At 70.1% G+C, this 113292-nt stretch carries 100 protein-coding genes and 8 pseudogenes (1 of these 108 only partly in view); 61 read left to right on the top strand and 47 right to left on the bottom strand.

Translation table 11 applies throughout. The features are described from left to right. The first annotated feature begins 306 nt into the window (after window positions 1-306). Both GAS53_RS00005 and GAS53_RS00010 read left to right on the top strand, forming a co-directional pair. Window positions 307-705, top strand: coding sequence for a hypothetical protein (locus tag GAS53_RS00005; protein ID WP_225858625.1), 399 nt, complete (start codon window positions 307-309; stop codon window positions 703-705). A 111-nt stretch (window positions 706-816) separates the two neighbouring features. Beyond that, window positions 817-1362: a hypothetical protein gene (locus tag GAS53_RS00010; RefSeq protein WP_151475269.1), complete on the top strand. Its 546-nt coding sequence runs from the start codon at window positions 817-819 to the stop codon at window positions 1360-1362. 166 nt (window positions 1363-1528) lie between these two features. On the opposite strand, the pseudogene GAS53_RS00015 reads toward GAS53_RS00010, so the two are convergent. Beyond that, window positions 1529-2332 (bottom strand): annotated as a pseudogene (locus GAS53_RS00015) (SGNH/GDSL hydrolase family protein). Window positions 2333-2848: 516 nt separating this feature from the next. After that, entirely contained in the window at window positions 2849-4309 is a 1461-nt protein-coding gene (locus tag GAS53_RS00020) for an aldehyde dehydrogenase family protein (RefSeq protein WP_151475270.1), read from the bottom strand. Between the two features lie 367 nt (window positions 4310-4676). Between GAS53_RS00020 and GAS53_RS00025 the strand changes: the two genes are divergently transcribed. Then, entirely contained in the window at window positions 4677-5621 is a 945-nt protein-coding gene (locus GAS53_RS00025; RefSeq protein ID WP_151475271.1) for an NHL repeat-containing protein, read from the top strand. 68 nt (window positions 5622-5689) lie between these two features. Here the strand turns inward: GAS53_RS00025 and GAS53_RS00030 are convergent, their stop codons facing one another. After that, entirely contained in the window at window positions 5690-7171 is a 1482-nt protein-coding gene (locus GAS53_RS00030) for an aldehyde dehydrogenase family protein (RefSeq protein WP_151475272.1), read from the bottom strand. A 289-nt stretch (window positions 7172-7460) separates the two neighbouring features. Here GAS53_RS00030 and GAS53_RS00035 point away from each other — a divergent pair, with 289 nt between their 5' ends. Next, complete coding sequence (locus GAS53_RS00035) at window positions 7461-8252, top strand: IclR family transcriptional regulator domain-containing protein (protein ID WP_151475273.1); 792 nt, start codon at window positions 7461-7463, stop codon at window positions 8250-8252. 56 nt (window positions 8253-8308) lie between these two features. Here the strand turns inward: GAS53_RS00035 and GAS53_RS00040 are convergent, their stop codons facing one another. The 3 genes from GAS53_RS00040 to GAS53_RS00050 all read right to left on the bottom strand — a co-directional run bounded on the left by GAS53_RS00040 (window position 8309) and on the right by GAS53_RS00050 (window position 11636). Next, window positions 8309-9220 (bottom strand): SDR family NAD(P)-dependent oxidoreductase, encoded by a 912-nt coding sequence (locus GAS53_RS00040; RefSeq protein ID WP_151475274.1) that lies wholly within the window; start codon window positions 9218-9220, stop codon window positions 8309-8311. A 125-nt stretch (window positions 9221-9345) separates the two neighbouring features. Beyond that, the gene (locus tag GAS53_RS00045) at window positions 9346-9993 is read right to left on the bottom strand and encodes a response regulator (protein WP_151475520.1); all 648 of its coding nucleotides are present in this window, start codon (window positions 9991-9993) and stop codon (window positions 9346-9348) included. Beyond that, window positions 9981-11636, bottom strand: a complete 1656-nt coding sequence (locus GAS53_RS00050) for a sensor histidine kinase (RefSeq protein WP_225858626.1) — start codon at window positions 11634-11636, stop codon at window positions 9981-9983. Before GAS53_RS00050 ends, GAS53_RS00045 begins: the two co-directional genes overlap by 13 nt. A gap of 406 nt (window positions 11637-12042) precedes the next feature. Between GAS53_RS00050 and GAS53_RS00055 the strand changes: the two genes are divergently transcribed. Beyond that, window positions 12043-13689, top strand: a complete 1647-nt coding sequence (locus GAS53_RS00055; protein WP_151475276.1) for an AMP-binding protein — start codon at window positions 12043-12045, stop codon at window positions 13687-13689. A 70-nt stretch (window positions 13690-13759) separates the two neighbouring features. Here GAS53_RS00055 and GAS53_RS00060 read toward each other — a convergent pair whose 3' ends face one another. After that, window positions 13760-14413, bottom strand: coding sequence for a GntR family transcriptional regulator (locus tag GAS53_RS00060; protein WP_225858627.1), 654 nt, complete (start codon window positions 14411-14413; stop codon window positions 13760-13762). A gap of 48 nt (window positions 14414-14461) precedes the next feature. Next, window positions 14462-15121 carry a 4-carboxy-4-hydroxy-2-oxoadipate aldolase/oxaloacetate decarboxylase gene (locus GAS53_RS00065; RefSeq protein WP_151475522.1) on the bottom strand — a complete coding sequence of 220 codons (660 nt, stop codon included), beginning with the start codon at window positions 15119-15121 and terminating at the stop codon, window positions 14462-14464. Between the two features lie 87 nt (window positions 15122-15208). Between GAS53_RS00065 and GAS53_RS00070 the strand changes: the two genes are divergently transcribed. The 9 genes from GAS53_RS00070 to GAS53_RS00110 all read left to right on the top strand — a co-directional run bounded on the left by GAS53_RS00070 (window position 15209) and on the right by GAS53_RS00110 (window position 21492). Next, window positions 15209-15958: a PIG-L deacetylase family protein gene (locus tag GAS53_RS00070; protein WP_151475277.1), complete on the top strand. Its 750-nt coding sequence runs from the start codon at window positions 15209-15211 to the stop codon at window positions 15956-15958. Next, window positions 15955-16248: a hypothetical protein gene (locus tag GAS53_RS00075; RefSeq protein ID WP_151475278.1), complete on the top strand. Its 294-nt coding sequence runs from the start codon at window positions 15955-15957 to the stop codon at window positions 16246-16248. The genes GAS53_RS00070 and GAS53_RS00075 overlap by 4 nt, the downstream gene beginning before the upstream one ends. A gap of 123 nt (window positions 16249-16371) precedes the next feature. Then, window positions 16372-17406: a PDR/VanB family oxidoreductase gene (locus GAS53_RS00080; protein ID WP_151475279.1), complete on the top strand. Its 1035-nt coding sequence runs from the start codon at window positions 16372-16374 to the stop codon at window positions 17404-17406. A gap of 39 nt (window positions 17407-17445) precedes the next feature. Further along, a complete protein-coding gene (locus tag GAS53_RS00085; protein ID WP_151475280.1) occupies window positions 17446-18492 on the top strand; it encodes an aromatic ring-hydroxylating dioxygenase subunit alpha in 1047 nt (348 codons plus the stop codon). Then, the gene (locus tag GAS53_RS00090; protein ID WP_151475281.1) at window positions 18489-19205 is read left to right on the top strand and encodes an alpha/beta fold hydrolase; all 717 of its coding nucleotides are present in this window, start codon (window positions 18489-18491) and stop codon (window positions 19203-19205) included. Before GAS53_RS00085 ends, GAS53_RS00090 begins: the two co-directional genes overlap by 4 nt. A gap of 21 nt (window positions 19206-19226) precedes the next feature. After that, window positions 19227-19508, top strand: a complete 282-nt coding sequence (locus GAS53_RS00095; protein ID WP_151475282.1) for a muconolactone Delta-isomerase family protein — start codon at window positions 19227-19229, stop codon at window positions 19506-19508. Next, on the top strand, window positions 19505-20251 hold the full coding sequence (locus GAS53_RS00100; RefSeq protein WP_151475283.1) for an SDR family NAD(P)-dependent oxidoreductase: 747 nt from the start codon (window positions 19505-19507) through the stop codon (window positions 20249-20251). Before GAS53_RS00095 ends, GAS53_RS00100 begins: the two co-directional genes overlap by 4 nt. Before the next feature lie 34 nt (window positions 20252-20285). Further along, the gene (gene ligA / locus GAS53_RS00105) at window positions 20286-20645 is read left to right on the top strand and encodes a protocatechuate 4,5-dioxygenase subunit alpha (protein WP_151475284.1); all 360 of its coding nucleotides are present in this window, start codon (window positions 20286-20288) and stop codon (window positions 20643-20645) included. 1 nt (window position 20646) lies between these two features. Then, window positions 20647-21492 (top strand): class III extradiol dioxygenase subunit beta, encoded by an 846-nt coding sequence (locus GAS53_RS00110; RefSeq protein WP_225858652.1) that lies wholly within the window; start codon window positions 20647-20649, stop codon window positions 21490-21492. 131 nt (window positions 21493-21623) lie between these two features. On the opposite strand, the pseudogene GAS53_RS00115 reads toward GAS53_RS00110, so the two are convergent. Together GAS53_RS00115 and GAS53_RS00120 are read right to left on the bottom strand one after the other, a co-directional pair. Beyond that, window positions 21624-22493: pseudogene (locus GAS53_RS00115) on the bottom strand (LLM class F420-dependent oxidoreductase). Between the two features lie 12 nt (window positions 22494-22505). Beyond that, window positions 22506-23081, bottom strand: a complete 576-nt coding sequence (locus tag GAS53_RS00120; protein WP_225858628.1) for a TetR/AcrR family transcriptional regulator — start codon at window positions 23079-23081, stop codon at window positions 22506-22508. A gap of 106 nt (window positions 23082-23187) precedes the next feature. On the opposite strand from GAS53_RS00120, the gene GAS53_RS00125 reads away from it, so the two are divergent. From GAS53_RS00125 to GAS53_RS00165, 9 genes are all read left to right on the top strand, one after another. Continuing rightward, entirely contained in the window at window positions 23188-24153 is a 966-nt protein-coding gene (locus GAS53_RS00125) for an SDR family NAD(P)-dependent oxidoreductase (protein ID WP_151475286.1), read from the top strand. 49 nt (window positions 24154-24202) lie between these two features. Next, complete coding sequence (locus GAS53_RS00130) at window positions 24203-24886, top strand: SDR family NAD(P)-dependent oxidoreductase (protein ID WP_151475287.1); 684 nt, start codon at window positions 24203-24205, stop codon at window positions 24884-24886. A 91-nt stretch (window positions 24887-24977) separates the two neighbouring features. Continuing rightward, the gene (locus GAS53_RS00135; protein WP_151475288.1) at window positions 24978-25697 is read left to right on the top strand and encodes a YceI family protein; all 720 of its coding nucleotides are present in this window, start codon (window positions 24978-24980) and stop codon (window positions 25695-25697) included. Window positions 25698-25753: 56 nt separating this feature from the next. Continuing rightward, window positions 25754-26713, top strand: coding sequence for a nuclear transport factor 2 family protein (locus tag GAS53_RS00140; protein WP_151475289.1), 960 nt, complete (start codon window positions 25754-25756; stop codon window positions 26711-26713). A 111-nt stretch (window positions 26714-26824) separates the two neighbouring features. After that, window positions 26825-27706, top strand: a complete 882-nt coding sequence (locus tag GAS53_RS00145) for a dioxygenase family protein (protein ID WP_151475290.1) — start codon at window positions 26825-26827, stop codon at window positions 27704-27706. Next, window positions 27703-28221: a DoxX family protein gene (locus GAS53_RS00150; protein ID WP_151475291.1), complete on the top strand. Its 519-nt coding sequence runs from the start codon at window positions 27703-27705 to the stop codon at window positions 28219-28221. The genes GAS53_RS00145 and GAS53_RS00150 overlap by 4 nt, the downstream gene beginning before the upstream one ends. 4 nt (window positions 28222-28225) lie before the next feature. Beyond that, window positions 28226-29701 carry an amidohydrolase family protein gene (locus GAS53_RS00155; protein ID WP_151475292.1) on the top strand — a complete coding sequence of 492 codons (1476 nt, stop codon included), beginning with the start codon at window positions 28226-28228 and terminating at the stop codon, window positions 29699-29701. A gap of 3 nt (window positions 29702-29704) precedes the next feature. Beyond that, window positions 29705-30883 (top strand): CaiB/BaiF CoA transferase family protein, encoded by a 1179-nt coding sequence (locus tag GAS53_RS00160; protein WP_151475293.1) that lies wholly within the window; start codon window positions 29705-29707, stop codon window positions 30881-30883. Next, entirely contained in the window at window positions 30876-31700 is an 825-nt protein-coding gene (locus GAS53_RS00165) for a citryl-CoA lyase (RefSeq protein ID WP_151475294.1), read from the top strand. The genes GAS53_RS00160 and GAS53_RS00165 overlap by 8 nt, the downstream gene beginning before the upstream one ends. Here GAS53_RS00165 and GAS53_RS00170 read toward each other — a convergent pair whose 3' ends face one another. Then, window positions 31701-32639: an AraC family transcriptional regulator gene (locus tag GAS53_RS00170; RefSeq protein WP_151475295.1), complete on the bottom strand. Its 939-nt coding sequence runs from the start codon at window positions 32637-32639 to the stop codon at window positions 31701-31703. A 185-nt stretch (window positions 32640-32824) separates the two neighbouring features. On the opposite strand from GAS53_RS00170, the gene GAS53_RS00175 reads away from it, so the two are divergent. After that, on the top strand, window positions 32825-33670 hold the full coding sequence (locus GAS53_RS00175; protein WP_151475296.1) for an LLM class F420-dependent oxidoreductase: 846 nt from the start codon (window positions 32825-32827) through the stop codon (window positions 33668-33670). A 41-nt stretch (window positions 33671-33711) separates the two neighbouring features. After that, window positions 33712-34539 carry an SDR family NAD(P)-dependent oxidoreductase gene (locus GAS53_RS00180; RefSeq protein ID WP_151475297.1) on the top strand — a complete coding sequence of 276 codons (828 nt, stop codon included), beginning with the start codon at window positions 33712-33714 and terminating at the stop codon, window positions 34537-34539. A gap of 94 nt (window positions 34540-34633) precedes the next feature. Here the strand turns inward: GAS53_RS00180 and GAS53_RS00185 are convergent. The 6 genes and pseudogenes from GAS53_RS00185 to GAS53_RS00210 form a co-directional block, all read right to left on the bottom strand. Further along, window positions 34634-34837, bottom strand: a pseudogene (locus GAS53_RS00185) (IS110 family transposase); the annotation flags it as partial. A 190-nt stretch (window positions 34838-35027) separates the two neighbouring features. After that, a complete protein-coding gene (locus GAS53_RS00190) occupies window positions 35028-36644 on the bottom strand; it encodes a tripartite tricarboxylate transporter permease (protein WP_151475298.1) in 1617 nt (538 codons plus the stop codon). 24 nt (window positions 36645-36668) lie between these two features. Further along, the gene (locus tag GAS53_RS00195; RefSeq protein ID WP_151475299.1) at window positions 36669-37106 is read right to left on the bottom strand and encodes a tripartite tricarboxylate transporter TctB family protein; all 438 of its coding nucleotides are present in this window, start codon (window positions 37104-37106) and stop codon (window positions 36669-36671) included. Window positions 37107-37108: 2 nt separating this feature from the next. Beyond that, on the bottom strand, window positions 37109-38128 hold the full coding sequence (locus GAS53_RS00200) for a tripartite tricarboxylate transporter substrate binding protein (protein WP_151475300.1): 1020 nt from the start codon (window positions 38126-38128) through the stop codon (window positions 37109-37111). Window positions 38129-38347: 219 nt separating this feature from the next. Beyond that, a pseudogene (locus GAS53_RS55915) lies at window positions 38348-38491 on the bottom strand (glucarate dehydratase); the annotation flags it as partial. 38 nt (window positions 38492-38529) lie between these two features. Further along, window positions 38530-39483: a 5-dehydro-4-deoxyglucarate dehydratase gene (locus GAS53_RS00210; protein ID WP_192582880.1), complete on the bottom strand. Its 954-nt coding sequence runs from the start codon at window positions 39481-39483 to the stop codon at window positions 38530-38532. Window positions 39484-39601: 118 nt separating this feature from the next. On the opposite strand from GAS53_RS00210, the gene GAS53_RS00215 reads away from it, so the two are divergent. Together GAS53_RS00215 and GAS53_RS58760 are read left to right on the top strand one after the other, a co-directional pair. Then, the gene (locus GAS53_RS00215) at window positions 39602-40393 is read left to right on the top strand and encodes an IclR family transcriptional regulator (RefSeq protein WP_151475302.1); all 792 of its coding nucleotides are present in this window, start codon (window positions 39602-39604) and stop codon (window positions 40391-40393) included. Window positions 40394-40665: 272 nt separating this feature from the next. Further along, window positions 40666-41065: pseudogene (locus GAS53_RS58760) on the top strand (ISAzo13 family transposase); the annotation flags it as partial. 579 nt (window positions 41066-41644) lie between these two features. Here GAS53_RS58760 and GAS53_RS00225 read toward each other — a convergent pair. The 5 genes from GAS53_RS00225 to GAS53_RS00250 form a co-directional block, all read right to left on the bottom strand. Then, window positions 41645-41935 (bottom strand): hypothetical protein, encoded by a 291-nt coding sequence (locus GAS53_RS00225; RefSeq protein ID WP_151475304.1) that lies wholly within the window; start codon window positions 41933-41935, stop codon window positions 41645-41647. A 182-nt stretch (window positions 41936-42117) separates the two neighbouring features. Beyond that, a complete protein-coding gene (locus GAS53_RS00230; protein WP_225858629.1) occupies window positions 42118-42594 on the bottom strand; it encodes an enoyl-CoA hydratase/isomerase family protein in 477 nt (158 codons plus the stop codon). A 461-nt stretch (window positions 42595-43055) separates the two neighbouring features. After that, window positions 43056-44732 (bottom strand): CocE/NonD family hydrolase, encoded by a 1677-nt coding sequence (locus tag GAS53_RS00240; RefSeq protein WP_151475305.1) that lies wholly within the window; start codon window positions 44730-44732, stop codon window positions 43056-43058. 104 nt (window positions 44733-44836) lie between these two features. Beyond that, a complete protein-coding gene (locus GAS53_RS00245) occupies window positions 44837-45715 on the bottom strand; it encodes an alpha/beta fold hydrolase (RefSeq protein WP_151475306.1) in 879 nt (292 codons plus the stop codon). 534 nt (window positions 45716-46249) lie between these two features. Beyond that, window positions 46250-46819, bottom strand: a complete 570-nt coding sequence (locus GAS53_RS00250) for a TetR/AcrR family transcriptional regulator (RefSeq protein ID WP_151475307.1) — start codon at window positions 46817-46819, stop codon at window positions 46250-46252. A gap of 489 nt (window positions 46820-47308) precedes the next feature. On the opposite strand from GAS53_RS00250, the gene GAS53_RS00260 reads away from it, so the two are divergent. Continuing rightward, window positions 47309-47878 (top strand): RNA polymerase sigma factor, encoded by a 570-nt coding sequence (locus GAS53_RS00260; protein ID WP_225858630.1) that lies wholly within the window; start codon window positions 47309-47311, stop codon window positions 47876-47878. Then, complete coding sequence (locus GAS53_RS00265; RefSeq protein ID WP_151475309.1) at window positions 47875-48483, top strand: hypothetical protein; 609 nt, start codon at window positions 47875-47877, stop codon at window positions 48481-48483. Before GAS53_RS00260 ends, GAS53_RS00265 begins: the two co-directional genes overlap by 4 nt. Window positions 48484-48692: 209 nt before the next feature. On the opposite strand, the gene GAS53_RS00270 is transcribed toward GAS53_RS00265, so the two are convergent. From GAS53_RS00270 to GAS53_RS00280, 3 genes are all read right to left on the bottom strand, one after another. Continuing rightward, window positions 48693-48995, bottom strand: a complete 303-nt coding sequence (locus tag GAS53_RS00270) for a hypothetical protein (RefSeq protein WP_151475310.1) — start codon at window positions 48993-48995, stop codon at window positions 48693-48695. A 752-nt stretch (window positions 48996-49747) separates the two neighbouring features. Continuing rightward, window positions 49748-50440, bottom strand: a complete 693-nt coding sequence (locus GAS53_RS00275) for a hypothetical protein (RefSeq protein ID WP_151475311.1) — start codon at window positions 50438-50440, stop codon at window positions 49748-49750. 793 nt (window positions 50441-51233) lie between these two features. Further along, window positions 51234-51656, bottom strand: coding sequence for a secondary thiamine-phosphate synthase enzyme YjbQ (locus tag GAS53_RS00280; RefSeq protein WP_151475312.1), 423 nt, complete (start codon window positions 51654-51656; stop codon window positions 51234-51236). A gap of 483 nt (window positions 51657-52139) precedes the next feature. Between GAS53_RS00280 and GAS53_RS00285 the strand changes: the two are divergent. Together GAS53_RS00285 and GAS53_RS00290 are read left to right on the top strand one after the other, a co-directional pair. Further along, a pseudogene (locus tag GAS53_RS00285) lies at window positions 52140-52884 on the top strand (LLM class flavin-dependent oxidoreductase); the annotation flags it as partial. A 61-nt stretch (window positions 52885-52945) separates the two neighbouring features. Next, window positions 52946-54049, top strand: a complete 1104-nt coding sequence (locus GAS53_RS00290; RefSeq protein ID WP_151475313.1) for an NAD(P)-binding domain-containing protein — start codon at window positions 52946-52948, stop codon at window positions 54047-54049. Window positions 54050-54247: 198 nt separating this feature from the next. Here GAS53_RS00290 and mltG read toward each other — a convergent pair whose 3' ends face one another. Further along, on the bottom strand, window positions 54248-55093 hold the full coding sequence (gene mltG / locus GAS53_RS00295) for an endolytic transglycosylase MltG (protein ID WP_151475314.1): 846 nt from the start codon (window positions 55091-55093) through the stop codon (window positions 54248-54250). Between the two features lie 43 nt (window positions 55094-55136). Then, entirely contained in the window at window positions 55137-56936 is a 1800-nt protein-coding gene (locus tag GAS53_RS00300) for an ABC transporter ATP-binding protein (protein WP_151475315.1), read from the bottom strand. A 96-nt stretch (window positions 56937-57032) separates the two neighbouring features. Between GAS53_RS00300 and GAS53_RS00305 the strand changes: the two genes are divergently transcribed. Then, a complete protein-coding gene (locus GAS53_RS00305) occupies window positions 57033-57497 on the top strand; it encodes a MarR family winged helix-turn-helix transcriptional regulator (RefSeq protein ID WP_151475316.1) in 465 nt (154 codons plus the stop codon). 251 nt (window positions 57498-57748) lie between these two features. Further along, window positions 57749-59182, top strand: a complete 1434-nt coding sequence (locus GAS53_RS00310; RefSeq protein WP_151475317.1) for a Gfo/Idh/MocA family protein — start codon at window positions 57749-57751, stop codon at window positions 59180-59182. Between the two features lie 216 nt (window positions 59183-59398). On the opposite strand, the gene GAS53_RS00315 is transcribed toward GAS53_RS00310, so the two are convergent. Then, on the bottom strand, window positions 59399-60859 hold the full coding sequence (locus tag GAS53_RS00315) for a cation:dicarboxylate symporter family transporter (RefSeq protein ID WP_151475318.1): 1461 nt from the start codon (window positions 60857-60859) through the stop codon (window positions 59399-59401). 141 nt (window positions 60860-61000) lie between these two features. Continuing rightward, a complete protein-coding gene (locus tag GAS53_RS00320; protein ID WP_151475319.1) occupies window positions 61001-62695 on the bottom strand; it encodes a peptide-N4-asparagine amidase in 1695 nt (564 codons plus the stop codon). Window positions 62696-62802: 107 nt separating this feature from the next. On the opposite strand from GAS53_RS00320, the gene GAS53_RS00325 reads away from it, so the two are divergent. Then, window positions 62803-64299, top strand: a complete 1497-nt coding sequence (locus tag GAS53_RS00325) for a glycosyltransferase family 39 protein (RefSeq protein ID WP_151475320.1) — start codon at window positions 62803-62805, stop codon at window positions 64297-64299. Window positions 64300-64326: 27 nt separating this feature from the next. Here the strand turns inward: GAS53_RS00325 and GAS53_RS00330 are convergent, their stop codons facing one another. Then, on the bottom strand, window positions 64327-65070 hold the full coding sequence (locus tag GAS53_RS00330; protein WP_192582881.1) for a hypothetical protein: 744 nt from the start codon (window positions 65068-65070) through the stop codon (window positions 64327-64329). 189 nt (window positions 65071-65259) lie between these two features. Between GAS53_RS00330 and GAS53_RS00335 the strand changes: the two genes are divergently transcribed. The 4 genes from GAS53_RS00335 to GAS53_RS00355 all read left to right on the top strand — a co-directional run bounded on the left by GAS53_RS00335 (window position 65260) and on the right by GAS53_RS00355 (window position 70088). Further along, window positions 65260-67068: an ABC transporter transmembrane domain-containing protein gene (locus GAS53_RS00335; RefSeq protein ID WP_151475321.1), complete on the top strand. Its 1809-nt coding sequence runs from the start codon at window positions 65260-65262 to the stop codon at window positions 67066-67068. Continuing rightward, on the top strand, window positions 67065-68855 hold the full coding sequence (locus GAS53_RS00340) for an ABC transporter ATP-binding protein (RefSeq protein WP_151475322.1): 1791 nt from the start codon (window positions 67065-67067) through the stop codon (window positions 68853-68855). The genes GAS53_RS00335 and GAS53_RS00340 overlap by 4 nt, the downstream gene beginning before the upstream one ends. A 425-nt stretch (window positions 68856-69280) precedes the next feature. After that, on the top strand, window positions 69281-69751 hold the full coding sequence (locus GAS53_RS00350) for a DUF5709 domain-containing protein (protein WP_151475323.1): 471 nt from the start codon (window positions 69281-69283) through the stop codon (window positions 69749-69751). Between the two features lie 55 nt (window positions 69752-69806). Continuing rightward, complete coding sequence (locus tag GAS53_RS00355; RefSeq protein WP_151475324.1) at window positions 69807-70088, top strand: type B 50S ribosomal protein L31; 282 nt, start codon at window positions 69807-69809, stop codon at window positions 70086-70088. A 113-nt stretch (window positions 70089-70201) separates the two neighbouring features. Here GAS53_RS00355 and GAS53_RS00360 read toward each other — a convergent pair whose 3' ends face one another. After that, window positions 70202-70996, bottom strand: coding sequence for a metal-dependent hydrolase (locus GAS53_RS00360; protein ID WP_151475325.1), 795 nt, complete (start codon window positions 70994-70996; stop codon window positions 70202-70204). Between the two features lie 145 nt (window positions 70997-71141). On the opposite strand from GAS53_RS00360, the gene GAS53_RS00365 reads away from it, so the two are divergent. Together GAS53_RS00365 and GAS53_RS00370 are read left to right on the top strand one after the other, a co-directional pair. After that, on the top strand, window positions 71142-73655 hold the full coding sequence (locus tag GAS53_RS00365; RefSeq protein WP_151475326.1) for a DEAD/DEAH box helicase: 2514 nt from the start codon (window positions 71142-71144) through the stop codon (window positions 73653-73655). A 19-nt stretch (window positions 73656-73674) separates the two neighbouring features. Further along, window positions 73675-74547, top strand: a complete 873-nt coding sequence (locus GAS53_RS00370) for an acyl-CoA thioesterase (protein ID WP_151475327.1) — start codon at window positions 73675-73677, stop codon at window positions 74545-74547. Between the two features lie 4 nt (window positions 74548-74551). Here the strand turns inward: GAS53_RS00370 and GAS53_RS00375 are convergent, their stop codons facing one another. Continuing rightward, the gene (locus tag GAS53_RS00375) at window positions 74552-75571 is read right to left on the bottom strand and encodes a DUF6397 family protein (protein ID WP_404829157.1); all 1020 of its coding nucleotides are present in this window, start codon (window positions 75569-75571) and stop codon (window positions 74552-74554) included. Window positions 75572-75696: 125 nt separating this feature from the next. Then, window positions 75697-76110, bottom strand: a complete 414-nt coding sequence (locus tag GAS53_RS00380; RefSeq protein ID WP_151475328.1) for a roadblock/LC7 domain-containing protein — start codon at window positions 76108-76110, stop codon at window positions 75697-75699. A 96-nt stretch (window positions 76111-76206) separates the two neighbouring features. Between GAS53_RS00380 and GAS53_RS00385 the strand changes: the two genes are divergently transcribed. Further along, entirely contained in the window at window positions 76207-76635 is a 429-nt protein-coding gene (locus GAS53_RS00385; RefSeq protein WP_151475329.1) for a PPOX class F420-dependent oxidoreductase, read from the top strand. 104 nt (window positions 76636-76739) lie between these two features. On the opposite strand, the gene GAS53_RS00390 is transcribed toward GAS53_RS00385, so the two are convergent. From GAS53_RS00390 to GAS53_RS00410, 5 genes are all read right to left on the bottom strand, one after another. Then, window positions 76740-77345 (bottom strand): GTP-binding protein, encoded by a 606-nt coding sequence (locus tag GAS53_RS00390; protein WP_151475330.1) that lies wholly within the window; start codon window positions 77343-77345, stop codon window positions 76740-76742. Between the two features lie 195 nt (window positions 77346-77540). Continuing rightward, window positions 77541-77954, bottom strand: coding sequence for a DUF742 domain-containing protein (locus GAS53_RS00395; protein WP_151475331.1), 414 nt, complete (start codon window positions 77952-77954; stop codon window positions 77541-77543). Between the two features lie 18 nt (window positions 77955-77972). Continuing rightward, a complete protein-coding gene (locus tag GAS53_RS00400) occupies window positions 77973-78410 on the bottom strand; it encodes a roadblock/LC7 domain-containing protein (protein ID WP_151475332.1) in 438 nt (145 codons plus the stop codon). Then, window positions 78407-80944, bottom strand: a complete 2538-nt coding sequence (locus tag GAS53_RS00405) for a nitrate- and nitrite sensing domain-containing protein (protein ID WP_151475333.1) — start codon at window positions 80942-80944, stop codon at window positions 78407-78409. The genes GAS53_RS00400 and GAS53_RS00405 overlap by 4 nt, the downstream gene beginning before the upstream one ends. Window positions 80945-81009: 65 nt before the next feature. Further along, window positions 81010-81783, bottom strand: a complete 774-nt coding sequence (locus tag GAS53_RS00410) for an MHYT domain-containing protein (protein WP_151475334.1) — start codon at window positions 81781-81783, stop codon at window positions 81010-81012. A gap of 179 nt (window positions 81784-81962) precedes the next feature. Here GAS53_RS00410 and GAS53_RS00415 point away from each other — a divergent pair, with 179 nt between their 5' ends. Further along, complete coding sequence (locus GAS53_RS00415; protein WP_151475335.1) at window positions 81963-82562, top strand: class I SAM-dependent methyltransferase; 600 nt, start codon at window positions 81963-81965, stop codon at window positions 82560-82562. A gap of 9 nt (window positions 82563-82571) precedes the next feature. On the opposite strand, the gene GAS53_RS00420 is transcribed toward GAS53_RS00415, so the two are convergent. Continuing rightward, entirely contained in the window at window positions 82572-83327 is a 756-nt protein-coding gene (locus GAS53_RS00420; protein WP_151475336.1) for an alpha/beta fold hydrolase, read from the bottom strand. Window positions 83328-83428: 101 nt separating this feature from the next. On the opposite strand from GAS53_RS00420, the gene GAS53_RS00425 reads away from it, so the two are divergent. The 4 genes from GAS53_RS00425 to GAS53_RS00440 all read left to right on the top strand — a co-directional run bounded on the left by GAS53_RS00425 (window position 83429) and on the right by GAS53_RS00440 (window position 85744). Further along, window positions 83429-83962 carry a PadR family transcriptional regulator gene (locus tag GAS53_RS00425; RefSeq protein WP_151475337.1) on the top strand — a complete coding sequence of 178 codons (534 nt, stop codon included), beginning with the start codon at window positions 83429-83431 and terminating at the stop codon, window positions 83960-83962. A gap of 105 nt (window positions 83963-84067) precedes the next feature. Continuing rightward, window positions 84068-84385 carry a hypothetical protein gene (locus GAS53_RS00430; RefSeq protein WP_151475338.1) on the top strand — a complete coding sequence of 106 codons (318 nt, stop codon included), beginning with the start codon at window positions 84068-84070 and terminating at the stop codon, window positions 84383-84385. Window positions 84386-84598: 213 nt separating this feature from the next. Then, the gene (locus tag GAS53_RS00435; protein ID WP_151475339.1) at window positions 84599-85465 is read left to right on the top strand and encodes a hypothetical protein; all 867 of its coding nucleotides are present in this window, start codon (window positions 84599-84601) and stop codon (window positions 85463-85465) included. Between the two features lie 57 nt (window positions 85466-85522). After that, entirely contained in the window at window positions 85523-85744 is a 222-nt protein-coding gene (locus tag GAS53_RS00440) for a hypothetical protein (RefSeq protein WP_151475340.1), read from the top strand. 16 nt (window positions 85745-85760) lie between these two features. Here GAS53_RS00440 and GAS53_RS00445 read toward each other — a convergent pair whose 3' ends face one another. Beyond that, window positions 85761-85943 carry a hypothetical protein gene (locus GAS53_RS00445; RefSeq protein ID WP_151475341.1) on the bottom strand — a complete coding sequence of 61 codons (183 nt, stop codon included), beginning with the start codon at window positions 85941-85943 and terminating at the stop codon, window positions 85761-85763. A gap of 105 nt (window positions 85944-86048) precedes the next feature. After that, entirely contained in the window at window positions 86049-87092 is a 1044-nt protein-coding gene (locus tag GAS53_RS00450; protein WP_151475342.1) for a fatty acid desaturase family protein, read from the bottom strand. Window positions 87093-87339: 247 nt separating this feature from the next. Here GAS53_RS00450 and GAS53_RS00455 point away from each other — a divergent pair, with 247 nt between their 5' ends. The 3 genes from GAS53_RS00455 to GAS53_RS00465 all read left to right on the top strand — a co-directional run bounded on the left by GAS53_RS00455 (window position 87340) and on the right by GAS53_RS00465 (window position 92944). Further along, window positions 87340-90195 carry a DEAD/DEAH box helicase gene (locus tag GAS53_RS00455; RefSeq protein ID WP_151475343.1) on the top strand — a complete coding sequence of 952 codons (2856 nt, stop codon included), beginning with the start codon at window positions 87340-87342 and terminating at the stop codon, window positions 90193-90195. After that, the gene (locus GAS53_RS00460) at window positions 90192-91460 is read left to right on the top strand and encodes an SWIM zinc finger family protein (RefSeq protein WP_151475344.1); all 1269 of its coding nucleotides are present in this window, start codon (window positions 90192-90194) and stop codon (window positions 91458-91460) included. The genes GAS53_RS00455 and GAS53_RS00460 overlap by 4 nt, the downstream gene beginning before the upstream one ends. 143 nt (window positions 91461-91603) lie before the next feature. Beyond that, window positions 91604-92944 carry an esterase-like activity of phytase family protein gene (locus tag GAS53_RS00465; protein ID WP_151475345.1) on the top strand — a complete coding sequence of 447 codons (1341 nt, stop codon included), beginning with the start codon at window positions 91604-91606 and terminating at the stop codon, window positions 92942-92944. A gap of 45 nt (window positions 92945-92989) precedes the next feature. Here the strand turns inward: GAS53_RS00465 and GAS53_RS54900 are convergent, their stop codons facing one another. Both GAS53_RS54900 and xylA read right to left on the bottom strand, forming a co-directional pair. Continuing rightward, entirely contained in the window at window positions 92990-93571 is a 582-nt protein-coding gene (locus GAS53_RS54900) for a hypothetical protein (RefSeq protein ID WP_192582882.1), read from the bottom strand. A 414-nt stretch (window positions 93572-93985) separates the two neighbouring features. Then, the gene (gene xylA, locus GAS53_RS00475) at window positions 93986-95152 is read right to left on the bottom strand and encodes a xylose isomerase (RefSeq protein WP_151475346.1); all 1167 of its coding nucleotides are present in this window, start codon (window positions 95150-95152) and stop codon (window positions 93986-93988) included. Window positions 95153-95341: 189 nt separating this feature from the next. On the opposite strand from xylA, the gene xylB reads away from it, so the two are divergent. The 7 genes and pseudogenes from xylB (at window position 95342) to GAS53_RS00510 (ending at window position 104443) form a co-directional block, all read left to right on the top strand. Then, on the top strand, window positions 95342-96787 hold the full coding sequence (xylB, locus tag GAS53_RS00480; RefSeq protein ID WP_151475347.1) for a xylulokinase: 1446 nt from the start codon (window positions 95342-95344) through the stop codon (window positions 96785-96787). Window positions 96788-96854: 67 nt separating this feature from the next. Continuing rightward, window positions 96855-98063, top strand: a complete 1209-nt coding sequence (locus tag GAS53_RS00485; RefSeq protein WP_151475348.1) for an ROK family transcriptional regulator — start codon at window positions 96855-96857, stop codon at window positions 98061-98063. 503 nt (window positions 98064-98566) lie between these two features. Continuing rightward, window positions 98567-99580 carry an acetamidase/formamidase family protein gene (locus tag GAS53_RS00490; RefSeq protein ID WP_151475349.1) on the top strand — a complete coding sequence of 338 codons (1014 nt, stop codon included), beginning with the start codon at window positions 98567-98569 and terminating at the stop codon, window positions 99578-99580. 191 nt (window positions 99581-99771) lie between these two features. Next, window positions 99772-100383, top strand: coding sequence for an N-acetylmuramoyl-L-alanine amidase (locus GAS53_RS00495; RefSeq protein ID WP_151475350.1), 612 nt, complete (start codon window positions 99772-99774; stop codon window positions 100381-100383). A 159-nt stretch (window positions 100384-100542) separates the two neighbouring features. Further along, the gene (locus tag GAS53_RS00500; RefSeq protein WP_225858631.1) at window positions 100543-101811 is read left to right on the top strand and encodes a GAF domain-containing protein; all 1269 of its coding nucleotides are present in this window, start codon (window positions 100543-100545) and stop codon (window positions 101809-101811) included. 251 nt (window positions 101812-102062) lie between these two features. Further along, window positions 102063-103586 (top strand): acetaldehyde dehydrogenase ExaC, encoded by a 1524-nt coding sequence (gene exaC / locus GAS53_RS00505; RefSeq protein WP_151475352.1) that lies wholly within the window; start codon window positions 102063-102065, stop codon window positions 103584-103586. A 423-nt stretch (window positions 103587-104009) separates the two neighbouring features. Further along, a pseudogene (locus tag GAS53_RS00510) lies at window positions 104010-104443 on the top strand (TOBE domain-containing protein). A 34-nt stretch (window positions 104444-104477) separates the two neighbouring features. Here the strand turns inward: GAS53_RS00510 and GAS53_RS00515 are convergent. Together GAS53_RS00515 and GAS53_RS00520 are read right to left on the bottom strand one after the other, a co-directional pair. Next, window positions 104478-104846 (bottom strand): annotated as a pseudogene (locus tag GAS53_RS00515) (NAD(P)-dependent oxidoreductase); the annotation flags it as partial. Beyond that, a complete protein-coding gene (locus tag GAS53_RS00520) occupies window positions 104816-105100 on the bottom strand; it encodes a hypothetical protein (protein ID WP_225858632.1) in 285 nt (94 codons plus the stop codon). The gene GAS53_RS00520 and the pseudogene GAS53_RS00515, both read right to left, overlap by 31 nt. A gap of 698 nt (window positions 105101-105798) precedes the next feature. Between GAS53_RS00520 and recA the strand changes: the two genes are divergently transcribed. Next, the gene (recA, locus tag GAS53_RS00525) at window positions 105799-106875 is read left to right on the top strand and encodes a recombinase RecA (RefSeq protein ID WP_151475353.1); all 1077 of its coding nucleotides are present in this window, start codon (window positions 105799-105801) and stop codon (window positions 106873-106875) included. An 814-nt stretch (window positions 106876-107689) separates the two neighbouring features. On the opposite strand, the gene GAS53_RS00530 is transcribed toward recA, so the two are convergent. Both GAS53_RS00530 and GAS53_RS00535 read right to left on the bottom strand, forming a co-directional pair. Then, on the bottom strand, window positions 107690-108718 hold the full coding sequence (locus tag GAS53_RS00530; RefSeq protein ID WP_151475354.1) for a LacI family DNA-binding transcriptional regulator: 1029 nt from the start codon (window positions 108716-108718) through the stop codon (window positions 107690-107692). 184 nt (window positions 108719-108902) lie between these two features. Then, entirely contained in the window at window positions 108903-109202 is a 300-nt protein-coding gene (locus GAS53_RS00535; protein ID WP_151475355.1) for a hypothetical protein, read from the bottom strand. 410 nt (window positions 109203-109612) lie between these two features. On the opposite strand from GAS53_RS00535, the gene GAS53_RS00540 reads away from it, so the two are divergent. The 4 genes from GAS53_RS00540 to GAS53_RS00555 all read left to right on the top strand — a co-directional run. Then, on the top strand, window positions 109613-110932 hold the full coding sequence (locus GAS53_RS00540) for an extracellular solute-binding protein (RefSeq protein WP_151475356.1): 1320 nt from the start codon (window positions 109613-109615) through the stop codon (window positions 110930-110932). Then, entirely contained in the window at window positions 110929-111831 is a 903-nt protein-coding gene (locus GAS53_RS00545) for a carbohydrate ABC transporter permease (RefSeq protein ID WP_151475357.1), read from the top strand. Before GAS53_RS00540 ends, GAS53_RS00545 begins: the two co-directional genes overlap by 4 nt. A 1-nt stretch (window position 111832) precedes the next feature. Further along, on the top strand, window positions 111833-112726 hold the full coding sequence (locus tag GAS53_RS00550; RefSeq protein ID WP_151475358.1) for a carbohydrate ABC transporter permease: 894 nt from the start codon (window positions 111833-111835) through the stop codon (window positions 112724-112726). A gap of 147 nt (window positions 112727-112873) precedes the next feature. After that, window positions 112874-113292 carry the beginning of a beta-xylosidase/alpha-l-arabinosidase gene (locus tag GAS53_RS00555; protein ID WP_151475359.1) on the top strand. 1963 nt of this gene lie beyond the right edge of the window, so the window shows 419 of its 2382 coding nt (coding positions 1-419); the start codon lies at window positions 112874-112876; its stop codon lies off the right edge, out of view.

Below are 113292 nucleotides of genomic sequence, written 5' to 3' on the forward strand. Positions count from 1 at the left end.
GGCGGGCTCGGCCTTCCGCCGAGCCCGCCACGCCGGCTCCATACCGGAGCCTGACCCCGTGTCACGCCGTCAGCGCTGCAGTGTCAGCAGACCCGGACGGTAGGGCAGGAGGCCGTAGTCGCCCCCGGAGTTGGGGCTGCGCCCCTTGCCGCACGACTTCCCGCCGTATACCGCGGTGTACTACTACTTCGGCAAGTGGCGCGACGACGGCACCGACCAGGCCATCCACGACCTGTTGCGCCGGCAGGTGCGCGAGAGCCGCGGCCGCGGCGAGGACCCGTCCGCGATCGTGATGGAAACCAGACCGTGCACGCCTCCACGAATGCGCCGCAGGAGACGACCGGGCTGGATCCCGTCAAGAAGAGCCGGGGCCGCAAGCGGGGCATCGCCACCGACGTCCTCGGCCTGCTCATCGCGGTGATCGTGGTGGCTGCGGACAACCCGTCGGTGACCAAGGGCTGGGCCGACGCCGGGTTCAAGAACGCGGTCATCGACCACGGCCGCACCCTGGGCATCGACATCGAGGTGGTCCAGCGGGATCCGCATACGAAGGGTTTCACGCCGGCGCCGAAACGGTGGATTGTCGAGCAGACCTTCGGCACCCTGCTGCTGCACCGCCGTCTTGCCCGCGACTACGAGACGCTGCCGGGGAGTGCCTGGATGGGGACCGTGGCGCCGGACGTCGGTACCGCCATGGCGATGTAGAAGATCGTGATGAACAGCCATCTCCGACATGAGCGTGCTGCTGAGGGCCAGGGTCTGTTCCCGGGTCGCCCGCAGTAGCGGGCTGTGGATCCTCAGCGTGCCCATGTCGCTGTGGATGTAGCCGAGGGCGTGGTCCACCTGGCCGCTGATGACATTGGCGGCGAGCATGCCGCAGACGACGAGGACGAGCGAGTAGGAGAAGGCACTCAGGCCCAGGCCACTGTGGGAGAGCGGATGCCCGTCCCCGACCTGTGCCACGGTCGGATCGGTCAGCAGCAGGAGCACGGCAACGGCCAGCTCCGCCTGAGCGGTCAGCTCCCTGCCTACCTGCGCATAGTCCGACTGGCCAGCACGGTGAGTGTCGGGCGGACGGCGTTGCGCGCCGCCTCGGGGCTGGTGAGTGCGGCGACGGTGAAAGTGTCGCGGGGCGACGAGCGCGCCGAACAGCTTGCCCTTGCCGAGCTCCTCCGTCACCTCCTTCTCGTCCACCACCTTTCAGTCGATCCTGTGTCCACCCTGGGAGGACTTTTGATCGACTGGACGATCCGCACTCCGAGGTCGGTCTGCTGCCACCGGCCTTCGCCCCCTTGTCCGCGCTGGCCAGCCGATGAGCAGCTTGTGGAGGTGACTGGCGGGGTCGATGTTGGACTGACGTAGAACACGGTGAACAGCAAGTGCCACGACGCCTACGACCACGTCGCTGACGATCCGCAGACGCTTCGCGCGCAGTACGCGAAGGCATGGATGTCACTCATTTCCAGCTCCCGTCCGGTGAAGAGCAGTTCAGCACGAGGAGTCGCCAGCGTCGTCGCAAGCCAGAGCATCACACCGATGGGGAGGTGTCCCCAGCGGACGCGGCCACCGGAAGCAGCGCCGGCCGCTTGGCCTGGCGGCCGTCGCCGGAGGAGCGGCCACGCAGGCGGCGGCCGACCCAAGGGCCGAGGAAGGTGCCGGCCCAGCGCACTTCGGCACCCACGGTCCTCCAGACAGAGATGTCTGTCCCCTCGGCCGGAAGGGGAAGGGTCCACTTGTCGTCGCTGCCCGGCAGACCGAGCGCCTGGGCCACGGCAGCCGCGATGCGCGTGTGTCCCAGCGGGCCGGCGTGCAGCCGGTCAGCACTCCACAACCGCGGATCGGTCGCCGCCGCGTGCGCGGCCGTCTCCGCCACCACCACGCCGTGGCGGTCGGCGGCCTCCCGGATGCGCGTTGAGTGCGAGAACACGGTGACCGATCGGGCGGGCCAACGGCGTGATACGCCCGACATCGGGAAACATGAGGGTCGCGACGGTGGCGCCCTGCGCGGTGAGGGCGGCGAACATCGCCTCGACATGGCCGGCCACCTCGTCGAGGTCACAGCCCGGGCGCAACGCATCGTTGGCCCAGCCACCACGGTGGCGAGGTCGGGCCGCATCGCGAGAGCCGGAGCCAGCTGCTCGGCGCGCACCTGACCGGCCTTACGGCCGCGCACCGCGAGGTTGGCGTAAAGCAGGCCGGGGCTGTGGCGGGCGACCCGCTCGGCGAGCCGGTCCGCCCAGCCCCGAAGACCACGGACGTCGTCGCCGTCCCCGAGCCCCTCGGAGTGACTGTCGCCCAGGGCGACATAGCGCAGATACCCACTGCTCGACACGGGGCCGCCCGCCTCTCGTCAACGCTGCTGATGGAAGTGGCACACGGCCATCGCTAAGCAACTAGGCACCTAGTCGCATTGTTGAATATGACGATAGCTGCGGGCTCACCTTCCTGCAAAGTGACGCCGCTCAGGCAGGAGCTGAGGCCGTCGAGGGCGGTCCACCGCCGCAGTCCTCCGCCTTGGTCCCGCGCCGACCTCACCGCCCATTTCCCTCTTCAGACCTGAGCACCGACCACGGTCTGCGCTGGCACCTGAGCGCCCGGGTCGTCAACGGCATGCACAACGGGGACGCGGTCGGCTTCACCACCGCCCGCCGTTTCGCGCCTAACCGCCCGTATCGGGTCGCCTTCAACGGTGGCGTCCACGGCCCGGGCGACAACGCCTACTGCCAGGCCGCCATGCCCCCGGCTCACCTCCGGCTCTTAAGAGCCGGGGACGGAGTTCACCCGGCCGATCCGGCCGGGAGGGCCCGCCGGCGGCGGCCGGGCGCTCGGAGCCGGCCCTGTCGAGGGGTCAGACGAGGGAAATAACGACCGACTTGGTCCTCGTGTACGCCTGCAGCGCCTCCGGCCCGGATTCGCGTCCGTAGCCGGACTGCTTGACGCCGCCGAAGGGCACGGCGGGATCGAGCATGGCCCAGTCGTTGACCCAGACGATGCCGGCGTCCAGTCGCGCGGCGACCCGATGGGCGCGCGCCAGGTCGGAGGTCTGCAGACCGGCGGCGAGTCCGTACGGCGTGCTGTTCGCCAGCGCGATCGCCTCTTCCTCGGTGTCGAAGGGCTGAACCGTCAGCACCGGGCCGAAGATCTCCTCCTGGACGGTGCGGGCGTCGTTGTCCAGGCCGGCGATGACGGTGGGCTTGAAGTAGTAACCGCCGTTGAGTTCCAAGCGCTCACCGCCGACGACGATGCGGCCGCCGTCCTCGACAGCCGCTTTCACGAAGCGCTCGACGTTCTCCACGTGCCGCTCGCCGGCCATCGGCCCGACGACGGTGGCCGGGTCGAAGGGGTCGCCGACGGGGACGGCCGGAACCGCGTCGGCGAGAATGCCCAGCGTGGTGTCGTACAGGGACCGGTGGACCAGCAGCCGGGGTCCGCCCATGCAGAACTGTCCGGTGTTGAAGACGAAGGCCTTGATGATCGCGCCGATCGCCTTCCCGACGTCGGCGTCCTCGAAGACGATGTGCGGCGCGTTGCCGCCCAACTCCATGGTGACCGGCTTGAGTTGTTCGCCGGCCGTGCTCGCCGCCAGGCGGCCGACCCTCGTCGACCCGGTGAAGGCGATCTTGTCGACGCCTGGGTGACGCACCAGTGCCTCACCCAGGACGGGGCCGCTGCCGGTGACGACGTTCACCACTCCCGCGGGAACGCCGGCGTCGGCGAGTATCTCCGCCATCAGCAGCGCGCTGAGGGGGGTCTCGTCGGCCGGTTTGTGGACGATGGTGTTGCCGGCCGCCAGGGCGGGGGCGACCTTCGACGTGCTCAGAATCAACGGGAAGTTGAACGGGGTGATCGCTCCCACCACGCCGATGGGCTCCCTGCGGGTGTAGGCGTGGGCGGGTATGGGGAGCTGCCGCGTGGCTCCGTCGAGGCTCTGCGCCAGCGCCGAGTAGTACTCGTACGTCTCGGCCACGGTCTCCACGTCCACCCCCCGGCTGAACGAGACGGGCTTGCCGACGTCGAGGCTCTCGACAGCGGCGATCTCGTCCGCCCGGTCGCGCACCAGGTCGGCCACCCGGTGCAGCACGCGGGCGCGCTCGCGGGCCGGTGTCCGGGGCCAGGGCCCCGCGTCGAAGGCCTCGCGGGCGGCGGCCACCGCGGCGGCGACATCCGCCCCGTCGGCCTCCGCGACCGTGGTGACGACTCTGCCGGTGGACGGGTCGACGACGTCGCGCCGCTCCTTGGACTCCGCGTCCCGCCAGGTTCCACCGATGAAGAGACTGCCGGGTTCGATGTGCGGTCGCGGCACGCTCATGGCCCGCTCGCCTTCTCGGTGCGGCGCGCAGCCGTCACCGTGCTCACGCCGGTCGCGCCACTGCGACCGGCAGGTTTTCGGATGATGTCCCAGCGGTGACCGCCTGGACAGAGAACCGGGAGGCGAGCGCCGGAAGTAAGGACGAATGACGTATCCCGGGCGCGACGTTCGGCCTTGCCAGGTCGGCCTGCTGTCGAATGGCCCGCCTCAACGGTCCGCGCTAGTACCGACCCGGCGGCTTTCCGTCCGATGGACCGAAGAGAGTCAGGACATTCGTCGCTGTACCCGAATACTTGAACTATCAAGAATTGAACCAGGCGCCCAGCCGAACCGGCGGCCCGTCTTGGTTTCAGTGGAAGGACGATCGATGACAAGCTCTCTCGCACGCAGGCAGGTTCTCGGCGCGGGCATCGCTCTGGGAGCGACCGCCCTGGTCGGTGGTACGGCACAGGCTGCCCCGGGCACCGCCAGATCCTGGCCCAAGGAGTTCTCGCTGCCCAACGGCTGGGGGCCGGAGGGAGTCGCGATCGGTTCCGCGCCGTACGCGTACTTCGGATCGATCGCCACCGGCGGCGTGTACCGGGTGAACCTCACGAACGGCAAGGGCAAGGTGGTCCACCGCGGCCTGGGACGCATGACGGTCGGGCTGAAGGCCGACTCCTGGGGGCGGCTGTTCCTGGCGGGCGGCAGCAGTGGTGAACTGCGGGTCGTCGACGCCCACAGTGGTGCGCTGCTCGCCAACCACGTGGTCGCCGGAGAGAACAGTTTCGTCAACGACGTCCTGCTCACCCGCGACGCCGCCTGGTTCACCGAGTCGTTCAGCGCACAGCTCTTCAAGCTGCCGCTGGGCAGGAAGGGCCGCATCGGCGCCCCGGAGAGCCTCACGCTGAGCGGTGACTGGGTGCAGTCCGGTTTCACGTCCAACGGCATCTCGCTCACCCCCGACGGCAGCGCCCTGCTCGTCACCAACGCGGCCGCGGACGGCGGCTCACTGATGCGCGTCAACCCCCGCACCGGCGTGACCAGCAAGGTCGACCTGGGTGACACAACGCTGCCCAGCGGCGACGGGCTGGTGCTCATCGGCCGCACTCTCTACGTGGTCCAGCCCAACCCCAACCAGGTGGACGTGATCCGGCTCAACCGGTCGGGCACTAGGGGCACTGCGATCGGAGTGATCAGGGACGACCGCTTCGACCTGCCCACTACGGCCGCCGCCTACAAGGGTCGGCTGTACCTTCCCAACTCCCGCTTCACCACCCCGGACCGGGATGAGAACACCCCTTACAACGCGGTGTCCGTGCCGTTGGTGTGACGTACGACCGGAGTACGGCTGGACCCCGCCCACTCAAGGCCGGCGGGGTCCAGCGGTACTCGCCGTTTCTATCCGTGCGTCGTGATGGTGTGCGCTTCGGTGAAGGAGAGCAGGCCGTCCGGGCCCATCTCGCGTCCGATGCCGCTCTGGCGGAAGCCGCCGAAGGGGGCTCGGTCGTCGCATGCGACCGCGTTGGCGTGGTTGATCCAGGTGGTGCCGGTGCGCAGCCGTTCCGCGAGGCCCGCCGCGCGGGCGGGGTCGGCGCTCCAGACCGAGGAGCACAGTCCCGACCAGTCGTTGTTGACCTGGTCCAGTACGGAGTCGACGTCGTCGAAGGGCAGGATCGGCAGGGCGGGGCCGAACTGTTCCTCGGTGACGATTCTCAGGCCCGGGTCGGGATCGAGGACGAGGGCGGGGCGCAGGAAGTGTCCTCCTGAGGAGGCGGCGTTGGGGGCCAGGGTACCCAGTTCGCGGATCTCGGCTCCGGCGTCGGCCGCCTCGGTCAGCATGGCGGTCACCTTGTCGCGCTGGGCGGCGCTGTTGAGCGGGCCCATGGTCGAGGCGGGGTCGGTTCCCGGGCCCACGCGTTGGGTGTCGAGGGCAGTGGCGAGCGCGTCGACGAGTTCGTCGTAGCGGGAGCGGTGGACGTACAGCCGTTTGACGGCCATGCAGACCTGGCCGCTCGTCAGGAACGCGCCCTGGACGAGCCGTCCGATGTGCTCCTGATCGAGTACGGCGTCATCGAGGACGATCGCGGGGTCGTTGCCGCCGAGTTCGAGGGTCACCGAGGCGAGGTTCTGCGCGGCGGCGGCCATGATCTGCTTGCCGGCGGCCGTGCTTCCGGTGAACACGATCTTCCGGACGCGGGGGTCGGTGAGCAGCGGGGCGACTGCTTCGTTGCTGCCGGTCACGACGTTCAGGACGCCGGCGGGGAGTCCCGCCGCGAACAGTTCCAGGGTGCGCACCATGGCCAGCGGCACGGTGGGCGGGGGCTTGACCACGGCCGTGTTCCCGGCAAGCAGCGCGTACGGCAGGCTCGCGCCGAGGATCGCGATCGGCCAGTTGAACGGGACGATGACGGTGACCACGCCCATGGGGAGCCGGTGGATGTGCGAGGTCAGCGGCGGGCCGTCGAGGTGCCTTACCTGGTCGAGGGAGTCGACCAGGTCGATGGCCGCCCGGGTGCGGGCGACGAAGACGCTCATCTCGATCTGGCTCTCGAGGGAGATCTTGCCGTTCTCGCGGGTCATCAGCGCTGCCCGGTCGGCCTCACTGCCGTCGAGAAGGGTGAGCGCCTGGCCGATGATCTCCGCTCGCCGGTGCGCGGGCATCGCCGCCCAGCTCGGGAACGCCGCGTCCGCGGCGGCTACGGCCGCCCGGGCCTGCTCGACGGTGGCTGCGGCGGCGTGACCGACGATCTGCTCAGGGGCCGCCGGGTTGTGGACGGCTGTCCAATCGTCGGTCTCGACGGTCCTGCCGCCGATGAGCAGTCCCGTCCGGACCGGCGCCGCCCGGGTCTCCGCCAGTGCTGTGGGGATTCTTTCGGACATACAACTCTCCAGAGGATCAGGTGTGCCCCACCGTTCCGTGCCACAGTGCCGTTACGTGCCACTGAGCGTGCAGGACGGGGATGACCAGGAAGCGGGAGAAGGAAGGATCTGTGACGCCTGGCGGACAATCATCCGCATGGCGGACAGTCTGAGGTCAGCGTCACTTCGGACGCTTGTCGGTGTCAAGCCCTTGGCTGCGGAAGCCTCGCGGTGAACCACTGTCCGCATCACGGACACGCATTAGGCTGACCGGTGGGAACCCGCAGCTCGACCGCAGCCGAGGAGTCACGTGCCACGCCAGGGAGCAGGACCGGACTTCATCGAGGCATTGGCCCGAGGGCTTGAGGTCATTGCCGCGTTCCCGCCCGGCCAGCCGCAGATGTCGCTGGCGCAGGTCGCCGGCGCCACCGGGCTCGCCAGGCCGACCGCCCGCAGGATTCTGCTGACCCTGGAAGAACTCGGCTATGTCCGCTCGTGCGAGTCGGGATTCGCGCTGACCCCCAGGGTGCTCGAACTCGGGGTGGCCTACGTGCGCTCCATGGGCTTGTGGGACATCGCACGGCCCCACATGGAGCGTCTGGTGGAGCGGACCAACGAGTCGTGCTCGGTAGCTCAGCTGGACGGATCGGACATCATCTATGTGGCCCGGGTGGCTGTCCCGAAGCTCGTGACCCTGTCGGTGCAGATCGGAACGCGCTTCCCGGCACTGCAGACCTCCCTGGGAAAGGTACTGCTGGCGGCCCTGCGGGCCGATGAACTGAAGCAGGTGCTCGCCGAGCCCTCGCGCTCCGGACTGACGCCGTGCTGGCAGCCCGCCCCCGGCGAACGCGACGCGGTCCTGCGCGAGGTGCGGGCACGCGGATGGGCGCTGACGGACCAGCAGTTGGCGCCCGGTATCCGGTCGGTCGCGGCCCCGTTGCGTGACGGCTCCGGTCAGGTCATCGCGGCGCTCAACGTCAACTGCCACGCGGCCGAGACATCGGTCGAGCGACTGGTCGAGGAGTATCTGCCACCGCTGTTGCAGACCGCGGGAGACATCAGCGGGGATTTCGCCCGCATCGCCGCGGTGCCTCAGACCTGAGAAGGAGCCCCGGCCCCTGCACGAGCCTGAGGACCGGGAGAGGGACCGCGGGCGCATCACGCTCCTTCAAAGGCTGCCAAGTCGAGGGGTGTGGGCCTGAAGTCCTGGAGCCGGTCGGCATAGGCACTGGAGAAGAGTTCGGCGACCGACTCGGCGGTCCAGCCGCCCTGCCGGAATCGCTCCTCGGCCTCACCGGGGTGCGTCCACAGGGCGATCCGGTCGCCCCCGGCGGCGATGGCCTGTCCGGTGACGTGGGCCGACTCCTTAGACGCCAGATACACGATCATCGGCGCCACGTCGTCCGGCGATCCGAGACCCTGCCGCCGGAGGGCCTCGGGTACAGGCTCCCCCGCGTCGACCTTCGCCACGAGGTCACCTATCCGGGGCATGGTCGCCACCATGCGCGTCAGCGCGGTCGGCACGATGGCGTTGACCGTGACGTCGATCTTCGCGAGTTCGACGGCCCAGGTGCGCGTCATCGCGACGATCGCGCCCTTGGAAGCCGAATACGCGGTCTGGCCGAAGCTCGCACGCTGCCCCGCCGGTGATCCCACCAGGATGAGCCGACCGCCCTCGCCCTGTTCACGGAAGCGGGCCGCCGCCGCGCGGCCGCAGGTGAACGTACCGCGCAGATGGCTGGTGACGACGAGGTCGAAGTCGTCGTCGGTGGTGTTGCGCAGGGTCCTGTCGCGCAGCGCACCGGCGTTGGTGATCATCACATCGAGCCGGCCGAACTCGTCGACCGCGCGCCGCACCAGCGCGTCGGCGAAGTCGGAACCGCCGACCGCGCCGACATGGGCGACGGCTGTTCCACCCGCGTCCGTGATGACGTCGACCGTCTCCGCGGCCACGTCGGCGTCCAGGTCGTTCACGACGACGGCGGCGCCCGCCGCCGCCAGCGTGCGGGCGTAGGCCCTTCCCAGGCCTCGGCCCGCACCTGTGACAATGGCGACTTTGCCGTCGAGCATGCTGTCCTCCTGAGCTGGGGGTCGGTACCCCTGAGCGTAGGAACGCTCCGGGCCCGGGAGGAACCCGCTGATGACGGCACCTGCGGCGGACCTGTGTCCTGAACCGCCCAGGACATCCGTCGCGGTCAGCCCTGCGGCGGGACCAGACCCTGCCGCACCGCGAACAGCGCGGCCTGGGTCCGGGAGGTGAGCCGGAGTTTGCGCAGGACGTTGCTCACGTGGGTGCGGGCGGTGCGCTCGCTGATCACCAGCTCGTCGGCGATCTGCTGGTTCGACCGTCCCTCGGCGACCAGTACGAGCACGTCGCGTTCCCGGCCGGTGAGCGAGGCCAGCCCGGTCGGTGGCGAAACGATCTCCTGGGTCAGTCCCCTGGCGACCGCGGGGTCGAGGAAGACCTCGCCCCGGGCGGCCGCGCGGATGGCGGCGACCACCTCACCCGCCTCCGCGTCCTTGAGCAGGTAGCCTGCGGCTCCCTGGGCGAGCGCCGCGTGGACGCGTTCCATCTCGCCGAAGCTGGTGAGCACCACGACCCGGAGACCTGGGTGGCGCTGCTTGATCACTCCGATCGCCGTCGCTCCGTCCATCCTGGGCATGAGCAGGTCGATCAGCACCACGTCCGGGAGTTCCTGGTGGGCGGCCATCGCGTCGAGCCGGGTGAGCGCCTCCTGTCCGTCGGCGGCCTCCGCAGCGACCTCCATGTCGTCCAGGACCTCGAGGTAGGCGCGGATCCCGCGGCGTACGACGGCGTGGTCGTCGACGATCAGGACCCGGATGGGGCGGGGTCCGGTGTCTCCGGAAACGGCACCGCCCGCGGAGTGCTCCGTGAGCCGTCCGGCTCCGTGTCCGGGGGCTCCGGCACCCGTACGGGCAGGGGTATGACGACCCGTACGGCCGTACCGCTCTTCCCGGATCTGATCCTCATGGCGCCGCCCCATCGTTCCGCCCTTTCCCGCATGGTCGTCAGTCCGTAGCCGTGGTCCCAGTGCGCGCCGGTCGTCCGCCCGTCGTCCTCTCCTTGCCCCGAGCCGCCGCGCCCGCCGGATGCCGCGAGTCCGCAACCGTCGTCACGGACGCCGGCGGTCAGGGTGTGGTCGCGTACGCCGAGGCGGATGGTGACGGTGGTGGCCTCCGCGTGTTTGACCACGTTGTGGATGGCCTCGGCGACGATCCGGTACATGTCCTCCGCCAGGTCGGGTTCGACCGCGTTCAGCTCCGCGCCGAACAGCAGTCGGAAGCTGAGACCCGTCCGGTTCTCGGTGCTCTTGACGAGTGCGCTCACCGCCTCTTCCAGGCCGAGCCGGGTGGAGGAGGTGGGTCGCAGTTCGTGCACCATCGCCCGAAGGTCGGCGAGGACCGTCTGCGACAGGGCCCCGACCTCCTCCGCGAACTGCCGGACCGCCTCCGCCGGCACCGGCCCGTCACGCGCCCCCAGCACTCCGACGGCGTTGGCCTGCATGCCGATGGAGAACACGTGCTGGACGATCGAGTCGTGCAGGTCGCGGGCGAGGCGCTGGCGCTCGTTCCGGCGGGCCCCTTCACGTTCGCGCTGCAGCAGCGTGGCGTAGTCGACGGCGAGCGCGGCCTGCTCCGCCATGGCGGCCAGGAACTCCAGCGTTCGGCCGCCGATCTCCTGACCGGGTGCGAAGTACGCGTTGAGCACCCCTTCGGGTCGGCCGCGCGCCATCAGCGGAACACTGACGAAGGAGTCCCAGTTGAGCTCCCCGAGGTAGGCGTGCAGCGGTTCCCAGGCCGGATCCTCGCGGATCTGGGCCCACCGGTGGGGGACGACGATCGGTTTGCGTTCCCGCAGGGTGTCCAGCATGCGCAGCCGGGCGCCGCGGTCGCGGCACTCCAGCAGCCGGTCGAGGAACGCGTCCCAGTGCCGTAGCCCCGCCGAGCCCATCAGCCGCAGTTCGCGGCCCGTGCTGTCCAGGATGAGGATCTGCACGCCGGCCAGGCCGTCGGTCTGGACGATCTGCCGGGCCACGGCGTCGAGGGTCGAGCCGAGCGAGCCCTCCGAAGCAAGTGCGATCGACGACTGGGCTATCGCCGCGATCCTGCGCTGCCGGTGCCACTCGTCGGTCACGTCGCGGAACGACACCACCGTGAACTTCGGGTCGCCCGGCAGGCCGCGGGCCCGGTAGGCGAACTCCCGGCGGGTCCCGGAGGCGGGCATCCAGTGAGCCACGCGCTCGTCCGACTGCTCCTCCAGCAGCCCTGCCCGGCACGCGCCGGTGGCCCCTTCCGCCAGCGCGAACGGGGATGCCCTACCGAGCAGGTCGGCCTCCTCGGGTGCGCCGCACATCGCGACCCCCGCGGGGTTGAGGCGGACGAACCGGCCGACGCAGTCCAGTACCGCCAGGCCGTCCGGCGCGACGGCGGCGACCTCGTCCCACCCCACGGGTGATGCGGACATGACCGACCTCCTCATCGTCGTCGTGATCGGCGGGCGTTGGACCCTGCTGTCGAAGTCCGCCGTGATGCCGATCCGACGCGTTGGATTCGCCGTGCCGGTTCGCCACGCGGATGCTCTGCGTCAGGAGAACGCGTCAGTCGGTGAGCGGACTGGGGCGACTCGCGATCGCCCCAGCATCGTAGCCCGGCGGATTCGGAGCGGATCTACGTCATTCGTCCTGTTCACCGCCCTGTCGAAGCGCCGAGCCGGTCGAGTCATTGCACGCGTTCCTCAAGGAGTGCGCCCCGCCTACGGTGAGGAAGAAGCGCCCCGTGGATCGCTGCTCCCCCGAGACATCCACGGGGCGCTCCGGCCGCGCCCGGCCGTGCGGTCTGCCCCCGCCCCGAGGACGAGGAGGTCCTGAGGTATGGACGTGTCCATCGGCACGATCTGGGAGGCGGTCTCCCGGGCCCTGCCCGACGCCGTCGCCATCACCGAGCCCGGACGTGACACCACCTACCGGGAGTTCGACGAGCGCGCGTCACGGCTGGCCGCCGCGCTGGAAGCGGCCGGGGTGCGCGAGGGCGACACCGTGGCCTGCTACCTGTTCAACGGTTCCGCCTACCTGGAGACGGTCTTCGCCGCCTTCAAGCTCGGCGCCGTCCCGGTGAACGCCAACTACCGCTACACCGGCGAGGAACTCACCGAACTCCTCACCGACGCCGACGCCGCCGCGCTCGTCTTCAGCGGCGCCCTGGCCGACCGGGTCACGCACGCCGCCGGACACGTACGCACGCTGAAGCTGCTGGTGAGGGCGGGCGATCCACCCGCCGACGGCCCGGCCGGTCCCTCTGTGCCCGAACTGGAAGACCTGCTGGCGGCCCACGCACCACGCGAGCCGCAGCCGCGGCCCGGATCGGACCGGCTCTTCATGTACACCGGCGGGACCACCGGCAAGCCGAAGGGCGTGGTGTGGCGGCAGAGCGATCTGCTGCACTCCCTGGTGGTCCCGATCTTCCATCCGCTCGGTGTCACCGAACTCCCCGCGACGCTCGACGAGGCCGTGGCCATCGCGATCGAGGCACACCGTGAAGGTCGTGCACCGACCACCATGCCCGTCGTACCGCTCATGCACGCCACCGGGCTGTTCAACACCATGGGCGCCCTGATGGTGGGCGGCCGGGCGGTCACCGCGCGGCAGGGCGGCCTCCATCCGGAGAACGTCTGGCGCACCATCGCCGCGGAGCGGGTCGAGACGGTCATCGTCGCGGGCAACGCCGTGTGCCGACCGCTCGTCGACGAGCTGGTGCGGGCGGAACAGGCCGGTACGCCGCACGACCTGAACTCCGTGCGCAGGGTCCTCAGCTCCGGCACCGCTCTCAGCGATGTGCTCAAGAGCGCGCTGCACGAGCGCGCCGAGGCCACGGTCATCGACGCCATCGCCTCCAGCGAAGGCGGTCCCTTCGCCTTCGCGATCACCTCGTCGGTACGCGACCTGCCCGCCCGATTCTTCCCCGTGCCCGCGACAAGAGTGGTCGGCCCCGGTGACCGGTTCGTCGAACCCGGCAGTGACGAGGTCGGGAACCTCGCCTACTGCGGGCCCATGCCCCTCGGCTACTACAAGGACACCGCCAAGAGCGCGACGACGTTCCGCACCATCGACGGGGTCCGGTACGCGATCCCCGGCGATCTCGCCCGGATCGAGGCCGACGGCGCGATCCGGTTCCTCGGACGCGGCTCCGGCGTGATCAACACCGGCGGGGAAAAGGTGCACCCGCAGGAGGTCGAGAACGTCCTGCTCTCGCACCCCGCGGTGAAGGACTGCGTCGTCGTCGGCGTCCCCGACGCGACCTGGGGAGAACGGGTGGCAGCCGTCGTGGCGGTCCCTCCCGGTACCACCGCCACCGGCGAGGAGCTGCGCGACTGGGTCCGGCGCAGCCTCGCCGGCTACAAGGTGCCGCGTTCCGTCGTCCTGACGGACGTCCTGCCGCGCACCCCCACCGGCAAGCTCGAAGTCGCCTGGGCCAGGAAGACGGTCCAGGACGCCGACGCGGGTGCCGGCGACGGAATGTGACAGTCGAGTGCCTGAAGCCCTGAACGGGAACGGCGGCAGGGCACATCGTGCCCTGCCGCCTCGCCGTGCCTCAGCTCGCGCGCTCCTGGCGGGCTTCGAGCGCCCGCAGCGCCTCCACCACGGTCGCCACCTGGTCCCGCATGGCCGTTTCGGCCGCCACCGGGTCCCCGGCGGCGATCGCCGCGCTGATCCGCCGGTGCTGGGGCAGCGACGCGCGGGCCCGCCCCGGGACCAGGGACAGCATGAACTGGTGCCGGACCACCTGGGCCCGCAGTCGTTCGACGACCTGGTTGGCGGTCTCGTGGCCGGCGATGTCGCGCACACCGCGGTGCAGACGGGCGTTGAGGTCGCTGTACGCCATCAGTTCGCCGTCGGCGACCGCCCGAGCCATGTCCGCACCGATCGCGCGGAGCTCCTCGGCCTGCGCGGGGCTGACCCGCTCCGCCGCGCGAGCGGCGATCAGGCCCTCCAGGACCATCCGCACCTCCGTCACCTCGACCGCCTCAGCGAAGGAGATCTCCCGGACGCGGGCGCCGCGGTTGCGCTGGATCTCGACCAGGCCCTCCGTCGCCGGCTGCCGGAGTGCCGACCGCACCCCGGAGCGGCCGGCGCCGAACTGTTCGCAGAGGTCCGCCTCGATCAGGCGCTGTCGCGGCACGTAGTCACCGCGCAGCAGCGCGGCCCGGATCGCACCGGTGACGTCGTTTTCCACAGAAGCGCTCACGGTGTGCGGTCCCCATCCATCACAGGTCCAGGGCGAGAAAGCCGGCGGTCAGTCCTGGTAGGTGACGCCCAGTTCGGCGAGCCTGGCACGGAGCCCGTAGTAGTCGACGCCCAGCGTCCCGGAGCGCAGGACCTCGCGCGTCGCTGCCTCCTTGGCGATCCGCTTCTCGGCGAGTTCCGCCGCTTCTCCGGCCTCGGCGAGGGGCACCACGACCACGCCGTCGTCATCGGCGACGATGACGTCACCGGGGTGTACGGACACCCCGCCCAGCGTCACGGGCACGTTGACCGAGCCCGGGGATGCCTTCACCGTGCCCTGGGCGGACACCGACCGGGCCCAGACGTGGAAGCCCATCTCCCTCAGCTCGGCGGTGTCGCGCACCCCGGCCGCCGTGACCAGCCCGATGACGCCCCGAGCGGCGAGGGAGGTCGCCAGCAGATCGCCGAACATGCCGTCCGTGGACGGCGAGGTGGTCGTCACCACCAGGATGTCGCCGGGCCGGCAGGCCTCCACGGCGGCGTGGATCATCAGGTTGTCCCCCGGGTGGGAACTCACCGTCACCGCCGGGCCGGCTATGCGCACGTTCCGCTGGTTCGGCCGCAGACCGGTCCCCGCGAAGCCGCGGCGGCCGATGGCCTCGTGGACGGTGGACACCCCGGCCTGCGCGAGCCGCGCGACGACCTCGGACCAACCTCTTTCGTCCCGCACTCCTCTCGCGAAAACAGCGCTGCGGAACCGGAGCTCGTACGGCACCGGTCGACGCACCCCTTCGCACTCGATCCCAAGGAGCCCCTCATGACCCACGACACGTCCACTCCGCCCGAGGGCGCGCTGCTGGTCGTCAGCGCGCACGCCGGCGACTTCGTCTGGCGGGCCGGCGGCGCCATCGCGCTGGCCGCCGAACGCGGTCAGCGTGTGAAGGTGCTGTGCCTGAGCTTCGGCGAGCGCGGCGAGTCCGCACGGGCCTGGCGGGACGGCCTGCGCCTCGACGAGATCAAGGAACTGCGCCGCACCGAGGCCTCCGACGCCGCGGCCGCGCTGGGCGCGGAGATCGAGTTCCTCGACGCCGGGGACTACCCGCTGCTGGAGACACCGGAGTTGGTGGACCGTATCGTGCGCGTGTACCGGGAGGTGAGCCCCGCGGTCGTCCTCACGCACACCCTCGCCGACCCCTACAACGGCGACCACCCGGCCGCCGCCCGCATGGCGCTGCAGGCCCGCGTGCTGGCCCAGGCGGTCGGCTACGACGCGCCCGGCGAACCGCTCGGCGCTCCCCCGGTGTTCTTCTTCGAGCCGCACCAGCCGGAACAGTGCGACTTCAAGCCCAACGTCCTGCTGGACATCACTCCGGTCTTCGACAAGAAGCGCAAGGCCATGGAGTGCCTGGCCGCCCAGCAGCACATGTGGGACTACTACACCGACCTCGCCAAGCGGCGCGGCGTCCAGCTGAAGCGCAACGCCGGCCCCAACCTCGGCCTCTCGCACGGGACCATGGGCGAGGCGTACGTGCGGCTCTACCCCGAGACGACGGGGGTGCTGGCATGACGTCGGCGACGCACATCTGGGTGCCTTTCCGCGACACGTCCCTGTTCGTGGAGTTCGCGCGGGGGGCGGACGACCCGGACGGCGCCCCGGGTCACCAGGAGCTGCTGACCGACGTCGTCCCGTCGGACGGCGTCACGCGGGACGACCGTTACGGCGAACCTCTGTGGCGGGTCGACGCCGAACATCTGCACGCCGTGGTGGAGGTCCTCTGGACCACGGACCACCCGCTGCACATCCACCTCGACCAGACCCCGCGGCACGTCCGGGAGCCCGGCGGGCGCGACGAATGACGTAGGCGGGTCGTGACCTTTCGCCGTCCGGGTCCGGTCATTAGCGCGACGACCTGCGCGTTCCCCCCCGACTAGCGTCGACCGTGCCACCGCACCACCGACCGTGCCGAGGAGATGACGCACATGACGAGCTCGTCGACCGCCGCCCTGGACGCGCTCCCGCTCGGGACGGCAGCAGCGGCGACCAGCCCGGCGCCACGCGAGACCGAGTACGACGGCACAGTCACCGTCCTGTCCCGGCGGACGGCGGCGGACGGTGTCACCTCATTGCTGCTCGCACCGCACGACGGTGTACCCCTGCCGCGCTGGCAGCCGGGCGCGCACATCGACGTGGTCCTCCCCACGGGCGCCGTCCGCCAGTACTCGCTGTGCGGCCCGGCGGCCGTCACCGACTGCTGGCGCATCGCGGTGCTGCGGGAGCCCGACGGACGCGGCGGATCGCAGTGGATCCACGACAACGTCCGCGAGGGAAGCGAGCTGCGGATACGCGGCCCGCGCAACAACTTCCCGCTGCGGCAGGCCAGGCGGTACCTGTTCGTCGCCGGCGGCATCGGCATCACCCCCCTGCTGCCGATGATCGCCGAGGCCGACGCGGCCGGGGCCGACTGGTCCCTGCTGTACGGGGGCCGGAGCCGCGCGTCCATGGCGTTCCTGTCCGAGCTCGAGGGCTACGGCGAGCGCGTGACCGTACGGCCGCAGGACGAGTACGGCCTGCTCGACCTCGCCGGTCACCTCGGTGAACCCTCCCCTTCCACCCTGGTGTACTGCTGCGGCCCGGCCGGGCTGATCGACGCGGTCGAGGCCCACTGCGCCACCTGGCCGGCGGGATCGCTCAACGTGGAGCGGTTCGCCGCGGCCCCGGGGCAGCACTCCGGTGACGGCGAGGGCGACGAACCGTTCGAGGTGGAGCTGCGCTCGTTGGGGGTGACGCTCACCGTGCAGCCGGGACAGTCGGTACTCAGGGCCGTGGAAGCGGCGGGCGCACCGGTCATGTCCTCCTGCGAGGAGGGCATCTGCGGGTCGTGCGAGACGGCCGTCCTCGAAGGTGAGGTCGACCATCGGGACTCCCTGCTCACCCCTGACGAGCGGGCCGCCGGCGACACCATGTTGATCTGTGTCTCCCGTGCCCGCGGCGGCCGCCTCGTCCTGGACCTCTGACCGGACTTCTGACCGGACTTCTGAAAGGAGAGAGCCGCCATGCTCACTCAGCACGTCCGCAACGGCTGGTACCTGGGAGCCTGGTCCGACGAGATCGGCCGGACCCTCACGCAGCGCTGGATCACGGACCTCCCGGTCTGCTTCTACCGGCTGCCCGACGGAACCGTCGCCGCGATCGAGGACCGCTGCCCCCACCGCAAGTACCCGCTGTCCCAGGGGCACTTGGACGACGAGGGCATCCTCCAGTGCGACTACCACGGCTACCGCTTCGACGGTCAGGGTGTGTGCGTCGGGGTCGCCGAGCAGGCCGACCGGCCCAAGGCGGCCCTGCGCCGCTTCCCGCTGGTCGAGCGGGACGGCGCCATCTGGATCTGGCCCGGCGCCCCCGAACTGGCCGATGAGAGCCTGCTGCCCGACACCTCGTGGCTCACCGATCCCGACTGGACCCACGTGCACGGCGTCGTCCCTCTGAAGGCCCGGCACCTGCTGCTCCTGGAGAACCTGCTCGACCTCACCCACGAGACGTTCCTGCACCCGACGAGCATCGGCAACGCCGCCGTCGCCGCCACCCCGATCGACGTGACCGTGGACGGCGACCGCGTCGGCTTCAGCCGCCGGATGGTCGGCATCGAGGCCCCGCCGTTCTACGAGAAGTCCTGCGGGCTGACCTCGCCGGTGGACCGCTGGCAGGACGGCGACTTCTACCCGCCGGGCATCTTCGTCCTCAACATCCGCGTCGCGGCCACCGGCACCGAGGAACCGGACGGCTTCCACATGAAGGTGCTGTACGGGATGACGCCGGGACGCGGCAACGAGACGCACGACTTCTACGCCCTGGGCCGCGACTACCTCATCCACGACGAGGAGTTGACGAAATTCCAGCACGAGCAGCAGCTCGCGGTGATGCAGGAGGACGTCGACGCCCTGGAGGCGCAGGAGGTGATGTACGCCACCGATCCGGGCGGCAATGCCGAGTCCAGCATCAGGTCCGACCTCGCCGCGCTGCGCGGACGCCGCGCGGTGGCGAAGATGCTGGCCCGCGAACAGCAGGGTGACAGCGCCCCGCGCACCAGGGCATCCGCATGAGCGGCCGCCACGTATTCGTACTCCTCCACGGAGCGTGGCACGGCGGCTGGGTCTGGCAGCGGGTGGCACCACTGCTGCGCGGGGCCGGGCACGAGGTGCACACGCCCACGCTGACCGGGGTGAGCGACCGCGCCCATCTCCTCACTCCCCAGGTCGGGCTCACCACGCACATCCAGGACGTGGTGGCGCTGATCGAGGCCCACGACGCCCGGGACGTCGTACTCGTCGGGCACAGTTACGCCGGTCAGGTCGTCACCGGCGTCGCGGACCGCATCCCGGACCGGCTGGCCAAACGGGTCCATCTCGACGCCTTCGTCGGCGACGACGGGGACGCGGCGATCGACCTGCTGCCCGACCGCATCGCCGGGCACTACAGGCATTCCGTGTCCGGGCCCGGCTTCGGCTGGCTGATCCCGGTGCGCTCGCTGAGCGTGCTCGGCGTCGAGGACCAGGTGGACCTCGACTGGCTCGGTCCCCGGCTGACCCCGCACCCGTGGCTGACGTACACCGAGCCGCTGCGGCTGACCGGCAAGGCGGACCAGGTCGCCGGTGTCTTCGTCGAATGCACCGACTGGATGCGGGTGTTCACCCCGCAGGCCGAACGCGCCGTCGTCCGCGGCTGGCCGGTCCACGAGATCGCCACCGGACACGAGGCCATGGTCACGGCCCCCGGTGAACTGGCCGAACTGCTGCTGGAGATCGCCGCAGCCTGACCCCCGTGAAGGAACGCCCGTATGGAATTCCTCGTCCGTACCGAGAACACCCTGCCCCCGGACACCCCCGACGACGTCCGCGAGTCCCTGCGCAAGGGCGAGCGTGAACGGGCCATGCAGCTGAGGGAGGCGGGCATCCTCAAGCGACTGTGGCGGGTCCCGGGCCGAGGCGCCACGATCGGCCTGTACGAGGCGGCCGATCCGGCGGAGCTGCACGACGCCCTGGTCTCCCTGCCGATGTGGAAGTGGATGGACATCACTGTGGAAGCGCTCGCCACCCATCCGCAGGAGAAGGCACCGTGACGGGTTCGGACGGCGACGGCTCCCGGGTCGCGGTCGTCACGGGCGCTGCGGGTGGCCTGGGGAGCGCCATCGTCCACAGGCTGACCGCGGACGGGTTCGCCGTCGCCGCACTGGACATCGCCGAACCGGACGGTACGAGCGGGGTCGTCCCCGGGGTACGGCACTGGCGCTGCGATGCCAGCGACCCGGCGGCGACCCGCCGGACGGTGGACGAGATAGTCCAGGCGTACGGCGGTGTGGACGTCCTGGTCAACAACGCCGGTCTGCTGTCCGGCCGGGCCAGTCTGCTGGAGACCACCCCTGAGGAACTCCACCGCTTCTTCGACGTCAACGCCGTCGGCCCGCTTCTCATGGTGCAGGCGTGCGTGCCGTGGCTGCGCGAGAGCCCGTACCGCGGGCGCGTCGTCAATGTGGCGTCCCGCACCTTCTTCACCGGCGCGCCGGGCCAGATCGCCTACGTGGCCGGCAAGGGCGCGCTCATCGGCATGACCCGGGTGATGGCGCGCGAACTGGGCGAGCACCGGGTCACGGTCAACGCGGTGGCGCCCGCCCAGGTCGCGACCCCCGGGACCCGGGCGCACTCCGGCGACGAGGTCTTCACCGCGACCATGCGGCAGCAGGCGATCAAGGAGTTCGTCACCCCGGAGCACTTCGCGGGGCTGGTCTCGTATCTCGCCTCCCCGGACGCGGCCATGGTCACCGGCCAGACGCTCGTCTGCGACGGCGGCGGACTCCTGCGCTGACCGACACGGCACACCATGGAAGGAGAGCAACGGGATGTCGTCCAGCAGCACGCCGAAGGTCCCCGGCACCTACGTCTTCGACGCCGCGGAAAGCCGCCGCGGACAGGCCCTGAACCGGCTCTGCGGTTCACTCAAACACGCCGAGAACCGGGCGAAGTTCAAGGCCGACGAAGCCGCCTACTGCGACGCGTACGGCCTCACGGCCGAGCAGCGGGACGCCGTCCTGCACCGGGACTGGAACCGGATGATGGAGCTGGGCGGCTCCATCTTCTACGTCTTCAAGCTCGCCATGGTCGACCAGAAGTCCATGCAGTACCTCGGCGGGGTCTTCACCGGCATGACCACCGAGGAGTTCGCACAGGCGCTCAAAGCGGGAGGGCGGAGCTTTGGCTGAGGTGATCTGGGGACTGGCCACCTCGCACGTGCCGTCGATCGGTGCGGCCATGGACCACGGAAAGACCGACGATCCGTACTGGAAGCCGCTGTTCGACGGGTACGCGCCGGCGCGTGAGTGGATGGCCCGGCACACCCCCGACGTGGCGGTCGTCGTCTACAACGACCACGCCAACGCGGTCGATCTGAGTGTCACGCCGACCTTCGCGGTCGGCACGGCCCCGTCGTACACAGTGGCCGACGAGGGGTGGGGCAGCCGCCCCGTCCCGGTCGTCACCGGCGCCCCGGAGTTCTCCGACCACCTCGTCGAAGGTCTCGTCGACGCGTCCTTCGACATCACGGTGTTCCAGGAACTCGACGTGGACCACGGCCTGACGGTGCCGTTGTCGGTGTACTGTCCCGACCCCGGTGAAAGCTGGCCGTGCGCGGTGGTCCCCCTCCTGGTGAACGTCATCCAGTACCCGCAGCCGACCGCCGCCCGCTGCCTGGCTTTGGGCCACGCGCTCGGCGCGGCGATCCGGTCCTTCCCCGAGGACCTCAAGGTCGCCGTCTTCGGCACCGGAGGAATGTCCCACCAGCTGGCGGGCGCCCGCGCGGGACTCATCAACCAGGACTTCGACCGGATGTTCCTCGACGCGATCGAGCACGACCCGGAGAAGCTGGCGGCGCTGACCCGCGAGGAGTACATCCGCGAGGCCGGCTCCGAGGGCATCGAACTCATCATGTGGCTGATCATGCGCGGTGCGCTGGGTCCCCGGATCCGCCGCGTGCACGAGACGTACCACGTGCCCGCGTCGAACACCGCTGCCGGGATGGTGCTGTTCGAGAACCTGAGCGCTCGTTGCTGACGGCTGTCCGGTGGCTCATGCGCCACACTCCACATCACCGCCGGGAACCGGTGACATCCTTCTGCGCCTGTGCCCGTCGTGCGGCGGGCCCCTCGTGCGTGTGGAGCACGAGGGGACCTTGTCTCACGCCGTCAGCCCAGTTCGGCCAGCGCCTTCGCCGCCGGCGCCGCGCGGTGCTCGATCCGGCGCGCCGGGGCGCCGTCCGGCGGGGCGACGATGGCTTCGTCGATGCTCAGCGCGGCGTACTCGGCCATGGCCTCGGCGAAGCCGTCGAGCGTGCCGCCGGGGTCCATGTAGAGGACGGTCTTCCTGATGGTTGTGTAGTCGCGGCCCACGTCATCACAGTGACCGCGCAGCACCTTCAGCTTGTGCCCGACCTCCTCCGGACTGGAGACGAAGAGGTTGCAGGCGTCCGCGTACCGGGCGACGAGCCGCAGGGTCTTCTTCTCCCCACCGCCGCCGATCATGATCTCCGGATGCGGGGCGCTCACGGGCGCCGGGACGCAGAGCGTCTAGGCCAGCCGGTAGTGCCTGCCCTCGAAGGGGCCGTTGGCCTGCGGGTCCCACATCTGCTTGCAGACGCTCAGGGTCTCCTCCAGCCGCTCGAAGCGCTCGCCGGTCGGCGGGAACGGCACTCCGAGGCCGGTGTGCTCACGCTGGTACCAGGCTGCGCCGAGTCCGAGGACGGCCCGGCCGCCGGAGAGCACGTCGAGCGTGGTGACGATCTTGGCCAGCAGCCCGGGATGGCGGTACGTCACCCCGGTGACGAGCAGGCCGAGTCGGGCCGTCGAGGTGTGGGCCGCGAGATGGCCGAGGGTGGTCCAGCTCTCCAACATGGGCTCCGTCGCGGTGAGCCCGTACCCCTCCATCTGGAAGTAGTGGTCCATGACGGAGAGCCGGCTGATGCCGGCCACCTCCGCGCCCGCCGCGGTCAGCTCGGGTCCGAGGGCGGCCGGGCCGTCGGGGTGGTCGAAGCGGGTGATGTGTACGCCCAGTCGCATGGGGTCTTCAGTTCAGTCGGCGCGGTAGCGGAGTCCGTCGAGGAGCAGATCGAGCATGCGGCCCGCGCGGTCGCGCAGCCCCTTGTCGGTGGTGATCAGCAGGATGCCGCCGAGGCTGAAGCCGACGTCGAGAGGGTCGACGTCGGAGCGCAGGACGCCCGCCTCGGCCCCGGCCTTCAGCAGCGTGCTGATGGCCGTGCTGATCCGGTCCAGGCTCTCAGCGAACGGGTCCGAGTCACCGGAGGCGATGACGGCCTTCAACGCGTCCGCCATGCCCTGCTTGGTGGCCAGATAGTCGATGAACCGGTCCATCCACACCCGCATCGCCTGGTCGGGCGGGTACTGAGCCAGCAGTTCCTCGGCGCTGTCGCAGACCCGCGCGACCTCGTTGCGGTATGCAGCCTCAAGCAGGGCCTCCCGGGTGGGGAAGTGCCGGTACAGCGTGCCGATGCCCACACCGGCCTCTTTGGCGATGGCCTCGAGCGACGCGTCCGTGCCCCGCTCGGAGAAGGCGCGTACGGCCACGTCGAGCAGGCGTTGCCGATTGCGGCGCGCGTCGGCACGCAGTCCGCGTGTGTTGCCGGTCACAGCATTCCTTCCTTCTGGACAATCGGAGGCCCCTCCGCTTAAAGTTTCAAGCAAAGCGGAGGAGCCTCCGATTTTTGATCGTAGCAAACCGGGAGCACGTGCCGACATGACCACGAGCACACGCGTCACCACCCCCTTCCACTCCGGATCCACGGCCGCCGACGTCATCGCGGGCACGGATCTCACCGGCCGCCGCGCGGTCGTCACCGGAGCCGCCTCCGGCATCGGTGTGGAGACCGCCCGGACGCTCGCCGGGGCCGGCGCGCAGGTCGTCCTCGCCGTGCGGGACACGGCCGCCGGCCGCCGCACCGCGGAGGACATCAAGGTCACCACCGGCTCCGAGGGCGTGACGGTCGCCTCCCTGGATCTGACCGTTCCGGCGTCCGTCGAGGCGTTCGTGACCGCATGGCAAGGGCCGCTGCACATCCTCGTCAACAACGCGGGCGTGATGGGGACTCCGGAGACCCGGACGCCGCGGGGCTGGGAGCTGCAGTTCGCCACCAACCACCTGGGGCACTTCGCCCTCGCCACCGGGCTGCGCGGCGCGCTCGCGGCGGCCGACGGTGCGCGCGTGGTGTCGGTGAGCTCCAGCGGACACCTCTTCTCACCCGTCGTCTTCGACGACCTCCACTTCACCGAGCGGCCGTACGACCCGTGGCTCGCCTACGGGCAGTCCAAGACGGCCAACGTGCTGTTCGCGGTCGAGGCCGGCCGGCGCTGGTCCGACGACGGGATCGCGGTCAACGCGCTGATGCCCGGCGGGATCCGGACCAACCTGATGCGTCATATCGGGGACGCCGAGATGGCGCAGTTCGGGGCCCACCTCCAGGCCCTGATCGGCGAGGGAACGCAGCCGCCCGAGCTGACCCTCAAGACGGTGGAGCAGGGGGCCGCGAACTCGGTGCTGCTGGCCGCGTCGCCCGTGGTCGACGGTGTCACCGGCCGGTATTTCGAGGACTGCGACGAGGCCGAACCGCACCGGCCCGGCACCAACACCGGGGTCGCCGCGCACGCCGTGGACCCGGAGGCGGCCGCGCGCCTGTGGCAGGTCTCCGAGCAGCTCCTGGCCTGACCTCCCATTCCATATTCCATCAACTCCCTTTTCCCACTGGAAGGTTCTCGTGTCCAAGACCTGGTTCGTCACCGGCTCGTCCCGCGGCTTCGGCCGCGCGTTCGTCGAGGCCGCGCTGGATCGCGGAGACTCGGTCGCCGCGACCGCGCGGAACACGGAGTCCCTGACGGACCTCGCGATCGCCTACGGCGAGCAGTTGCTCGCACTGCCCCTGGACGTCACCGACAAGACCGCCGCGTTCGACGCGGTCCACAAGGCCCACGCGCACTTCGGCCGCCTGGACGTCGTCGTCAACAACGCCGGCTACGGCCACTTCGGCATGATCGAGGAGCTGACCGAGGCCGAGGCGCGCGACCAGATGGAAACGAACTTCTTCGGCGTGCTCTGGGTCACCCAGGCCGCGCTGCCGCTGCTGCGAATCCAGGGCGGCGGCCACATCGTTCAGGTCTCCTCCGTCGGCGGCGTGCTCTCCTTCCCCAGCCTCGGTGTCTACGCCGCCTCCAAGTGGGCGGTGGAGGGACTGTCCGAGGCCCTGGCCGAGGGCCTGGACCTGTCCGACATGGGCGATCCGAAGGCCGTCGGTCCCGCCCTGCTGACGATCGTGGATACCGAGAACCCGCCGCTGCGGGTGTTCTTCGGCAGGCCGCCGATCCAGCTGGCCAAGGACCACTACGCGCGCAAGCTGGCTACCTGGGCCGAGTGGGAGCACGTCTCCCTCGCAGCCCACGGCTGACCCCATGGCATACATGGCCCAGGGTCCTTTCTAGCCAAGTACTTTAACTTTCAAGATCCACTACCCGACCATCTGCCTCTCGGAGGAACCAATGGCACGCACCACACCCGGACGCTGGAAGCGCTGGCTGATCGTCGGCGTTGCCGCCGCCGCCCTCGTGGGCGTCGGAGGCCCGTACGTCTACATCAACTACATCCAGGACGACCCACCAGCCGCGCTGTCACTCGACAGTCCACCGGCCGCACCGGAGAGCACATCCGACTCCGGCTCCGGCGAGCAGGCGCGGGAGGGCGTCGAGGGCAGCTGGCGGGTCGGCAGCGGCTCGCAGGCCGGCTACCGCGTCGACGAGGTGCTCTTCGGCCAGAACGTCACGGCCGTGGGCCGTACCGAAGAGGTCACCGGAGAGCTGGAGATCGAGGGCACCCGGGCTGTCAGCGGGAGCTTCACCGTCGACCTGGCCTCGGTGCGGAGCGACTCCGACCGACGCGACGGCCAGTTCCGCGGCCGGATCATGAACACCGAGCGGTACCCCAATGCCGTCTTCGAGCTCACCGAGCCCGTGGACTTCGGCTCGGTGCCAGACGTGAACGAACAGGTCACCGGCGAGGCCACGGGGGATCTGACCATCCACGGCCAGACCAATTCCGCCACGTTCGACCTCAACGCCCAGCGCACCGCCGACGGCTTCCGCGTGAACGGCTCGATCCCCGTCACCTTCGCCGACTACGGCATCGACGCACCGAACTTCGGCGGGATCACCGTCGAGGACGAGGGGGCCGTCGAGTTCCTCCTCGCCTTCACCTCCGCGTGATCCGACCCGCCAACCCGCACCGCCCTCTTCCCCGCACAGCATTGGAGAACACCGTCATGCGCAGCACTTTCCTGTCCCGTAAGGCCGTCGCCACCCTGGTGGCCGCGGCGACCGTCGGAGCCATGGCCGGCTTCGCCCCCGTCGCCACCGCCTCCGCCCCGTCACACGGCGAGGCCTCTGCGGGCGCGTGGCAGACAAGCCCTCAAACGCAGGAGCGCAACAAGCGCGTCGCCGTCCACGTGCTCAAGCGGCTCTTCGAGCACGGCGACCTGTCGGCCGCCGACCGCTACATCCGCCCCGACTACATCCAGCACAACCCCAATGCGGCCAACGGCACCGAGGCACTCAAGGACTTCGTGCGCTTCGAGACCGCGCGGTACCCGGACCTGAAGTACAAAGTCAAGCGGGTCCTCGCCCAGGGCGACATGGTCATCGTCCACGGCAACGTGGTCAACGAGCCCGGCACCCGCGGCGTGGCCCTGGTCGACATGTTCCGCTTCGACCCGAAGAGCCGCATGATCGCCGAGCACTGGGACATCCTGCAGGACGTGCCGGCGACCACCGTCAACGGCAACGACATGTTCGGCACGGTCAGCCAGCCGCGGACGAACCAGCCCGGCCCGCATTGGCAGACGGCCCTCAGCGAGAAGGTGGCGACCGGCTACTTCGACACGCTCCTGGTCGACAAGAACCCGGACGCGGTCCGGTACCTGGCTCCGGAGTACCACCAGCACAACCCCACCATCCCCAGCGGCTCGGCCGGTCTGCGCGAGCAGTTCACCCAGTTCTTCCAGCAGTTCCCGGGGCTGATCGTCGAGCGCAAGCGGGTCATCGCCGAGGGCGACATGGTGGCCATCCACGCTCACTACCGCCTCACGCCCGAAGACCGCGGCCAGTCCGTCGTGGACATCTTCCGCGTCAAGAAGCAGAAGAACGGACAGCTGAAGATCGTCGAGCACTGGGACGTCCTGCAGGACGTGCCGGCGACCTCCGCCAACGACAACACCATGTTCTGAGCCAATCCCGCCACGAGGGCTTGATTTAGGCATCAACCATGCACCAGGGTGACCGCTGTACGGACGATTGTCCGTACAGCGGTCGGGCCGGAATGAATCAAGGAGGATTCCATGGCCTTCGTGACGGACGACAATCTCACCGACCTCGCGGTGAAACGGTGGGGCACCGCTCACTCGCCCCGGCTCGCCGAGTTGATGACAGCGCTGGTGCGGCACCTCCACGCGTACGCCCGCGAGGTGGGACTCACCGAGGAGGAGTGGGCGGCGGCCGTCGAGTGGCTCTCGGCCACCGGCCGGATCAGCGACGACAAACGCCAGGAGTTCATCCTCGCCTCCGACGTTCTCGGCCTGAGCACGCTCGTCGTCCAGCTCAACCACCGCTTCTCGGCAGGCGCTACGCCGGCGACGGTGCTCGGCCCCTTCCACATCGACGGTTCGCCCACGGCGGCGTTCGGCGCCGACCTGTCCGACGGCATCGCGGGCACCCCGCTGTTCGTCACCGGCCGCGTGCTGGGCCTCGACGGCACACCGCTCCCGGACGTCGTCCTGGACGTCTGGCAGGCCGACGCCGACGGTACGTACGAGGCGCAGCTCCCGGAGATCGACGAGGCGCGGCTGCGCGCGAAGTACCGGACGCGGGCGGACGGCTCGTACTGCGTGCGCACCATCGCCCCACGCGGCTACGCGATCCCGATGGACGGCCCGGTCGGTGACCTGGTCAGCGGGACCGACATCAGCTACTTCCGTCCCGCCCACATCCACTTCCTGATCGAGCATCCCGGCTACGAGAAGCTCATCACCCACCTGTTCCGGCAGGGCTCCGAATTCCTCGACACCGACGTCGTGTTCGGCACGAAGGACGAGCTGATCGTGCGCTTCACGGAGGAGCCCGCCGGTGCCTCCCCCGGCGGGGGCACGGTCGACGAGCCCTATCTGCGAGCCGAGTTCGACTTCGTGCTCCAGCCCCGGCCCGCGGACGAGCCGCAGCCATGAACCTGGGCCTGCTCCTGCTGCGACTGCTGCTCGCCGCGCTGCTGCTCGGCCACGGCACCCAGAAGCTGTTCGGCTGGTTCGGCGGGGCCGGGCGCACCGGGACCGCCGCCGTCTTCGACCGGTGGGGCTTCGTTCCCGCCCGGCGGATGGTGCTCGTCGCCGGTGCGGCCGAACTCGCCGGGGCGGCCTCTGTCGCGGCCGGCCTGCTGACGCCCGGCGGCTGCGCGGTGGTCGTCGGAACGATGGCGGTCGCCGCGGTGGCGACCGCACCGAACGGCTTCTGGGCCCAGCAGGGCGGCTGCGAAGTGCCCTTCTGGTACGGCGCGGTAGCCGTCGTCCTCGCCTTCACCGGCCCCGGGACCTGGTCCCTCGACCACGCGCTCGGACTGGACCAACTGGGCGGCTACGCATGGGGGTTCGCGGCGCTGGCCCTCGGCCTGGCCACCGCGGCCGTGCCGCTGACCGCTCGCTCCCGGGTCCTGCGCGCCCGAACCACCCACTCCACAACGAGGTGACCACATGGCGATCGAAGAACCGCACCGAGAAGACTTCACCCCCGGACGCCCCATCCTGTTCCGCGACGCGACCGTCCTGTCCATGGACCCGGCGATCGGCCTGCTCGACCGCGGCGACGTACTGGTCCGCGGCGAGCGGATCGAGCAGGTCGGGCGGGACCTCCAAGCTCCGGACGACGCGGTGGTGGTGGACTGCTCCGGCGGCATCCTCATGCCCGGCATGGTCGACACGCACCGCCACATGTGGCAGACGGCCCTGCGCGGCCTCGGAGCGGACTGGACCCTGTCGCAGTACTTCGTCTTCTACTACCTCAACTGGGGCAAGATCTTCCGCCCCGAGGACATCCACGCCGGCAACCTGCTCTCCGGTATCGAGGCGCTCGACGCCGGTGTGACCACCACGGTGGACTGGTCGCACGGATTGCAGACCCCCGAGCACGGAGACGCGGCCGTCGAATCCCTGCGCGCGGTACCGGGCCGCTTCGTACTGGCCTACGGCAACCTGCTGGGTGCGCCCTGGGAGTGGACCAACTCACCGGAGTTCCGGTCCTTCATCGACCGCAACTTCGCCTCGCGCGACGACATGCTCGGCCTTCAACTCGCCTTCGACGTGACCGGTGACGACGCGTTCCCCGAAAAGGCGGCGTTCGAGGCGGCGCGCGAACTCGGGCTGCCCGTCACCACCCACGCGGGCGTCTGGGGCGCGACGAACGACAACGGCATACGTCTGATGTGGGACCACGGGTTCATGACGCCCGACGTCACCTATGTGCACTCGGCGACGCTCAGCGAGGACTCGTACCACCGGATCGCCGCCTCGGGCGGCACGGTCTCGGTGTCGGCGGAGAGCGAGCACAACGCGGGCCAGGGATACCCGCCCACCTGGCGCTTGCGGCGCCACGGCATCCCCGTGTCGCTGTCGATGGACACCAGCGTGTGGTTCAGCGCCGATCTGTTCTCGGCGATGCGCGCCACGCTGTCTGCCGACCGGACGCGCGAGCACATGGCGGCCCACGCTGCCGGGGAGACGGTGGTGCACCACAGCCTGCGGGCCCGGGACGTCGTGGAGTGGGCCACGATCGGCGGCGCCGGAGTGCTCGGCCTCAGCGACACCATCGGCTCGCTGACCCCGGGCAAGAAGGCCGACCTCGTCCTGCTCAAGAACGACCGGTCCCCCGCGATGTACCCGATCCTGCACCCCTACGGGCACGTGGTCTACCAGGCCACCCGCGCCGACGTGCACACCGTGCTGGTCAACGGAACCGTGGTGAAGTACGCGCACGAACTGATCGGCGTGGACCTGGAGCGCGCCCGCACCGCCGTCGCCGCGACCGTGGAGTACGCGCGGACCACCATGGGCGAGGACGCGTGGCGGGAGGCCGTGGAGCCGGAGATCCCGACGAACGAGCTGATCTCGAACCCCTACACCTACAGCGAGTACCGCGGCGAGGGCGTCGCCGTGCAGAACGAGGGGGCGTAGCCCATGAGCAGCGGTTCAGGCGGCACACGCGGACCGCTCGACGGGCTACTGGTGGCGGACTTCTCCCGCATCCTCGCCGGTCCGTACGCGACGATGCTGCTCGCCGATCTCGGGGCCGACGTGGTGAAGGTCGAGGGCCCCCAGGGGGACGACACCCGCACGTGGACGCCGCCGGTGCGCGACGGTGTGTCGACCTACTACCTGGGGATCAACCGCGGGAAGCGGTCGATCGCGCTCGACTTCCGTGACGAGGCGGACGCACGGCTGGCCGGAGAACTCGCCCGGCGCGCGGACGTGGTGATCGAGAACTTCAAGCCGGGCGGACTTGCCCGGTACGGCCTCGACCACGCCTCGGTGAGCGCCGGGAATCCGGGCGTGGTGTACGCGTCGATCAGCGGTTTCGGAGCCGGACCCGGCCGGAACGTACCCGGCTACGACCTGATGGTGCAAGCGATCTCCGGACTGATGAGCCTGACCGGTGATCCGGACGGGCCGCCGTACCGGGCGGGGATCTCGGTCTTCGACGTGATGGCGGGCAACCACGCCGCCATCGGCATCCTCGCCGCGCTGCGGCACCGCGACGCCACCGGCCGGGGCCAGCTCGTCGAGGTGAACCTGCTCTCGTCGGCACTGACCGGGCTGGTCAACCACAGTTCCTCCTACGTGGCCGGCGGCACCGTGCCCCATCGGATGGGCAACGCGCACCCCAGCGTCTTCCCCTACGAACCGCTGCCGACGGCCGACCAGGACCTGATCGTCACCGCGGCCAACGACGGGCAGTTCCGCAAACTGTGCGAGGTGCTCGGGATCCCCGGGACCGCCGACGATCCCCGCTTCCGGCACAACGCCGACCGTACCGAGCGGCGGGAGGAACTCCGGCCGCTCCTGCTCGAACGGCTGAGGACGAGGTCCGCCCTGGAGTGGTTCGATCTGCTCGTCGACGCCGGGGTCCCGTGCGGACCGATCAACACCATCGAAGGCGGGTTCGCGATGGCGGAACGCTTCGGGCTCGACCCGGTCGTCGAGGTCGGGGAAGGAGAGCGGGCGGTGCCCACCACCCGGCACCCGATCCGCTTCTCCGAGACGCCCGCCGCCTACCGGCTCCCGCCGCCCGAGCTGGACGAGCACGGGGCCGAACTGCGCAAGTGGCTGGAAGACCGTCCGGAGGGCGACGATGCCTGACAAGCCCGAATATCCGACCGCGCTCGGTGCGTCCTCCCTGGACAGCATCACCCTGCTCGGGCAGGACCTCGCGACCGAGGTGATGGGCGAGGTGGGATTCGGCGAGCTGGCGTTCTGGCTGGCCACCCAGCGCCGCCCGACCCGCGGGGAGACACGGGTGTTCGAGGCCGTACTCGCCGCCCTGGCCGACCACGGGTTCACCCCGACCGCGATCACGACCCGGCTGACGTACCTGTCGGCCCCCGACTCCGTCCAGGGCGCCCTCGCCGCCGGGCTCCTCGGCGGCGGCTCCCGCTTCCTCGGCGTGACTGAGGACTGCGGCCGGTTCCTGCACGACGCCCTGTCGACACAGGCGGACGGGCACCCCACCGACGAGGCAGGCTGGGACGACCTCGCCCTCGCCACCGTACGATCCTGCCGAGAGGCCGGGAGGATGATCCCCGGCCTCGGGCACCACGTCCACAAACAGGGGGACCCGCGCACCCCGAGACTGTTCCAACTCGCCACCGAGGAAGGACTGTTCGGCCCACACCTGGCGCTGTTCGCCGCCATCGGCCGGGTCCACCCCCACGTTCTGGGCAGAACGCTGCCACTCAACGGCGCCGGCGTCTGCGGCGCCGCGCTCGCCGATCTCGGCCTGCCGCTGGAGCTGCTGCGTGCCTTCGCCCTGCTCGCCCGCACGGCCGGACTCATCGGCCAGCTCGCGGAGGAGATCCGAACCCCCGTCGCGAACGACATCTTCCTCTCGGTGGACCTCAACAACCGCGCCGTGCCGCCGCACCCTGCCGACGGAGGCGAAGCCTCAGCAAGCGGCTGATCAGGAAGGGACTGATGCCGTACGACGGTAGCGGCCGGGCGCGATGCCCTGTTCCCGGGAGAACGCCCGCGAGAAGGCGAACTCGGAGCGGTATCCGACGGCTTGCGCGATGTCGCCGACCGGATTGTCGGTGTCGCGCAGCAGGCGGGCGGCCAGGTCGATCCGCACGCGAGAGAGATAGGCCAGCGGGGTGAGGCCCACCACCTCCTTGAACTGGCGAGCGAAGGCCGGGCGGGACATCGTGACGGTGCGGGCCAGGCTCTCCACCGTCCAGTCGCGGTGCGGCTCTTCGTGCATCAGTGACAGGGCGGTTCCGATGCGCGGGTCGCGCAGGGCGGTCAGCCAGGACGGTCCCGTCTCGGTGGCGGTGTCGGCCCGTTCGATCCAGGCGCGGATCGCGAGCACGAAGAGCACCTCGGTCAGCCGGGTGGCCACTGCCCGGGAGCCGGGCTGCCCGCCCGCCGTCTCGGTGGCGAGGATCCGGACGACATCCTGCAACTGGGGGTCGGCGCTCATGCCGGGCACATGGACGACCTCCGGCAGCGCCGACAGCACCGGATGCCCGTCGGTATTGCCGGCGTAGTGGAACTTGCCGCACACCACCCGCACGACGGGCCCGGCCCCGCCGAGGTCGACCACGCCCCCCCCGCCCGGCGGGTGAGCGGCCTCCAACTCCGCGTACGGGAGGGCCTCTTCGTCGGGGGCCCCGAGCAGCCGGTGCGGCGTGCCGCGCGGCAACAGCACCACGTCCCCGGACACCAGCTGCACCGGTGGCGCCTCGGCGGTCCGCAGCCAGCAGACGCCCTCGGCGATGAGATGGAACCCCGCGGTGCCCAGCCGGTCCACGGCACAGCCCCAGCCGGATCCGGACGACCGCAGCTGGGCGAGCAGTACGCCCCTGAAGCCGGTGGCGGCGAGTACGTCGGCGAGCACGTCCATGCCCCACACCCTAACGCCGGAATGATGCGGAGGATCGGCGAGTGAGACTCTGAGGCAAATTACTGAGCGCCTCCGTCATGGATGCTCTCGGTGCCGATGCCTAGGGTTGCCGACGAACGAGGGCGCAGGACGGCCCTGCGCGACCACCGGAAGAGCGCGCGCCGCCTGCTACGAGGACGGAAGACATGAAACTAGGCATTGCCATGTTCCCCGCGGACTTCGCCGTCCGCCCCGACGAACTGGCGCGTGCGGTCGAGGACCGCGGCTTCGAGTCGCTGTTCCTTCCCGAGCACACCCACATGCCCGCCACCGAGCGCACGCGCGCCGAGGTGGGGGAGCTGCCCGCGCACTTCTCCCACACCCACGATCTGTTCGTCGCTCTCACCTATGCCGCGGCCGCCACCCGGTCCCTGCGGGTGGGCACCGGCATCTGTCTGGTGCCCCAGCGCGACCCGATCGTCACCGCCAAAGCGGTGGCCAGCCTGGACGCCCTGTCGGGCGGACGTGTGCTGTTCGGGGTGGGCGCCGGATGGATCAGCGAGGAGATCGCCCACCACGGCACCGATCCGGGGCGCCGCTGGAGTGTCATGGCCGAGCGGGTGAAGGCGATGCGCCGGATCTGGGAGGACGACGTCGCCGAGTTCCACGGCGAGCACGTGCGCTTCGGACCCCTGTGGTCCTGGCCCAAGCCCCACCGGCCGTCCGGCCCGCCGGTTCTGGTGGGCGGTTCCGGGCCCCTCGTGGCGAGCCGGGTGCTCGACTTCGGCGACGAGTGGATGCCGCACGCCGGCATGCCCGTGGCCGAACTGGCCGAGCGCGTCGCGAAGTTGCGTGCCGCGGGACGTGCGGCCGGACGCGCCGACGACGTGCCGGTGACCGTCTTCGGGGCCGAGCCGGAGCCCGCGCACCTGGCGGAGCTGCGGGACATCGGCGTGAACCGGGCGGTGCTGTACGCGCCCCCGGCCGACGCCGAGGCCGTACACCGCTTCCTGGACCAGGTGGCTCCGCTGACCGCCGCGTTCTCCAACTGACCGAACACCACGAGACACTGAAACCGAAGAGGAAATACCCCATGAGCAAGGTCTGGTTCGTCACCGGCGCCTCCCGCGGCTTCGGCCGCCGCTTCGTCGAAGCCGCCCTGTCCCGCGGCGACAAAGTGGCCGCCACCGCACGCGACACCACCACGCTGACCGACCTCGTCACGGCCCACGGGGAGGCAATCCTGCCCCTGAAGCTGGACGTGACCGACAAGGCCGCGGTCTTCGCGAGTGTCGAGCGGGCCCACGATCACTTCGGCCGCCTCGACGTGATCGTCAACAACGCGGGCTACGGCCTGTTCGGCGCCGTCGAGGAACTGCCCGAACGGCAACTGCGCGACCAACTGGAAACCAACCTCTTCGGCGCACTGTGGGTCACCCAGGCGGCGCTGCCCCACCTGCGCGAGCAGGGCTCCGGCCACGTCGTACAGATCTCCTCCACCGGCGGTGTGGCGGCCTGGCCGCTGCTCGGCGGCTACCACGCCTCCAAGTGGGCCCTGGAGGGCCTGACCGAATCGCTCGCCCAGGAGGTCTCCGGCCTCGGCATCAAAGTGACACTGGTCGAGCCGGGCGCCTATGCCACTGACTGGGGCGGTCCTTCCGCCGTTCACGTCTCCGCCAACCCCGCCTACGACGGCGTTCGCGAACAACTCGACGCGTTCGTCCAGAGCCTCGACTTCGGCGACCCCACCGCCGCAAGCGAGGCGCTGCTGGAGATCGTCGACTCCGACAACCCGCCGCTGCGCGTCTTCTTCGGCACCCAGGGCAACCAAATGCTCCCGCAGGTCTACGCCGACCGGCTCAAGACCTGGGCCGACTGGGGCGACCTGTCGATCCGGGCGCAGGGCGGACAGGCCGCGTGACCGAGCCGGACCTTTCCGGCCATCCTTCCCGCACACCAAAGGAATCGGATGTAGCTCCCCCTGAGGGAAGATCGCCGTTCAGGTCGTGAGGTCGTAGTTGTGCTGGTCGGGAGTTGATCACGAGCACGGTGCCGTGCTCGGCCTGCAGCTTCTCGAAGAGTTCCCGCAGCTGGGGTTCGCTGTTGGGCAGCCGCTTGTCGAACGCGTTCTTCCCCGCCGGGGTGACGGCGGTGGCGTGGTGTTCGCGCTTGCCGACGTCCAGGCCGGGGAAGACGCCGATGTCACTGGTGTCGATCACGTGGGTACTCCGGTCGTGCGTCCCGGCCTCACCTGCGGCACCAGCTGCCGGCATCCACATGACGAAGAGCCTCCCATCGCCCAGTACACCCGCGACTCGGAGGTGCGGGGCTGGTGTTCGTAGTCGCGTGCCAGCGGCTCGCTGCCCACGGTCACCCGGTGCCCTACAGCAGCCTGGCCCGGTCCAGGGCTCAGCCCGGATGCTGTGGCTCCTCGTTGTGGCCGCCGGGTTCGGCCGCCGTGCGGGGGTGGTCCGGGGTTCGCTCCGGGGTGGTCGTGGTGTCGGGGTGGGGGACGGTCGCGGGGGTGTCGGGAGGTCCGGGCTGCCGGAGCTTCTTGCGGAGGCTGAGGAGGGGTACGGCGACCGTGAAGACGACGACGAAGGCGAGCAGCGTGGCGGAGATGGGGCGGCCCAGGAAGCCGGTCACGTCGCCGTCGAACATCCGCATCGAGCGCCGGAAGTCTGTCTCCAGCAGGTTGCCGAGCACGAAGGCGAGGACGAGCGGGCCGGGTGGCAATCCGACCTTCTTCATCAGGTAGCCGACGACGCCGAGCACGACCACGGCGAGCATGTCGAACATGCTGGAGCGGATCGTGTAGACGCCGATCATGGTGATGAGCACGGTGAGCGGCGCCAGGACGCTGGCCCGGACGCGCAGCACGCGGACGAACAGCCCGATCAGCGGCATGCTGAGGATGATCAGGAACAGGTTCCCGATGTACATGGAGTCGATGACGCCCCAGAACACCTCGGGATGTTCGTCGATCATCTGCGGGCCCGGGGTCACGCCCGCCAGCAGCAGGGCGCCGAACATGACGGCCATGGTCGCGTTGGCCGGGATGCCGAGGGTGAGCAGTGGGATGAACGAGGAGGTGGCGGCGGTGTTGTTGGCCGCTTCCGGGCCCGCGACCCCCTCGATCGCGCCCTTGCCGAACCGCTCGGGCGTCCTGGAGGAGCGCTTCTCGACCGTGTACGCGACCATCGAGGACATCGTGGCGCCGCCGCCGGGAAGGATGCCGAGGAAGAAGCCCACCACTGTCCCCCGGGCGATCGCCCACCTGGACTGAAGGAACTCCGCCCGGCTGGGCCGGGCCCGGCCGACGCGGGGCTTCGGCGGGGCGCCCTGGCGGAGGCGTTCGAGGCTGTGCAGGATCTCGCCGATGCCGAACAGGCCCATGGCGAGGATGACGAAGTCGAGCCCGTCGGCAAGTTGGTCGCTGCCGAAGGTGTAGCGAGCGCTGCCCAAGAGCGGGTCGCGGCCCACGGTGGCGAGCAGCAGCCCGATGCTGCCCGCAAGGAGGCTGCGGCGCAGGGATCCGGTGCTCAGGGTGGAGATCATCAGGATGCCGAGCAGCGCGAGCGCGGCGTACTCCGGCGGGCCGAAGGCCAGAGCCCAGCCCGCCACCAACGGGGCCGCCACGGTCAGTGCGACGATGCCTACGGTGCCGCCGATGAAGGAGCCGATCGCGGCGATGCCGAGCGCGGATCCGGCCCGGCCCGTGCGGGCCATCTCGTAGCCGTCGATGGCGGTCACCACCGTCGAGGCCTCTCCGGGCAGGCGGAGCAGCACCGAGGTGACCGTGCCGCCGTACTGGGCGCCGTAGAAGATGCCGGCGAGCAGGATGATCGCCGAGGCCGGTTCGAGGGTGTACGTGACCGGGAGCAGGATGGCGATGGTGGCGGCCGGGCCGAGGCCGGGCAGCACGCCGACCAGCATGCCGAGGGTCACCCCGATCAGGCAGTACAGCAGGTTCTGCGGCTCGAAGACCACGCCGAAGCCGTCCAGTGCGGGAGCGAGGAAGTCCATCGGGTTCTCACAGGTGTCGAGGGATCAGAACGCGACGAGATGAGGCAGCGAGACGCCCAGCGCGACGATGAAGAGCAGATAGGACGCTGCACACGCGGCCAGTGCCACGGCCAGGCTGAGCCGCCAGCTGTCCCGGCCGAAGCCGCGCATCCACAGCACCAGCAGGAGCACAGTCATGACCTCGAAGCCCACCCGTTCGATGAGCAGGGTGTACGCGACCAGCGACAGGGCGCCCAGGACCACCACGGTGGTTTGTCTGCTGAACGGTTCCTGCTCGGTGTCCGTGCCGGGATTGAGGAGCAGCGAGGCGGACAGTGTCACCATGGTGAGGCTCACGATCAGGGGCCACAGCCCGGGGCCGGGGTCGGCGGGCGATCCCAGTCCCATCGATACGGCCGCCAGGGCGGCGAGGGCGCCGATGCCGAGCGGCACCAGCGCCCCCAGTCGTGCCTGGGTCCTCATGGTCAGCCCTCGGTCTTCAGGTCCAGATCGAACTTGTCGATGAGCTCGCCGTAGCGCACCTTGGCGGTCTCGACCTGCTTGACGACGGCGTCCGGCGAGGCCTCCCAGCGGCCGATGTAGTTGTTCTCCAGGAACTTGCCGTACTCCGGGTCCTTGAAGGCCTTCTTCAGCGCCGCTCGCAGCTCGGGGACGACGTTGTCCGGCAGTCCTGCCGGGCCGGCGACCCAGCGGCGCTGGTCCACGACGACGTCGTGGCCGGACTCGACAGCGGTGGGCACGTCGGGCAGGAAGTCGATGCGCTCCTTGGCGAAAACCGCCAGTGGACGCAGCTTTTCGGACTTGAGATGGGGAGCGGCCTCGGCCACGTGGACGGCGCCGACGTCCACCTGGCTGCCCAGCAGCGCGGTCACAGTGGGCGCGCCGCCGTCGAACGGGATGCCGCCGGCTTTGACGCCGGCGTCGCCGAAGAGGAGGGCCTGGGCCAGCTCGCTGCCGGTGCCGGCGCCTGTGGTGCCGTACTTGACCGACTTCTTCGCGAGCAGGTCGTCGAGGGTCTCGATGTCCGACTTCGCCGGGACGACGAGGACGTAGTCCTCCACGGTCAGCCCGGAGATGACGTCCATGTCGGACATCTCGATAGGGTCATCGTCGACGACGGTGTGCGGGCCGATCGACATGAGCGACTGGAAGAGCATGACCAGGCTGTAGCCGTCGGGCTCGCGGCCGAGGACCTCCTTGCCGCCCACGGCGCCGTTGGCGCCGGGCTTGTTCTCCACCACCACGGACTGTCCCAAAGGGTCCTCCAACGCCTTGGCTGCGGCACGCGATATCAGATCGGTGCTGCCGCCCGGGTCCGAAGGCGCGGTCCACTCCACGGTCTTGGTGGGATAGTTCTCGGCGTCTTCGCCGCTGCCCCCGCCGCCCTGGACCCCTCCGCACGAGGTGAGGGTGAAAAGCGCAGCGGCGCAGACAGCCGCGCCGGCGAAGTGCCGGCCCCGGCGCAGTTGGGCCTGGAACATCATTGTTCTCCTTCATGGATGAGGTTCTGGCCGACCGGGATCACCACCGCGGGAGCGGTGGGTGCGTCCAGTCGGGGTGCTTGCGCCGCATGGCCGCGACGTCGTCGCGGTCGTGGCACTGCGGCGTCCGGTTGAACCGTTCGTGCAGGCGGGCTGGTCGTGCAGGCGGGCTGGCACCAGGGCGTGGACAGCCGCGATCTCCTCGTCGGGGTGGTCGCGGCTGCCGTAGGTCTCACCGATGCCGACGACGCCGTCGGAGGTCTCTGTCTCGACGATGCCGCCGGGTGTGTACGGCTGATGCGCACCAAGGAAGTTGAACAGCGGCGGGTCACTGATGAGGATGGGGGTGACGGTCACCTTGACGATGCGAGGCGCGCTGCTGAGCACGACGGTCCCTCACTTCCTCACCTGTCCGTTGCGAGCGCCAGGCCGGTGTGCAGGAGGGCCTCGAGCTGCCCCAGGTGGTCAGGGGCCGGTTCCATAAGGGGCGCGCGGACCGGGCCGACCGGGGCTCCGCGGAGCCGGGCCGCCGCCTTGACCAGGGACACCGCATAGCCCGTGCCCTGGTCGCGCAATTCGACGAGGGGCAGGTAGAACTCCCTCAGCAGGTGTTCCATTCTTGGGTGGTCTCCGGCCCGGTGCGCCGCGTAGAAGGCGCCCGCGATCTCGGGTGCGAAGGCGTGGACCGCCGAGGAGTAGGCGGGGATGCCGATGCTCGCGTAGGCCCGTACCTGCATCTCGGCGGTGGCCACGCCGTTGAAGAACAGCCAGTCGCCGGGCGCCACCAGCCGCAGCCGCTGCATCTGGTCGAGGTCGCCGTGCCCGTCCTTGAGGCCGACGACGCCGTCGACCGTGGCCAGTTCCCTGGCCGCGGCGGTGCTCAGCTTGACCTGCCCGCGCTGGTAGACGATCAGGGGAAGGGGCGAGCCGCCCGCCACCGCGCGGACATGGTCCACGTATCCGCGCTGCGGGGCGGAGATGAGGTAGTGCGGCATGAGCAGCCCGGCGTCCGCGCCGGCCCCCTCCGCGAGCCGGGCGAACTGCAGCCCGAGCGACCAGCCGTACCCGACGCCGGCCACCACCGGGACCTGTCCCGCCGCGACCTCGACGGCGGTGCGTACGACGGCGTGGTACTCCTCGGTGGACAGTGAGAAGAACTCACCGGTTCCGCAGGCGACGAAGACGGCACCCGGGCCGGCGGCGAGCTGCGCGGCCAGGTGGGTGCGGAAGCCGTCGAGGTCGAGGCCGCCTTCGGCGTTGAAGGATGTCAGCGGGAAGGACAGGACACCCTGCGCCATCCCTTTGCGCAGCCGATCCGCCGTCTCGCGGTCGCGCTCGATATCCCGAGTCGTCTCCATGCGCGCCACCTGTCTCCGTATGTAGACAGTTGTCTCGTGATGGAGAGCATGGCTACATGGCTGATAACCGTCAAGCATCGGTGCAAGAATTCTTCGAGTGCGTTCGGAAGGGGTGGCGATGAGTGAGCCTGAGGCGGTCAGCGGCGTACGGGGCGTGAAGTCGGCAGCCCGTACGGTCGAGTTGCTCGAGCTCCTGGCCGCGCGGCAGAACCGGCCTGCCCGGCTGCGAGAACTCAGCGAGGCCCTCGGCGCCCCACGCAGCAGCGTCTACGCTCTGCTGCGGACCCTGACGGAACACGGTTGGGTCCGCACCGATCCCTCCGGCACGCTCTACAGCGTCGGCATCCGCGCCCTCCTCGCGGGGACGACCTACCTGGACGCGGACCCTTATCTGCGCATCGTCCAGCCGCTGATCAACGATCTGAGCGCCAGGCTCGACGAGACCATCCACTACGGGCGACTGGACCGCACGGACATCGTCTATCTGGCGACGCACGAATCCAGCCAGTACCTCCGCCCCTTCAGCCGGGTCGGCCGCCGGCTCCCGGCCTTCAGCACGGCGCTGGGCAAGGCGCTGCTCGCCGAGCGGCTGGACACCGACCTGACCAACCATGTTCCCGACACGCTGAAGCCCCTCACACCGAACACCCACGCCGACCACGACGCTCTGATCAAGGACCTGCGGGCCACCGCCGAGCGCGGATACGCCATCGACAACGAGGAGAACTTCGTCGGCGTCGTCTGCTACGGATTCTCACTCCGGTTCACCACACCCCCGATCGACGCGATCAGCTGCTCGATCCCCATCGACCGGCTCAACCCCGCGAGGACCGAGGAACTCATCGAGGCCATGCGGCTCACCCGGCTGTCGATCGAGCGGATGGCGCCGATCGACCACACGATGCCGTAGGGCGTTCGCCCGACGGGACAGCCACGAGTCGCCCCGATCGACATCGCCGTCACCCCCAGCTCGAAAAGGGGCCGCTTCGATCCATCCGGACCGCCCCTGACCAGTAGGATCGCCCCTCTGGATGACCATCGGGAGGGTGATCAATTGAAAATCCCCCCGAATTGGGCAACGGCGTCATCGAGACCTGCTACAACCGCCGGCAGCTGAGGAAGCACCCGACCTGGGACTACCCCACCCCGCTGGAGATCCGGCAGCGCCACGACCAAGGCCGACTGCGAGTGCTAGCCGAGCCGGACACCCGCCGCGACCTCACCGGGCAGAACCCGGCCCCCTTGCAGGTCGCAGTGCTTCCGCTGGCGCGCGACAACTTCCACGGCGACTGGAACCACACGCTCCACCCGGCCCCGGCCCCGGAGCCACCGCCTGGCTGCCGGATCCGGCCTGACCGGCGTGCCCCGCCGGGAATTGGACTCCCTGATCGACCAGATCGCCGACGACTGGCAGATGGTTGCCAACCGTGACCTGACCCGGCACACCGGACGTCCCCGCCTGCGCCCATCAGCTCGCGGAATCGGTCAACTCGAGTACCACCACCGCGTGCCGGCCGCATTGCTGCGAGCCCGGCGTGCGGCCACGACGGTCCTGATCACCGAGATCCTCGACTATCACCGCAGGCGAGGGATGCGGCCAGGCTGATGCCGATGTCGATCGATCAGCTCTCAGCCCCGCCGCCGGCGTCGCCTGCGGTGGCAGGAAAGAGACGCTGAACGGCAGCGACGACGGCGGCGCGGCGGGCTGCCAGGGAGGGGTCGCGGACCTGGTCGGCGGCCGCGTCCACGAGGTCGAGTTGCCGGCCCAGGCCGTGGCGAGCTGGTTGACGAAGACGAGGATGTCAATGTCGAACGCCTGCCGGTCCCGTCGCGGGGTTGAGCGCACCTTGCACGGTGGTGCCTGGTGCAGGTTGTCCCGGCGAGGCCGTTCTCGGCCACCGCCGCATTCGGCAGCGCCGCGATCGGCGGTACCGCCGCGGTCGGACCGGCGCTGCCGATGCTCGTGGACGCCGACGACCCGCCGCGCCGGGTCTCCTTCGGCGCCGACCCCGTTCAGGTCGGCTGCACGTCTACGCCGTGCGGCCCAAGACGTGGCACGGCTGGGCCGACCTATCCACACTGACCGACGACTCACAAGCCCGACCGAGAACAGGGCCTCTCGCATGAACCGCCGCGACGGCCGGGGCGAGCCGGGTCGGGGTCAGCCTTCGGTGGACCACCTCGGCGCGGAAGACCCCACCGCTTCGAACGGCCGCTCCCAGAACAGCGGGTTCTCCTCGACGGCGACGGGGAACCGGAGCCGTTTCACGGGGCTGCCGTCACCGCTGACGAAGACACCGTCCTCGTACGGCCCGTCGAGGGGCAGACGGACCTCGGGTTCCTCCGCGGCGTGGCCCTCGCCGATCAGCAATGCCGCGGTCCGGGCGAGCGAGAGCCGGGAGACCGAGCCCTGACCGGCTGGCCGAACGCCGTGCTGCTGGCGGCCAGCCACTGGCCTGCCGTGGGATCACTGCCTTGTTGGGGGTGGAGGTGGTTCCGGCGAAGACCGAGGGCGTGCGGTGCAAACTCAAGCGGCTCGTCGCGCGGGGATGGGCACACGGGCCGGTGCCGGGCCGGTTCGTCTGCGGCGACGGCCGGGACGGCGGGTCATGACCATGGTCATCGGCCACAGGATCATCGCCTCCGAAGTCCGCGTCCGACCGCACCGGGAAGCCGGACGCTTGATCCGCCGGCCGGTACCAGCCGCCGGTTGAGGTGACCGTCGCCGATGAGGGTGGTGTCGGCGGCGACGACATCGCAGGCCAGCGCCAGTTCGAGGCCCCCGGCGACAGCGTGACCATGCACCACGGCGACCCAGGGTTTCGGGCTGGCCGCGATGCGGCTGAAGCAGGCCGACACGTCGGCCAGGAAGTCGACCGGGTTGTCGCCCCGCTCGTGCAGCTCCAGGAACTGGTGGAAGTCCCGGCCGGCACAGAAGCTCGGTCCCCGGCCTGCCACGGCGATGACCGCGGTGCCGGGGTTGGCCTCAGCGCTGGTGATCTGTTTGTCCAGGGCTTCGATGAGGGTGATGTCGAGGGCGTTGCGCCGCTCGGGGCGGTTGAGCAGCAGCCACCGGACGGTGCCGCGTTGCTCGACGAGCAGAGGTTCCATGCCGGTCAACGTTGCTCCGGGGCGGCGAGTTCGGTGCGCCGGCGGTTGCGCAGCAGGTAGCGCTGGGTCTTGCCGCTGGGGGTCTTGGGCAGGGCGTCGATGAAGTGGATCGTGGGCGGCGTAGCGGGCCTTGACCAGCAGCTGGAGTTCGGTGGCCAACTCTGGCATCAGATCGAGCAGGCGGGCCACTCGTGCCCCCTTGGCCCAGGCCCTCGGTGCCGTACTCGACCGGCTGGCCGCCGCCTCCGGATCCGGCCGCGTCATCGCAGCCCGGTCGAGCGGAACCTGGTCGGTCTGCTGACCGAGGAATCTTCACCGCGGCGTTTGCCGAGGGGCAGGCGCCCGTGGGAGGTCATCGCCTCCGCGCAGGATGCCTGCCGCCCTGCGACCGAGCCGACATGGCTACTTCGGCGCCCTTGGCCACCGGAGCAACGGATCGGCGGCTCTCCCATCGCTCCCGGTCAGGCTGGAGGCACCACGGGCAGGACGATGCGGGACGGTCGGGTGGAGTCGTGGAAGACCTGCTGGCGGGCGACTCGGGCCGTGGTCGCGTTCTCCTCGGGTTCGCCGGTGTTGAGGTTGCGGTCCCAGCGGGGGAAGTTGCTGGAGGTGACCTGGACCCGTATCCGGTGCCCCGTCCGGAAGACGATGCTGGTCGACCACAGGTCCACGACGTGTTCGGCCGCCTCGCCCGGTGTCGCCGCACGCACCCGCACGATGCCGTCGGACACATTGCGGGAGACACCGTTCTCGTCTACGTCGCACAGGCGTGCCACCCAGTCGGTGGAGGGTCCGTCCGTGGCGGCGAAGAGCACCGCCCGGACGCGGCCGGTCACCTCGACGTCCTCGGCGAGCGGTTCGGTGGTGAAGGCCAGGACGTCCTCGCGTCCCTCCACGGCCGTCTGGTCGAGTGGCCCGGGACGGAACTCGTCAGACAGCAGGAGCGCTCCGCCGGTGGTGGGTACCGGGTTCATGGGGTCGTAGGTGAACTCGTCGGGCTCCTCGGCGGTGGACGGCGGCTCAGGGGTCAGGCATCCGTCCGCGCGCAGGTGGAAGTGGGTGTCCACGGCCCGCGACAGGGGCCATTCCGTCTCCTCGCGCCACTGGTTGACGCCCATGACGAACAGCAGCACCTTGCCGGTGTCCGGCTCCAGAGCCTCGCCGTCGCCGATCGTGCCCTGGTACCAGTCGAGTTGCAGGTCGTGCAGGCGTCCGCGCATGCCCATGAAGGCGGAGTTCGCGGCGAACCCGAAGTTGACGTCGCCGACCACGTGCTGCTGGCTGGCGTGACTCCACGGGCCCATGACCAGCGTGGCGGACCGGCCGGCCCGGCGCATGGCGGTGAAGTTGTCGAGCGTGCCCTGGGCGAAGATGTCGTACCAGCCGCCGACCTGGAAGGTGGGCAGGTCGACCTCGTCGTGCCGGCCCGCGACCGTGCAGGAACGCGCCCACTCGGGCTCCCGCCGGGAACGCTCGTAACCCAGCTCGGGCAAGTCGTGCCGAACGAACGCGGGAAACCGCCCAGCGGGCAGTTCCCCGTAGCCGCCGTCGGCCAGGCCGTCGAGATCCTGCACGAGCTTGCCGAGACTGCCCACGAGCGCGGCGGGGTCGGTGCTGTGCCGGCGCATCAGCGCGTCGGCACCCATCATGAGAGTCCAGGGCGCGGTGATCCCGAGCTCGATCGCACCGCCGCGCGTCCACAGCCCGTCGTCGGGATCGGACCACGTGACCATCGGCGCGATCGCCTTCAGCTCCGGCGGCTTCGACAACGCCGCCATCCACTGCGTGTTGCCGAAATAGCTGGCGCCGATCATGCCGACCGAGCCGCTGGCGCCGGGCAGAGCAGCGGCCCACCGCACGGTGTCGTACCCGTCGCTCTCCTCATACGTCCACGGCTCCCACTCCCCCTCCGAAGCGAACCGGCCACGCGTGTCCTGGACGACCACCATGAAGCCACGCCTGGCCGCCGCCAGCGGATCGAGCAGGACACCGATCATGGGCGTCTGCTTGCCGTACGGCAGCCGGCTCAGCAGCACCGGCCACGGCCCCGTACCCCCGGGCCGGTAGACATCGGCGCGCAGCACGGTGCCGTCACGCATCTCCGCCGGAACATCGAACTCGATCTGAATCTCTGCCACGCGCTGCTCCTTCGCATGCCACGAAGCTGTCAGGCACATGGTCGAACCTGGTCCCCGTCCCGCACTACACCCGAACGGGGGTGGCTACGGCGCTCTGGGGGCGGTCACGCCACCGCGTTCAGCAGGTCGGCCAGCAGGTCGGGCCGTTCCAAGGCGATGAAGTGGCCTGCTCCCGGCACCTGCGTGAAATCGGCGGCGGGCAGCAGCTCCTTGTCGGCTTGACGGTCCGATGGCCGCGACCAGTCCTTCTCCCCGTAGACGAGGTGGACGGGTGCCTTGACCGCGGGGTAGCGCGAGCGGGCGGCGATGAGACTGGGCAGGCTCTGGTACACGGCCCGGGCGACGCTCGGGTAGCCGGGGCGACTGCCCACCTGCAGGAGCTCGTCCACGTAGTCCGCCCGCAGCGCGGTCTTGTCGACCAGCCCGCCCTGCAGGATCCTGCGGAGGGCGGTCTTGGGCTCCACCCCGGCGACCACCGGGCCCACCCCCGGAGTGAGAACACCGCCGACCACCACACGGGCGAGAAGACTGGACCGGGCGATCCCGCCGGGGAAGTCGTACGTGTTCACCGCGACGACGCGCCGTACCCGCTCCGGCAGGTCGGCCGCGGTGGTCAGGGCGAGCACCGCCCCCATGGACTCCCCGACCAGGGTCACGTCGTGGAGGTCGAGTTCGGTCAGGAGCCGCTTGACGCCCGCGCGCATGGCCGGCTCGTCGTACGACGCACCGGGCACGATCTCGGAGTAGCCCATCCCCGGCAGGTCGAGGGCGTACACGGTGTACTGGTCCGCGATCAGCGGGATGAGGGAGCGGAAGTGCTCGGCCTGGGTGCGCACAGTGTGCAGCAGGACCACGGGAGCACCGGTGCCCGCCTTGAGGTAGCGCAGTGTTCCCTCGTTGCTGCGATGTCCTGTGCGCGGGGCGATGGTGTGGCTGGTGGTCCCCGGAATGTGAATCGTGGGACGTGACTCTGGGCTGGGCATCTCGCTGGCTTCCCTTTGTGTGAACTGCTGCGGACGGGTGATTCGGATAGGTCCCGCCCGAAGGGGGCGTGACCACGGCCCAGCCCTTGGATTCATGAAGAAACCGACCGGTTTCCATCATCGTAAACCGATCGGTTTCCGCGCGCAAGACTGAGGTTGCCATCCGCAGCAATAGGGTCAGCGCACAGGAAAGACGCGAGAGCGCCATCCGTACAGCTGTCGCCGATTCCGCACTCAAGGGCTACTACGGCACATCTAAGCGCCCAGCTGCAGGTGTAGGGCTACGCCGCCGTGGCCAGCCGCCGAGGCCAAGGGTGATGCGACCAAGTGGTCCGGGCCGACTGGATGAGGCCCCAGGGAACCGCGCACCTGCTGTTGGGCGCTGATGTCGACGAGACGACGGCCTTCCTGGCGCGCGGCACGCCCGTCAACACCCTTACGGCCACCGGGCTCCCCTCGATTGCGGAGAATCAGGAGCGGGAGCCATCGGCCCGGGGAGGGCACGGTCACGGCGCCTGCTCGAAAGGGGATGCGTCAGTACATGCCTGCCGCATCGAGCAGGGTGGTCACGGTGGGCGTGACGAGCCCTGTCAGCTTGTCGGCTCCGATCCCCGCGCGGGCGCTGGCGCCGTCGAAGACCAGGCTGAGCTGCCGGGCCAGCAGGTCGGGATGGCTCGCCCCGCCCCGTTCGGCCTCGGCACGGAAGAAGGCGGTCAGATTCTCTTTGACCCGGTGGGCCACCTGGCTTGCAGGGTGGCTCTGGTCCTTCAGCTCGACCTGTACAGCCAGGTACCGACAGCCTTGGAACTCGGGTGCAGCCGCCTGCAGTTCCACCCGCTCGAAGACGTGCAGGATCCGCTCGCGGGGTGAACGGCCGTCGTCCGCCGCCGGCAGGAGCCCGGCCGCGAAGGCAGAGGCGCGTTCCCCCAGGCTCGCCGCCAGCAGTTCGTCCTTACTCTCGAACAGCTGGTACAGGGAACGCTTCGACACCCCCGCCGCCTTGCACAGCGCCTCGACGCCGATGCCGACACCGTCTCGGTAGGTGAGCGTGGCCGCCGCCTCCAGTAGCCGCTCTCTGGTACTTGGCTTCACTACGGTGGTCATACCGCGAGGTTAACTCGATGTGGACAAGATGAAAACCGATCGGTTTACGGCGCTTTACCGGGCGCTCTCGCGCCGCACACGGGCCGGGCGGGCATGTGAGTACGGTTCCGCTACGCCGGGGCGGCGGTCTTCTGAGGCTTCGTCCGGGCGGGGACGCGGTGCCGCCCCTGGCGGCCGCCCGTCACCCCCGAAGCCGGAGAGTGCGGCCGCGATGAGGCCGACGGCCATCCTCACCCAGCCCCTGGCCAGGCCCGCGCCCACTGGGCGCCGTTGTAGAGGCTCTCTGCCGCAGCGGCTTCGAAACTCTGGGAGGACGCGCGCGAAGGGTCATGGCCGACCTACCCGTGCCGGACCTCGCAGGCCGGGACAGTCGGGAAGCGGCCGTCGCCTCGGCCGGCGCGACGGATCTCCCTCGAGCTCGGGGTAAGTACAGTGCCCGTGGCGACGAAAGGAACAGGCCCCGGCCGGACAGGTGGGGGTGTGGAATCCATGCTGGAGCAGGAACTTGCCCGGGCCCGAGAAGCCCGCTTCGATGCGCTGGCGCGCGCGGTGGCAAAGCCACTGCACCGATATCTGCTGCGCCGGGCGGACGCCGACGCGGTAGACGACATCTTCGCGGAGACGATGCTCGTGCTCTGGCGCCGCCTCGAGGACGTGCCCGGGCTCGGGAAGGGACCCGTGACCGACCCCGACAGCGTGCTGCCCTGGTGTTACGGCGTCGCACGCGGCTGCCTGTCCAACGCCCGACGGGCGGACGGGCGTCGGCTCCGGCTGGTGGAGCGGCTGACCCGTACCGCACCGCCGCCAAAGCCCGGGGAAACCGACCACCCCGAACTGCACGCCGCACTCGGCACACTCGGCGCCCTGGACCGTGAGGTGACGCTGCTCTGGGCATGGGAGGGGCTGACCCCGCGCGAGATCGCGGAAGTGACCGCACTGACCCCCAATGCCGTCAGCATCCGCCTACACAGGGCAAAGAAGAAACTCGCCGCTCTGCTTGACCGAAAGAATGACGACAAGGCCGGACATGAGATGGGTGAAGGAAGGAGCAACCGGTGAACGACGAAGAACTGCTGGCCCGGATGAGGGCCATCGACCCGGCGCGGACCTCTGATGCTCCCCAGCCCGACATCAACCGTCTCCTGGAGGCCACCATGACCGCCGACACCACAGTCCGCACCTCCCCCCGCACATCGGACCGCCCCCGCCGCCCCCTGCTGCTGGCCGCAGCAGCCGCCGCTGTGCTCACGGTGGGAGCCGGCATCACCTGGGGAGTCACGGCAACCCGCGACACTCCTCCGGCCGCGGCCGCCCCGCTGGTCCTGAGCCTCCAGCAGGACACAGGCGGCGGCCCGGCCACAGCGTGCGCCGAGCTTGACGTCACCACCCTGCGCCAGTACACGACCGCCTTCGAGGGCACCGCGACCTCCATCGACGGCGACCAGATCACTCTCCGAGTGGACCACTGGTACCGCGGCGAAGACGCCTCCACCGTCCAGCTCGACAACACCCACGAAGGACAACTGGAGTCATTCGGCCAGGAGTTCACTGTCGGCCAGACCTACCTCGTCTACGCCAAGGACGGCAAGGTCCCGGTGTGCTACGGCGATGCCGAGGCCACCCCGAAGCTGCGGAGCCTCTACGACCGGGCGTACGGGCAGTGAGCGCGCCGGGTCGGCGGCTGTCCCGTCTCGCAAGGTCTGCCGTTGCCTCGTTGCGAGGTTCAGCGGGAGCCGGTCGGTAAACGCGTCACCGCTCGCATCGCCCTGCCCGACGACCTGGGCGGGGACGTCACCGGACGCCGCCCCCCAGTAGCAGCCAGCGCTCGCCCTCGGCCCCCGCCTTCACTGACGGCCTGATGAGAAGCGGCGCGCTACAGGGGGGCGATGTCGGTGGGAGAGAGGTCCTCCTGCGCGGCACGCCACCGCGCCAGTTGCTCCGAAACCTTCTCCCGGACCGTCTTCGGCGCCTTGGTCGTGCCGACCTTCGCCGGCGGCATCTCCGCTTTCTCGCCGCCCTTGCCCCACGCCGAGACCGGCTTGGCCGGCTCGTCCGGCGCGGCGATCGCCGACATCGCCGAAACGGTGAGCGCAATGACAGCTGATGAGGCGATCACGATGCGTCTGGTACGTATCCGGGCACGTCTGCGCGGCGTGCTCTTGGTGCGTGAGTACATGTTGCCGTGACTCCCTACCTGGATCGGAAGAGGGTGCGGTACATGTGCAGGGCAGAAGGGGAGCGGCCGGGTCATCACAGAGGGGCCGCGTGGTGTCCACAGCGCCGCCGGGGGGACAGCGGACGCAAGTGAGAGGCACACGCGGGGACTTGCCGGGCGCCCGCCCTTCTGCCGGATCAACAACGCCCACCGGATGCAAGGCGCGCGTCGGCGTGGTGTCCCGCTATATGCGAACCAGCACGCCGTTCCCCCTTGTCTCCCTCGCGCTCACGGCATGTGCCGTGGGCGTGAACCTGCGGGCGTGACGGCCACGATAGGCACACTCGTTCGACAGCGGCCAGAGGATCTCGGCCCGCCAACTGGCCCTGGCTGAAACCCTGTTGCGAAGTGGAAGGAGTGGTGAGTGCGGCGAATGAGATCGGTGGCCTGCAACCCTCCTGTGTGACTTCTGTGAAAGAGGAGGGTGAAGGGGGCACTCCATCGTGAAGTAGAGGGGCTGATTCCGCGCGCCGCATCGCGTCGGCTCCACCCTCATCACCTTCCGCCTCAACACCCCGCTGGACGCCGCCGCCCGTATCGCACTACCGACGTCGACGAAGTGAGCATCAGGGCGGTAGCCGTTGCTGCTGCCCGACCGCCCACAGGCACTAGTCAGTTCCATGCGCGATGCGTTCGCTGGCGGCCGTGGCCACGGCAACCACAGGGGCCGTTCGTGGTGCGGAGGAACGTACCCCCTGCGGTTCTGACCGGGTCTATCGGCGCTGTCGGTGCTGCTGTTCTGTGGGTGGCGTGGCTGCCGCTGGGGGCTGGGGGTTTCGGGCTTGCTGGGCGGGGACCGAGGCCGTGACGGTCGAGCGTCGGAGGGCGGCTTCGGCCCGGCGGTTGGGTGCGGGGTTGCGGCTGGTGTGTGCGAGCGAGGTCGTGTAGCTGCCCGCGAGCCCGGTGACGGCGGACGGAATGGTCACTGTGCTGCTCAGTGCACGACCGCGCGTGTCGAAGGATGCGACGTTGGTGGTGTAGGTGTTGCCCGCCGTGTCACGGCTGGTGGTCGAGGTGATCTGGCCCTTGCCGTTTGTGACGCCCGCGCCGTCCCAGGTCCAGGCGGCGAGTTCGGTCGAGCCGTTGCGGACGGACATCTTGCGGCCCAGGTTGTCGTACCCGTAGTCCAGGACGGTCATCGCGGGGTTGCTAGTTGTCTTGGTGATCTGGCCGTTGGCGTCGTACTCGGTCGCTGAGGTTCCCGCGTCCGGATCATCGACTGTGAGGCGCTGGCCGGCCCAGTCGTAGGCGTAGAGGGTGTTGTTTCCGCGGGTGTCGGTGATCTGCTTGAGTTCGCCCTTGCCGGTGTAGGCGTAGGACGTGGTGAAGCCGGTGCTGCCGTCGTACTCGATGACCTTGGACACCTGGCCGTAGACGTCGGTGTAGGTGTCTGTGGCGGTGCCCACGGCGGGCTTGACGCTGGTGAAGTCGCGTCGTAGCTGCTGGTGACCTTGCCCTCGTCTCGCGGCGCACCGTAGACCTGGGTCTGGGAGACAACGGTGCGGCCGGCCCAGTCGAGCACGATGTCGTTGTAGGAGGGGATGTCCGTACGCTCGGGGCTGGTGGGTCCGCCGGAGCTCGCGGTGCCGCCGCTGCGGAAGACCGCCGAAGTGCCGGCGACCTGACCGGCGGAGTCGTAGCGGGCGACCGCCACCTGACGGTATGGAACGAGGTCGCCGGCCGGATTGCGATCGTCCGGCAACGGCGTCTGGGCCTCCCTGGCACGGCCGGCGCCGTCCATATAGGCGTACGAGGACAGGTACGTGGTGCCGGACTGCAGCACCTGGGATGCCACGCGCGGATAGCCGTCGACCGCGTCCGGAACCCCGGAACCGTTGGTCGAGGTGGGGATCCTCAGTGACTACAAGGCTGCCGGGCCGCTGAACACCCAGTCCGGGTCGAGAGGGGTCGCGCAAGGAGTCCGGCGTCACTGAAGGCGTCCGAGCCGCTACGGTCAGCCACTATCGTCGCCACGCTCCGACCGACTCCCCCACCTGCCAGAACTGACACCCTCGCGCCTCCACCCGGAAGACCCTCACTCGGCGGACGGGACCGCTCGCCCTTGACCATCACGGCTACGCCCCAGGAAACAACTGCGAACGAGGCACACTCAAGCTCCGCCTTCACCGCGTCACAACCCAAACGCCTGCCCGTTTGGTACGGCCGGACATCACGCCTACAGTCGTCACACGTCGCCCCTCAGGCGAGAAACGACAACCGAACTCGCCTGTCTGAATTGTCACGATTTGTATCGACCAGACACACCGACTGCCACGTCCCCAGCTCCAGACGACCCGCCAGCACCGGCAGCGTGGCGTGCGGAGGCACGATCGCCGGGAGGACGTGGTCGCGGCCGTGGCCGGAGCTCCCATGGCGGTGCTGCCAGCGGTCGTCCGCGGGGAGGAGGGTGTGGAGGGCGGCGAGCAGGTCGTCGTCGCTGCCGGAACCCGTTTCGATCAGGGCGACGCCGGCAGTCGCGTGGGGCACGAAGACGTTGAGCAGGCCGTCGCGGCCGCCCGCCGCCTCGCGGAGGAAAGCCTCGCATTCACGAGTGAGGTCGACGACCGTTTCGCTGGATCCAGAGGCGACGTTCAGGACACGGGTGGTGAAGGCATCGGACATGAACCAATCCTCGCCCATCCGCCAGAATCCGCACCCGCGGCCGGCACCGCGCCCAGCATCGGATCCGCAACCTCGAGGGCTGCCTGGCTCACCCTCGAATTCCGCAACCTCGACAGCTGCCTGGCTCACCGTCGGATTCCGCAACCTCGACGGCTGCCTGGCTCACCGTCGGATTCCGCAACCTCGACGGCTGCCTTGCGTTCAGCCATGCTCACCACGCGCGGTCACATCGACCTGCTGGGGGGGGGTGGTGGCCCCCGCCGCGGGTCGTCACGGCCGCTGACGCCCTTTCACCCGCTTTCTCTCCCCTGCATGTCGGCACCCTTCTGCGTCCGTACGTCCGTCTTAGCTGAAGCGGACGTCGGCGCGCTGACACGTACCCTGCCGCGCGCTCCTCGCCCCGCGCTCCTTCGGTCGCTCTCCTGTCGTGGAGCCCTCATGAGCATCAGCCATGCCCCGCCGGACTCTCGGGTCGCCGTCGAGCTGAGCTCCGACGGATCGCTGCACCGATGGGGCGCGCCGACCCTCGCGGACCGGCATGCGTACGCCTCCCATCCCATCGACCGCTCGAAGCCGGTCGGCGGAGTGGGCGCGAACGAGATTGAACACCTCAGCCAAATCGCCAAGGCCGCCGAGCAGTTGGGCTTCGAGGCGGTGCTCACGCCGACCGGCACGTGGTGCGAGGGCGCCTGGCTGACGATGGTGGCCCCGGCCCAGCACACCGAGCGGCTGAAGTTCCTGGTCGCGTTTCCCGCCGGGTGTCGTCTCGCCGACGCTCGCCGCGCAGATGGCGGTCCCGTATCCGCGCATCACGCGCGGCCTGCTGCTGCTGAACCTCGTCACCGGCGGCGACTCCGCCGAGCAACGGCGCTTCGGCGACCATCTCGGCCACGATCAGCGGTACGCGCGTACGGACGAGTTCCTGTCCGTCGTACGAGGGGTCTGGAGCGGCCAGCCGTACGACTTCGACGGCGCGCACTGCCGGGTCGAGGGCGGGCTGACCTCGCTGCCGCCGGATCCGCTGCCGCAGATCTTCTTCGGCGGCTCCTCGGCGGCTGCGGGGCCGGTCGCGGCCCCCGGCGGCGCGGGAACCGCGCTGGTCGGCGGCCGGGCGCTCCGCGGGAGAGCGGTTCGTCAATTGCGGGCCGTCCTCTTGTCCGCGGGCCGTCCTCGGCGTCCTTGGCTGGTCGTGCAGTTCCTCGCGCCCCTTACGGGGCTCGCCGCAAGGCCCGTGACCCCTGGCCGCCGGCATCGGGAAGATCCATGCCGCCGATGGAGTTAGTAGAAGCGTGAACAACACCGGAGCGCAGGTGAGGGAAGTCGATGTCGTCGTCATAGGCGCTGGGCAGGCCGGACTGTCCAGCGCCTATCACCTGCGGCGCACCGGCTTCGAGCCGGAGCGGGACTTCGTGGTCCTGGACCACACGCCGCAGGCGGGCGGTGCGTGGCAGTTCCGGTGGCCGTCCCTCACATACGGCAAGGTGCACGGGATGCACTCCCTGCCCGGGATGGAACTGGAGGACGCGGATCCGGCGCGGCCGTCCTCCGAAGTCATCGCGGAGTACTTCGACAGCTACGAGCGCACCTTCGATCTGCGGGTGCGGCGGCCGGTCGACGTCAAGGCCGTGCGCGAGGGCGACGGGGGCCGGCTGCTCGTCGAGACCTCCGACGGTACGTGGTCGACGCGGGCCGTGATCAATGCGACGGGCACCTGGGACCGGCCGTTCTGGCCGCGCCTTCCGGGGCAGGAGACCTTCCGGGGGCGGCAGTTGCACACCGCCCAGTACCCCGGTCCTGAGGAGTTCGCCGGGCAGCGGGTCGTCGTGGTGGGCGGGGGCGCGTCCGGTACGCAGCATCTACTGGAGATCGCGCCGTACGCGGCCGCGACCACCTGGGTGACACGGCGGCCGCCCGTCTTCCGCGAGGGGCCCTTCACCGAGGACGTAGGGCGCGAGGCCGTCGCTCTCGTGGAGGAGCGGGTCCGTCAGGGGCTGCCGCCGAAGAGTGTCGTGTCGGTGACCGGGCTGCCGCTCAACGACGCGATCCGGCAGGGCATCGAGGACGGCGTCCTGGACCGGCTGCCGATGTTCGACCGGATCACTCCGGATGGCGTGGAGTGGGACGACGGGCGCCGGGTGGACGCCGACGTCATCCTGTGGGCGACGGGTTTCCGCGCGGCGATCGACCATCTGGCGCCGCTGCGGCTTCGTGAGCCCGGCGGGGGCATTCGTGTCGAGGGGACCCGTGCCGTTGCCGATCCGCGGGTCCACCTGGTCGGGTATGGGCCGTCTGCCAGCACGATCGGCGCCAACCGCGCGGGGCGCTCCGCGGTACGGGACATCAGGCGGCTCCTGGCGGCACCGGTCGCTCCGCGGGTTGCGCCTGTTGGGTGAGGCCGGTGGACGAGGTGCGGGCTGTGGGTGCTGGTCGCTCCCCCACTCTCGACTGCGCTCGAGCGGGGGGACCCCCATCGCGGCGGAGCCGCAAATCGACACAGCCTTGCGCTCCTTGGAAGTGGGCGGGGTCGCTTGAGCATATACAGGTCGCCCGGGGCTGGGGCGCGCAGTTCCCCGCGCCCCTGAAGGGGCGCCTCAGCTGGACTTCGTCGACGCGCTCCGGCTGTTGCGGTTGAACTCCGCGACGTTTCTCTGGTGCTCCTCGTAGTTGGCCGTGAAGCGCGTGTCGCCCGGCTTGACGGTGACGAAGTACAGCCAGTCGCCCTGCGCCGGAGCGACCGCGGCGCGGATCGCCTCCTCGCCGGGGTTGGCGATCGGCGTGGGGGGCAGCCCCATCCGCGTGTACGTGTTGTACGGGCTGTTGAGCCTGGTGTCGTTCTGACTGGTGCGGAGCGTGCTGCGGTTCAGGGCGTAGTTGATGGTGGAGTCCATCTGCAGCGGCATTCCCCGGTCGAGCCGGTTGTAGATCACGCGGGCCACCTTGCCCATGTCCGCCCTGGTGGCCGCCTCGGCCTGGACGATGCTCGCGACCGTGACGGTCTGATAGACGTTCATCGCGTTCCGCTCGGCCCCGGCCGTGACCGTCCCGCCGCTGAACTTCTTGTTCGCCGTGTCGACCATGTATGACAACAGGGACGTCGGGGTCGACTGCTTGTCGATCGGATACGTGGCTGGGAAGAGATAGCCCTCGGGGTTGCCGCTCGCGTCGTTCGGCAGCTTGAGGTTCGCCTTGTCCAGGGACTTCTTCGTGGTGCCCGCGGGCAGGGCGAGGACCTTGTCGACGGCCTCGTACACCTGGCCGGAGCGCCAGCCCTCCGGGATCACCAGGGACACGGGGCCCGTCTTCTCGTCCGTGCTCAGCAGCGGCACCGCCACGGCGGTGGCCGCCACGACGGCGCCGGTCGCGATGAGGGCGGTCCGGCCCCGGCGCGTCAGTCGGATCGTTCTCCGTGGCGGAGTGGGCGAAGTGTAGGTCTGCATGCGGGCACGGTAACCCGCATATCGACATAAACCCGGCATATCTTCATGTTGTTGGCTCCAGTTGGGCGTCCCTGCGGACCAGGGCGGCGTAACGGCCCTCCCGCGCCAACAGTTCCTCGTGCGTGCCGCGTTCGGCCGTGCGGCCGCCGTCGAGGACCACGATCTGGTCGGCGCCCCGAATGGTGGACAGGCGGTGCGCGATGGTGAGCGTGGTCCGGTTGGCCGACAGGGCGTCGATGGCCTCCTGCACGGCACGCTCGGTGCGGGTGTCCAGGGCGCTCGTCGCCTCGTCGAGGATCAGGACCGGCGGGTCGCGCAGGATGGTTCGGGCGATGGCCAGGCGCTGCTTCTCACCGCCGGAGAACCGGTGTCCGCGCTCGCCCACCACCGTGTCGTACCCGTCGGGCAGCGACGCGATGTGGTCGTGGATCTGCGCGGCCTTCGCGGCGGTGTACAACTCCTCGTCGGTGGCGTCCGGCTTGGCGAACCGCAGGTTGTCGGCCACCGTGGCGTGGAAGAGGTAGGTCTCCTGGGAGACGACGCCGATCGCGCGCGCGAGGGTGTCGAAGTCCAGGTCGCGCACGTCCACCCCGTCGAGCGTGACGCGGCCGCCCGTGACGTCGTACAGACGCGGCACCAGATAGCTGAGAGTGGACTTGCCGGCGCCGGTCGAGCCGACGACGGCGAGGCTGGCGCCGGCCGGGACGGTGATGTCGATGCCGTCGAGTATCGGGCCGCTCTTGTCGTCGTAGCGGAACTCGACGTCCTCGAAGCGCACTTCGCCCTTGACCTGGTCGAGGTGGACCGGATGCTCGGGCTCGGTGATGTCGATGGGCAGGTCGAGATACTCGAAGATGCGCTGGAACAGGGCGAGCGAGGCCTGTATCTGGACGCCCGTGGACAGCAGGCTCACGGCCGGCCGGAACAGGCCCTGCTGGAGCGAGACGAAGGCGACGAGCGTGCCGATGGAGACGGAGGGCCCGCCGAACTGGAGGGCCAGGCCCGCGGTCCAGTAGATGACGGCCGGCATGGCGGCCATGACGATCCCGATGACGGCCATCCGCCACCGACCCGCCATGTTCGACCGGACCTCGAGGTCGACGAGACCCTCGGACTCGTCGGAAAAGGATCGAGTGAGCGAGTCGGAGCGGCCCATCGTGCGGCCGAGCAGGATGCCGCTGACCGAGAGCGACTCGGTGACGGTGGCGGCCATGGCGGCCATCTGCTTCTGGCGCTCGGTGGTGATCTTCTTGCGTTCCCTGCCGACACGGCGGCTGATCCATACGAACACTGGCAGCAGGAGCAGCGAGACGACCGTCAGCCGCCAGTCCAGGGCGAGCATCGCGACGATCGTGGCGATGACGCTGGTGAGGTTGGAGACCAGCGAGGTGGCGGTCGAGGTGACCGTCGCCTGCATACCGCCGATGTCGTTCGCGATGCGCGACTGGACCTCGCCCGTGCGCGTTCTGGTGAAGAAGGCGAGCGACATGCGCTGCAGCCGGCCGTAGACGGCGGTGCGCAGGTCGTGCATGACGCGCTGGCCGACCGTCGTGGAGATGAGGGTCTGCAGGACACCGAAGACGCCGCCGAGCACGGCGCTGAGGACCATGCCCAGCGCGAGCAGGCTCAGCAGGCCGGTGCGGCCCTGCGGGATCGCGGTGTCGAGGATCTCCTTCAGCAGGAAGGGGGTGGCGACCGAGACCAGGGACGCGGCGCCGACGAGGAGGCCGACGACGGCGAGCCGGCCGCGGTATGGACGGAAGAGCTTGAGGATGCGGCGCACCTGCCGGGGCTGCGCGGCATCGACGGGTGGCGGTGTCCAGGTGAATTCGTCGCGGGGCATGGGCTCCTACGGGGATGTGAGAAGACGATGACTGACGGAGCGTAGCTCATTGTTACCTATACTCACAATGTACAAGGTCCTGATATTGTTCCCGTCATGGACACCCCCGACGCCGACGGCCTGCTCGCTGAGCAGCTGCTGCGGCTGACCCGCCGTGTGCACCGCATCCAGAAGCGTCACCTCGAGAAGCGCGGGCTCGGCATCACTCCGGCCCAGTCCCGGCTGCTGCGCACCCTCGCGCACTACGGCTCGCCGCCGCGCATGGCCGACCTGGCCGAGCGGCTGGAGGTGGTGCCGCGGGCCGTGACGACGCTGGTCGACGGTCTGGAGGCGAGCGGCAAGGTGCGTCGCGTGCCCGACCCCACCAACCGCCGGGTGATCCGGATAGAGCTGACGGACGACGGACGCTCGGCCCTCCGGGAACTGCGGGGTGCACGGAGGGCAGCGGCGGAGGACATCCTGGCGCCGCTGACGGACGAGCAGCGCAAGGTGCTCGGCGGGCTGCTGGACACATTGGTCGACGGGATGGGTGCGGTCGAGGAGCCGAAGCGCGACTGCTGACGGAGTCGACAGTGGCTGCCGCTGCCCCACCTGCTGATGCGGCCGCCGGTGGATCCCGCATCGTGCCATCACAAATCTCCGCAAGGGGGCCGTCAGAAGCCTCCGCCCCCATGCTCACACGCGCACATGAAAGTCCAAAGACCGAGCACAGGAAGTCCAACTCCCTGGCCACTTCTGCCCCTTGCGACCCCGTCCGCCCCCTAGGAGGGTGACAGCGCGCCGAACCCGCGCTCACCCACCGAGGAGGTCCGATGCACGACGAGAACGCGACACCGGAACCTGACGAGAACCCCGAGGGCCACTCCCGACGCTCGGTCCTGCGCACAGCAGGCATCGCCGGAGCGGGCCTGGGAATCGGTGCGTTCGGTGGTGGGGGTACGGCTCAGGCGGCCGAGCCCGGGGAACCGGCGGCAGCCGCGGCCGACGCACCTGCCGCGAAGGGCGAGACCATGATCGGCGTGCCCTTCGAGGGGCGCGGCACGGTACGGGTCGGCATCATCGGGCTGGGCAACCGCGGCGGCGGCATGATCGATCTGTTCCTCGCCCTGGACGGGGTCCGTGTCGTCGCGCTGTGCGATCCGGTCAGGGACAAGACCGCGTCTGCCGCGGCCAAGGTGGTGGCCGCGGGACAGCCCGCCCCCGCGACGTACACGAAGGGTGATCACGACTTCGTCGGGCTGTGCGAGCGCGGCGACCTCGACTTCGTGTACGTGGCGACGCCCTGGGACTGGCACTTCGAGATGGCGAAGACGGCGATGCTCAGCGGCAAGCATGTCGGCGTGGAGTGTCCAGTCGCCATGCGACTCGACCAGCTCTGGGAACTGGTCGACCTGTCCGAGCGCACCCGCAGACACTGCATGCAGCTGGAGAACTGCTGCTACGGCAAGAACGAGATGCGTGTCCTGCGCATGGCGCACGCCGGGAAGTTCGGCCGCCTGCTGCACGGCGCGGGCGCCTACAACCACGACCTGCGCGGCTTGATGTTCGACCCGGACTACTACGAGGGACCGTGGCGGCGGCTCTGGCACACCCGGCTGCGCGGCGACCTCTACCCGAACCACGGGTTCGGGCCAGTCGCCAACTACATGGACGTCAACCGCGGTGACCGCGTCACCCACATCTCCAGCTTCGGCACGCCCGCGCTCGGCCTCGCCGAATATCGCGCCGCGCACATGCCCCCGGGCGACCCGAGCTGGAAAGAGACGTACATCGAGAGCGACCGGACCATCAGCCTCGTACAGACCGCGAAGGGACGGGTGATCCGGCTCGAACACGATGTGTCGACGCCACATCCCTACTCGCGAATCAACAGCCTCGGCGGCACAAAGGGTGTCTTCGAGGACTACCCGGAGCGGATTTATATAGAGCCGGACCACACGGACGATGTCTGGGGTGACTTCTCCGCGTACGCCGATTGGGACCACTGGCTGTGGAAGGAGCACTCCAACCCGCCCGGCGGGCACGGCGGTATGGACTACATCATGCTGTTCCGGCTGATGCAGTGCATGCGGCTCGGGCTCGTACCGGACTTCGACGTGTACGACGCCGCCACCTGGACCGCGCCGGTGCCCCTGAGCCACGCCTCGATCAAGGCGCACGGGGCGCCGCAGGCGATTCCGGACTTCACGCGCGGGCTGTGGAAGAAGGCGCGGGGAGGGGTGGATTCGCAGAAACCTCAGGAGTGACCGGGGCTTTGGAGGGATGGGGTCGTTGGAGAGACGGGTGCGGGTGCGGGTGCGGGTGCGGCGTAGCCGGAGCGTGAAGGCGCGCGGGGCCCGGCGCAGCCGAGGCGTGAGGGCACGCGGAGCCCGGCGCAGCCGAAGCGTGAGGGCGCGCAGCCGGCGCAGCCAGAGGGTACGGCGTGGGGCCCGGCGCCGAGCGGGCGCGCCGGACCCCGGCTCTCAACTCGCCTCGCCGGCGGGCTCCTTGGCCAACGAGGCCTTGCTCTCGACAGGCCCCTGCGATTCGGAGGAAGCGGGCTCGTCGGCCTCGCTCACGGCATCCGCCTGCGCGGGCACCTTCACCTTCGGCGCCTTCTCGGCGTCCACCGCCACGTCCTCCTCCACGAACGCGATCTCGCCGTCGAGCATCTTCTTCGCCCGCTCCATGTCCAGGGCACCCTCCCAGCGGGAGACGGCGAAGACGGCGACACAGTTGCCGAGCAGGTTGGTCGCGACGCGCATCGAGTCCATGATGCGGTCCACGCCCAGCAGCAGGGCGACGGCACCGGCGGGGATGACCCCGAGCGCGGAGGCGGTCGCCGACAGCGCGAGGAACGCCGAACCCGGCACGCCCGCCATGCCCTTGCTGGTCAGCATCAGCACCAGGACCACGGTGATCTGCTGGCCCAGGCTGAGGTCGACGCCCACGGCCTGCGCGATGAACAGCGTGCCGATGGAGAGGTAGATCGAGGCACCGTCGAGGTTGAAGGAGTACCCGGTCGGCAGCACCAGACCCACGGCGTCGTCACGGGCACCCGCCTGGCGCAGCTTCTGCATCATGCGGGGCATGACGGTCTCGCTGGACGCGGTGCCGAGGGCCAGCAGCATCTCCGCGCGCGTGTAGCGGACGAACTTCCACAGGCTCAGCCCGGTGACCAGCTTCAGGGCGACCCCGAGCAGCACCAGGAAGAGCGCCGCCACCGCGTAGCAGAGGACGATGAGCTTGCCGTACGTCTCGATGACGCCGAGGCCGTACTCCCCCACCAGGTGGACCATCGCGCCGAACACGGCGAGCGGAGCAAGCTTCATGACGAAGCCGACGATCGCGAAGATGATCTCCTGGGCCTGCTCGATGGCGGGCAGGATCGCGGGCACCTTGGTGTTGCCGAGGTGCAGCAGTGCGGCACCCACCAGGCAGGCCAGCACCAGGACTTGCAGCAGCGAGTTCTCGGCGAACGCGCCGACCGCGCTCTGCGGCAGCGCCTCCAGGACGAACTCGCTGGTCGAGGGCAGCGAACCGCCGGCGGTCTTGCCCTCGACCGCCGAGGCGTCGAGCTTCGACGGGTCGACGTTCATGCCCGACCCGGGGGCGAAGACGTTGGCGGCGATCAGGCCGATGATCAGCGCGGCCGTGGAGGCGACCTCGAACCAGATCAGGGCCTTGAGCCCGATCCGCCCGAAGGCCTTCAGATTGCCTGCCTTGGCGATGCCGACGACGACCACGCAGAACACGAGCGGTGAGATCACCGTCTTGATGAGACGCACGAAACCGTCGCCGAGCGGCTGGAAGGTCGTGGCCGTGTCCGGCCACAACCTTCCGACAACGACTCCGAGTACGAGCGCGCAGGCGACCTGCGCGAACAGTGAGGTACGCAGTATGCGTGCGACGCGTCGCGGCAGGGACGGTACAGACGGCGGCACGGGCACTCCTCCAGGGGGACTTCTGGGATGCGGAAAGCGGATTCCGCGGTGATCACTATCGGGGGAGTTTGCTACCGCCGGAGACCTCTATGTCACGTGCATGTAAATCATCGGGGATGTGTCACGTCCCACACGGATCGCTCAACAGCCCTCGCGGTCCTTGGTGAGCGTCCCCTGAACGGTCACCAGGCTCCGGTCGTAACACCCGCCCGATCCGTACAGCCGGTAGCGCTCGCTGGTCGTACCGACGGCGTGCCGCTGGTCGCGCGGCACGTTCGCCGTATACGTCGCGTCGCCCGCGTAGCTGTCGTCGAGCCGGGACCACGCGGTGCGCCGGCCGCCCCGCGTCTCCACGACGGCGGCACGGTCCCCCAGTGACAGAACGGTCCGCAGCCGGTCACCCGCGCCGAGCGTCGTGGTGCCGTCCATGGTGTACGTGCGGTGCGCACGGGTCGACTTGGCGGGCCCGCGCCCGTCCACGGTGACCGTCTCGTCGTCGGTCCAGGTCCCCTTCAGTGCGTCCGTGTTCTCGCCGTCGGTCCAGCGGTGCACGGAGGAGTTGGCCAGCGCGCGGTCGACGGTGGTCGTCACGCGGCCGTGGGAGGTGTCGACGTACCCGGACACGGTCAGCCGATGCCCCGCCTTCGTGTCCAGCCTGTGCTCCGAACCGGGCGTGTACGTCGAGGAGTTCGCGAGGTCGCCCGCCCTGTGGGCGGTGAGCTTCCCGGTGACCCGCTCGCTCTTCGCGTCCTGCCAGACGAGGACGTTCACGGGGGTGCTCCAGCCGCTCTGCCCCTCCGGAACGCCCACTACGGAGACGTCGATCCGGTGCGGCCGGCCGTCGTTGAACAGCCCGGCGAACGGCGTCAGGTCGTACTCGACCGGCTTGATGTCGAAGGCACGCGGCCCCGGAATCACGTACCAGAGGAAGGGGTTGGACCAGCCTCCGGTCCACACGGTCGGGAACGGCGCGGCGATGCCCGCGAGTTGGCCGTCGACCTTGATCTGCACCTCGCGATAAGGGCCTTCGTCCGCCTTGCAGGAGTAGGGCGCGGCGTCGGGCACCGTCAGATACCAGTACTCCTCGCAGCCGCCGCCCGACCCGGTGGCGTACACCTCGGCGACGATGCGTTCACTGTTGCGGGGCGTGGTGACGGTGCCGTCCTGGAGGGTGAGGACGCGGTCGGGGGTGACGGCCGACTTGCCGGTGGCCTGCTCGCCGGTGGCCTGCGTGTCGGCGGGGTAGAACGTCAGCGCCACCTTGACGTCGATGATGCCCGTATACGTGTCGTCGACGACGTTGCCGATGAGCATCTCGACGTCGTGGTCGCCCCGGAACGTGTCGCTGTAGCGCGTGACGTCCTTCTCCACCGACCATTCGATGCCGTCGGGTGAGGGCTGCGGAGTGGACGTACGGAAGACCTCGACTCCGCCGATGTGCAGATAGCCGAGCCGGTCGAACTGCCGCCCCTTGACCTTGCCGTCGAGGCGCAACACGACCTTGCTCCAGCGCTCGCCGCAGCCGCGCGGGGGTGCGTACGTGCCCCTGTAGGGCGTGAAGTCGCGGAACTGCGCCTCGGCGACCGTCACTTCGCAGGACGTGCCGGCGGGCCTGGTGACGGGCGGGGCGGCCGTCAGGGGGTCGTGCCAGTCGGTGCCGAACTCGGCGGGTGGGTCCGCGGGTTGGGTGGCCCGCGCGGAGGACTGGGCAACCTGGGTGGAGGGCTGAGCCACCTGGGCGGAGGCTGGGGCGGCCTGGGCGGGTGCCGCTCCGAGGAGGGTGCTCGCCATGAGGGTCACTCCGGCGAGCATGGACATGCAAATCCGTCTTCTCATGGGCGGTGTTCTACGGGGAGTTGGCCCCGCCCGCAATGCGGCCTCGGGTCATGACGGAACCCCGCCACTGTCAGTACGGTGGTGCGACCGGTTGGCGAGGGGGCGCTATGGATCGGGAACGGGACGACGCACCACGCGGGTTACCTCGTTTCGCCCTCGGTCCGGTGGCGGGCCTGGCGGCCGTCTTCACCGTCGTACTGACCGCACTGTCCGGCCGATACGGGTACCACCGCGACGAGTTGTACTTCCTCGCGGCGGGCGATCACCTGGCGTGGGGGTACGTCGACCAGCCGCCGCTGACGCCGCTGCTGGCGCGGGCGGCCACCGCGCTGTTCGGGGACTCGACGGCCACGCTGCGAGTCCCGGCGACGCTCGCCTTCGTCGCCGTCGTCTTCGTGGTCGCGCTCATCGCGCGTGAGTTGGGCGGCGACCGGCGCACCCAGGTGCTCGCCGCGGGGCTCGCGGGCCTGGGCGGGCAGCCGTTGGCGGTCGGGCACATGGTGTCGACCGCCGGCTTCGATCTGCTGGCGTGGCTGGTGATCTGCTGGCTGGTGCTGCGGCTGCTGCGCACCGGCGACGGGCGGTGGTGGCTGCCGATCGGCCTGTGCGTCGGGGTCGGTCTGCTGAACAAGTACCTCGTGGCGCTGTTGGTCGTCGCGCTGCTCACGGCCGTGCTCGCCGTGGGACCGCGGCGGGTGCTGCGCAGTCCGTGGCTGCTCGCCGGTACGGCCGCCGCGCTCGCGGTGGCGGCGCCCAACCTGTGGTGGCAGGCCGACCACGACTGGCCGCAGCTGACCGTCGCGGACGGCATCAGCACGGACGACGGCACCGAGAACCGGATCCTGTTCGTGCCCGAGCAACTCATCTATCTCTCCCCGTTGTTCGTACCCGTGTGGGTCGCGGGCTGGCTGCGGCTGTGGCGCGATCCGGCGCTGCGCTGGGCCCGGGCGACGGCAGTGGCGTACCCGCTTCTGTGTGGGCTGGTTCTCGGGCTGGGAGGCAAGGGCTACTACGCCGTTCCGCTGCTGGTCGTGCTGCTGGTGGCGGGCTGCGAGCCGGTGCTCGCCTGGACGCGGCGTCATGGCCGTACGTGGCCCGTGGTGGCCGTCGTCCTGACGATCGCGGTCAACGCGATGGTGACCCTGCCGGTGCTGCCGCCGAGTGCGCTCGCCGTGCCGATGGCACTCAACAAGGAGCAGGGGGAGCAGGTGGGGTGGCCCGCGCTGGCTGACGCGACCGCGAAGGGGTGGTCAGCGATTCCCGAGCGCGAGCGGGCGCGCGCGGTGGTCTTCACGCAGAACTACGGCGAGGCGGGCGCCCTCGACCGCTACGGTGCCGCACGCGGGCTGCCCCGGCCCTACTCCGGCCATATGAGCTACGCCGACTGGGGTCCGCCGCCGGACTCGGCCGACGGACCCGTACTGCTTGTCCGGCAGGAGGACGCGGACGGCATCGAGCGGTACTTCACCGGCTGCCGTCGGGTCGCGCGCGTCGACAACGGTCACGGTGTGGAGAACGAGGAGCAGGGCGCGGCGGTGGTGCTGTGCTCCGGGACGACCGAGCCGTGGTCACGGCTGTGGCCGTCGCTTCGGCACTACTACTGATGCCTTCAGCGACTGATGAGGGGGCCGTCAGGCCTTGAGGTCCGCCTTGTCGCCCATCACCACGACCGGGTGCTGGTCCGGGTCGAGGGTGCGCAACAGGTACTCCATGCCCGACTTGGGCAGACTCACGCAGGCCGACGTACCGCTGCCATGGTCCATGTGCAGCCAGATGCTGCCGCCCTTGGACTGGCCCTGCGGTCGGGTCGGGTCGTTCGGCGAGGTGCCCTTGACTCGGTTGTAGTCGATGGCGATGACGTAATCGAAGTCGTGCCAGTGCGACTTGGCCCAGTAGCGCGGGGCCTGGAACGACGCCGACCGGGTGTACGGGAGCTGCGCGCCGGGGTCGGCGAGGACACCGCCCGCGTCGCTGAGCGTGAACACGCCGACAGGGCTGCGCTTGTCGCCCTCCCGGTGGTTGGTCGTCCAGCCCTTCTTGCCGTTGTGCCCCTCCCAGCTGCGGGTCTTGTCCCAGGTGGAGCCCGACTTGGTGTAGAGGACGATCGTGGAGTCCGCCGCGTCCTTGCCTTCGCCGTAGACCGCCACGACCTGGCGGGAGTTGGCCGGAATCTGCTTCTGCAGCCTGTCGCCGACGTCGGGGATGCGCTTGAGGTCGACGGTGCGCGCCTGCTTCTGCGGAGGCCGGTCGCCCGACTGCGCGTCGCTGTTGCCACCGCTCCCGCCATCCGAACCGCCGCACGCCGCCAGGGACATCAGAAGAGCCCCGCAGGCCGCGGCCACGGCCGTCGTACGCATCGCACCGCCTATTCGCATGCGATCCATCGTCGCACCGCGTTCCGGACGATTGCGCCCGGCCCCTTGACTTCCCGGCCAAATGCGGGCGGTCCGGGCCGAATCTTTGCCCTTCGGCGGAAAATCGTTTGCCCTCGGACACGCTCTGACGCGAACCTTTCACGGTTTGTTGCCTCCCCCCCACCCCGTTCTACGAGCCCCTGGGACGTCATGCAGATTCAAGACCTTCCGTATCCCGACCCGGGTGTGCCCGATGCGCGCTCGGGCGCCCGGTTCCTGGTGTGGCTCGGCCGGAATCAGCTCGGCGGACAGTTGAAGGCCCTGGCCTGGGGCCTGCTGCACTTCGTGTCGGTGTCCGGGCTGCCGTTCTGTGTCGGCTTCGCCGTCCAGGCCGTCGTGGACCGCTCCGGTGCGCGGCTCGGCCTGGCCGGCGGGCTGATCGTGGTGTGCGGGCTCGGCATCGCGCTGGGCGACACCATGCTGCACCGGACCGCGGTCACCAACTGGATCACCGCGGCCGCACGCGTCCAGCAATTGCTGGCACGCAGGACCGCCCTGCTGGGCTCCGCGCTGACGCGGCGCGTGGCGGCCGGTGAGATCGTCGCGGTCTCGACCGGTGACGTGGAGAAGATCGGCTGGTTCGTGGAGGCCGTGTCGCGGTTCACCGCGGCCGCCGTGACGATCGTGCTGGTCTGTGTCGCCCTCGTCGTCTACCAGCCGGCGCTCGGCATCGTCGTCGCCGTGGGCGTGCCTGTCCTGGCGCTGGCGGTGCTGCCACTGCTGCCCCGTGCGACCCGGCGCGCCGACTTCCAGCGCGAGAAGGCGGGACGCGCCACCGAACTGGCCTCGGACACCGTGGCGGGCCTGCGCGTGCTGCGCGGCATCGGCGGTGAGGAACTCTTCCTCGACCGCTACCGCCGCGCCTCGCAGGAGGTCCGCCGCGCCGCCGTGCGCAGCGCCCGTATGTGGGCACTGATCTCCGCGATCCAGGTCCTGCTGCCCGGCCTGCTGCTGATCGCGGTCGTCTGGCACGGCGTGAACCTGGCCCGCGAGGGCCGGATCACCGTCGGCGAGATGGTCACCGTGTACAGCGCGGTCATGATCCTCACGTACCCCTTGCGCCACTTCGAGGAAATCGCGATGGCGTACTCCTTCTCCCGGCCGTCCGCGCAGCGCGCGGCCCGGGTGCTGGCCCTGGAACGGGCGACGGACGGCGAGGGGTCGCGCGAGGCCGTGGTGCCGACCGGGGATCTGTACGACCCCGCGACGGGTCTCCTGGCGCCCACCGGACGGCTCACCGCCGTGGTGTGCGGTGACCCGGACGCCGCGGGTGTGCTGGCGGAGCGGCTCGGCGGGCATACGGCGGACTCCTCGGAGCTGCCATCGGCGCTGGTCGGCGGTGTACCGCTCGACGAGCTGCCGCTCGACTCCGCCCGGACCGCCGTTCTCGTCCAGGACAAGGACCCCGTCCTGCTCTCCGGCACACTGCGCGAACTGCTCGACGTGCCCGCCTCGGGAGACGTCAGTCCCGAGGAGGCGCTGGCCGCCGCCCAGTGCGGCGATGTCCTGGACGCGCTCGCCCAGGGGTCGCTGGACGCCGAGGGCCCGATGGACGCCCGGATCACCGAACGCGGCCGCTCTCTGTCGGGCGGCCAGCGCCAGCGCCTCGCACTGGCCCGGTCGCTGATCACGGATCCGGACGTGCTCGTCCTGGACGAGCCGACGTCCGCGGTCGACTCGCACACGGAGGCGCGGATCGCCGACGGAATCCGGTCCCTCCGGCAGGGGCGCACGACGGTGGTGTTCACCTCGTCGCCGCTGCTCCTGGACCACGCGGACCGGGTCGTACTCGTCCACGAGGGCGAGGTCGCGGCGGTCGGCGTGCACCGTGAACTGCTGCATAGCGAGCCCCGGTACCGGGCCGTGGTGACCCGTGAGACCGACGACGAGGCCGCCGCGCACGAGCTGGACCGGCTCACAGAACTCGACGAACTGGAAGAAATCGAGGAGACCGCATGATCGGCGTGGCGCCACCGGCCTACGACCCGGCGGCCCCGACGACCGCAGAGACCCTGCCCGTCGGCGCCCCCGCGACCGTACGCGCCTACGTGGTCGAACTGTTCCAACGGCACCGCCGGGCCTTCCTGTTGCTCATCACCGTCAACACGGTCGCCGTCATCGCCTCGATGGTGGGCCCCTACCTGCTGGGCTCCCTCGTCCAGCGCGTCTCCGACGGCGCGGCGGCGGCACGCGAACTCCATATGGAGCGCACCGCCGCGCTGTTCGTCCTCGCCCTGGTCGTCCAGGCCGTGTTCGTACGCCAGGTGCGGCTGCGGGGCGCCATGCTCGGCGAGCGGATGCTGGCCGATCTGCGCGAGGACTTCCTCGTGCGGTCGGTCGGCCTGCCGCCGGGCGTCCTGGAGCGGGCCGGGACGGGCGACCTGCTGTCCCGGATCACCACGGACATCGACCGGCTGGCCAACGCCATGCGCGAGGCCGTGCCGCAGCTGGCCATCGGTGTGGTGTGGGTGGTGCTGCTGCTCGGCGGGCTCGCCGTGACCGCACCGCCGCTCGCGCCCGCCGTGCTGGTCGCCGTCCCGATCCTGGTGGCAGGCTGCCGCTGGTACTTCAAGCGCGCGCCGTCCGCCTACCGCTCCGAGGCCGCCGGTTACGCCGCCGTGGCCGCCGTCCTCTCCGAGACCGTGGACGCCGGACGCACTGTCGAGGCGCACCGCCTGAGCGAGCGGCGCATCGGACTGTCGGACCAGCGGGTCAGGGAGTGGACCGCGTGGGAGCGGTACACCCTTTGGCTGCGCTCGGTGCTCTTCCCGGTCATCAACCTCACCCATGTCACGGTCCTCGGCTCGGTCCTGATGATCGGCGGGTTCTTCGTCCTGCAGGGCTGGATCGGCGTGGGCCAGCTGACGACGGGCGCGCTGATCGCGCAGATGCTCGTCGACCCGGTGGGCCTGATCCTGCGCTGGTACGACGAGCTTCAGGTGGCCCATGTCTCGCTGGCCCGGCTGGTCGGTGTCCGCGACATCGAGCCGGACGCCGGTGACGGGTCGCTGACCCCCGACGGGCGTGACGTGCACGCGGACCGGGTGCACTTCGGCTACCGCGAGGGCGTCGACGTGCTGCGCAAGGTCTCCCTGGAGGTCGCGCCCGGCACCCGGCTGGCCCTGGTCGGCCCGTCCGGCGCGGGCAAGTCCACGCTGGGCAGGCTGCTCGCGGGGATCTACGCACCCCGGACCGGCCGGATCACGCTGGGCGGCGCCGAACTGTCCCGGATGTCCGCCGAAAGGGTCCGCTCCCATGTGGCACTGGTCAACCAGGAGCACCACGTCTTCGTGGGCGCCCTGCGCGACAACCTGCTCCTCGCCCGCACGGACGCCGACGACGCCGAGCTGTGGGCCGCCCTCGGCGCGGTCGACGCCGACGGCTGGGCGCGGGCGCTGGACGACGGTCTGGACACCGAGGTCGGCTCCGGCGGACTCGCCCTCACTCCGGCCCAGGCCCAGCAGATCGCGCTCGCCCGGCTGGTGCTCGCCGATCCGCACACGCTGGTCCTGGACGAGGCCACCTCGCTCCTGGACCCGCGCGCGGCCCGGCACCTGGAGCGCTCCCTGGCCCGCGTCCTCGATGGCCGCACGGTGGTCGCCATCGCCCACCGGCTGCACACCGCTCACGACGCGGACGTGATCGCCGTCGTCGAGAACGGCCGCATCAGCGAACTCGGCAGCCACGACCAGCTGGTCGCCGCGGACGGCGCGTACGCCGCGCTGTGGCGGTCCTGGCACGGGTGACCGGGCGCTGCCCCCGGTCCGCCCCGGCTCGGGCGGGCCGGGCTCGGGCGGGCCGGGCTCGGGCGGGCCGGGCTCGGGCGGACCGGGCTCGGGCGGACCGGGCTCGGGCGGACCGAGCTGGGGCAGGCCGGGCTCGGTTCGAGGCTCGCTCATGATCAGGTCGGGGTCACGGCGCGACGTGCTCCCGGCCTCGGCCCCGGCCGACGCTTCTGCCTGATGAGCGGGCCGGAGCCGTCGGCCGGGCCCCGTGGCGTTGCGCGGTATCGGAGAGGGGTGGAAGGCTGGATGTCGGCACCGGCTCGGGGAACGCCCGGGAACCACCTGGTTCCGCATGTTCCGCACGGGCGAGTCCCGGGCCCATCGGCCCGCGCACCCGCCGCCGAACATGGTGACAGCAGGCCGGCCCGCACCACCTGGAGGTAGCCGTGGACAGCGCCGACGGATGGGGAGACGACGTCTACCAACCCGACGGATCCGAGGTTCAGGACGACGCGGGGCTTCTCGATGCCGAGGACACCCTGGAATCCGACGGCGTGAGCGATCCTCTGGACCGGGGCTGGTCACCTCCGGAGCGGCCGTGGGCGGTGGAGCGCAAGGACGTGACCGCGGCCGAACGGCATCGCGGCGAGACCCTGGACGAACGCCTCGCGGAAGAACTGCCGGACATCGCGGTTCCCGACGGAGACGGCATCGGAGACAGCCCGGACTCGGACGGCGAACCGTTGGACGACGAAGTTGGCACCGTCCGCTCCGGACGTCTCGTGGCGCCCGACGAAGGCGCGCACGAGGACGAGGAGAGCGGGTTGATCGCCACCGATGTGGGCATCGACGGCGCCGCTGCCTCGGCGGAGGAGGCCGCCATGCACATCGTCGACGAGGACGCCAGGTACGGCTGACCTCGTCTCCTCCCCCACACCGTCCGCGCACCCACTCCCCATGCAAGGAGCACCCATGCAGCAGGACAAGCAGCCCGAGTACCACCCCGTCGTCTTCCGCGACCGTGCCGCCGGATACGCCTTCCTCACCCGGTCCACCGCCACCAGTGACCAGACGATCGACTGGGACGACGGCGAGACGTACCCCGTCGTGGACGTGGAGATCTCCTCGGAGAGCCACCCCTTCTACACCGGCAAGGCCCGGACCGTGGACACGGAGGGACGGGTCGCCCGCTTCGAGAAGCGGTACGGCAGCGGGAGCCAGGGCCAGGCGTCGGGCGGGGGCGACGCGGCGTGATCCTCGCCGAAGGCGTGTGTCCCGTCGGTCGGGGACGGGGACGGGGACGTCCGGCCGACTGACGGGGACGTCCGGCCGGGGCACAGCGGCGCCTGCCCGGCCGTCGCGTTCCCTCAGATGAAGTTGAGCGCGGCCGCGCAGCCCACTCCGCCGAGCACCATGAACGCCGGCATCAGCACCTTCAGCTCGACCCAGCTGCCCGCCCTGAACCGCATCGCCTTGGGCGGCCCGATCGGGTACCAGCGCTTGCGGCCGACCGGGATCGGCCACAGGATCGGGCAGCCCGACACCGTCAGCGCATCCCCGATGTCGTGCACCAGCGCGCCGAGGACAACCGCCAGCCCGAGCCAGAGGTACTCCTGGCCCGGCTCCGTGAACAGCCAGTCGGAACCGTTGCCCGGCTTGTCCAGTACTCCCGCGAGGATCCAGGCACTCGTCGCGGCGAGCAGCCAGACCAGGACGTCGGCGCTGGAGCCACGCGTCGCGCGCCAGAGGAGCCCCTCGATGGCGAGCACTATGTGCACGAAGAGGATGGCCAGGACCCCCCAGCGGTCTCCCGTGATCGCGATGGCCGACGTCCCCGCACCGATCAGCACCGCCCACAGCCAGGTGTGCGTCAGGGTGCGGTGCCCGCCGGAGCGGCGCGGGTCGCCCGCCTTCTTCGTCCCCTTGTAGACGGCGTACGAGAGCTTGTCGACGATCTCGCACAGGCCCCGCGAGAGGGGTCCGAAGGCCCGCGAGATCGTGGCCGCCTTGTGGTCCAGATCCGGGGCGAGCGCGGCGCCCGCGCAGATCAGTGCGCCGACCAGGAGCACCGGCCAGGGCATCGTGTGACCGGCGGCGGCCGCCGCGGCTCCGACGCCCAGCCAGGCCGCAGCCCCCGACAGTGAGTGTGCTGGTCCCATCATCGCCGTACCCCGCCCCATTCCTCTTGTCCTGACAGCCAGTTGCCCAGGTGCGCTGACGCGCCGTCGGCGCCACAGCGTAGCGTTCGTGATCTTCGGTCCCGCAGCCGATTCCCTTATCGGGTGGGATCACAGGCAAGATGGGGGCGTGACCCTTATCGATCAGCTGCCGCAGACCGCAGATCCCGACGCCCTCTACGAAGCCTTCGAGTCGTGGGCCGTGGAAAGCGGTATCGCGCTCTACCCCCACCAGGAGGAGGCGCTGATCGAGGTGGTCTCGGGTGCGAACGTGATCGTGTCGACACCCACCGGCTCCGGCAAGAGCCTGATCGCCGCCGGTGCGCACTTCGCGGCGCTCGCCCGGGACGAGGTCACCTTCTACACGGCGCCGATCAAGGCGCTCGTCTCGGAGAAGTTCTTCGAGCTGTGCAAGCTCTTCGGCACCGAGAACGTCGGCATGCTGACCGGCGACGCGTCCGTGAACGCCGACGCCCCTGTCATCTGCTGCACCGCCGAGGTCCTGGCCTCCATCGCGCTGCGCGACGGCAAGCGCGCCGACGTCGGCCAGGTCGTCATGGACGAGTTCCACTTCTACGCCGAGGCCGACCGCGGCTGGGCCTGGCAGATCCCGATCCTGGAACTGCCGCAGGCCCAGTTCATCCTGATGTCGGCGACTCTCGGCGACGTCTCGATGTTCGAGGGGGACCTGACCCGGCGGACCGGCCGTCCCACCTCGGTCGTCCGCTCGGCCACCCGTCCCGTCCCCCTCTCCTACGAGTACAAGCTGACGCCGCTCACGGAGACACTCACCGAGCTCCTCGAGACCAAGCAGGCGCCCGTTTACATCGTGCACTTCACCCAGGCCCAGGCCGTGGAGCGGGCGCAGGCGCTGATGAGCATCAACATGTGCACACGCGAGGAGAAGGACCAGATCGCCGAGCTGATCGGCAACTTCCGCTTCACCACCAAGTTCGGCCGCAATCTCTCCCGCTACGTACGGCACGGCATCGGTGTGCACCACGCCGGCATGCTGCCCAAGTACCGGCGCTTGGTGGAGAAGCTGGCGCAGGCCGGTCTGCTGAAGGTCATCTGCGGCACGGACACCCTCGGTGTGGGCGTCAACGTCCCGATCCGCACCGTGCTGTTCACAGCTCTGGCGAAGTACGACGGCAACCGGGTGCGGACGCTGCGCGCACGGGAGTTCCATCAGATCGCGGGGCGGGCCGGGCGGGCCGGCTTCGACACGGCGGGCTTCGTCGTGGCGCAGGCTCCCGAGCACGTCGTCGAGAACGAGAAGGCCCTCGCCAAGGCGGGCGACGATCCGAAGAAGCGTCGCAAGGTGGTGCGCAAGAAGGCGCCGGAAGGCTTCGTAGGCTGGACGGAGAACACCTTCGAGAAGCTCATCTCCTCCGATCCTGAGCCGCTCACCTCGCGCTTCCGGGTCACGCACACGATGCTTCTGTCGGTGATCGCCCGGCCCGGCAACGCCTTCGCCGCGATGCGGCATCTGCTGGAGGACAACCACGAGCCCCGCAAGCAGCAACTGCGGCACATCCGGCGGGCGATCGCCATCTACCGCTCGCTCCTCGACGGCGGCGTGGTGGAGAGGCTCGACGAGCCGGACGCCGATGGCCGCATCGTGCGCCTCACCGTGGACCTGCAGCAGGACTTCGCCCTCAATCAGCCGCTGTCGACCTTCGCGCTCGCCGCGTTCGAGCTCCTGGACCCCGAATCCCCTTCGTACGCCCTGGACATGGTGTCCGTGGTGGAGTCCACGCTGGACGACCCGCGGCAGATCCTCGCCGCCCAGCAGAACAAGGCCCGTGGCGAGGCTGTCGCGGCGATGAAGGCCGACGGCGTCGAGTACGAGGAGCGCATGGAGCGGCTCCAGGACGTGTCGTACCCCAAGCCGCTGGAAGAGCTGCTCTTCCACGCGTACAACACCTACCGCAAGAGCCATCCGTGGGTCGGCGACCATCCGCTCTCCCCGAAGTCCGTCATCCGCGACATGTACGAACGGGCGCTCTCCTTCACGGAGTTCGTGTCCTTCTACGAGCTTGCCCGCACCGAAGGCATCGTGCTCCGCTACCTGGCGAGTGCCTTCAAGGCCCTCGACCACACCGTCCCGGACGATCTGAAGTCCGAGGACCTGGAGGACCTGATCGCCTGGCTCGGCGAGATGGTGCGGCAGGTCGACTCCAGCCTCCTCGACGAGTGGGAGCAGCTCGCCAACCCGGAGGAGATGACGGCCGAGGAGGCCCAGGAGAAGGCCGACCAGGTCAGGCCGGTCACCGCGAACGCGCGCGCCTTCCGGGTCCTCGTCCGCAACGCCATGTTCCGCCGCGTAGAGCTCGCCGCTCTCGACCAGGTCGAGGAACTCGGCGAGATGGATGCCGAATCCGGCTGGGACGCCGACGCCTGGGGTGAGGCGATGGACAAGTACTGGGACGAGTACGACGACCTCGGCACCGGACCCGACGCGCGCGGCCCCAAGCTGCTGATGATCGAGGAAGAGCCGCAGAACGGCCTGTGGCGCGTCCGGCAGACCTTCGCCGACCCGAACGGTGATCACGACTGGGGCATCAGCGCGGAGGTCGACCTCACGGCCTCCGACGCCGAGAGCCGCGCCGTCGTCAAGGTCACCGACGTCGGCCAGTTGTGAGCACAGGAGAACGCGACACATGACGAACCCAGCGGAACGACTCGTCGACCTGCTCGACCTGGAGCAGATCGAGGTCAACATCTTCCGTGGTCGCAGCCCGCAGGAGTCCCTGCAGCGGGTCTTCGGCGGGCAGGTGGCGGGCCAGGCCCTGGTCGCCGCGGGCCGCACGACGGACGGGGAACGGCCCGTGCACTCCCTGCACGCGTACTTCCTGCGCCCGGGCCGGCCAGGCGTGCCGATCGTGTACCAGGTCGAACGGGTCCGCGACGGGCGGTCGTTCACCACGCGCCGCGTCACCGCCGTGCAGCAGGGCCGCACGATCTTCAATCTGACCGCCTCCTTTCACAAGCCTGAGGAAGGGAGCTTCGAGCACCAGCTGCCGCCGGCCCGCGAGGTCCCGGATCCTGAGTCGCTCCCGACTGTCACTCAGGAGATCAAGGAGCATCTGGGCGCGCTCCCCGAGACGTTGGAGCGCATGGCCCGACGCCAGCCCTTCGACATCCGTTACGTGGACCGGCTGCGCTGGACCCCGGAGGAAATCGAGCACGCCGAGCCGCGCAGTGCCGTGTGGATGCGCGCCGTCGGGCCCCTGGGCGACGACCCGCTGATCCACACGTGCGCGCTCACCTACGCGAGCGACATGACCCTTCTGGACGCGGTCCGCATCCCGGTGGAGCCCCTGTGGGGCCAGCGCGGTTTCGACATGGCGTCTCTGGATCACGCGATGTGGTTCCACCGGCCGTTCCGCGCCGACGAGTGGTTCCTGTACGACCAGGAGTCGCCGATCGCTACGGGCGGCCGGGGTCTGGCCCGAGGCCGGATCTACGACCTGGAGGGACGCCTGCTCGTGTCCGTGGTCCAGGAGGGGCTGTTCCGCAAGCTCGAGGCCTGACGGGTCAGGGGTTTCTGCGGCGCAGCCAGCCGAGGAGGCGACGTGGGCGCGCCGGTTCGTCGATCGTCTGCCGCACCTCGGCCGACTGTCGAACCTCGGCCGGCTGCTGTGGCACATCGGCAGACTGCCGCTCGTCGACAGGCTGCCTCCGCTCCTCGATCGGCTGCGGTCGTTCTCGGTTCGTGGCCGGCCGCCCGGGCTTCGGTGTCGGTCGCGGCGCCGGGCGATGTGCGCGTGCCTCCCCAAGCGCGTTCGCCAGGTCGGACCGGAGCCAGCTGATCTCATCCGGGTCCTCCGCCGTCATGATCCGAGCGGCGACATGGGCGGCGGGCGAATCGGGTGCGCCGTGGGTGGTCTGTTCGGGCCGGAAGCGGTTCATGTAGGCGCGTTCGTAGGGGTCCGCGACGATCTCCGCGACCTGCACGGGATCGAGCAGTGACGCCACGGCCGCGGCGCGCGCCCAGGGGTCCTCGGTCTGCCGCAGCAGGAAGCCCACATGCCGCCCTCGCCAGTTCCGGGCCCGCAGGTCCAGACCCGCGTCCAGTTGGTCGCGCAGTCCCTCGGGCGTACGGCCGTTCAGCAGCTGCGCGTGCTCCTCGCTCTCGGCGAACTGCCGTAGTTCCTCTGCCAGATACAGCCAGACCACGGCCCTGTAGCGGTTCAGATAGAACTTGACGGGCGCGATGAAGCCCAGGCGTGCGAACCGTGTGAACCGGGCGGCCGTCACGTCCATGAGGGCCGCGCCTTCCGAGGTGCCGACCGCTTTGACGCGCTCCCGCAGGGCGTCCGGGAAGCCGTCCTCGGACCTCACCCGCTCGATCTCCGCGCGGGCGACGCGACGGCCTCCGCCGCCTTCGTCGGGGACGGTTCGGATGCAACCGAGTCGTACGGCGAGGTCGAACTCGCCTCGCTTGAGCCCCAGTTCTCGCGCGGCGCGGCTCGGTGCGAGTGTCGGCCGGGCCGCCATGGCGACGGCCGGGCTCGCGGTGGGCATGACGGACTGCGTGATGGTGTTGCCGGACATCGTGGTTCTCCCCCGTTGCAGCGGTGTGCACTTGCGTGCGCTTGCTTCGAGAAAAACCGTAGCCGGTTCGCCGCGCCCCGCGCCGAGCCTGTGGATAACTATGACTGTGGCGGCGTCTGTGCAGGTCAGAGGTCTATTGCGGATGAGTGTTCCGGCTGTCGGGCATCGACGTGGAGGTGTTCGCCGACGCGGTTGACGAGCAGCGTCATCTCGTACGCGACCTGGCCGATGTCGGCCTCCGCCGCGCTGAGCACGCACAGACAGCTGCCGGTACCCGCGGCCGTGACGAAGAGCACGGCGTCATCGAACTCGATCATTGTCTGGCGCACTCGACCCGCGCCGAAGTGGCGGCCCGAGCCCTTGGCCAGGCTGTGCAGGCCCGACGAGACGGCGGCGAGGTGTTCGGCGTCCTCCCGCCTGAGACCCGTGCTCGCTCCGGTCACCAGCCCGTCGTTGGACAGCACCAGCGCGTGCCGTACGTGCTCGACGCGCTGGGTCAGGTCGTCCAGCAGCCAGCCAAGTCCTTGGTTCTCAGCCATGATCCGTCTCCCCGTGGATACGCGACTCCCCCTGGCCGGAGGATCTGATCAACCAGACTTCCCCACCGCCGCCGTCCGGGCAAGGAGGATGGGGGCATGGCACAGAAGATGACCGATGAGGAATGGCGGGCGTTCGTCTCGCACGGCACCCGGACCGGCAAATTGTCGACTGTCCGGGCCGACGGGAGCCCGCATGTGGCGCCGATCTGGTTTCTGCTGGACGGGGACGACCTGATCTTCAACACGGGCAAGGACACCGTCAAGGGACGAAATCTGGCCCGGGACGGCCGGGTCGCATTGTGCGTGGACGATGACCGGCCACCGTATGCGTACGTCGTCCTGCGGGGGCGCGCCCGGATCTCGGAGGATCTCGACGAACTCCGGCTCTGGGCCGGGCGGATCGGCGGCCGGTACATGGGCGAGGAGCGGGCCGAGGAGTTCGGTGCTCGCAACGGCGTGCCCGGCGAACTCCTCGTACGCGTGAGGATCGAGAAGGTTCTCGCGGAAGCCTCTGTCTCGGACTGAGCAGGGCTTTGAAACGGGTCGGCGAGGGGCCTCGCATCGGCCGAGCGGGGCCCTCGCGACAGCCGATAGGAGGTCTTCGCGTCGGCGGAGCGAGGGTCTTCCGGTCAACCGACCGAGTCGAGCAGCCGGGCGGTGTGCATCCGCCCGGCGTACTCGACGAGCCGTATCAGCACCTCCTTCCCCGAGTCGCGGTCACGGGCGTCGCAGAGCACCACGGGTGTTCCCCGGTCGAGGTCGAGGGCGCGGGACACTTCGTGGGCGCCGTACGTGCGCGCGCCCGTGAAGCAGTTGACGGCCACCACGAAGGGGATGTGCCGGTGCTCGAAGTAGTCCACCGCGGGGAAGCAGTCCTCGAGGCGTCGGGTGTCCGCGAGGACGACGGCGCCGAGCGCCCCTTGTGACAGTTCGTCCCACAGGAACCAGAAGCGGTCCTGCCCAGGCGTCCCGAACAGGTAGAGCGACAGGCCGGACCTGATGGTGATGCGGCCGAAGTCCATGGCGACGGTCGTCGTGACCTTCTGGTCCACGCCGTCGGTGTCGTCCACCGACTGGCCCGCCTCGCTCAGCAGTTCCTCGGTGCGCAGCGGCCTGATCTCACTCACCGCGCCCACCAGGGTGGTCTTGCCCACGCCGAATCCGCCGGCGACGAGAATCTTCAACGCCAGGGCGGCCGTCTCACCGCTCGTGGCGTCGGAGTGTTCGGAGCCCATCGATCACTTCTCTCAGGAGTGCCGACAACGGTCGGAGTAGGTGCAGGGGTGCGGAGTCAGCATCATGACAACTGCAGTTCCGTTTAGAGGAGTTGGACCGCTAACTGACCGTTCTGGCCGTCTTGCGCCCGTTCGGTGCCCGGATGGGCGCACAACGCGGTGCGGGATGGCTCGGCAGGGGATCTGATCCTTCATCTACAGGGCCCTCAGTCCTTCGATGACCTCGCGCAGGATGCGCTCGTCGGGCAGTTGCGCGGGCGGCACCGGGCGGCTGACCGTGACACAGCCCAGCTCCAGGAGGTCGCCCAGGAGCACGCGCACCACGCCCACGGGCAGGTCGGCGTCCGCAGCCAGTTCGGCGACCGACTGGGTCTCGATCCGGCAGAGTTCGATGAGAGCCCGGTGTTCCGGTCCGAGTGAGGTGTCTTCGTCGACGTCGGGTGCCCCCGTGTCGAGGGTGACGAGCGCGATCAGGTCGAAGCGCACCCCGGTGGGGCCGGGCTTGGTGCGTCCACCCGTCATGGCGTACGGGCGGACGAGCGGCCCGGCCTCGTTGTCGTACCACTGGCTGCCCGGCTGTTCAGGGGCGCCTGTCCGGTCCTCGGTCATGTGTGCCGACCCCCTCGGTCAGCCGGCCGCGGGTGGGTGAGCGGCGACGCGCGGCGCCGAGTACAGGTGCTCGCCCACTTGTTTGACCAGGCGTGCCATCTCATACGCGACCAGTCCGATGTCGGCGGTCACCGCGCTGAGTACGGCGAGACAGGAGCCGTCGCCGGCGGCCGCGACGAACAGGAAGCCGTCGTCCATCTCCACCATGGTCTGACGTACGCCGCCGGCGCCGAAGTGGCGGCCTGCGCCCTTGGCCAGGCTGTGGAAGCCGGAGGCGACCGCGGCGAGATGCTCCGCGTCCTCGCGCCTGAGGTCGCTGGACGCGCCCACCGCGAGTCCGTCGTTGGACAGCACGACGGCATGCCGCACTTCGGCGACGCGCAGCACCAGGTCGTCCAGCAGCCAGTCGAGTTCGCCGGACCGCTGTGCGGTCCCCATGCCCGGGTCCTGGATCATGCGGGGTCTCCTTCGCTGCTGTCGCTGCCCGCTACGGGGTCGGGGGTGGCGCCGACGCCGGGTGTACGCCCGCCGCCGCGGGCCCACCCGGCGCGGTAGGCCGCCATGCGGTCCCGTACCAGTTCGGGGGTGCGCTCTTCGTCGTCCCGGTGACGCGGGGCTTCCGCGGGTTCTTCGGGGCGTTCTTCGCGCAGTTGCGGGGCGAGGCTGGCTTGTCGTACGCGTCGTGGGAGTTCGCCGGATTCCGCGGCGTCGTCCTCAGGCCGGTGCAGGCGCAGAGTGGTGACGCCGGGCGGGGGGCCTTCGTGCGTGCCCTCGGAGGAGGCCTCCGCGGGGGCCGGCATGGGGGGCACCAATGCGGGCCGCTCCGACATCGCCTCTACGGAGTCGCGCTTCGGGGCGGCGCCGGGCACGCGTGCGTACTCGCGTTCCGCGGGGCGTTGCGCGTCCGCACGGCGGTTACCGGAACGTTCCTCCGCACCGGTGTGCAGCAGTGCCGTGGGCAGCAGCACGACCGCGGTGGTGCCTCCGTAGGGCGAGGTTCGCAGGTGCACCTTGATGCCGTGCCGGGCGGCGAGCCTGCTCACCACGAAGAGCCCGAGCCGGTCGCTGTCGAACAGGTCGAGCGCTTCGGACTGTTCGATGCGTCGGTTGGCCTCGGCCAGGGTCTCCTTCCCCATGCCGAGTCCGCGGTCCTCGATCTCCAGGGCGTAGCCGTTGCCGACCGGTTCGCCGGTGATCCGCACTCTGGTGTGGGGTGGTGAGAACTGGGCGGCGTTCTCGACGATTTCGGCCAGGAGGTGCGTGAGGTCGGCGACCGCGGCTCCGACGACCGAGGTCTCCGGCAGTTGTCGTACCTCCACGCGCGCGTAGTCCTCGACTTCGGAGACGGCCGCGCGGACCACGTTCGTCAGGGAGACCGGCATGCGCCAGGCCCGGCCGGGGGCGGCTCCGGAGAGGATGATCAGGCTCTCCGCGTGGCGCCGCATCCGCGTGGTGAGGTGGTCGAGCCGGAAGAGGTCGCTCAACTCGTTCGGGTCCTCGGACCGGCGCTCCATGCTGTCGAGCAGGCTCAGTTGGCGGTGGACTAGGACCTGGCTGCGGCGGGCGAGGTTGACGAAGACCCCGGAGATGCCGCTGGCGAGCTCCGCGCGTTCGGCCGCGGCACGCAGGGCGGCACGGTGCACGGTGGTCAGGGCTTCCGCGACCTGCCCGGCCTCGTCCTCCGCGGGCGGCCCTGGCGGGGCCTCGGCCTGGACGTCGATCTCCTCGCCGGCGCGCAGTTTCCGCATGGCGTGCGGGAGTTTGCGCCGGGCGATCTCCAGGGCGCTGTTGCGCAGGCTCACCAGCTCGATGACGAGTCCGCGTCCGATGCGTACCGAGATGACGAGTGACGCGGCCACGGCGGCCAGTCCCAGCAGTACTGCGGCACCTGCCGGTGAGAGCAGGCCGCGCCGGAACGGGTCGGCCCGGTCCGAGACGCCTCGGCCGGCGTCCGCCTCGATCGTTCGCATGTCGTCGCGCACGCGCGCGTGCGCGGCCTTCCAGGTCGCCTCGGGCGCGGCGTCGAGTGCCTTGCCGCCGGGCCGGGTCACGAGCACCTTGTCCTCGACGGCGCGTACGTCGGCGTACGCGCTCCCCTCCACGAGGCCCTGCCAGGCGGCGCGTTCGGGCCCACGCAGATCGGCGACGGCGGATTCGGTGAGCAGCCTGCGCGTGTCGACGGCCCCGGTGAACATCCGTAGCCGCTGTCCGTCGAGAGTCCCGGCGAGCCGGGCGCCCGCGAGTACCGCGTCCTCCTGTGCCAGGGCCTCTCCCGCCCGGGAGAACTCGAGCAGCACGCGCGCGTCGGAGCCGATTTCCGCGTCCTGGATGCCGGTGAGCGCGCCGCCGACTCCGAAGGCCGTCGAGATGGTCTTGGTGTACCGCTGGTACGTCTCGTCCCAGCCCGTCCGCCGGTCGAGTACCGCGGTGCGCAGGGAGCGCAGCTGTTCGGCTCCGGTGACGAAGGTTTCGAGGCGCCCGGCCACTCCGGAGGGCAGCTCTTCGCTGTCGGCGACGGTGTTGTGGTCCCCGAGCCGGAGTTTCGCCACTTCCCGGTCGGTGCGTGCCGCCAGTTTCTTGAGGTCGCTCTCCTGGTCGGCGGCCGGTTTGGTCGCATAGCGGACGGCCGCGGCGCGTTCGTCCTGGAGCGCGGCGACGGCCGAGGCGACCGGGGCGCGAACCTGGGAGTCCACGCGTTGCAGCTGCCGCAGCCGTGAAACGTCCTGGGCGGTGGTGACGGTGGCGTACGCCCAGAGGGCGAGCAGGGAGATGACGGGCACCATCAACAGGCAGACGATCTTCGCCCGCACGGTGCGCGGGCGCAGACTCCACGCACCTGCGCGCGGGGGCGTGGCACTCGGCGCCGTGCCGGCGGATTCCTCCGGGAAGGAGCCTTCGTCGGCCGGCGGTCCGGCGTGCGCGCGGCGGCCACGCACCGGGGTGGGCGGTGGCTGGGAGCCGTCTGTGGGGGTCCTACGGGGTGTACGCATGGCCTCCTCGCTCGGAGTGGTTCGGGGGGCGCGCCTGCCGGGTCGCCGGTCCTGGCCGCCCTCGATCAGCGGGCGACGCTCTCGACGGGCCGCTGGGCCGAGGCGGATGCCTCGCGCTCCCCCGCCGTCGGGGAGAGTGCGACGAACGCCGATGTCAGGAAGAGATAGGACCCGAGGCCGACGGCGAGGGGGAAGATGAACTGCATCGCCGTGGCCCCGGGCAGGGCCTCGCCGGAGGGAGAGACCCGCACGCTGACCGCGATCATGCCGGTGTAGTGCATGCTGCTCACCGCCCCGCCCATGACCAGGGAGGCGACGGCGACCGCGATCGGCGACTTGATGTTCAGCGCCGCCCACAGGGCCGCGGTCGCCGCGACCACGGCGATCAGGACGGAGATCCCGACGAGCACCGGGTCGTAGTTCACGTCGCCGTGCAGCCGCAGCGCGGCCATGCCCAGGTAGTGCATGCTCGCCACACCGAGCCCGGTGGTGAGCCCGCCGAGGACGAGCGCACGACCGCGGTCGCGGCCGTAGCCCACGGCGAAGACACCCGCGCCGACGACGACCATGGCGACGAGCAGACTGAGCATGGTCAGTGGCACGTTGTAGCGGATGTCGGTGCCGCTGACGCTGAAGCCGAGCATCGCCACGAAGTGCATCGTCCAGATGCCCGTGCCGATCGCGGAGGCCGCGGTGAGCAGCCAGTTGCGGCGCGACCGCCCCGAGGCTCCGAGTGCGCGGACCGTGCAGCGCAGCCCGAGGGCGGCGCCTATGCAGGCCATCACGTACGACAACAAGGGGGTCAGCCAGCCGAAGGTGGCGTGGTCCAGGTGTCCCATGGCTCCGGGACGCTAGTCCGGGCCGGGGCGCACACAGGGGGCGCGTTTCGAAAGCTGCTGGAATATGACGCAGCGGTGCACTGGAACGATCGCGTCACGCTCGAACGTGTGCACCGTCTCGTGTTTCGCGTCGGTGTTCGATCACGTCGTTCGCCCGTCGGTGCGAGATCATGCGATGCATGAGCGACGACCACACGCATGTCCAGGAGTTCTTCACGGCTCGTGCGGCCGACTGGGACGCCCGGTTCCCCGACGACGGCCCGGTGTACGCGGCGGCCGTCGCCGAACTCGGGTTGCGGAAGGGCGACCGGGTGCTCGACGCGGGCTGCGGTACGGGACGGGCCCTGCCGGCCCTCAGAGATGCCGTGGGACCGTCCGGAGTGGTCCTCGGCGCGGACCTGACCCCGGCGATGCTGGAGGCCGCGGTACGGGCGGGCCGGGACCGGACGGGACAGTTGCTGCTCGCCGACGTGGCGGGGCTGCCCCTGCGTACAGAGTCGCTCGACGCCGTCTTCGCGGCCGGCCTTATCGCCCATCTCCCGAATCCGGCGGAGAATCTCAGGGAGTTGGCGCGGGTCGTGCGACCCGGCGGGACGCTGGCGCTCTTCCACCCGATCGGCCGGGCCGCCCTCGCGGCGCGGCAGGGCAGGCAGGTCACACCGGACGATCTGCGCGCGGAGGCCAATCTGCGTCCGCTCCTGTCCGGATCCGGCTGGCGCATGACGTCGTACGTGGACGAGGAGGCCCGCTTCCTCGCGCTGGCCGAGCGTCGGCCTTGAGAACACGCCTCACGCCGTTCCGGCGACCTCCGCGGCGAAGGCGTCCGGGTTGTCGAACATGATGTTGTGCCCGGCGCCCGGCACGGTCACCACTCGCACTCCGGAGCCCTCCAGGGCTGCCCTGCCCGGGAGCTCACCGCTGAGGGCGCCCTGCAGGTAGACGCGGTCGATCGCCAGACCTTCGAGCATGCGCCGCATCGTGGGACTCGATCCGCGGACGAGTCCGGTCGCGGTCCGGTGGAGGGCGCGCGGATCGGCGAGCCGCATGGTCGCCGCCCACACGGGGCCGATGTTTTCCAGCACACGCGCGTGGCCGTCGTCGACGTAGGCGCCTTCTCCGTAGGAGGCGATTCCGCTACTGGCGGCGGTGGCCGGAGGGTGCGGATCGAGGTTGGCCTCTGTGAGGACAAGTCGTGAGACGAGGTCAGGCCGCCGATGGGCGAGCACGATGGCGACGGCGCCACCCATGCTGTGCGCGATCAGCTCCGCCTGGGTGACGCGAGCCTCGTCGAGTGCCTCAGCCAGCGCGTGGGCGTGGTCCTCCAGCGTGTAGCCGAAGTGCTCGGGCCGGTCGCTGATTCCGTGCCCCGGGAGGTCGACGAACAGAGAGCGCCGACCCGCCAGTTCGGGCCGCGCGGCAATGTGTGCGTGGTAAACGGCCGATGCGGACCCCAGACCGTGCACGTACACCCGCGCGGGGTCGTCGCCTGCCGCCTCCGTCCAGCGGATGCAGCTTCCCTTGCCGTCGAACTCGGCCTGCTTCATCGCACTCCCCGTCTTCTCGCCGCACGTCCTCCACAGGAGGATACATCGGTGCCGATGTATTACTGATGCGATGTACAGCGAGATTGCGACAGAATGCGGGCATGCTGGAGCTCGCCATCCTCGGTTTCCTGTACGACGCCCCGTTGCACGGCTATGAGCTGCGCAAGCGCATCACGGCGCTGACGGGGCACGTGCGACCCGTCGCCGAGAGCACCCTGTATCCGGCGATCAAGAGACTGGAGAAGGCCGGCCTGCTGGCCCGAGCGACGAAACCCGGCGCCGTGGCCGCCCCGCGTCACGTTCTGACGCTCACCGAGGACGGCAGACGCGAGCTGCGCCGCAGGCTCGCGGAACCCTCGCGGCGCGACATCACCGACGAGAACCGCTGGTTCACGGCCCTCGCCTTCCTCCGGCACCTCGACGACGCCACGGCCCAGGCCGCCGTTCTGCGGCGGCGGCTCGCCTTCCTCGAGGAACCCGCGAGCTTCTTCTACGACGGCGATCGACCGCTGCGGGCCGAGGAGTTGGACGACCCCTTCCGGCGCGGGATTCTCACCATCGCGCGCGCCACGAGCCGGGCCGAACTAGCATGGCTGCGGTCCATGATCGACTCACTCGACGTGGACGGGCGGTGACGCTTCACGGCACCGTCCCTCTTCTGATGCCGAAGCTTCAACTCTACGTTGAGTAGCAGCAGGTGAGCGATCAGCGATGGACCGCACAGGGGGAAGGTGGCCCGCATGTCCGGCATATTGGCCAGACTCTGGAAGTTCTTTTCACGCCCGCGACCGGCGGAGTCCCGGGGGCAGCTCCCTCCGGCCAAGCGCCATCCGGAAAAGCGCACGCACAACCTGTTCGAGGCCGCCGCGGCCTATGTGTCGGCGTGCGCCGAGGACGACCAGGACGGGATCGACGAGGCCGCGACCTGGGTGTCGCCGGAGGCACTGTCGTTCGGGGTCAACGAGTTGGCGTGCCGCGCCGTGATCGCGCTCGCCCGGGAGCGCGACGAGTCGCCCACAGCGGTGGCGCGGACACTCCTCGGCCTGCCTGTCGCCTGACACCGGCGACGGCTGCATCGTGCGCGGCAGAAGGCCGCATCGTGCGAGATCACGGACCCGAGCGACGGCAGAAGCGGAACCGGGCAGTGACACTTGGTCGTTTCGCCCCTGTCCAGGGGGATAACCGCAGCTCCGTACGTGTTCGGAACCCGTGACAACCGCGGCGGAAGCACATTAGTGTGCGCCGACGGACGTAGCGATGGGGAGGCTGGGATGGCCGGGACGGACGATGAGGCCGTCACCGCCGGGGACGACGACGCACTCTATGTGCTGACGGCGGTGCTCTTGACACCCGCGCAGTTCCCCAGCGTGCTGGGCGACGACTACCCGGAGGCGTGCGCGGCGCTCGGTCTCGCGCCGCTCGCCGACGGGTACGGCCTGGTGCTCGGCCAGGACGAGGACGGGGCACGGTGGACGGTGGTCATAGACGACGTCTCGCTGGTCGCCGTCGCGATCGCATCCTGGGACTGCGGTATGGAGTACGACCTGTCGCCGGACGAGCGCACGATGGTCGCGGCGCTGCCCGGGTGGCCGCTCGCCCTGGCCGTCGCGGCGCCCGGGGTGCCCGCCCCGCACGATCCCGCGCCCGAGATCACGGAACAGGCACCGCTGGCCCCGCCCGACACATCCGGCTGGGGTCCGGCTCAGCGACGCCTCGGCGCCGACGAGATCGCTCTCCAGTGGGCGGCATGGCGTGAGCAGATCGACGACGAGGAGTTCGCCGGTCCGGACGCCACGGAGTCCGCCGAGGACGCCGCACGGAACGACGAGTCCGACAAGAGCGGGGAGGGCGCTGAGGGCGGGAGCGAGCCACTCAGCGGCGTCCAGCGCGTGCTCGCGGAGGCCCGCTCGTATGTGGACACGCCGCCGCCCCTCGGCCGGGTGCGGTCGTCCTTCGCGCCGGGTGACGCGCGGATGCTGCGGGCCGACGGACCGGGCTGGTCGATGGTGGCCAGGACCGACGACATCGCCTTCGTGCTGCTCGACGAGAAACCCGGGGAGATCCTTCCGGTCGGCCGCGGGCCCGAACTGCCCGGCCTGCTGGACGCGCTGGACAATATGGCCGTACGCCCGAGCTGAGCCCGGTGGGACGGCCCGCGGATCGGATCGGGCTCGAGAGGTCGACGCCGCGGCCGGATGCGGCTGCAGCGGTACTACGCGGTCGCGGACGGCACCCCCGTCGGTCGCCCGTACGACGCGTATCCGGAGTGGCTGTGGCCGGTCCCGCCGTGCCACCGGTCGGCGTTCGACGCTCTCATCGCGTGGGTGGAACGGGGCACACAGCCGCCCGCGGGCCGTGCTCTCGGCAGGCCCGCGAGCGGCAACGTGGTCAACTCCTGTGCCCTGGAAGGGAACTGACCGGATTGGTGCCGCCTTAGCGGCCGATCTCCTTGCGCGTGACGCGGCGCAGCCTGCGCCGCTGTGAGGGGTCCAGCGTCAGATACGCTGCCGCCGGAACTCCCAGGACGATCAGCAGGGCGGCCCACCAGGGCAGCCAGATGAGCAGGATGATTCCGGCCGCCACACCTCCTGCGGCGATCTTCGCGTTCTTCGACATGTGCGTAGCCTCCTTCGCGGCCACAGCCGCTCTCTGTCATGAGAACGGGCCCGTGCTCCCGGCGGTTCCAGGCCGCGACCCTGATACGACCCTGAGGCGCGACCCCTACTCGACCCTGAGCGGCTCACCAACCTCGTACATGTGCCGCAGGGCCTGACGATAGGAGTCCACGAGTCCCGTCTCCGCGTAAGGGATACCCAACTCTCGGCAGTGGGCGCGCACCAGGGGCCGGACCAGCTTCAGATGGGGGCGGGGCATGCTCGGGAACAGGTGGTGCTCGATCTGGTAGTTGAGGCCGCCGAGGAACCAGTCGGTCAGGGCACTGCCGCGGATGTTGCGCGAGGTGAGCACCTGGCGACGCAGATGGCCCCATCCTTCGCCGTCGGGGTCGGGCATCTCCATGCCCTTGTGGTTCGGCGCGAAGGCCATCCCCAGGTGCAGGCCGAAGAGAGCCTGGTGGAGCGCGGCGAAGGCAAGGGCCGTGCCGAGAGATATGGAAGTGAGCAGCAGAGTCACGTACGCGGCGACGTGCGCCACCAGCAGGAAGGCCTCGACCGCGCGTTCACGGGGAGGCTGCCGACGCAGGTCCTGGAAGCCGTGGATCTTCAGCGCGATGCCTTCCAGGAGGGTGAGCGGGAAGAAGAGCCAGGCCTGGTTGCGGGTGAGCCAGCGCCGGAAGCCGGTACGGTCCACGGCTTGCTCGCCGGTGAAGACGAGGACGTCGGCTTTGACGTCGGGATCCTTGTCGATGTGATTGGGGTTGGCGTGGTGGCGGTTGTGCTTGTCGTTCCACCACCCGTAGCTCATCCCGAGCAGCAGATTGCCGTGGATGAGTCCGATCACGCGGCTCACCCGCCGGTTGCCGGTGATCTGGGAGTGCCCCGCGTCGTGGCCTATGAAGGCCGTGCGGGCGGACAGCACGGCGAGCAGCGGGGCCAGGAGCAGCACCCACCAGGAGTGACCGATCAGGGCGACGCCCGTCACGACGCCGGCCAGGGCCAAAGTGTTTACGGCGATGGTGAGCGCGTACCAGCCCTGTCGGCGGTCGAGGAGACCCTGACCCTTGACGGTGCGCAGGAGTGGTGTGAACTCGCTTCCGGCCGAGACCCCGGCTGGGGGATCCGCGACGGCTGCGGCAGTCTGGGGCATGGCGGGACTCCGGTCTCTGGAGGAACAGGCTGACCTCAAGAAACGTACGGATCAGTGACCTTGGGCGACCATGACGCCACCACCCGTGTTCAGGCGGGGGACAACCTCGGCTGCCGGGTGGACCTGGCAACACCCCCAGGGCAAGGTGACCCGCATCACGGCTCTGTCATGGCCGTCGGGAGCCGGAATGCTGTACCCTCGGCGGCCCTGACCCCCGGTAGTCAAATTTGAGGAACGCGTCATCTCTGTGCAGAGGATTCCTGCGGCAACTCCCGACGAGATCTCCGAACTGGCTCGATGCTGCGCCGTGTTCGTGCCTGCCGACCCGGCTCGTACAGGCAGCGTCGCCTTCTGGCTGCCCGACGCTGAAGGCCCTCCTGCCGTCGGCTCCGGCTCTGCCGAGGAGCTGACGGTCGCCCTGCCCGGCGCGGACGGCGTCGAGCTGGTGAGCGTGGCGGCCGTCGTGCTTCCCGTGCGGGCGGCTCTGCCGGTCCTCACGCGTGCGCGTGCCGTCGCGCAGGCGCACCGGGCGACCGCCTTTTGGGGTGCGGCGGCCGTGCTCGCGCTCCAACTCGCCGCGCGGGGGCTGCTGCTGCCCGGGCTGAGCGCCGGTGACCACGACGCGTGGCGTGCCGGTCCCCTGGGGGCGGAGGACCTGGGGCGGATCCGCGAACTGGCCGCGGCGATGCCGCCGCACGCGCACGCGGTACCGGTCGACGAGGCCGAGCCGCTCCGGCTGCCCGATCCCGAGCGGCTGCTGCGTGCCTTCCTCGACGCGGTGGCCGACACGCTGCCCCGCTCCCCCGCCGCGGCGCTCGCGACGGGCGGCCCCGCCTTCGCCGCTCCGGAGCCGCAGCACGTTCCCGAGCAGCGTGCGTGGGCCGCTGATGTCGCCGCGGGCCATGACGCGGGCGTACGGATCTCGCTGCGGATCGAGGTGCCGGGCCTCGCGTCGGCCGTGTCGGACGAGGCCCGGCTGCCGTTCCGTGCGGTGCTGCAACTGCACAGCGTCAGCGACCCGGCCCTGCTGGCGGACGCCGCCGAGGTGTGGGGCGGGTCGAGACCGGCCTTCGCTCCGCGCGCGCGGATGGACGCCCTGCTCGCCTTGCGTCGCGCCGCGCGGGCCTGGGCCCCGCTCACTCCGCTGCTGTCGGCGACCGTGCCGGACTCGATCGAACTCGCCGACGAGGAGGTCACCGAGCTCCTGGGCGAGGGCGCGCGATCGCTGATGGCCGCAGGCGTGGAGGTGCACTGGCCCAAGGAACTGGCGCACAAGCTGACGGCCCGCGCGGTCATCGGGCCGCCGGACGACGAGCAGGGTGCCGGCAGGCTGTCGTCGGACACACCGTCGTTCCTGTCCGCCGACGCGCTGCTGGCCTTCACCTGGTGGTTCGCACTGGGTGACCAGCAGCTGACGCGGCAGGAGCTGGACCGGCTCGCCGAAGCGAACCGCCCCATGGTGCGGCTGCGTGACCAGTGGGTGCTCGTCGACCCGCAGGAGGTGCGCCGCGCCCGTGCCCAGCAGGATCGCAAGGTGACGCCGGTCGACGCGCTGAGCGCCGTTCTGACGGGTTCCACGGAGGTCGACGGCCGCCGGGTCGACGTGCGGCCCACCGGGTGGCTGGCGACGCTGCGGGACCGTCTGTCGGACCCGGAGGCGCAGGAGCCGGTCGGGCAGCCCGCCACGCTCGCCGCGACCCTTCGCGACTACCAGCTGCGCGGGCTCAACTGGCTGGCCCGAATGACGTCGTTGGGGCTGGGCGGATGCCTCGCGGACGACATGGGCCTGGGCAAGACGATCACACTGATCGCGCTGCATCTGCACCGGCAGACCGACGAGTCCGCCGCGGGGCCCACGCTCGTCGTCTGTCCGACCTCCCTGATGGGCAACTGGCAGCGCGAGATCGAGCGGTTCGCCCCGGGCACTCCCGTCCGCCGCTTCCACGGCGCGCGGCGGAGCCTGGAAGGGCTGGCCGACGGCGAGTTCGTGCTCACGACCTACGGCACGATGCGGCTCGACGCTCCACGGCTGGCGGAGGCCTCGTGGGGCATGGTCGTCGCGGACGAGGCACAGCACGTGAAGAACCCGTACTCGGACACGGCCCGGCAGCTGCGGACGATCGGCGCACGCGCGCGCGTGGCCCTCACCGGAACTCCGGTGGAGAACAACCTCTCCGAGCTGTGGGCGATTCTCGACTGGACGACACCGGGTCTGCTGGGCCGGCTCGGCACGTTCCGCACCCAGTACGCCCAGGCCGTCGAGAGCGGGCAGGATCCAGCGGCGGCGGACCGGCTCGCCCAGCTCGTGCGGCCGTTCCTTCTGCGCCGCCGCAAATCCGACCCGGGCATCGCGCCCGAGCTGCCGCCGAAGACCGAGACCGACCGCGCGGTGTCGCTCACCAAGGAGCAGACAGGTCTCTACGAGGCGGTGGTCCGCGAGACCCTCGCGGAGATCTCGGGCGCCGACAGCATGGCGCGGCGCGGACTGATCGTGAAGCTGCTCACCGGGCTGAAGCAGATCTGCAACCACCCGGCGCAGTTCCTCAAGGAGGACAGGCCCGAGATCGCGGGACGTTCCGGAAAGCTGGAGCTGCTGGACGAGTTGCTCGACACCATCCTCTCCGAGGGGGCATGCGTTCTGGTCTTCACGCAGTACGTACGGATGGCGCGGCTCATCGAGCGGCACCTGAGCGCGCGCGGCGTGAACTCGCAGTTCCTGCACGGGGGTACGTCCGTCCCGGAGCGCGAGGCCATGGTGGAGCGCTTCCAGGAGGGCGAAGTGCCTGTCTTCTTGTTGTCGTTGAAGGCCGCGGGCACGGGCCTGAACCTGACACAGGCCGAACATGTCGTGCACTACGACCGCTGGTGGAACCCGGCCGTCGAGGCGCAGGCCACCGACCGGGCGTACCGCATCGGCCAGACCCGGCCGGTGCAGGTGCACCGGTTGATCGCCGAGGGGACGATCGAGGACCGCATCGCGGACATGCTGCTGCGCAAGCGGGAGCTGGCAGACGCGGTGCTCGGTTCCGGGGAGTCGGCTCTCACCGAGCTGTCCGACGCCGAACTGGCCGACCTGGTGGAACTGCGAGGAGGCGCCCGATGAGCGACCCGTACGACAACATCCCGGAGCGCACCTTCGCCGCCCTGCCGCCCGCGAGCGGGCGGGGCTTCGCACAGACCTGGTGGGGGCAGGCCTGGTTGAAGGCGCTGGAGGACGCCGCGCTGGACTCGGAACAGGTGAAGACGGGCCGCAGGCTCGCCCGCGCGGGAGCCGTGGGTGCCGTTACGGTCCGCCCGGGGCGCATCACCGCGGTGGTCCAGGACCGCGACCACACCTCGCACCGCGCCGATGTCCTGCTCCAGGAACTGTCCGAGGACCAGTGGGACCGCTTCCTCGGCATGGCCGTCGAACGGGCCGGGCACATCGCGGCGCTGCTCGACCGCGAGATGCCGCCGCACCTGGTCGAGGACGCGGCGGCCGCCGGTGTCGAACTCCTGCCGGGCCTGGGCGATCTGGAGCCGGAGTGCGACTGCGACGCGTGGGATCACTGCGGTCACACCGCGGCGCTGTGCTACCAGGTGGCACGACTGCTGGATCAGGACCCCTTCGTGCTGCTCCTCATGCGCGGTCGCGGTGAGCGCGAGCTCTTGGACGAGCTGCAGGTGCGCAGCGTCCCGCCGGCCGAGGCGGCTCCCGTTCAGCGGTCGGCGGACACGGGCGTGGAAGCCGCCGAGGCGTACGCGGCCGGGGAGATCCTGCCGCCGCTGCCCGCCGCGCCTCCCGTGCCCGCAGAGCCGGGACTGCCGCCCTCCCTGGACACGGAGACCGAACCCGCGCCCGGCGTCGACCCGGCCGCGCTGGAGTTCCTGGCGACGCAGGCCGCCCGTGAGGCGCACCGGCTGCTCGTCGAAGCGCTGCGGGCGGGGCATGAACAGCGCTCCACAGAAGCCGAATTGACGCTCCCGCAGGATGCCGTGCGGCTGGCCTCGGGTGCTCCCGAGGCGTCAGTGGCCGTCCGGCTCGCGGAGGGGGCGGGCCGGGACCGTGAGGGGCTGGCGCTGGCCGTGCGTGCCTGGGAGTACGGGGGCGTCCCCGCGCTCGACGTCCTGGAGGCCGACGGGCCGATGGAGGCGGAAACGCTTGCACGCGCGCGGGCCGCTCTGGAGTCGGCCTGGGAGGAGGACGAGCGGCCTCCCCTGCGTGCGTCCCGCAATCGCTGGACCGTCGTCGGCGGGCGGACACAGCTGCGTCTGGGGACGGACGGCCGCTGGTGGCCGTATCGCAAGGAGCGGGGACGCTGGGCTCCCGCGGGTCCGGCGTCCCAGGACCCGGCGACGGCGCTCGCCCTGGCGGAAGGGCGGGAATGACACCGAGCAGGAGGGCACGCGCGGCGCAGGCACCGCTCATCGGATGAGTGGTGGACGCCCGGCGTTCATCCACCGGCCGTGCGGCGTTCGAGGCGGGGGCGAAATCTGGCCGCTGTCACCGAACTTGTGCCCCAGGAGGCCTCATGTCCCCGTACGCCGCAGGCCGGCGCCGCGTCCACCGTTCCCTCGCCGCGGGCGTGCCGCTCGCCGTGCTGGCCGCTCTCGCGGTGGCGGGCACCGCGGTCGGCGCGCCCTCTGGGGACGCGCGGGTCACGGGCTCAGCGACGCTGGGCGACATCCCGCTGGGCGGGTTCAGCAACGCGTTGTTGCCCGGCACGGTGGCGGACGACCGGGGTGTGGATCTGGGCGGCATCGGCAGTGACATCTACCCAGCGGGCCGCAGGGGCGAGTTCTGGACGGTCACCGACCGCGGTCCCAACGGCCAGATCAAGGTGGACGGCACGAAGCGCCGCACGTTTCCCGTGCCCGGCTTCGACCCGGCGATCGTGAAGATCCGGGTGTCCGGTGACTCCGTGAAGGTGCTGGACGCTATCCCGATCACCACCTCCTCCGGGAAAGCCGTCACCGGCCTGTCCAACCAGAAGGGCCGCGACGAGGCGCCGTACTCCTACGACGCGACGACACCTCTCGCGTACAACCCGAACGGTCTGGACACCGAGGGCGTCGTGCGGGCCGAGGACGGCGGCTTCTGGCTCGTGGACGAGTACGGGCCCTCGCTGATCCACGTCTCCGCGCGCGGGAAGGTACTCACCCGGTACGTGCCCAAGGGGCTGAACCTGACCGGCGCGGACTACCCGGTGGTCGAGGCGCTGCCCGCCGTCCTGCTGCACCGGAAGGTCAACCGCGGCTTCGAAGGGCTCGCCCAACTCCCGGGCGGGGACCTGGTGATGGCCGTGCAGAGCCCGCTGTCCCTGCCGGACACGGATGCGGGTGAGGCGTCGCTGACGACACGTCTGCTGCGCTTCTCGCCGAAGAAGCGGGCCGTCACCGCCGAGTACGCGTACCGGTTCGACCCGGTGAACGTGGTCGACCCGAGCGAGGACGACCCGTCCGAGCTGAAGATCTCCTCCGTGGTGGCCGTCGGCCGCGACCGGCTGCTCGTCGAGGAACGCACCGACAAGGCCGCCCGCTTGCAGCTCGTGAAGCTGAGCCGCGAAGCGGACATCCTCGGCGACACGTGGGACGACGACACGACGTCCCCGTCCCTGGAGCAACTCGAGGACCCCGCGGCCTCCGGTGTTCCGGTGCTGCGCAAGCGGCTTGTCGTCGACCTCGGCAAGGTGAAGGGAGTGCCGGGGAAGATCGAGGGCGTCGCGCGCGTGGACCACGACACGCTCGCGCTCATCAACGACAACGACTTCGGGATGACGGACGGTCCGGAGGCTTTCGACGCCCAGGGACGCCTGGTGGACAGCGGTGTCGAGACCATCGTGACGTACGTAAGGCTGCCCCGCGGGATCTGAACGACCGGCTCCGCGTGGCGTTTTCACACGCCACGCGCGCGTGGCTCACTTCAGCGGCTTGGTGAGCTTGCGGTTCCCCTCGCCGACGTCCGCGGCCAGACTGCAGGCCACGTTGTCTATGCCGAGCTCGAATCCCGTGGGATCCGGGTACTGCACCAGGGTGCCGCGCACCGTGCCGGCGGGCTGCTTGGCCGCCTTGGTGTCCAGGGGTTTCGCGCAGAGGTCCGATGCCGCCTTCTTGAGGGCGGCATCGGTCGTGTACGTGCCTTCCAGTTCGGCCACCTTCACGACCTCGGCGTCATGCGCCGCGCCGCACGAGCGCTTCGTGGCCTGGCCCGGCCGGCTGTCGTCGATGTTGAAGCAGTCACCCGTTTGCAGCATGTAGTACGGCACTTCATCGCCGGCGGGCGACGGAAGCAGCGACTCCAGGTCGCTCGGCAGGTTCGACGGCACCTCGGTGGGCAACGAGGGCAGTTCGCTGGGCAGCTCCGACGGGATGCTCAGCGAGGGCGACGGCAGACGCCCCGTGGTCGCGCTGCTCTCGGCGGGTGGCTTCTTGCCGGACGAGCCGTCGCCACTGGTGGCCACCAGGACGACCGCGGCGACGGCGCCGACCGCCACGATCACGGCGAGTACGAGGAAGAGCGTGCTGCGCCGCCTTCCGGGTCCGCCCGGTGGTCCGGGAGGCGGCGGTGGCGGCGACTGCCAACCTCCTCCGCCGCCCTGCCACGGCGGACCGTTGCCGCCCGGAGGCGGGCCGTAACCCCCGGAAGGAGGTTCGTAGCCCCCAGGCGGAGGTCCGTAGCCCTCAGGAGGGGGTCCGAAGCCTCCGGGCGGCGGGCCGAATCCGCCGCCGCCCGAAGACTGCGTGTCGTCCGGCGGCCGAGGAGGCTGGGGCGGTAAGGGCGGCGTGGCCATACCGTCAAGAGTCGCCTCGAACCGGTCATGAAGCGACCCCTGCGCGGAACTTGATACGGACTCATGGCATGGATCGCATGATTCCGGAGGATTCCGCGCAGGAGCCTCCAGCCCGCGGCGGAATCAGCCTCGGGCGGCCAGCAGGTGGTCCATGGCCAGCTGGTCCAGACGCTCGAACGCCATCCCGCGCGCGGCGGCCGCTTCGGCGTCGAAGTCCTCGAAGGCCGCGCGGTCCACGAGCAGCGCCTGGAGGCCGTCCGCGGCGGTGGGCTGCGCCAGTTCGTCCAGACGCGAGGCCCGCAGGGCCTCCTGGACCTCGGGGTCGGCCCGGAAGGCGGCGGCGCGCTCACGCAGGATCAGGTAGTTGCGCATGCAGCCCGCGGCGGACGCCCACACGCCGTCGTAGTCCTCGGTCCGCGGCGGCTTGAAGTCGAAGTGCTTCGGGCCCGCGTAACCGGCCGACTCCAGGAGGTCGACCAGCCAGAAGGCGGCCCGCAGGTCGCCCGCTCCGAAGCGCAGGTCCTGGTCGTACTTGATGCCGTTCTGGCCGTTGAGGTCGATGTGGAAGAGCTTGCCCGCCCACAGCGCCTGGGCGATGCCGTGCGGGAAGTTCAGCCCGGCCATCTGCTCGTGGCCCACTTCGGGGTTGACGCCGTACATCTCGGGCCGCTCCAGGCGCTCGATGAACGCCAGGGCGTGACCGACCGTCGGCAGGAGGATGTCGCCTCGGGGCTCGTTCGGCTTCGGCTCGATCGCGAAGCGCAGGTCGTAACCCTGGGAGATCACGTACTCGCCTAGAAGGTCGAAGGCCTCCTTCATGCGGTCCAGTGCGACGCGTACGTCCTTGGCGGCGCCGGACTCGGCGCCCTCACGGCCGCCCCAGGCAACGTAGATCTGCGCGCCCAGCTCCACCGCCAGATCGATGTTGCGGATCGTCTTGCGCAGCGCGTAGCGGCGGACGTCCCGGTCGTTGGCCGTGAAGGCCCCGTCCTTGAACACGGGGTGCGTGAACAGGTTCGTGGTGGCCATCGGCACGGTCATACCGGTCGTGTCGAGAGCCTGCCGGAAGCGCTTGATGTGCGACTCGCGCTCAGTGTCCGAGGACCCGAAGGGGATCAGGTCGTCGTCGTGGAAGGTCACTCCGTAGGCGCCGAGTTCCGCCAGGCGCTGCACCGACTCGACCGGGTCCAGGGCGGCCCGGGTGGCGTCGCCGAACGGGTCCCTCCCCTGCCAGCCGACGGTCCACAGGCCGAAGGTGAACCTGTCCTCGGGGGTGGGCTGGTAGTTCATGCCGCGGCTCCTTGCTTGCTCCGACTATTTCGTCATGGCACTTAACAAATTAGTATGCGAAGGCATCTCTGGGAAGAGACAAGATGTCTCCGAGCAGAGGCACGCGGTGGCATTTGGGCCGTGCCGGCCCGGATACACCCCGAAAACACCAGGTCAGATCCCGCGGAGCCGCGGAAGAGGGAGAGCCCGATGTCAGCAGCCGAGGGTCCGCTCGTCGTCGGCGTGGACACGTCCACCCAGTCCACCAAGGCCCTGGTCGTGGACGCGACCACCGGCGAAGTGGTGGCCAGCGGCCAGGCGCCGCACACCGTCTCCTCCGGAGCGGGTCGCGAGAGCGATCCGCGGCAGTGGTGGGACGCACTGCGCGAGGCGCTACACCAGTGCGGGGACGCGGCGCGCGAGGCCGCGGCGGTGTCCGTGGGCGGCCAGCAGCACGGGCTCGTCACGCTCGACGCCCAGGGCGATCCGGTACGCCCCGCCCTGCTGTGGAACGACGTGCGGTCGGCGCCGCAGGCCCGCCGTCTCGTGGAGGAGCTGGGCGGCCCGAAGGCGTGGGCCGAGCGCACCGGCAGTGTGCCGGGGCCGTCCTTCACGGTCACCAAGTGGGCGTGGCTCGCCGAGCACGAGCCGGAGTCCGTCCGCGCGACCGCCGCGGTACGGCTGCCCCACGACTACCTCACCGAGCGCCTCACGGGGCTGGGCACGACCGACCGCGGCGATGTCTCCGGTACGGGCTGGTGGGCGTCCGGGACGGAGGCGTACGACGAGGAGGTCCTCGGCCATGTGGGGCTCGACCCGGCCCTGCTGCCCCGGGTGGTCCGGCCCGGCGAGGTCGTCGGCACTGTGCGCGACGGCGGTGACCTGCCCTTCTCCAAGGGCACGCTGGTCGCCCCCGGCACCGGTGACAACGCCGCCGCCGCGCTCGGACTCGGGCTGCTCCCGGGGACGCCGGTGCTCAGCCTCGGCACCTCCGGCACGGTGTACGCGGTCTCCACACGCCGCCCCGCCGACCCGACCGGCACCGTGGCGGGCTTCGCCGACGCGCGCGGCGACTGGCTGCCGCTGGCCTGCACCCTCAACTGCACGCTCGCCGTGGACCGCGTCGCCACCCTGCTGGGCATCGACCGCGAAGCCGTCGAGCAGGGCACGAGCGTGACGCTGCTGCCCTACCTGGACGGCGAGCGCACCCCGGACCTGCCGCACGCCTCGGGCCTGCTGCACGGGCTGCGCCACGACACGACACGCGGACAACTGCTCCAGGCCGCCTACGACGGCGCGGTCCACTCCCTGCTCGGCGCCCTCGACCTGGTGCTCGACGAGGACGCGGACCGTTCGGCACCCCTCCTGCTCATCGGCGGCGGCGCGCGAGGAACGGCCTGGCAGCAGACCGTACGACGACTGTCGGGGCGTCCCGTTCAGGTGCCCGAGGCCAAGGAACTCGTGGCGCTCGGCGCCGCCGCGCAGGCCGCGGGTGTGCTGACCGGCGAGGATCCGGCGGCGGTGGCCCGGCGCTGGGACACGGCAAGCGGGCCGGTGCTGGAGGCCGTGGAGCGGGACGAGGCGGCGCTCGCGCGGATCGCCGGGGTACTCTCCGACGCGGCCCCGCTGCTGGAGCGGGCGCCGGACACACAGTGACGAGACCGGCATACGCACTGATCAGGACAGCCCTGAGGGGACCGGCCGGACGAGGACTGACGGAGGCATGACCGCACCGCTGCACGAGGCCCATCCAGGCAGTCCCGGCCGTCGGCTGCCCGACACCCAGCAAGGCATGCGGCGCCGCAACCTGTCGCGGGTGCTGCACACCGTGAACGCGGAGGGGCCGCTGTCCCGTGCCGCCGTCGCCTCACGCATCGGGCTGACCCGGGCGGCCGTGTCGACCCTCGTGGACGAGCTGATCCGCTCGGGGCTCCTCGAAGAGCTGGGCCCCGAGCGGCCGGGACGGGTGGGGCGGCCCGGTTCTGCGCTCGCCCTCAGCGGGCGCGGGCCGGCGGGGATCGGTGCGGAGGTGGGCGTCGACCATCTCGCCGTGTGCGCGGTCGATCTGCGCGGCGAGGTGCGAGCGCGGGCGGTGCGGCACGGCACCAACCGCGGGCGGTCGCCCGAGCCGGTGCTGCGGGAACTGACCGGGCTGATACGGCAGGTCGTCGCCGAGGCGGACCGGGAGGGCCTGTGGCCCGCGGGTCTCGCCGTCGCCGTACCCGGCCTGGTGGCGCGCGACGCCCGGACCGTGGTGCGCGCCCCCAACCTCGACTGGCACGACACGGACCTCGGCGCGCTGCTGCCGGGCGAACTCCCGCTGACCGTCGACAACGAGGCGAATTTCGGCGGGCTCGCCGAACTCTGGCTCAACGAGCAGGCTCCCCGCGACTTCCTGCACGTCTCAGCCGAGATCGGCATCGGCGGGGCGGTGGTCGTGGACGGGCAGCTGCTGCGGGGGACGCGCGGCTTCGCGGGCGAGTTGGGTCATGTGCCGGTACGTCCCGAAGGACCTGCGTGCGCGTGCGGTGGACGCGGCTGCCTGGAGCAGTACGCCGGCGAGGAGGCCGTGCTGCGCGCGGCCGGTCTGGAACTGGGCGAGGACCGCGTCGGGTTGCTCGCGGAGCGCGCCGAGCAGGGCGACAAGAACGTGCGGCGGGCGCTGCGTGACGCCGGGACCGCTCTGGGCATCGCGCTGACCGGCGCCGTCAATCTGCTGGACCCGGAGATCGTCGTGCTGGGCGGGGCACTGTCCGGGCTCGCGCCCTGGCTGCTGCCGTCGTTGGAGCGGGAGTTGGCACGCAGGACAGCGGGTCCCGCCTGCGCGGTGTCCGTCTCCCGGCTCGGCCCCGAGGGCCCGCTGCTGGGCGCGGCGCACTCGGTCGTGCGGGCAGTGCTGGACGATCCGGCGGCGGTGGGCGGCGGGGCGTAGGCCTCGGTCCCGGCCTCACCCTTGCCTGACAGGCAGCTTCGTCACCAGGTTCCCCGCGTTGCACCCCGGCGTCTCAATCTCCCTTGTGGGTGACGGAGTTGTCCACAGTCACGGCGTTGTCCACGGACCTGAGCGCGCTCTTCATCCTCAACCGGCGATCGCCGTACCGTGATTCACGCGAGGCGCCGCCGTCGGACAGGCGGAGGCGTTTCCGAGCACGGGGAATCGGGGGTTCACATGTCGGGGGAAACAGCAGTTCCGAGGCTGCGGCGCAAGACCGTCGGACTGCGCCAGGTCCTGTTCCAGAACATCACGGCGACAGCGACAGCGACAGTGCCCGCCACCGTCCGGCCGTCGGTGCCTGGATGATGGCCGGAGTGGTGGTGCTCGTGGTAGTGCTCGTGGTGCTGTTGCGACGCCGAGCCGGGCCGATGGCCGAGACTGCCCGTGTCCACTTCGACGAGAGTCCCTCCCCAGCCTTCGGCAGAACGGAGCTGTGCAACATGAGCGACCCGCGGATCCTGACCGTGCATCCAGAACCGGGCGCGTACGCCTGGACGTTCGGCGGTGCGCCAGCCGTGGCGCGCATCGCGCCGGGCACGGTCCTCGACCTCTATACGGAGGACTGCTTCGCCGGGCGGGTGCGGTCGGAGAAGGACCTGGTGTCCGAGGTGTGCGAGTTCCCGTTCCTCAACCCGCAGACGGGGCCGTTCCATGTGGAGGGCGCGGAGCCGGGCGACACGGTCGCCGTGCACTTCGTGTCGATCGAACCGGCGCGGGACTGGGCCGCGTCGACGACGGTCCCGCTGTTCGGGGCACTCACATCCACGCACACCACGGCCACGCTGCAACCGCCGCTGCCGGAGACCGTGTGGATCTGGCAGCTCGACCGGACGCGCCGCACCGCGCTGTTCAGTGCACGCGACAGCGACATCAGGATCGAACTGCCCATGGACCCGATGCACGGCACGGTCGGCGTGGCGCCCTCCAACCTGGAGGTGCGCTCCGCCCTGGTGCCGGACGCGCACGGCGGGAACATGGATACTCCGGAGATGCGGGCCGGTGTCACCTGCTATCTCGGGGTGAACGTCGACGGCGCGCTGCTGAGCCTCGGTGACGGGCACGCGCGGCAGGGCGAGGGCGAGACCTGTGGGGTCGCCGTCGAGTGCGCGATGAACACCGTGGTGATCGTCGAGCTGCTCAAGGGCGTCGCCACGCCGTGGCCCCGCATCGAATCCGACACCCACATCATCTCGACCGGTTCGGCACGCCCCCTGGAGGACGCGTTCCGGATATCCCAGCTCGACCTGGTGCAGTGGCTGGTGCGCGACTACGGGTTCAGCGAACTGGACGCGTACCAGTTCGCGACCCAGGCCGTCGAGTCGCCGCTCGCCAACGTCTGCGACACCAACTACACGTGCGTGGCCAAGCTCCGCAAGGAATGGCTGCCGGCACGGGAGACCCACAGGGGGCTGCACTCGCAGCTGCGCGAAACGGCCGTGGCACTGGGACGTTGAGTCCCGCGACCGCGACCGCGACCGCGACCGCCACTGCCACCGCCACCGCCACCGCCACGACCGACGCTGGCGCCGCTACCCGTCACTGCCGCCGCGACCCGTCATTGCCCGCGACCGTCACTGGTTCCGTCGCCGCACGGACCACGTAGCCCGCCCCACCCGCCACCACCCTTCACCGAGAGGCGCTACCCATGGACCGAGCCAAACTCCTGCCCGTCTCCCTGCCCAGCAGGCGGCGCCTGCTCCAGAGTGCGGCCCTCGCCACGCTCTCCACGGCGTTACTGCCGACCACCCGGGCGGGCGCGAAGCCACAGGCCATCGACTACCCACAATCCGAGTGGTCCCCGGCGAGCGCGTCCAACTACACCGCGGCCGACCGCCCGACGAGCCATCCGGTCGACTTCGTGATCATCCACGTGGCGCAGGCGACGTACTCGAACACCCTGGCCATCTTTCAGAACCCGAAGAAGAAGGTGTCCGCGCACTACGTCGTCCGGTCGGCCGACGGGCATGTCGCACAGATGGTGCGGGAGCGCGACGTCGCCTGGCACGCGGGCAACTGGGACTACAACTCGCGCAGCATCGGCATCGAGCACGAGGGCTGGGTCGACAAGCCCGCGTACTTCACCAACGCCATGTACGAGGAGTCGGCGAAGCTCACCGCAGCGATCTGCGACACGTACCGGATTCCCAAGGATCGCTCGCACATCCTCGCGCACTACGAGGTGCCGGGCAGCGACCACACCGATCCGGGTCCGCACTGGGACTGGACGCGCTACATGAGACTGGTCAACTTCGCCTGAGCTGCGGTCTGTTGAAGGAGGAGAGGGAGGCCGGAAGCGCCATGTTCTGTGGTGGGGCTGGGCCCAGCCTGGTCGCGACGCTTGTCCGCGTCCGCCACGAGAGTGACGATGTCCCCAGCCGCATCATGTCCAGCCGCGACGCCTTCCGGGGAGGCCGAGTTGACCGATCCATGGGTGGCCCTGGAACCGGGTGCCGATCCCGACGAGCGGGTGCGCGTGCTGCGCCGCGCCCACGAGACGTTCACGGAGGCGGGCACGGTGCCGCGGCCGGTGCGCTCGGTGGTGGCCGACTCGTGGCGGCGTTCGGCACGGGCCGGGGTCGGGCCGGACGGCACGGCGTACGTGGAGCTCACTGACGGGGACCTCGGGTCGTATCGGGCGGAGCACCCGCTGGCCCGGGTGATGCCGCTGTTCCGTGAACTCATGGGGACGTTCGCGTCGGACGGCGAACATCTCCTCGCGGTGTGCGACGCCCAGGGCAGGCTGCTGTGGGTCGAAGGGCATACCGGGACGCGGCACAAGGCGGACGGGATGAACTTCGTGCCGGGTGCACGGTGGGCGGAGTCGGCGGTGGGTACGAACGCTCCGGGTACGGCGGTCGCACTCGACCGGCCGGTGCAGGTGTTCGCGGCGGAGCACTTCATCCGGCGGGTCCAGCCGTGGACGTGCGCGGCGGCTCCCGTGCACGATCCGCGCACCGGACGGCTGCTCGGCGCGGTCGACATCACCGGTGGGGACGGACTCGCGCATCCGCACAGCCTGGGTTTCGTGCAGGCTGTGGCACGCGCGGCCGAGTCCCAACTGGCGCTGCTCACACCGGCGCCGGCCGCCACCGACGCCCTCCAGCTGACCGCGCTGGGCCGGGACGAGGCCCTGCTCGTGGCAGGCGGCAGCACGGTGCGCCTGAGCCGCAGGCACAGCGAGATCCTCGTGCTGCTGTCCCGGCATCCGGAGGGGCTGACCGGCGACGAGTTGCTGTGCGCGCTGTACGAGGACGAGTCGGTGACGCCGGTGACGTTGCGCGCGGAGCTGGCCCGTCTGCGTCGGCTCCTCGGGGCGGGGGTGCTCGGTTCGCGTCCCTATCGGCTCACGGTTCCGGTCGAGTCCGATGTCGCGGTCGTGGAGCGCAAGCTCGGTGCCGGCGCGGTCACGGCGGCCGTGGCGGCGTACACGGGTCCGTTGCTGCCCGGTTCGCAGGCCCCGGCGGTGGTGCGGGTGCGTCGCCGGCTCGCCGACGGGCTGCGCGCGGCGCTCGTCACCGGCCGCGACCCCGACCTCCTTGCCGACTGGGCGCACGCGCCGTGGGGCGAGGACGACCTCGACGTATGGCGGAGGCTCGCCGCGATACGGCCGACGGCTCCGGTGCGGGCTCGCCTGGCGGAGCTGGAGGCCGAGCAGGCGGCGTCCCCCGGCTGGGCGTCACGCTGACGGGCCACGACGACGCACCCTCGGCAACGGCCGGCCACCGCGTCCCAAGAACCTGCCCCGCTCACGAACCGAACTCCGCGCCCGACTCCGCCGCGGCGCCCCGCCTCAAGAAGGCCCCTCGCTCACCGCCCGAGCCTCGCCCGCACTCGGCCAACCGGCCGCCCACGCAACGTACCTGCAACCTCCCCGTCCCTACCCTCGCGCCGAGAGCCGCCCAACGGCGGGCGGTCCTTCCACGGGAGGCACAGCACATGACCCGTTACGCAGCGCCCGGCACCGAGGGCGCGATCGTCTCCTACCAGGCGCGGTACGACCACTTCATCGGCGGCGAGTACGTGCCGCCGGCGCGCGGGCAGTACTTCGAGAACCCGAGTCCGGTGAACGGGCAGCCGTTCGCCGAGATCGCGCGGGGCACGGCGGAGGACGTCGAGCGCGCGCTGGACGCGGCGCACGCGGCCGCCCCCGCCTGGGGCAGGGCCTCGGTGACCGCGCGCGCCGACATCCTCCTCAAGGTCGCCGACCGGATGGAGGCGAACCTGGAGAAGCTCGCGGTCGCGGAGACCTGGGAGAACGGCAAGCCGGTCCGCGAGACACTGGCCGCCGACATCCCCCTCGCCATCGACCACTTCCGCTACTTCGCGGGGGCGATCCGCGCCCAGGAAGGGTCGCTGGGCGAGCTCGACGACGACACGGTGGCGTACCACTTCCACGAGCCGCTGGGCGTCGTGGCGCAGATCATCCCGTGGAACTTCCCGATCCTGATGGCCGTGTGGAAGCTGGCTCCGGCGCTCGCGGCGGGCAACGCGGTCGTCATCAAGCCCGCCGAGCAGACCCCGGCGTCCATCCACTACTGGATGAGCCTGGTCGCGGATCTGTTGCCGCCGGGCGTCGTGAACATCGTCAACGGTTTCGGGGCCGAGGCGGGCAAACCCCTGGCGTCCAGCCCCCGCGTGGCGAAGGTCGCCTTCACCGGTGAGACCACGACGGGGCGGCTGATCATGCAGTACGCCTCCGAGAACATCAAGCCGGTCACGCTCGAACTCGGCGGCAAGTCGCCGAACATCTTCTTCGACGACGTATGGGCGCAGGACGACGACTTCCGGGACAAGGCGCTCGAAGGCTTCACGATGTTCGCGCTGAACCAGGGCGAGGTGTGCACCTGTCCGTCCCGGGCGCTCGTGCAGCAGGGTCACTACAGCGAGTTCCTCGACGCGGCGGTCGCCCGCACCGAGCTGATCAAGCCAGGCCATCCGCTCGACACCGAGACGATGATCGGCGCCCAGGCCTCGAACGACCAACTGGAGAAGATCCTCTCCTACCTTGACATCGGCCAGCAGGAGGGTGCGAAGGTCCTGACGGGCGGTCACCGAATCGAGTACGACGGCGAGTTGGCGGGCGGCTACTACGTCCAGCCGACGATCTTCCAGGGCGACAACCGGATGCGGATCTTCCAGGAGGAGATCTTCGGTCCCGTCGTGTCGGTCACGTCGTTCGCGGACTTCGACGACGCCATCAAGCTCGCCAACGACACGCTGTACGGGCTCGGGGCCGGCGTATGGACGCGGGACATCAACACGGCGTACCGCGCGGGCCGTTCGATCCAGGCGGGCCGGGTGTGGACGAACTGCTACCACGCGTATCCGGCGCACGCGGCGTTCGGCGGGTACAAGCAGTCCGGTATCGGCCGCGAGAACCACAAGATGATGCTGGAGCACTACCAGCAGACGAAGAACCTTCTTGTTTCGTACAGCCCGAAGAAACTTGGGTTCTTCTAGAGTCTCAAGTCGGTTGCCTGGAGACTCCGTTCCGCTCCAGGCAACCTCTGCACCTGCGCTACTCTCCGCGATCGCCTCAGCACCTCGCGCCACGATTGGCGTCTCAGGCGAATTCTCCCGGACCAGTAGCGGACCAAATGCCCCCGTCGACCCCTGCCCGGACGACGCACAGAGGCTAGACATCCACCGCGTCGTGCCGCTGGCCGAAGCCTGGAACTCCGGCGCTTCGACGTGGCCTGCGGCTGAGCGGGAGCGCTACGCGAACGACTCGATGATCCGCGGTCCCTGCGGGTGGTATCGGCGGCGACAAAGATCGAAGGGGAACCGAGACCCGGCCCAGTGGCTGGCCCTCGTTCTCCGGCGACCGGTGCACCTACCTCACAGACTGTGTGACGAGGAGGATGTGCTGGCAGCTCGCCGTCGTTGAGGCGGAACAGGCAGCCCTTACCCAGGAGTTGGCCGCCTGCCCGAACGCGCCCGGGCCAGTCCGCGACACTGGTCGGCGTGAGTCCGGACACCGCGCGGCGGTGGGCGGACGCGGGCCGGGTGACGACCCGTCGTGGCGAGGGCGGGAAGCGGGTCATCGACGGGGAGGATCTGGCCGCCTTTCCGTGGAGCTGGCCGGGAGCGGGAGCGGTGAGGAGGGGGCCTCCAGCACCTCGGTGCGCAACGCCTACCCCGGCATCGTCACCGCGGTCATGCTCGGTAACGTGGCGGCGCAGGTGGAGATCCAGGCGGGCCCGCACCGGCTGGTGTCCCTGCTGACGCGGGAGGCTGTGGAGGAGCTGGGTCTGGAGGTCGGGATGGAGGCCACCGCGCGGGTGAAGTCGACGAACGTGCACATCGACCGGGCCTGACCGGGGCGGATCAGGTGGCGGTGGCCTCCGTGGCTCAATTGTTGACGCAGTAGAAGTGCGCGCCGGTGCCGGCGAGGCTGCCGCCGTCGGCGATGAGGTACTCGTCGCGGATCGGGCGGCCCGCGAACCAGGACTCCTGGATCTCCCGGGTGCCGGCCGCGTAGCGGGCCTGCGCGGAGAGCGACGCTCTGGAGATGTGCGGGGTCATGCCGTGGTGCGGCATCGTGCACCAGGGGTGGTCGGCCGGGGCTGGCCGCGGGTACCAGACGTCGCCCGCGTAGCCCGCCAACTGCCCGCCGAGCAGGGCGCGGTCGACGGCGTCCCGGTCGACGATCTTCGCCCGCGCGGTGTTGATCAGGTACGCGCCGCGCTTCATCGTCCCCAGCAGCTCGTCGCCGAACAGGCCCCCTTCAGCCACGAGACCGCATCCTGGGGCTGTTGATCCGTGCGCTGCCGGAACTTGGCCTGCACGACCATGTAGCCGTCCCATGCCTCAAGCTCGCTCGGATAGGGCACCCGCCCCTCCAACGTTGCCTCACGCCCGCCGTCCTTGCCGTCCCCGAAGGCGGAGACGCCCGGCCCGAGGATCTCCTGGGCCAGGGCCTGCGACACGTGCTCGAACTCCCGGGTGCTCAGCCCGCTGAGGTTGTAATCCACCCCGCCATGATGCCGCCGCGGCTATCTCCCGACCGCCCAACGGAACTCTTTCCCCGGCCGGGCCTCTGCGACCACGCCGATTCACGTGGCTTGACCAGCCCAGCAACACGCCTGACAGCCCATCAGAACGAGCGTCAAATGAGCGTCACGAGCGTCATTTCAGCGTCAAGATATCGCCCGTAACGCCCACACCGCACATAATGCGCATGCGCAAAACCGCAGGTCAGGACTCCTTAGCCACCGGCTCAAGAATGGCGACGCACTCCACGTGATGCGTCATCGGGAACAGGTCAACGAGACTCAGCAAGGTGACTCGAGTCGGTTACCGAGAGACAGCAGGACCGCCTGACTACGACTTCGCGATCGGCACGGCCACCTGAGTACACCTCATGCCAGCGAGGAGGCCAGCCGCAGTGAGGTCTCATATGTCGCGAAGCCGGTGGAGGGCATCCTCGGAAGCCGTGACGACATTCGACGGAGCCGCGTTTCAGCGAGGGGACGCGGGCGGCGGCGCGGTCTGCGTCCGGAGCGGTCCGGTGCGCGACCCGTCCCGCTCCCCTCGGTTTGATACCTTTCACTGGACACGCAAATCGATCGGATGTTCGTTTACTGGGATCTCCGAGACGTCCGTTGTCGGCAGTAGACGCTCACGTTCTCCGACGTGCGGCGTGCCACACAATCGGACCGGGTGAAAGCTCATGGCAGGGACCGACCACGAAAAGGCGCTGGACACCGCGCTCGCACAGATCGAGCGGAAATTTGGCAAGGGTGCAGTCATGCGCCTCGGCGAGCGGCCCAATGATCCCATCGAGGTGATCCCCACCGGATCGACCGCGCTGGACGTGGCGCTCGGCGTGGGCGGTCTGCCCCGCGGACGTGTGGTGGAGGTGTACGGGCCGGAGTCCTCCGGCAAGACGACGCTGACGTTGCACGCGGTAGCGAACGCACAGAAGGCCGGCGGCTCGGTGGCGTTCATCGACGCCGAGCACGCTCTGGACCCGGAGTACGCCAAGAAGCTCGGCGTCGACACCGACAACCTCATCCTGTCCCAGCCGGACAACGGCGAACAGGCTCTGGAGATCGCCGACATCCTGATCCGCTCCGGCGCGATCGACTTGATCGTGATCGACTCCGTCGCGGCCCTGGTGCCACGCGCCGAGATCGAGGGCGAGATGGGCGACTCCCACATGGGCCTGCAGGCCCGCCTGATGAGCCAGGCGCTCCGAAAGATCACCAGCGCGCTCAGCCAGACGAGGACGACGGTTATCTTCATCAACCAGCTGCGCGAGAAGATCGGTGTGATGTTCGGCTCCCCGGAGACCACGACCGGTGGCCGCGCGCTGAAGTTCTACGCCTCGGTGCGGCTCGACATCCGCCGGATCGAGACCCTGAAGGACGGCACCGACGCGGTCGGCAACCGTACCCGCGTCAAGGTCGTCAAGAACAAGGTCGCGCCGCCCTTCAAGCAGGCCGAGTTCGACATCCTCTACGGGCAGGGCATCAGCCGCGAGGGCGGCCTGATCGACATGGGCGTGGAGAACGGCTTCGTCCGCAAGGCCGGCGCCTGGTACACGTACGAGGGCGACCAGCTCGGCCAGGGCAAGGAGAACGCCCGCAACTTCCTCAAGGACAACCCCGACCTCGCCAACGAGATCGAGAAGAAGATCCTCGAGAAGCTCGGAATCGGGGCACCGGCGAAGGCCGCAGTCGCCGAGGACACGGGCGCCGTCCCGGTCCCTGGTGCCGCCCGGACCTCGGCGGGAAGCGCCGCCTGACAGGCACGGGCGCGGCCTGGCCGGGGGCAGGCTTCCGACATGTTCAGCATCTCGGCGTGCTCCACGGCCCAGTTCCGCTCACGTCCCTGTTCCTTGCCGGGAACCTGTTCGTGCGCGTCCGGGCGATACCAGCCCATAGGCGAGGCGCAGAGGACACCGCGCTCGGCAAGGAATCGACGACCGCCTCAGGATCCGGCTGGTCGGGAGCGGCCGGATGTGTCGGGGATGCCGGGCACTTCGGGCATGGCTCTCTCCTCGCGGGGTCGGCTGGAGGCACAGGTGACTGGGAGCACGGGGAGTTGTGCATCCCGCGCGAGCGGAGGTGTTCCGTCGCGCAAGATTCGGACCATTCCCGGACCAAGTTGGCGGCAATCACCGACAGCACTCTCGTTTTCGCAGATCAACGCAGCCGCCACGCGTGTACCAGCAGCAGACCAAGAACGTTCTTGTTTCATACAGTCCGAAGAAACTTGGGTTCTTCTAGAGCCTGAAGTCGGTTGCCTGGAGGCATCGTTGCGCTCCAGGCAACCCGACATGGCAGGTACCCGCTGTAATCAATTGGGTCCTTCGAGTTGCTGCCTCCGTATCGCGAGCGAAGGCTTCTCGCGGCGGGAACGGGCCAGGCGCAGGTAGCGGGCGAACGACTCGTGATACACGCGGACTTCACCCTGCGCCGTCCGCTCGGAGAGCACAGGGGCCAGGACCTTCAGTGCACCGTCGATCCGTTGCCCCCTGTCCGGGGCGACATGCCCGAGTTCCTCATGGGAGACGCCTCCGACCGGTTCAATCCTGCCCGAAGACCTCTCACCTGCGATTACCTACGCGCCGAAGTCTCTTCCCGGGGCGGCGCCGTTGAGGCGCGTACCACGAGTTCGGTGGCGAGTTCGATGTGGTGGGACTCGACCTTTTCACCGTTGGCCAGTCGGAGGGCGGTGCGCAGGGCGGCACCGCCCATCTCCCGTAGTGGCTGGCGCACGGTGGTCAGTGGCGGTGAAGCCATCTGGGCGAGGCTTGTGTCGTCGAAGCCGACCACGCTCAGGTCTTCGGGGACTCGCAGGCCTCGGGTGCGGGCGGCCTCGATGACACCGATGGCGATCTCGTCGTTGCCTGCGAAGATCGCCGTCGGTGGCTCTTGCAGGCCCAGTAGCGCCGTGGCGCCGAGCAACCCGGTCTCGTACGTGAATTCTCCGGGCCGGACATAGGCGTCGGGTACCTGCACTCCTTCCGCCTCCATGGCGGCGCGGTAGCCGTGCATGCGTGCCTGGTTGCATACGGCCATGGCCGGTCCGCCGATATAGGCGACGCGGCGGTGACCCAAGGAGAGCAGGTGCCGGGTCGCGGCCAGGCCGCCGGCGAAGTTGGTCGACCCGACGCTGTGGACGCGGCTGTCCGGCAGGTGCAGTGGGTCCAGCACGACCAACGGCAGCCCGGACCGGGCCAGTTCGTTCAGGTGCGCTGTGGTGTACACGCTGGTGACCGCGATGACGGCGCGGCGCCCGGCTGAGACCAGGTCCCGGGCCCAGTGCGGGGCATGGGACGCCTTGCTGATCACCACCGAGGCCCCCGATTCGGCGGCGGAGTCGATGATGCCTTCCAGGGTCTCGGCCACGTACGACTTGAGGCCGCCCTTGAACTGCACCTCGATGGTCGGGCTTTCGACGACCTCGGTGTGGCGGAACACGGGCGCGAGGTAGTCGTGCTGATGCAGCAGTTCCTGCACCCGGCTGCGGGTGTGCGGCGCCACGTCACCGCGACCGTTGACCACTTTGGACACGGTCGCGACGGAGACTCCCGCCGCTTGGGCGATGTCCGCCAAGGTGGTGCGCCTGGCGTTCGGACGCATCGGTTCCTCCCAGCTGTACGTCCACCGGTGTGGTGAGCTGCCGGTCGGGCCGGCAAGCGGGTGGAACCGGTCAACCGTACGGCAACCCGGCACCGAGCTCATCCGGAGAGGTGCCGACGAGCCCCTCAACCTCGACACGTCCGACGATGTGTGTGAGATCGCGTCCGGTGAACGCGGTCCGGGGTCATGCACGCCGACCGGTACGCGTGCGACCCGTACGGGCGCGCTTGCGCCCGGTTCCAGCCGTATCTGGGCGCAGCGGGCCAACTGCCGCACTGTCCCGCCCGACCGCCCGGACGGCGGGGATCTGCACCCGCAGCTTGGTGGGCAGGCTCCGGCCGGCCGGGGCGATCGCCGCCGCGCCCTCCTGGTCCGGACATGAACGCCCGGACCAGGCCGGCAGCACGGGGACGCCGGTCCGGGACTCCTCCGGGACCGCGTGCTGCGACTCGACAAGCACTCCGGCGCTCTCCACCGCGGTCACCGGCGGCTGCCGTACACCCGGGTGAGGTGACCGGGACCATGTCGGACGACCTCTGCCGGCGGAACGCTCCCGGGTTCCCGCGAACACATCGTCCGAAGGCGCCACTTGCCGAGCCTCGCGACCTTGTGCATGACCTGCACCGACAGTGCGTCAGCCGCGGCCATCGCATCGCCTCTCCGTCCCCAACCAGTCGATTTCGAAATAGTTTCGGTCCCTGCCAAGGGTTTCTCAAGGGTCGTTCTTGCCCGATATTACGCGGCTGGCGGCAGCACGACAACGCGCCTGCACACACCTTGACAGGGCGTCAGCCCGAAACCTAATTTGCACGAACAGAGCTCGGAGAAGGCTGTTTCGAAAACCTTTCACCATGACTCACGAGAAGCCGATGGCTCTCGAGTGCGGAGAAGAACATGGCGCTCTCCCGACGTACCCTCCTCGGCCTGGCCGCCGGCGTGCCGGCCTCCGCGGCACTGGCGGCCTGTGGCTCGTCCGGTCCCAGCAAGGGCGGCGGCGACGGCGGCAAGGCCACGTACTGGCACCTGAGCGGCCAGCCTCAGGAAGGCGTCAGGACCGGTGCGGTGGAGCGGTTCAACGAGGCCAACCCCAAGGGGCAGATCGAGGTCACCACCTTCGAGAACGACGCCTACAAGACGAAGATCAAGACCGCCATCGGCGCCGGGAAAGCGCCCACCATCATCTGGGGGTGGGGCGGCGGCACTCTGCGCACCTACGTGGAGGCCGACCAGGTCGACGACCTCACCCCGTGGTTCGACGAGAACCCTGACATCAAGAACCGGCTCTTCCCGTCCTCGTTCGGCGCGGCGACCGTCGACGGCAGGATCTACGCCATGCCGTTCGAGAGCGTGGAGCCGATCGTCCTGTTCTACAACAACAGGGTCTTCGACGACGTCGGCGTGGAGCCGCCCCAGTCCTGGGACGACATCATGGCCCTGGTGCCCAAGTTCAAGGCGGAGGGCATAGCGCCGTTCTCCCTCGGCGGCCAGTCCCGGTGGACGAACATGATGTGGCTGGAGTTCCTGTTCGACCGCATCGGCGGCCCCGAGGTGTTCCAGGCCGTCTTCGACGGCGAGAAGGACGCCTGGTCCCACCCGGCCGCCATCGAGGCGCTGACCAAGGTGCAGGACCTGGTCAAGGCGGGCGGATTCATCAAGGGCTTCTCCTCGATCACCGCGGACTCCAACGCCGACCAGGCGCTGCTCTACACCGACAAGGCCGCGATGATGCTGCACGGCTCCTGGTCGTACGGCATCCAGCAGACCGAGGGCGGAGACTTCGTCTCCAGCGACAGCCTCGGTTTCATGAACTTCCCACCCGTCGAAGGCGGCAAGGGCGATCCGGGCAACTCCGTCGGCAACCCCGCCCAGTACCTGTCCATCTCCTCGAAGGCCAGCGCCAAGCAGAAGAAGATCGCGAAGGACTTCTTCGCCACCGGCGTCCTCGCGGACGACGAGGTGAAGGAGTGGATCGACACCGGGGCGGTGCCGATCCGGAAGGGCTCGGAGAAGCTGCTGGCCGAATCCGAGAGCTCCGAGTTCCTGCAGTTCGTCTACGGCATTGCCAGCAACGCGAAGTCGTTCGGCCAGTCCTGGGACCAGGCGCTCAGCCCGACGGCCGCCGAGACGCTGCTGGACAACATCGCCAAGCTGTTCCAGCTGTCCATCTCGCCGCGGCAGTTCACCGACAATCTCAACAAGGTCATCGGCAAGTGAGCGCACTCACGGGCTCTACAGGGCGCGAGGGCCGGCGCAGCATCCTGCCCTGGCTGGCCGTGCCGGCGCTGCTGTTCTTCGTCGGCTTCGCCGTGGTCCCGCTCGTCGGCGTCTTTGTGCTGAGCTTCACGACGTGGGACGGGATCGGCACCATCCACCCGTCCGGGCTGACCAGCTGGCGTGCGGTGCTCACCAACCCCGGGCTGCCGCACGCCCTCTGGGTGACGTTCCTGGTGATGGCCGTGTCCTGGGCGGTTCAGACACCGGCGAGCATTCTGCTCGGCACGTTCCTGGCCGGCCGCCAGCGCTACCGCGCGGTGCTGAGCCTGATCTACTTCGTCCCGCTCCTGCTCAGCTCCGCGGCGATCGCGGTCGCGTACAGGGCGCTGCTGGACCCCAACTTCGGACTGGGCGCCGGGCTGGGGTTCGAGTGGCTCAGCAAGGACTGGCTGGGGCGCCCCTGGCTCGCCTTCGGCGTCGTCGTCTTCGTCGTCTCCTGGCAGTTCGTCCCGTTCCACTCGCTGATCTACCAGGGGGGCGTCCAGCAGATCCCGCAGTCCCTGTACGAGGCCGCACAGCTGGACGGCGCCGGGCAGATCCGCCAGTTCTTCAGCATCACGCTGCCCCAGCTCAAATACACCATCATCACCTCGTCGACGCTGATGGTGATCGGCTCGCTCACCTTCTTCGACCTCATCTTCGTCCTGACCGAGGGCGGCCCAGGAGACGCCACTCGGGTCCTCGCGCTGGACATGTACAAACGGGGCTTCCAGGCCGACCTGATGGGGCCGGCCAGCGCCATCGCGGTCATCCTCGTCCTGATGGGCCTCGCCATCGCCCTGCTGCTGCGCCGGCTCGGAGGCCGGGACGCCGGTGAGAGCCAGCTTGAGGGAGTCTGACATGACCACCACGCTGACCAAGCCGCAACCGCAGAAGACCACCCCACGCGAGCGGGGGCACCGTCCCGGTGCGACCGCCCGCCGGCGCAACTGGCTCGGCGGTCTGGCCGGATGGCTCTGGCTCGCCGTCGTCGTCGTACCCCTCTACTGGATTCTCATCACCAGCCTCAAGGCCCGGAGCAACTACTACGCGAGCAACCCGCTGGCGCCGCCGACCGACCCCACACTGGACAACTACGAGCTGGTCCTCGAGTCCGACTTCATCAGCTACTTCTGGAACAGCGTCGTGGTCACCGCCGGCGCGGTGGTGCCGGCGGTCGCAGTCTCCTTCATGGCCGCCTACGCCATCGTGCGCGGCTGGCGCATGCGGTTCCTGCGCGTGGTGAACGGCATGTTCCTCATGGGCCTCGCCATCCCGCTGCAGGCGACGGCCATCCCGGTCTATCTGATCATCATCAAGCTGCAGCTGTACGACAGCCTGCTGGCGCTGATCCTGCCGTCGATCGCCTTCGCCATCCCGCTGTCCGTGCTGATACTCGCCAACTTCATCCGCGACGTGCCCAAGGAGCTGTTCGACTCGATGCGGGTCGACGGAGCCACCGAGTGGGGGACGCTGTGGCGCCTGGCAGCGCCGCTCACCCGCCCGGCCATCCTCACCGTGACCATCTTCAACGCGCTGACCATCTGGAACGGATTCCTGCTGCCGCTGATCCTCACCCAGAGCCCTTCCCAGCGGACTCTGCCGCTCGCCCTGTGGACCTTCCAGGGCGAGTACGGGGTCAACGTCCCCGCCCTCCTGGCCGCCGTCGTCCTCACCACCCTGCCCCTGATCATCCTGTACGCGTTCGGCCGCCGCCAGTTGCTGAGCGGTCTGACCGCCGGATTCAGCCGTTGACCGACGCTGACGCCGTGGCCGGTGGGCGGGCGAAGCGGATCCGGGCCGGGCCGGAGCCCTGACGCGATCTGCACCGCCTTGAGACCTGCTCGTCTACCTGTTCGCCCGTCGCGCCCTGGCCAAGGGGCTGACGGGCGTGGGAGGAAAGTGAACGCCAACGTGGCTGTGGACAACACCACCGGAATCTCCCTCTGGAACGACCCCACCATTTCCGTCACCACGAGAGTCGACGCCCTGATCGACGCGATGACCCTTCAGGAGAAGATCGCCCAGCTGTACGGAGTGTGGGTGGGCGCCTCCGATCAGGGCGGTGAAGTGGCCCCCCACCAGCACGACATGGAGGAGGCCGTCGATCTCGACGCGCTCCTGCCCAACGGACTGGGCCAGCTGACCCGGACCTTCGGCACGGTCCCGGTCGACCCCGCCCTGGGTGCACTCTCCCTGGCCCGCACCCAGACCCGTATTGCCGCCACGAACCGGTTCGGCATCCCCGCTCTCGCGCATGACGAGTGTCTGGCCGGCTTCGCCGCCTGGGGGGCGACGGCCTACCCCGTTCCGCTGTCCTG

The sequence above is a fragment of the Streptomyces albicerus genome (assembly GCF_008905045.1).
Taxonomy (GTDB): Bacteria; Actinomycetota; Actinomycetes; order Streptomycetales; family Streptomycetaceae; genus Streptomyces; species Streptomyces albicerus.

What these genes read in the sequence shown, in the direction of transcription:
- GAS53_RS00415 (WP_151475335.1), top strand. Translation starts at nt 81,963, where the DNA reads ATGAGCGACGACCACACGCATGTCCAGGAGTTCTTCACGGCTCGTGCG.
- GAS53_RS00175 (WP_151475296.1), top strand. Translation starts at nt 32,825, where the DNA reads ATGAAACTAGGCATTGCCATGTTCCCCGCGGACTTCGCCGTCCGCCCC.
- GAS53_RS00390 (WP_151475330.1), bottom strand. Translation starts at nt 77,345, where the DNA reads ATGGGCTCCGAACACTCCGACGCCACGAGCGGTGAGACGGCCGCCCTG.
- GAS53_RS00080 (WP_151475279.1), top strand. Translation starts at nt 16,372, where the DNA reads ATGACGAGCTCGTCGACCGCCGCCCTGGACGCGCTCCCGCTCGGGACG.
- GAS53_RS00200 (WP_151475300.1), bottom strand. Translation starts at nt 38,128, where the DNA reads ATGATGTTCCAGGCCCAACTGCGCCGGGGCCGGCACTTCGCCGGCGCG.
- GAS53_RS00270 (WP_151475310.1), bottom strand. Translation starts at nt 48,995, where the DNA reads ATGTACTCACGCACCAAGAGCACGCCGCGCAGACGTGCCCGGATACGT.
- GAS53_RS00055 (WP_151475276.1), top strand. Translation starts at nt 12,043, where the DNA reads ATGGACGTGTCCATCGGCACGATCTGGGAGGCGGTCTCCCGGGCCCTG.
- GAS53_RS00020 (WP_151475270.1), bottom strand. Translation starts at nt 4,309, where the DNA reads ATGAGCGTGCCGCGACCGCACATCGAACCCGGCAGTCTCTTCATCGGT.
- mltG (WP_151475314.1), bottom strand. Translation starts at nt 55,093, where the DNA reads ATGCAGACCTACACTTCGCCCACTCCGCCACGGAGAACGATCCGACTG.
- GAS53_RS00490 (WP_151475349.1), top strand. Translation starts at nt 98,567, where the DNA reads ATGAGCGACCCGCGGATCCTGACCGTGCATCCAGAACCGGGCGCGTAC.
- xylA (WP_151475346.1), bottom strand. Translation starts at nt 95,152, where the DNA reads ATGAACTACCAGCCCACCCCCGAGGACAGGTTCACCTTCGGCCTGTGG.
- GAS53_RS00385 (WP_151475329.1), top strand. Translation starts at nt 76,207, where the DNA reads ATGGCACAGAAGATGACCGATGAGGAATGGCGGGCGTTCGTCTCGCAC.
- GAS53_RS00355 (WP_151475324.1), top strand. Translation starts at nt 69,807, where the DNA reads ATGCAGCAGGACAAGCAGCCCGAGTACCACCCCGTCGTCTTCCGCGAC.
- GAS53_RS00085 (WP_151475280.1), top strand. Translation starts at nt 17,446, where the DNA reads ATGCTCACTCAGCACGTCCGCAACGGCTGGTACCTGGGAGCCTGGTCC.
- GAS53_RS00405 (WP_151475333.1), bottom strand. Translation starts at nt 80,944, where the DNA reads ATGCGTACACCCCGTAGGACCCCCACAGACGGCTCCCAGCCACCGCCC.
- GAS53_RS00165 (WP_151475294.1), top strand. Translation starts at nt 30,876, where the DNA reads ATGCCTGACAAGCCCGAATATCCGACCGCGCTCGGTGCGTCCTCCCTG.
- GAS53_RS00450 (WP_151475342.1), bottom strand. Translation starts at nt 87,092, where the DNA reads ATGCCCCAGACTGCCGCAGCCGTCGCGGATCCCCCAGCCGGGGTCTCG.
- GAS53_RS00250 (WP_151475307.1), bottom strand. Translation starts at nt 46,819, where the DNA reads ATGACCACCGTAGTGAAGCCAAGTACCAGAGAGCGGCTACTGGAGGCG.
- GAS53_RS00190 (WP_151475298.1), bottom strand. Translation starts at nt 36,644, where the DNA reads ATGGACTTCCTCGCTCCCGCACTGGACGGCTTCGGCGTGGTCTTCGAG.
- GAS53_RS00155 (WP_151475292.1), top strand. Translation starts at nt 28,226, where the DNA reads ATGGCGATCGAAGAACCGCACCGAGAAGACTTCACCCCCGGACGCCCC.
- GAS53_RS00260 (WP_225858630.1), top strand. Translation starts at nt 47,309, where the DNA reads ATGCTGGAGCAGGAACTTGCCCGGGCCCGAGAAGCCCGCTTCGATGCG.
- GAS53_RS00025 (WP_151475271.1), top strand. Translation starts at nt 4,677, where the DNA reads ATGACAAGCTCTCTCGCACGCAGGCAGGTTCTCGGCGCGGGCATCGCT.
- GAS53_RS00360 (WP_151475325.1), bottom strand. Translation starts at nt 70,996, where the DNA reads ATGATGGGACCAGCACACTCACTGTCGGGGGCTGCGGCCTGGCTGGGC.
- GAS53_RS00215 (WP_151475302.1), top strand. Translation starts at nt 39,602, where the DNA reads ATGAGTGAGCCTGAGGCGGTCAGCGGCGTACGGGGCGTGAAGTCGGCA.
- GAS53_RS00320 (WP_151475319.1), bottom strand. Translation starts at nt 62,695, where the DNA reads ATGAGAAGACGGATTTGCATGTCCATGCTCGCCGGAGTGACCCTCATG.
- GAS53_RS00180 (WP_151475297.1), top strand. Translation starts at nt 33,712, where the DNA reads ATGAGCAAGGTCTGGTTCGTCACCGGCGCCTCCCGCGGCTTCGGCCGC.
- GAS53_RS00050 (WP_225858626.1), bottom strand. Translation starts at nt 11,636, where the DNA reads ATGTCCGCATCACCCGTGGGGTGGGACGAGGTCGCCGCCGTCGCGCCG.
- GAS53_RS00090 (WP_151475281.1), top strand. Translation starts at nt 18,489, where the DNA reads ATGAGCGGCCGCCACGTATTCGTACTCCTCCACGGAGCGTGGCACGGC.
- GAS53_RS00530 (WP_151475354.1), bottom strand. Translation starts at nt 108,718, where the DNA reads ATGCGTCCGAACGCCAGGCGCACCACCTTGGCGGACATCGCCCAAGCG.
- GAS53_RS00070 (WP_151475277.1), top strand. Translation starts at nt 15,209, where the DNA reads ATGACCCACGACACGTCCACTCCGCCCGAGGGCGCGCTGCTGGTCGTC.
- GAS53_RS00435 (WP_151475339.1), top strand. Translation starts at nt 84,599, where the DNA reads ATGGCCGGGACGGACGATGAGGCCGTCACCGCCGGGGACGACGACGCA.
- GAS53_RS00140 (WP_151475289.1), top strand. Translation starts at nt 25,754, where the DNA reads ATGCGCAGCACTTTCCTGTCCCGTAAGGCCGTCGCCACCCTGGTGGCC.
- GAS53_RS00370 (WP_151475327.1), top strand. Translation starts at nt 73,675, where the DNA reads ATGACGAACCCAGCGGAACGACTCGTCGACCTGCTCGACCTGGAGCAG.
- GAS53_RS00170 (WP_151475295.1), bottom strand. Translation starts at nt 32,639, where the DNA reads ATGGACGTGCTCGCCGACGTACTCGCCGCCACCGGCTTCAGGGGCGTA.
- GAS53_RS00440 (WP_151475340.1), top strand. Translation starts at nt 85,523, where the DNA reads ATGCGGCTGCAGCGGTACTACGCGGTCGCGGACGGCACCCCCGTCGGT.
- GAS53_RS00410 (WP_151475334.1), bottom strand. Translation starts at nt 81,783, where the DNA reads ATGGGACACCTGGACCACGCCACCTTCGGCTGGCTGACCCCCTTGTTG.
- GAS53_RS00375 (WP_404829157.1), bottom strand. Translation starts at nt 75,571, where the DNA reads ATGTCCGGCAACACCATCACGCAGTCCGTCATGCCCACCGCGAGCCCG.
- xylB (WP_151475347.1), top strand. Translation starts at nt 95,342, where the DNA reads ATGTCAGCAGCCGAGGGTCCGCTCGTCGTCGGCGTGGACACGTCCACC.
- GAS53_RS00445 (WP_151475341.1), bottom strand. Translation starts at nt 85,943, where the DNA reads ATGTCGAAGAACGCGAAGATCGCCGCAGGAGGTGTGGCGGCCGGAATC.
- GAS53_RS00300 (WP_151475315.1), bottom strand. Translation starts at nt 56,936, where the DNA reads ATGCCCCGCGACGAATTCACCTGGACACCGCCACCCGTCGATGCCGCG.
- GAS53_RS00210 (WP_192582880.1), bottom strand. Translation starts at nt 39,483, where the DNA reads ATGGAGACGACTCGGGATATCGAGCGCGACCGCGAGACGGCGGATCGG.
- GAS53_RS00150 (WP_151475291.1), top strand. Translation starts at nt 27,703, where the DNA reads ATGAACCTGGGCCTGCTCCTGCTGCGACTGCTGCTCGCCGCGCTGCTG.
- ligA (WP_151475284.1), top strand. Translation starts at nt 20,286, where the DNA reads ATGTCGTCCAGCAGCACGCCGAAGGTCCCCGGCACCTACGTCTTCGAC.
- exaC (WP_151475352.1), top strand. Translation starts at nt 102,063, where the DNA reads ATGACCCGTTACGCAGCGCCCGGCACCGAGGGCGCGATCGTCTCCTAC.
- GAS53_RS00430 (WP_151475338.1), top strand. Translation starts at nt 84,068, where the DNA reads ATGTCCGGCATATTGGCCAGACTCTGGAAGTTCTTTTCACGCCCGCGA.
- GAS53_RS00485 (WP_151475348.1), top strand. Translation starts at nt 96,855, where the DNA reads ATGACCGCACCGCTGCACGAGGCCCATCCAGGCAGTCCCGGCCGTCGG.
- GAS53_RS00460 (WP_151475344.1), top strand. Translation starts at nt 90,192, where the DNA reads ATGAGCGACCCGTACGACAACATCCCGGAGCGCACCTTCGCCGCCCTG.
- GAS53_RS00540 (WP_151475356.1), top strand. Translation starts at nt 109,613, where the DNA reads ATGGCGCTCTCCCGACGTACCCTCCTCGGCCTGGCCGCCGGCGTGCCG.
- GAS53_RS00310 (WP_151475317.1), top strand. Translation starts at nt 57,749, where the DNA reads ATGCACGACGAGAACGCGACACCGGAACCTGACGAGAACCCCGAGGGC.
- GAS53_RS00425 (WP_151475337.1), top strand. Translation starts at nt 83,429, where the DNA reads ATGCTGGAGCTCGCCATCCTCGGTTTCCTGTACGACGCCCCGTTGCAC.
- GAS53_RS00195 (WP_151475299.1), bottom strand. Translation starts at nt 37,106, where the DNA reads ATGAGGACCCAGGCACGACTGGGGGCGCTGGTGCCGCTCGGCATCGGC.
- GAS53_RS00095 (WP_151475282.1), top strand. Translation starts at nt 19,227, where the DNA reads ATGGAATTCCTCGTCCGTACCGAGAACACCCTGCCCCCGGACACCCCC.
- recA (WP_151475353.1), top strand. Translation starts at nt 105,799, where the DNA reads ATGGCAGGGACCGACCACGAAAAGGCGCTGGACACCGCGCTCGCACAG.
- GAS53_RS00030 (WP_151475272.1), bottom strand. Translation starts at nt 7,171, where the DNA reads ATGTCCGAAAGAATCCCCACAGCACTGGCGGAGACCCGGGCGGCGCCG.
- GAS53_RS00125 (WP_151475286.1), top strand. Translation starts at nt 23,188, where the DNA reads ATGACCACGAGCACACGCGTCACCACCCCCTTCCACTCCGGATCCACG.
- GAS53_RS00040 (WP_151475274.1), bottom strand. Translation starts at nt 9,220, where the DNA reads ATGCTCGACGGCAAAGTCGCCATTGTCACAGGTGCGGGCCGAGGCCTG.
- GAS53_RS00305 (WP_151475316.1), top strand. Translation starts at nt 57,033, where the DNA reads ATGGACACCCCCGACGCCGACGGCCTGCTCGCTGAGCAGCTGCTGCGG.
- GAS53_RS00330 (WP_192582881.1), bottom strand. Translation starts at nt 65,070, where the DNA reads ATGCGAATAGGCGGTGCGATGCGTACGACGGCCGTGGCCGCGGCCTGC.
- GAS53_RS00340 (WP_151475322.1), top strand. Translation starts at nt 67,065, where the DNA reads ATGATCGGCGTGGCGCCACCGGCCTACGACCCGGCGGCCCCGACGACC.
- GAS53_RS00230 (WP_225858629.1), bottom strand. Translation starts at nt 42,594, where the DNA reads ATGGAACCTCTGCTCGTCGAGCAACGCGGCACCGTCCGGTGGCTGCTG.
- GAS53_RS00465 (WP_151475345.1), top strand. Translation starts at nt 91,604, where the DNA reads ATGTCCCCGTACGCCGCAGGCCGGCGCCGCGTCCACCGTTCCCTCGCC.
- GAS53_RS00335 (WP_151475321.1), top strand. Translation starts at nt 65,260, where the DNA reads ATGCAGATTCAAGACCTTCCGTATCCCGACCCGGGTGTGCCCGATGCG.
- GAS53_RS00160 (WP_151475293.1), top strand. Translation starts at nt 29,705, where the DNA reads ATGAGCAGCGGTTCAGGCGGCACACGCGGACCGCTCGACGGGCTACTG.
- GAS53_RS00325 (WP_151475320.1), top strand. Translation starts at nt 62,803, where the DNA reads ATGGATCGGGAACGGGACGACGCACCACGCGGGTTACCTCGTTTCGCC.
- GAS53_RS00495 (WP_151475350.1), top strand. Translation starts at nt 99,772, where the DNA reads ATGGACCGAGCCAAACTCCTGCCCGTCTCCCTGCCCAGCAGGCGGCGC.
- GAS53_RS00135 (WP_151475288.1), top strand. Translation starts at nt 24,978, where the DNA reads ATGGCACGCACCACACCCGGACGCTGGAAGCGCTGGCTGATCGTCGGC.
- GAS53_RS00075 (WP_151475278.1), top strand. Translation starts at nt 15,955, where the DNA reads ATGACGTCGGCGACGCACATCTGGGTGCCTTTCCGCGACACGTCCCTG.
- GAS53_RS00145 (WP_151475290.1), top strand. Translation starts at nt 26,825, where the DNA reads ATGGCCTTCGTGACGGACGACAATCTCACCGACCTCGCGGTGAAACGG.
- GAS53_RS00550 (WP_151475358.1), top strand. Translation starts at nt 111,833, where the DNA reads ATGACCACCACGCTGACCAAGCCGCAACCGCAGAAGACCACCCCACGC.
- GAS53_RS00395 (WP_151475331.1), bottom strand. Translation starts at nt 77,954, where the DNA reads ATGACCGAGGACCGGACAGGCGCCCCTGAACAGCCGGGCAGCCAGTGG.
- GAS53_RS00400 (WP_151475332.1), bottom strand. Translation starts at nt 78,410, where the DNA reads ATGATCCAGGACCCGGGCATGGGGACCGCACAGCGGTCCGGCGAACTC.
- GAS53_RS00420 (WP_151475336.1), bottom strand. Translation starts at nt 83,327, where the DNA reads ATGAAGCAGGCCGAGTTCGACGGCAAGGGAAGCTGCATCCGCTGGACG.
- GAS53_RS00380 (WP_151475328.1), bottom strand. Translation starts at nt 76,110, where the DNA reads ATGGCTGAGAACCAAGGACTTGGCTGGCTGCTGGACGACCTGACCCAG.
- GAS53_RS00245 (WP_151475306.1), bottom strand. Translation starts at nt 45,715, where the DNA reads ATGCCCAGCCCAGAGTCACGTCCCACGATTCACATTCCGGGGACCACC.
- GAS53_RS00280 (WP_151475312.1), bottom strand. Translation starts at nt 51,656, where the DNA reads ATGTCCGATGCCTTCACCACCCGTGTCCTGAACGTCGCCTCTGGATCC.